Raw genomic sequence first — 90780 nt, 5'->3', positions numbered from 1 at the left:
CGCAAATCAGGATTTTTCGTAAGGAAAAAGTCATGGCTACTTGGAATGGAAGCTCGACTAAGTACACGCTAAACGGGGATTATCTGAATATAAATACGAAGGATGGTCCTATATCTCTGGGGCCGGTTGGTTCTTCTCAGAAGAACCATTATTATGACGTCACATTGGGGAAAAATGGTGGAACGCTCAATCTGACGATGCCAGTCGCAGATTATCGAGGTAACCGCTATATATTTACAATAAATTCAGACGTTGGTCGAAGTATAAAGCTGAATTTTAACAATCAGAGTGCGGCCGTCAAAACGATTGTGCAAACTTATGATCGAGCCAACAACAGAACGATCATCAGTATCCAGATTGGTATTCTCAACTACGGAGAGGTCCAGTATTTCATCCCGGGGAATCCATTCGGCCTTTCTACATCGAGTCGCTCACATACCCTGGCAAAGGGAGAGAGCTGGTCGCTCGGAGGCATCGTCTGTTTCCTTGCCGGAGCTCTCATCCGTACCCCCGATGGTACCGTGCCTGTTGAGCGATTGAAGGCTGGTGATGAAGTTTGCGTCTGGAATTCTGAAAAACAGAAGACAGAAATACGAACTCTCGCCTGGACAGGGGTCGGCAGGGCTGCAGTCAATGCGACGGCTTCTGACGATCTCGCTGGATGGCCTATTCGCATATGCAAGGACGCTATCGAGCAGGGTGTGCCGTCACGTGACTTATTGATAACAAGCGATCATTGTCTGTTCATACAGGGCGTCTTTGTTCCGGCACGCATGCTGGTGAACAACCTGTCGATAATATATGACAGGACAATCCAGAAATTCGATTTCTACCATTTGGAGAGCGAAGGTCATGCTGTAATCTGGGCTAATGATCTCATGACAGAGAGTTATCTCGACACAGGAAACCGGGGAGGCTTCGAACAAACCGGTAAAATCGTGTCTCTCGGAGCGGGCCCTTCTCATTGGGGCCAGGATTCAGCAGCTCCTCTGGTCACGGAGCGCAAGCAAGTGGAGCCGATTTTCTCCAGTATTGCGTCACGAGCTCGAGATATGGGGCTATGTAATCAATTGGCGCCTCGCCGCCTTTCCAAAGACCCCGATCTTCATTTGCGCACTGAAGACGGGCAGATTATTCGGACGGTCAGGACAAAAAATGCCAGATCTGTTTTCATGATTCCGACTGGAGTGACAACGCTCAAAATCTGTTCGCGCGCATCCAGGCCGTTCGACACGCTCGGACCGTTTGTGGACGATCGTCGATCCCTTGGTGTTCTGATCGGTGAAATTACCTTCTTCGAAACCACAAATACCCGTGTTCTCGACCAGCATTGGCAGATGCCTGATTTGGCCGGGTGGGCGGATCTTGAAGGAAAAAAATCCCGATGGACAACCGGGGAAGCAACACTTCACCTTGATCGCGAAGCGCCTCACGGGTTAGGCGTTCTCGCCTTGGAAGTACTCTCGGCTGGGCCATATCTGGAGGAAGAGGCTGTGATAAACGAGCCTCCTGTTGTGCAAGCATTACATGCCTGAAAAGAACTGCCCATGACTTTTGTCATGGGCAGTTTATTGCTGAGTCGTTTTTCTGCTTTTGAGATCAGACAGTGATGCCACTGGTCAGCATGGCGGTCAGACGCTGCGCGAAGCCTGCGGCGTCGGGCAGGGTTTCGCCATCCTGGATACGGGCCACATCGAGCAGGACGCGAGCATAATCAGCAACGCTCTCGCCCTTCTCCACACGCGCCGCGAGATCGCGGATGAGCGGATGATGCGGGTTGATCTCCATGATCGGTGCAGAAGGGGGCATGCCCTGACCCGAGCGGCGCATCAGGCGCTGCATTATCAGATCGGGGCCGCCCTCGCTCGTGATGACCACGGCGCTGCCGACCAGACGCACCGTACCGCGCACATCTTTCACATCCTCGCCAAGGGCTTCCTTGAGTGCCGGGATCAGCTTGTCGAGATCCGCAGCCTCGCCCTCTGGCGTGGGGGCTTCGAATTTCTCAAGATCGCCATGGGCCTGATTGATGGATTTCAGCACCTTGTCTTCGTAGGAAGACAGACGATCTGGCCAGAAGCCATCCACCTGATCGGAGAGCAGCAGCACCTCGATGCCACGGGCACGGAAGCCTTCAAGCTGCGGCGATGCGGCAAGCGCCTCGGCGTTTTCGCCGGTCAGATAATAGATGGCTTCCTGACCCGGCTTCATGCGCGACAGATAGGCGTCGAGCGTGGTAGGGTCGTCAGACGCTGTGGAACGGAAGCGTGACAGGGCGGCGAGCTCCTGGCGGTGCTCGGAATCCTCCCAGATGCCTTCCTTGATGATCGGGCCGAAATTCTCCCAGAACGTGCCGAAGGATTCGGCATTTTCCGTATCCTTGGCGCGGTTCTTGATCTCGGTCATCACGCGCTTGGTCACGGCCTTGCGGATGCGCTGCAGCACCGGGGTGGATTGCAGCATTTCACGCGAGACGTTCAGCGGCAGATCTTCGGTATCGACAACGCCCTTCACAAAGCGCAGCCAGGCCGGAAGAAGCTCTGCATCATCGGTGATGAACATGCGGCGCACATGAAGATGCACCTTGCTCTCACGTGACTGCTCCATGAAATCGAACGGGCGTGCACCGGGAATGAAGAGCAGTGCCGTGAACTCGGTCGTGCCTTCTGCGCTCCAGTGCAGGGTCGCGTAAGGCTCGTCGAACTGATGGGCGACGTGGCGATAAAATTCGGTGTACTGCTCGGGCGTGATGTCTGATTTCGACTTGCGCCACAGAGCCGTGCCCTCATTGGCTGATTTGTCTTCCTCACCTTCGCGCAACGTGATCGGCCAGGAAATATGGTCGGCCCATTTGCGGATGATCGAGCGCAGACGCCAGGCATCGAGGAATTCGTCGGCATCGGTTTTGACATGCAGGATGATGTCTGTGCCAGGTTGCTCGCGTGTGGCAGGGGCGATGGTATAGGCACCCTTGCCGTCAGACGACCACTGCCAGGCCTGATCGGAGCCGGGCTGGCGCGAAATCACGTCCACCTTGTCGGCCACCATGAAGCTGCATAGAAGCCGACGCCGAACTGGCCGATCAGGCTGGGGCGGTCTTCAGGCTTGGCGCTGTTCAGCTTTTCGCCGAAAGCACGCGTGCCGGAGCGGGCAATGGTGCCCAGATTGCTGGCCAGCTCGTCACGGCTCATGCCTGCGCCGTTATCGCTGATGGTCAGCAGGCGGCCTTCCTTGTCCGGGTTGATGCGTATGGCGGCATCGGCGGGCAGGGCTTTGGCGGCATCGGTCAGCGCCTCGAAGCGACGCTTGTCGGAAGCATCTGCGGCATTGGCGACCAGTTCGCGCAGGAAGATCTCGCGTTCGGAATAAAGGGCATGAACCACGAGGTCGAGCAGGCGCCCTACCTCAGCGCTGAATTCATGCTTCTCGGCGCCCTGGACCTGATCTTTTTCTGTGTTCTCGGTCATGGAGATCCCTCAAGACTGTGATGGCGTCGCAACGACGCCGATTTGCACGAAGAAGTAGAAATGCGCGTCTCTTTTTTCAAGAGAGGCAGGGCCATAAGGGCAACACGCAATCGCGTGTAAGGGGGGCAAGGGAAAGCGAAAGAGCGTTGTCTGGCGTAACCCAGAGGGCTTCGGCAATCTCTGCCGCAACGGTGACAGCGCCCTCCCAGCGCAAGGAAAAAAGCTCCGCCCGTACGATGTGGCCCGGTTCATTGGCCGCCGGAGCCTCGATCTGCTTTAAAAACCGGCAGGCACTCGGCATGGCCTGAAGGCCGAGTTCTTCGTTGAGTTCGCGTAGCAAGGCTGCACAGGCGTTTCGCCGGGCTCGATCTTGCCGCCGGGCTGCATGAAGGCCACGGTGCCGTGTTTGCGCACCAGTAGGAGCCGCCCAGCTCCGTCATGAAGCAGGGCGGCAGCGATGTGGATGACCCGCATCGTTGAGTTATCAGATCGTCTCGCCGCGAATGCTTAAACGACCATCCTCGTTCTGATGGGCCTTGAGCGCCTCATAACCCGGGACAGTCGGGTGCGGGACGTCGATTTCATGGTTGTGGGTGGCGGTAATGACCACCACGCTGGCATTGGCCGCTTCGCCTGCCTTGATGCCGGCCGGGGCATCTTCGAACACGGCGCAGTTCTTGGCTTCGAAGCCAAGACGCTGCGCACCGAGCAGGAAGCAATCGGGGGCCGGTTTGCCGTTAGGCGCGTCTTCTGCCGTGATCAAAATTTTCGGCAGGGGCAGGCCAGCAATCTGGATGCGCTTGAGAGCGAGATCGCGTGAAGCCGAGGTGACGATGGCCCAGCGATCTGTGGGCAGGCTGTTCAAAAAGGCGGTCGCACCGGGAATGGGGTCGATGCCATGCGTGTCTTCCAGCTCACGGCTGGTGATCCACTGTGCTTCCTCGACCGGATCGACATCCGGCAGTTTCTGGCGGCGGATGGTCTCGATGGTCTGCACGCCGTGTATGGTGGGCAGGAACCTGGCAACATCCAGACCGTGCTTCTGCGCCCAGAGGGTCCATACGCGCTCCGCCGCGATGATCGAGGTCAGGATCGTGCCATCCATATCGAACAGGAAGGCATCGAAGGAACGTCCGGGGAAAAGGTCATGCTCGGCCAAAAGACATCTCCGTCATGAGAACAGGGTCAGCAGGGTGGGTGACCCTGCATGACCTGTTTAACGCAGGCAAGCTTGCTTCAGATCAACCCGCCGTGTCGACGGCGAGGCGGCCGAGGGCGGGGTCGTCGGTGAAGAATCCGTCCAGACCCATATCGAGATAGCGTTTGACCTCGGCAATCATGCCTTTCGGATTACGGGCGTTGAGAGCCCCGCCATCACGCAGTTCTTTCGGCAGGCAGTAATTTTCGGGGCGCGCCGTATAGGAGTGGACCAGCAGCCCTGCTTCATGGGCATCGGTAATGAGCGTCGTAGGTGTGCCCCAGGAGCCGTCAGGTTTGCGCGGGATAAGGTCCGTGTTGGACGGGCCGATCACATCGGCGAAATGGCGGATGTCGCGCAGCCCTTCCGGTTTCATGAAGTCGCCGAAGGTCTTCGCATCGCTCTTGCCGAGCAGATCGGGCGGGGTCTGACCCGGCTCCCCCATCAGGAACATCACGCGTGCCTGCGGGTTGATGGCGCGTGTCTTCTCGCCGATCGCCTTCAGATTGCCGGTCTCGAATGACTGCAATTCGAGCGGTGCCTGGCGGGTGTATTCATGCGCCGCGATGGTGCGCAGAAAGGCGGTTTCGGGGTCGAGGCCGAGGGCGTGGAAATGGGTGGAATTCTTGATTTCAGGGATCAGACCGAAAACCTTGCCGCGTGCCGCCGATTCAGCCGCGGCGAAATCGATCACCTCTTCGAAGGTGGGGACGTCGAAGTGGCCGTCATAGCGCGTATTATGCGGGCGCAGTTGCGGCAGGCGCTCTTTCGCACGCAGGGTCTTGAGTTCGGCGAGGGTGAGATCGGTGGTGAACCAGCCAGTCTCTTTCTGCCCGTCAATGGTCAGGCTGCGCTTGCGTGAGGCGAATTCGGGGCGTGAGGCGATATCGGTAGTGTCGGCAATATTGCTCTCATGACGAACGATCAGGACGCCGTCTTTCGTCATGACCAGATCGGGTTCGATATAATCCGCGCCATCTTCCATGGCTTTTGCGTAAGAGGCCAGCGTGTGCTCCGGTCGCAGTGCAGAAGCGCCGCGATGGGCGAAAACCAGAGGTTTCGGCGCCAGAGACGGCGCAGCAAAGGCCGAATTGCCGAGAGCGGAAGAGCAGACCCCGGCGAGACCGAGAAACAGGGTGTGACGACGTGACAGCAATGCGGCTCTCCTGTGGCCTGACCAGAAGAGGCGTAGAGCCTGTCCGGCTGAGGCCATTTTTAACAAGGTAACTGGCGCCGTTATCCCAACCCGGCACGATCGGGATAACGGCTGATTGAGACTGATCCGGCTTACCAGTTCGCGCTGAGCGTCAGGAAATACATGCGCGGCGCAATAGGATAGGCCGTGAACTGACCCGAAGTCTGGGTGGTGCTCACCGTGGACCAGCCACGTGTATTGGTCAGGTTGGTGATGTTTCCCTGAACGCGCAAGGCGGGAATATGGGGAATGCCGTGGATAGTATAACCCGCATTCATGCTGAACTGCGCGGTGGGCGAGGCCCAGAGATCGTTCGTGTAGGTCGTGTAGCGTTTGCCCATGACATCGCCGATGAACTGGCCGTAGAAATTGCCCCAGTTGGTGGTGGCGACGAATTTCTCGGTCCAGTCCGGCTGACCGGCCACGTTGCGGCCTGCAATGCGGATGGTCGACGTGCCGGAGTTGTAATTGTCGTTATAGACCGACTTGTTATAGCTCAGGCCGTTATAGATCGAGAAATGCGGACCGAACTGTGCGGTGAAAGAGAAATCCATGCCGTCTGTCGTAACCGAACCCACATTGGCCAGAGTCGTGGCGGAGCCGATGATGGAAGAAAGCGACTGGGTGGTGGCGATGGCAACCAGACGGTTCGAGAAATGCACGTGGTAATATTCGGCTTGGGCCGAAATATCGGTCAGCGGGCCAAGGTTGACGTGGTGATGCGTACGCAGACCTGTCTCATAGGTCCATGACGTCTCGACCTTGCCGTTCTTCTTGAAATCCTCGAAGGCTGCCTGGCTGGTGGCGCCCCATGGGGTGGCATTGCCATAACCTGCGTTCTGGTAGGAGCGCATGTTCTCCTGGATATTAGCGAACCACTGCTCGTTGGGCGTTATGTTCCACAATGCGCCAAAAGAGGGCAGGAACGGCTTGATAGCCGCAATGGTGCCGCCTGGAACGGTCACGGCTGTGGCGGGCGAGAGTGAGCCCGGCTTGCCGGCCACGGGCAGCGTGCCGTTTGTATAGACCAGCTCGGATTTGAATCCCGCAGAAAGCGTGAAGTTCTTCGTTACCCGCCAGCTATCCTGCAAATGGGTGGTAAATGTATTGGTGTAGAAATAGTTCGTGTACTGCTTGATCAGCGCATCCTGCTGACGGTCATACGGTGTGGTCGGGTTGTTGGCATCGAGCGGATACCAGCGACGGGCCTGCGTATTATTGTTGCGCTCGTACCAGCCCCCGACTTCGAGGTCGTGATGGCCCAGCTTGTAACGCAGCGTTGTGAGCAGACCACCGCGATTATCCCAGTACTCAGTCGTGCGTGTGGCGTAGCCCGAACCACCGAATACGTTGCTCAACTGGCTGGAACTCTGATTGGGGAAATAGCGCCGAACAGCGTGGGCAGACCAGCTGCCGTGATCGGGCCGGCCACCACACCTTCACCGAGATTGTGGTGATAGTAGAGCTTGTTGTCCCAATGCAGGTTGCTGTTGAAATCATGCTGCCAGGCCAGATAGGTCAGAAAATCCTGACGCTGCGCCGCAGAGTAGTAATTGCGATAATTCAGTCCAGCATTCTTGTAGGCCGCCGAGTTCAGATAGGATTTCGCATAGGTGAAATCGGGATAGGTAAAGGGGCGCACATAGGTGCCATAGCCATTGGGCAGCACAACGCCGTCTTCATTCGGCTCGACCTTGTCGGACCAGTCGAAGAAATAGGTGATCTTGTCCTTGCTGCCCTTATGTACGAATTTGGCGTTGACCTGATTGCCACCCTGATGACCGGCAAAATCCCAGGCGCGGGCATCCTGACGCGCCCATGAGATATAGGCCGAGTTGCCATTGCCGAAATTGCCCGTGTCAAACCGCGCAAAAGTGCGGAACGTCGAGAAGCTGCCGAAGGTCTGGTCGAGCTGGCCCCCCATCTTCTGCTTGGGATCCTGCGACGAGAAAAGCAGCGTACCACCCAGATTGGAGGTGGAGGCCGTGCCGAGCGCGCCGGAGCCGGTGGCCACCGTTGCATTGCCAACATTTTCACTGATGACGGCGCGCTGAGGCGAGAGGCCGTTATAATTGCCATAGGCCTGATCGCCCAGCGGAATGCCGTCGAGTGTGTAGCCGAGCTGGTTCTGATTGAAGCCATGGATAAACAGCGAGGAATTCTGCTCGTTATTGCCCCAGGGGTCGGCATTGTTGAACACGACGCCCGGCAGGATCTGAAGCGCCTTGAGTGGGCTGACACCGGGCAGAATGCGCTGCAATTGGGTGTGGCTCACGCTCTGCTCGGATCGGGTGCGTCGCGCAGTTGCGATGACTTCTTCTGCAGGAGCGGTTGAGACCAGAGCTTTCGCCTTGCCCGCTGCGGGGCTTGCACGATGAGCCGGGGTGGGATGAAGCGTGGCATCTGCTGCGCTGGCGGAAAAGCTGACAAGGGCAAGAGGTGAGCAGAAGAGTGACAGCGTAAGGCCGAGGCGCTGTTTGCAGAGCTTCATCAGTAAACTTTCCTTTAACGATGGCCGGATTGCGGCGCACCCTATGCGGAGAGTTCGTTACGGTGTGTGAAGCTTCGGTGATGTGGCTATTACAGAACGATGAATCGAAAAGGCTGCTTGGGGTCCAGGCAGCCTTTATGCCGATCAATCCCGGGGAGGGGAGATCAGAAGCGGTATTCGATACCTGCTGCGACCGTCGTCGGTCGAGCGAGTCATGAGCCTTGATGAAGGCGCCCGACCCACGGTCGTTGGCCCACGCATGCATGCGCATGAACATCTGCTTGGCATCCATGTTAAAGAACCAGTTGCCGACCAGCTGATAGTCGAAGCCGACATTGACCGACGGACCGCCCGTCACGCCGACATTGAGCTTCTGCACGAGGCCACCAGCGGGTGACACGTTATGGAACCAGGCGAGTGTGGCGCCGACGCCACATAGGGGTTGAAGCGCTTATGCGGGCGGAAATGCCAGGCAACGGTCAGGGTCGGGGGCAGGGCCCAGGCGCTACCGATATCGATATTGCCGAGCGGCGTGCCCTTGGCGGCCACTTCGTGACGGGTGCTGGCAGCAATCAGGTCGATCGAGATGTTGTCGGTGAAGAAATACTCGAATGTCAGTTCCGGCATGACCTGATTGGTCGTCTTGATGTGACCGGGGATGGCTGCACCGTTCAGCCAGACCTTGCTATCACGATCCTGGGGGAGGATGCCAAGTGCGGATAGACGAACGATGAAGTCGCCCTTGCCAAGACCGATCTTGGTGGTGGAGCAGGTCTTGAACAGACCGCACTCGTCGCTGGACGAGCGCGGTGCAGCCATGGCCTGAGCCTGGGGTGCGAGAACCATGTTCGTTGAGACAGGCGCGTTCACGACGGGGGCGGACTGGGCTTGGGCGCCGGGAGCTGCGATGGCAGCTGCAACGAAACCTGTGAGAAGCGCAGTGGAAATTTTGAAAGTAGTCTTCATCGACGTCATCCGTGATTAAACAGTGACGTTCACTCACCATGCGCTATGATGCAGCGCCTTGATCCATGTCAAACATGCTACAACGGCGGTGATGACCGTGGGGAATTGGCCACAGTATGTGACTTATTGTTAACAAAACAAGAATAATAATAAAAAAAGAGGACTAAGTTCGTCATGGATGCCCAGACGAGGGACAGTATCAGCATGCTCGGATCTTGTGGTAATTGCGGACAGTGTCTTCATTGCGAGGCGCGACCACGCAGCATTTGTTCCGTGATCGATCCGGACCACATGGCGCGGCTCGCCCAATACTCCCATCGCCTTGCTGTGACTTCCGGCAAGACCTTCATTCACGAAGGTGAGGCGGCGAGCGATTTCTTCATTGTGACATCGGGACATGCCAAGCTTTTCTCGCTCATGCCGGATGGGCGGCGCCAGATCACAGGTTTTGCCCAGGCTGGTGATTTTCTGGGGCTGGCCAGTGGCGCAACCTACGCATTCAGCGCGGAAGCACTCGGATTGCTGTCGCTCTGTCGTTTTTCGCGTTCTGGCCTCGATACGCTGCGGCGCGAATTTCCCGATCTCGAGAACCGATTGATGGAAGAGGCCTCTCGTGAGCTGGTCCAGGCGCAGAAAAGCATGTTGCTGCTCGGGCGCAAGACAGCACGTGAGCGTCTGGCCAGCTTCTTGCTGGAGCAGCATCACCGCTCGCCCACGGGCGAAATTGTCATTCATCTGCCTATGAGTCGCACCGGTATTGCCGATTATCTCGGCCTGACCATCGAGACGGTCAGCCGCACCCTCAATGCGCTACAGCGTGAAAAGCTGATCACGATCACACAGGTCACGCAGATCACCCTGCTCAACCTGTCTGCGCTCGAGAATCTGGCCCGCGGAGGCTAAGCTACATACCTTGGCAGGCATGCCCAATTGATGCCTTGACGCCGCCATGATGAAGGGGGAGAGAAGACACTTTCCCGCGAGAGCCTTATCCTTCAGGAGCGACAGATCATGGACCGTTTCATTATACGTGGCGGCAGGCGTCTTGAAGGCGAGATCGTGATTGGCGGCGCCAAGAATGCCGGTCTCAAGCTCATGGTGGCGGGGCTTCTCACCTCCGAACGCCTCATTCTCTCCAACGTGCCGAAAATTGCCGATATTGAGACCATGCAGACCCTGCTGCGTCAGCATGGCATTGCCGTCGATCCTGTCGATGCCGAAGGGCGCACGCTCTCGATCGGTGGCCCGATTGCCTCTGTCGAAGCGCCGTACGATATCGTGTCGAAAATGCGCGCCTCGATTCTGGTACTCGGCCCGCTTCTGGCGCGCGCGCATGAAGCGCGCGTGTCGCTGCCGGGTGGCTGCGCCATCGGCACGCGTCCGGTCGATCTGCATCTGAAGGGGCTGGAAACCCTCGGAGCCAAGATCCGTCTCGAAAATGGCTATATCAATGCCAGCGCCCCCGGCGGCCTGGTTGGCGATCGCATCCTTCTGCCTTTCGCGTCTGTCGGGGCTACCGAAAACCTGCTTATGGCGGCGACGCTGGCCAAAGGGCGTACGGAAATCGTCAACGCGGCGCGCGAGCCTGAAATCAGCGATCTGGTCGAGTGTCTCAATCGGATGGGCGCGCGTATCACCGGTGCTGGCACCGGCACGCTGGTGATCGATGGTGTCGAGGCTCTGACGGGTGCAGAACACGCCATTATGGCCGATCGTATCGAATGCGGCACCTATGCCTGTGCTGCGGGCATCACGGGTGGTGACCTGCGTCTGATCGGTGGGCGGGTGCGCGATCTCGGTGCCGTGGTGCGCACGCTAGAAGAAGCGGGTGTCGAGGTGCTCGAGGAGGAAAATGCCATCCGCGTTCGTCGCAATGGCCCGCTCAAGGGCGTGGATATCATGACCGAGCCCTATCCCGGCTTCCCGACCGATATGCAGGCACAGTTCATGGCGATGCTTGCCGTCGCCGAGGGCGCCTCAATGGTGACAGAGACGATCTTCGAAAACCGTTTCATGCACGTGCCCGAACTCAACCGCATGGGCGCACGTGTCAATGTTCATGGGTCTTCTGCTATCATCCGTGGCGTCGACAGGCTTTCAGGTGCGCCTGTGATGGCAACCGATTTACGTGCGTCCTTTTCGCTGATCATTGCCGGTCTTGGCGCGCAGGGTGAAACCACGCTGAGCCGCATCTATCATCTTGATCGCGGTTATGAAGCCGTTGATCGCAAGCTCTCTGCCGTTGGCGCCGATATCGAACGCATTCGCGAATAATCAGGCGCCGCCGCCCCTTCCGATCAGAGGCAGACGCTGCATAAAAAGGGGATGAAAGGGGCAAGCCCCTTTCCAGGGGGAGGGGGCAGAGCCCCCGGTTAAGTTCAATTTAGGAGATATGGGGCTCTGCCCCACGCCCTGCCAAAGGGCATTCGCCCTTTGGAAACCCTTTATTTTTCCTTGATGGCTTCGGCGGTGCGCAGGCTCAGGGCCATGATGGCGAGTGCCGGGTTGGCGGCAGTAGCACTCGGGAAGATCGAGTGATCGCTGATCCAGAGATTATCGATATCATGGCTGCGACCGAACGGATCGACGACTGAGTCGTCGGGGTCGGTACCCATGCGACAGGTGCCGATCATATGAGCAGCGCGGTCCATGGCCCAGATGTCCTTGGCGCCTGCGGCTTCCCAGATGGCGGTCATGGTGCGCGCCATGTGCTCATGCATGGCTTGTTCGTTGGGACCGTAGCTGAACGTGATTTTCGGCTTTGGCACACCGGCACGACCGATTTCGTCTGAAAGCGTGACGAGATTGTCGTCATTGGGCAGGCAGTCGCCATGGGCGCCGAGCCCGGCCATGTAATTATAGCCGCGCAGATAATCGGTCAGGGCGTCACCCCAGAGACCGCGCCCTCGTGCTACGCCCGTAGCCCATGTTAGGGGCATCATGCCGAGCGACTGGATGAGATAGCCACCGGCGAAATCGGCATCCTTCGGGCGCATCATGTCTTCGGTGATGGTCAGCGACGGATAGCCCTTATTGGGGCGAATGATCTCGTCGAACCGGCCCCAGACCTGGGTCGAGATATGCGCCATGTAGTTGCGTCCGACCTGCCCGCTGCGATTGGCCAGCCCGGTATGGAGTAGCAGGCGCGCCGTTTCGACCGCGCCAGCCGCAAGAACGAGAGCGGCGCAGCGTTGTTTGCGGTCTTCACCGTTCTCACGATAGACGACCGCCGTCACGCGTCCGGCACTGTCGCGTTCGATACCATGCACAAAGCAGTTCGGACGGATTTCAGCGCCAGCAGAAACGGCAAGCGGGAGATAGGTTACGTCCGTGCTCGATTTCGCGCCGTTGCGGCACCCCTGATGACAGGCACCACAGCCGACACAGGCTTTGCGATTGCCCCAGTCACGGGTGATGAGTGCAGTCGGGCCGTCGGCATTGCGAATGCCGAGTGAATCGCAACCGCGCGCCATTGCCTGCGCGGCGCCATTGCGCTGCGGCGGCGGATAGGCGTAGCGACGCTCGGGGTCCCAAGGGTAGTTTTCGGGCCCGGAGACTCCGATTTCACGCTCGACCCGCTCGATATAGGCAGAAGCGTCTCGAAATCGAAAGGCCAGTCCACACCTTTGCCGGTTTCGGAATGCAGGCGCATGTCACGCGCATCGATGCGCGGCATGAAAGCGCCGAAATGCAGCATCGACCCACCGACGCCCGTGCCGCTGTTATTGCCGCCGAAAGCCATCGGGTTGGCCCCGCCCGACAGGCGTTCTTCGAGCCAGTAGATCTCAGACGCTGTTGCTTCGTCGGGCGTGTGCTGCCGTGGATCGAAGCGCGGACCGGCTTCGAGGGCCACCACTTTCAGGCCAGAGCGTGCCAGTTCTGCGAGAAGCGGCGCGCCACCGGCGCCCGTGCCCACAATGACGACATCGACTACATCATGATCGTCAAACCGACGGCCGTTCATTGCCCGCGCTCCTTGACGGCCGGTTCCCACGACTCGCTCACACCCTCACCCATGGCAGAGAAACCCTGGAAAAGCCCGTCTCCTCCGTTGAAAATGGCGTCGATGCCAAGCTGTGCCTGCACCGCAGGGTGGCTTATGAAAATCTGCACGCAATCGGCACGCAGATCGGCGAACCAGGCGCGCATCTGCGTCGCATCGAGCGTCTCCACTGTCAGGGCGCCTTCGGCCATGTCATGAACAAGGTCATTCTGCAACGCGACGGTCAGCTCTGCGAAACACACGCCATGCCGCTGCTTTGCCTGCGCATCTAGCCCGGTCAGAGCGCGTTCATAGGCTTCGAGATCGGGAGGAAGCGTTGCGAAACGCCAGCCATCGCCCGCTGACCCGAGCCGTGCATCGATTCGTGCCGCGATATTGACCGTGGCGTCAGGCAAGATGGCCGCCTGAGGCAGGACGCGCGCCGCAAGCGCCCCGAGAACGTTATATGCCTGTTGCGAAAGATGCCGCGGCATATAGCCCGCATCGCTGGTCTGGGCGCGTTCCTCCATGACCTGACGGGTGCGTCCCGAGATACGATCGGAGTCCAGCAGCGCCAGATAATCCGGGTCGATGGCGGGTGGCAGTGAAGTCTGGCTCATGGTGCGTTCCCAAAACCGTGATGACGCCTCTAACATGTCCGGACTGCCGAAAGTTGCCAATACGCATCTCTTCGTAAGTCATTGAGAATGCTTCTCAAAATCACATGGCAGTCCGATGAGGGGGGGCGTTCGTTGTGAAGCGACTGCGGGGCGCTGCCCCGCTCCCCCCCGGAAAGGGACGCGTCCCTTTCATCCCCTCAAATGGGTATCCAAAGGGCGACGGCCCTTTGGTGGGGTATGGGGCAAAGCCCCTTTAGAGGCGAGGCGTCGTGACGCCGAGCTGCTTCATGTATTTGCCAGCGCGATCGGCGTAGCTGGTTTCGCAAGGCGAGGCGCCCTGGAAGAACAGGAATTGGCAGATGCCTTCATTGGCGTAGATGCGGGCGGGTAGTTTGGTTGTGTTGCTGATTTCGATCGTGACCTGACCTTCCCATTCGGGTTCGAGCGGGGTCACGTTCACGATGATGCCGCAGCGGGCATAGGTGGATTTTCCGAGGCAGACCACGAGCACGTCGCGTGGGATGCGGAAATATTCGACCGTATGGGCCAGGGCGAAGCTGTTCGGCGGGATGGTGATATCGCCGGTACGGGTGACGAAACTGTTGGCCGCGAACTGCTTGGGATCGACGACAGCGTTATCTACGTCAGTGAAGATTTTGAAGTCTTCGCCAACGCGGGCGTCGTAACCATAGGAAGACAGACCGTAGGAAATGACGCCTTCGCGCTTTTGCGCCTCGACGAAGGGTTCGATCATGCCCTTTTCCTGGGCCATTTGACGGATCCAGCTATCTGGCATGATGGGCATCGCGCAATTTCCAGTATGGTGAGAAGAATGGGGTTTGCAGGTCTAGCGCCAGCGCTGCGGCTCTGCAAACCGCCAGGGGTGATCAGGCGATAGGGGTCAGGAAGACGACTTGGGAGCCGCCGCCTTCGACCAGGGTCTTGATAGCATTATTGAAGACCTTGCCGTGTTCCATGCCCATATGGGCCTTGAAGGCCTCGTCATTGCGATAGGTTTCCTCGACATGGAAGAAGTCGGGATCTTCTTCGAGCGTATAGACCACGAAACGCTCATTGCCGGCTTCATTGCGCACGTCAGTGGCCAGCGCGGTAAGCTGGCGGGCGATTTCCTCGCGCTTGCCGGGCAGGGCGCGCATGGTCGCGTAGAGAACCTTGGACATGATCGTGTTCCTTTCAGAGGGATGAGGCAGGGCTGCAGCCTGTCGGAGCTTCCTGGTCTTCGGGAGCCTTGACTGCACGATTGCGTACCTGCGCCTTGCGGCGCAGCAGATTGGCGCGCAGGGCTGCGGCCTCGCGTGCCTGACGCTTCTCCAGATCGGCTTGCGCCTTTTCGGTCAGGGTGGTGCGTGGCGGCGTGGTCATGGGGCGAGTTCCAGAAAGCGGTCTGACAGGCAACCACCGAGCAGTTCATCATAAACAGCGAGCGTAGCGGATTGCATCTGCCGGGTCGTGTAGTTTTCGGCAATGTGATGGCGGGCGGTTTCGGCCAGAAGGCTGCGGGCACCGTCTGACAGGATCAGGATCTGAAGTAGTGATTCCGCCAGAGCGACGGCATCGTCGGGCGGTACGAGCAGCCCGGTGCGATAGGGCAGCACCGTCTCCATGGCGCCGCCCTGAGCCGAGACGACGACGGGGCGCCCCATGGCCTGGGCTTCGATCACGACGCGCCCGAAGGGCTCCGGTCTCAGAGAAGGCACGGCGACGACATCGGCCAGTGCATAGGCGGCGGGCATGTCCTGACACAGTCCGGCAAAACGCAGGCGCTCGCGCAGACCAAGCCGTGTGGCCGTGGCGTCGACTTCCTGTACGTAGCGGTCCTTGGGATCGGCGGGACCGACCAGAACGCAGAGCCAGGGGCCGGGAAGCTGTGCCTGAAGATGCGCCAGCGCCTTGAGCAGCAGCAACTGGCCCTTCCATCGTGTCAGGCGGCCGGGCAGCATGACGACCGGGGTACCGGGCGGCACCTGCCATTTCTCCGCAAGGGACTGAATGCGGGCACCGTTGATGAGGTCGGGGTCGAAGCGGGCCATATCGGCCCCACGGGGGATCAGGCGCAGACGATCTTCACCGACGTCATATTCCTCTTTGAGACGGGTGGCGATGTAGGTGCTGATGGCAATGACGCGCCTGCCGCGCGCGAGAACGGAATTATAGTGTTTCTTGCCGGGAAAGCCCGTCTTGTGGACGCCATGCCACGTGGTGACCAAGGGCGTTCCCGTGTGCCGTGTGGCACGCCAGGCCGCCCAGGCCGGCGCGCGGGAGCGGGCATGGACCAGATCGATGCGTTCGTCACGGATGATTTGGGCAAGAATCTTGGCATTGCGCCAGATGGCCAAGGGTGACTTCTGCCCCAGTGGCAGATCGATATGGCGGGCGCCGATGGAGAGCAGCTTCGGCACAAGCGGGCCCGTGGCGCCAGCCACGACAGCGCGGCCACCGGCGGCAATGATCGCTTCTGCCATTTCGACGGTACCCTGCTCGATTCCTCCCGTGCCGAGGGCCGGAAGAACCTGAAGGATATGAGGGCAGAAACGCGACATGCCTTGGCGGTAGCATGAAGCGCGCGCCTCAGGGAGAGCAAACAGGGGGGCACCAATAAAAAAGGGCCGGGGGAGATCCCCCGGCCCTTTCTGACGCCGCGCCGTGAGGCGATGATCGTTCAGTGTGCGTCAGCTCAGTGCTTCTGATCTGCCGTGTCGGGCAGGGCATAGACCACAAGCTGATCGGTGACCGGGGTCATCATGAAGTGGTGACCGCCCGCCATGATGGCAACGTACTGCTTGCCGTTGACTTCATAGGTCATCGGGTTGGCCTGACCGCCGCCGGGCAGCACATCGGACCAGACATCCTTGCCAGTGCGGATATCAATGGCACGGATCTGATTGTCAGTTGCCGCCGCCACAAAGACGAGCCCGCCCTTGGTGATGACCGAACCGCCATTGTTGGGCGTGCCGATATTGAGCGGCAGACCGGTCGGCGTGTTCCACGGGCCATTGGCGCGAGCCGTACCGAGCGGACGCGACCACAGGACCTTTCTGGTCTTGATGTCGATCGCTTCGATCATGCCATAGGGCGGCTTGTTGCACATCATGCCCGTGTACTGGTTCCAGAAAGGCGTCACGACAATGCCATAAGGCGTATCAGCCTGGGCGCCATTGCCTTCGGCGCCACCGCCTGCCGGGTTATAGCTGGGGTTGTCGATGGGCTTCAGACCCAGAGCATCGGCCTTTTTACGGGTGATGAGCTGGTCGTACATCGGCGTCGAGTTCCAGTTGGCGATGACAATGCCCGATTCCGGGTCATAGGCCATGCTGCCCCAGTCGCTGCCACCGTTATAGCCGGGATATTCGATATTCGGCTTGTCGAGTGCAGGTGGGGTGAACTCGCCCAGATAGCGCGCCTTGCGGAACTTTATGCGGCAGAAAAGCTGGTCGATAGGCGACATGCCCCACATGTCGCTTTCCTTCAGGTCAGGGAAGGCGAGACGGGGGAAAGCAGTCGACCAGGGCTGGGTCGGGCTGCGCGGGTCATCAGACATCGTGCTGGCCGGAGCAGGCTTTTCGATCACCGGGAATTCAGGCAACGGCTTGCCGGTTGCGCGGTCGAGCACGAAGGTCTGGCCGCGCTTGGTCGGCACGAGAAGGGCCGGGGTAACGGTGCCGTCTTCGTGGTGATAGTCGAATTTGGTGGCCTGCGAGCCGATATCGTAATCCCAGACATCCTTGTGCGCGGTCTGGAAGACCCAGCGCGGCTCGCCTGTCTTGACGTCGAGCGCGACGATCGAGGAGGAAACGGCGTTCTCCTTGTCGGTACGCATGGCGCTGTAATAATCGGCAGCCGAGTTGCCTGTCGGCACATAGACAAGGCCGAGTTCGTTATCGCCGGTCATGGCAGCCCAGGAATTGGGTGTGCCGCGGCTGTAGAACTTGCCGGGCTCGCTGATGATGATCGTCGGGGTTGTTGACGTCCCACGCCCAGACGAACTTGCCGCTTTCGGCGTCATAGCCACGGATCACGCCGGACGGTGCCCAGCGACGCTGGCCATCGAGCACTTCGTGATTGACCACGACAATCCCGTTGATGACCGGGGGCGGGGTCGTCATGGACACGAAGCCCGGCACCGACTCACCCATGCCCTGCATCAGGTTTACCTGCCCGCCAAAGCCGAAGCCTTCGCAGGGCTTGCCCGTTTCGGCATCGACCTGGATGAGCCGCATATCGAGCGTGGCTTCCATGATGCGCGTGTGACAGGCCTGACCTTCTGGGATGGTCGAGGACGTGTAGTAGGTCACGCCCTTGCAGGCGGCGGTATAGGGAATGGAGTGGTATTTCACACCCGCATCATGACGCCAGATTTCCTTGCCGGTCGCGGCGTCGATGCGCATCATGTCGTTCATGGCCGAACACATGTAAAGCGCGTTGCCTACCTTGATCGGCGTGGTTTCGGCGGCCCATTTATTGGCTTGGCCGGGGCCTGGCTTACTGCCCGTATGATAGACGAAGGCACGCTTAAGCTGGCCGACATTTTCAGGCGTCAGCTGATCAAGCGGCGAGTAGCGGGTCTGGCTGGAATCGCGGCCATAAGCGGGCCAGTCTTCACGAGCAGGCGCAGCGTCAATCTGCGGCACCGCAGCGGGGATCTCGTTGATGCCGATTTCGGAGATGTCGGGCAGATTGGCGGCGTTCACGCCGGGGGCCTGTGGCGCCGAAGGTAGCGGTCCACCGAAGCGACCGGCGCCGGCATTATGAGCCATGGCCGCAGTGGTCGTCTCTTCGCCAGGCGAGCTGCTGGACGGCGGAATCTGCGCGAATGCCATCGAGGCAGACATCATGCCACCCATAATGGTGGCGGTCAGAAGGCTGGTTTACGCATCAGACGGCTCCTCGGGAAACAGGACGAACCGTATCCTGACGACGCAGAACCGGCAGACTGAGCACGACCAGAACGGCAATAAGCGTCGGGCCGAAAAGGCGCGGCAGCCAGCCCCACCAGTCAAAGCCGGTTTCATAGATGGTCCAGACGAGCGTGCCCGCCCAGGCGAGGAGGAAGAGATACGCGCCAAGCAGGCGCCCCATGGCCATGAGCCCGCCCGATGCCAGCAGAACGATGCCGCAGATCAGGTAATAGGCCGAACCGCCCAGACTCAGAAGATAGCCGCCGCCACCGACAAAAATGAGACCGAAAACCACGATCAGGATGGCGAGGCCCAGTGTTGCCCAATCGCCTATGCGCTTGGGTCTGGAACGAGACGTCATGAATCCTCCTTGAGACATGGTGTGCAACCTATCCTGAACGCGAACAGAACAGAGCAACACATATCGGTGAAAACTCTGATACGTTTGATGGGATGCGCAGTTTTCCGATCACAGGATATCGTCTGGAAGATCTTCGCAAGGAGTTTTCGGTTCGTCTTCGCAAAACAGGCCGTATGGCGCCCCCGTCACGTAACCTGTCGATCGCGCAAGGCTTTGACCACGGATTGAACCGTCGACAGGATGGTCTCCCGGAGCCAGCGATGGACCGGGTCATTATCGAGTCGTGGATGCCAGGCCTGAAAACTGACCAGATCCGGAAGCGGAAAAGGGAAGGCAAAGGTTTTTGCCCCTATGCCTTCAAGGGGCAGGCGACGAATGATGATCTCCGGCAAGGGCAGGATCATGTCTGTCTCGCGCATGGTCTCGATCATGGCGTAGTCGCTGGGCACGACCAGCGCAATACGTCTTTCGAGACCATATTTTTCGGCGAGGATCGCATCGATGGGCCCATGCGCGCGTCCTCTGCGTGACGTGCTGATGTGATCATAGGCGACCAGTGTCTGCGGGGTGATTTCCTGATCGAGGATCGGATGCCCTGCACGGACGACCGCCTCGAACCGTGTCTGGAACAGGGTCTGCTTCTTGATTTCGGGCAGAAGGTCTTGGGTGGCGCCGATATAAAGATCGATTGTGCCGCGTCTGAGTGCGTCGCCGATCGAATCTTCTGTCTCTGGTGAAAAAACGAGCTGACAGCGTGGGCAGGATTCTCGGAGCTTTTGCGCAATGGCGCTACCGAAAGCCCCGATAAAGAGGTCACGCGCGCGAATCGTGAAATGCGGTGCGATCTGGGAAAGATCCAGATGGGCACGCTCGCTGACGAGTGCCTCCGCCTCAGCGAGAACCGTCTGTACCCTTCCAAGCAGATCGGTAGCGAAGGGCGTCGGGACCAGTTGCCTGCCTGAGAGTACCAGCAAGGGGTCGCCGAACAGCGTACGCAATGATGCAAGATGGCGGCTTGTGGCCGCCTCGCTCACCCTGAGCCTTTTCGCGGCACGGGTGACGCTTTCTTCTTCAAGCAGAACCTGAAGCCATCGGAGATGATCGAGCGAGTAGCCGCGTTTGGCAGGCAGATTTCTGGTCATGGAGCATGGCTCTGGATGTGTTGCACGGAATGAAAGAGATCTGCCTTACCCTTACGCAAGGTGGAAGGGTTTTTTACCTGGATTGCGGGTTATTGGCCCCTCGGGGCGACGCTAGAGACCGTGCGGAGAGGATACCCCCGCATGACCGCACCCACAGGGCAGGACGCAAAGATCTTGCCATCTCCTGCCGCCATACCCCCGTTCGGACTTCGAACGATCACCGGATGTCTGGGCATGTTGCTGGCTGTGCATGTCGCGGGATTCAACGAGCATGTCACGGAGCTGGGTCTGTCGGATCTGCGCGGGGCCATGCATCTGGGTCACGACGAAGGAACCTGGTTCATCTCGGTCTACGAGGCCTTCAACATCGCGGCGATGGCCTTCACGCCCTGGTTCTACATGACCTTTTCTATCTATCGATTTGCCCTGTTCATGACGGCGGCGTTGGCTTTGCTGTCGCTTCCGCTCCCCTTCATGACCGATATGGTTTCGATCGGCATCCTGCGCGCCATGCAGGGACTGAGCGCCGGATGTCTGCCGCCCATTCTCATGACGGTCATGCTCAAATATCTGCCACCGCCGCTCAAGGTTTTCGGCATAGGCGGTTATGCGATGAGCGCGACCTTCGGCCCCAATCTCGGCATACCTTTCGAAGCCCTGCTTTTTGAACGCTTTGGCTGGCACTGGCTCTACTGGGAGGTATTGCCGCTTGGCGCGGTCGCGCTTGTCATGATCGCATGGGGTCTGCCGCAGGACCCGGTTCAGCTCTCGCGCTTTCGTGGCTTCAACTGGCGGGGATTCCTGATCGGTGCGCCGTCAATCCTCTGCATCGTGACGGTTTTTTATCAGGGGGACCGGCTCGACTGGTTTCGTTCGCCTCTCATCACGCATCTGACGTTCTGGGGCGGGGCCTTTTTCCTCGGGTTCCTGATCCATGAATGGCATCACCACAGCCCGTTCTTCCGTCTGCAATACTGGAAGAGCCGCAATATCACGATGTCTCTGCTGGCACTCGTGGCGGTGCTGATCGTCTGTGCCCTGATGAATGAGGTCACAACGACTTTTCTGGAAGAAATCAAGGGGTATCGCCCCATTCAGGCGGCTCCCGTCGCCTTGACCGTCGCTCTGCCCCAGCTTGTCGTGCTGCCTCTGGTTGCCGCGCTGTGCAACATGCGTCGGGTCGACTGTCGATGGGTGCTCGGGATCGGCATGACGCTTCTGGGTCTGTCTGCCTGGCTTGGGCTGGGTCTGACATCCGAATGGGTACGCGACAATTTCTACCTCATTCAGGCTCTTCAGATCTTCGGTCAGCCCATGGTGGTCATTCCGGTGCTGATGCTGGCCACGCTCGCACTCGGGCCGAGCGACGGGCCGTTCATTTCGGGCATGGTCAATATGCTCAAGGGTATGGCCAACGCGCTGGCATTTGCCTTGTTCTCGATCCTGCTGCGCCGTCGTGAACAGTATCATTCGACCATGCTGCTGGATCATCCCGGCATGGCTCATGACCCCTACGGCGCCGATGTGGCGGGTCGCCTGCACGAAATGCTGTCTGCCCAGGCTCTGGTGCTCGCTCTGGTCGATATCCTGCTCGTCGTGGTGGTGATCTGCGCCGTCTTCGTCGTACTGACGGCCATTCTCCCCGGGCGTGTCTATCCCCCCGGCAAGGCACCTGCCGATCGCGGCTCCCCCCTGTCTGCGCCTCCCGTGCTGCAGGCCGTGCCTTCTTCTCTCGCAGCACAGTAACGGAATTATCCAGATGGCTTACAAGAAACCGCTTCTGCTTGCGGGATGCACCGCGCTTGTTCTGACCGGTCTGGCCTGGAGCGCCGATCGTTTCTTCATCGGAGATGGTCGTCATCAATCGACCAATGATGCCTATATCACCGCAGATTTCACGCGTGTGGCCCCCAAGGTCGCGGGGCGAATTGACAGGGTGCCTGTCGCAGACAACCAGAAAGTGCATGCGGGCGATCTGCTGGCGCATATAGAAGATGACGATTATCGCACAGCGCTGGATACTGCGCAGGGAAAGAACCGCGCAGCTGAAGCCGATATCACCAATCTCGCAGCTGCGCAGCAGCGCCAGTCAGCCACGATCGAAGCCGCTCTCTCGACAATCGAGGCTGATGAAGCTGCCCTGCTCTTTGCTCGACAGAATGCAGCACGCTATCGCGCTCTTTCGGCGGGAGGTGCCAGCACGATAGAGCAGCAGCAGGGGGCTGAGGATCGTCAGCGCGAGGCCGTTGCGCGGTTGGCCCGTGACAAGGCAACCTTGAATGCCGATCGCGCCGGGCTTGCGGTGCTCGCCGCAGAGAGCGAGCGCGCGCAAGGCGTGCTGATCCAGACGAAAAGCCTTGTGCGTCAGGCCGCACTCGACCTGTCCTATTGCACCATTACTGCCCCTGTCGACGGGGTGGTCGGAGCGCGTGACGTCCGTGTCGGGATGTATGTCCACCCCGGGACCGGGCTTCTGGCTGTTGTGCCCGTGCGTCAGGCCTATGTGATTGCCAATTTTCAGGAGACGCAGATGGCCCGTGTGCAGACCGGGCAGAAGGCCGAGATACGGGTCGACAGCTTTCCGGGCGAGGTTCTCCGTGCCCGTGTCGATAGCGTCGCGCCGGCAACGAATGTCGCTTTTGCGCTTATCCAGCCGGATAATGCGACCGGCAATTTCACAAAGGTGGTGCAGCGCGTACCGGTGAAGCTGGTCTTCGATGACGGACAGCCTCTGGCACGGCGGGTACGTGTCGGCATGTCCGTCGAGGCAATGATCGATACGGGCTCGCCTCGCGATGGCGCTCATGCCGCCGATGCGCGTTTCGTATGGGAGTGAGGGGTATGAAATACCTGTCCCGCACGGCTGGGCTGATCCTTCCTGTGATCCTCGGGGGATGCTCGGTTGGGCCCGATTTCCAGAAGCACGACCCCATGGCGACGTCTCACTGGCATGAGAGCGTAACGCCTCGGAAAAGCCATCCGGATGAAGCCGCGCCCGTCGAGGCGCAATGGTGGAAACTCTATCAGGATCCGGTTTTGACGGCGCTGGAACAGGATGTGCTGACGGCCAATCTCGACCTTAAGGAAGCGGCCCTCCATTTCGAACAGAGCCGCGCCGAACGCAGGATCGCGGCCGCAGCGCGTCTGCCCCATGCGCAAGGCGCTGCCTCTTATGCCCGCGAACGCGCCAGCACGAATGGTATTCTGAGCCTGCTAGGCACGGAAGCAGACCGCGACCCGGCGCAGATAGCAGATGGAACGCAGGGGTTCGGGCCTGCCGCCGCAGCCGGGCCAAAGGGCAATCCTTCCTTCAACCTGCCCCAGTACGGGCTCAGTGCGTCATGGGAGGTCGATCTGTGGGGACATGTGCGCCGTCAGGTCGAAGCCGCAACAGCTTCGATGAAAGCGATGCAGGAGATGCAGCGCGACACACTGGTTTCGCTCATGGCCGAGACCGCGCAGGATTACATCGCCTTGCGCAATGTGCAGGCGCAAACCGAGATCACGCACCAAAGCCTCGATATTGCGCATCATAGCGTCGAGTTGACTATCCTGCGCGTAACCCAGGGTACGGCAACAAAACTCGACCTCGCCTATGCGCGCGGGCAGCTTCACGGGTTCGAAGCGCGTCTGCCGCAGCTCCATCGCGAAGAGGTGCATCTCCTCAATGCGCTTGCGTTCCTGATGGCACGCGAACCGGGCGCCCTGTCACAGCGTCTTGCGGGCAAGGGGAGTATTCCGCCGCTCCCTGCATCCATTCCCGTCGGACTGCCCTCGCAGCTTGCCGAAAGACGGCCGGATATACGCGCTGCCCAGGAGCGTTTGCACGCGGCGACGGCAACGATCGGCGTGGCTATGGCCGATTTCTTCCCTCGCATCACGCTGTCGGGTAGTCTGGATGTTCAGGCGCTTCAGTTCAGCGGTCTGGGATCATGGGCGTCGCGCCAATACGGTTTTGGCCCGACCGTGACCATCCCGCTGTTCGAGGGCGGGAAACTGGCCGGACAACTCGCCTTGCGGCGTCTGCAGGAGAAGGAAGCAGCGATCGCGCTTCAGCGAACGGTTCTTCATGCCTGGGAGGAGGTCGATGATGCGATGGCTGATCTGGGCACTGCTCAGGAGCGCCACGACCGACTGAGTGAAGCTGTTACCGAAAATGAGACGGCCGTGCAGGTGGCGCAGCTTCAATATGCTCAGGGGGCGGGGGATTTTCTCAACGTTTTGACTACACAGAACGGGCTGCTTGAAAGCCGGAGCGCACTCTCTGATGCGCGAGCGGAGGTCGCGGTATCGATGGCGCGGCTCTATCGGGCGGTTGGGGGGCGGTTGGGTCCGATCATAGATCAACTGGGTGCGACGGCACGCATTGCGCCATAGCACCCTTTGTTCAACCCGCCGGAATGGTGATGACTGCGCCGGGTGAATGGCTGGTCGCGGCAAGGGCTGCCAGGATCTGCATCATGGTGAAGCTGAGCTTGCTTCGGAAATCGTCGTCGCTGATCCAGTACCAGCGCCCGCGATAGCGCACGGCGTCGTAATTATGTTCAGGTGCCGCCTTGCCGGAATGGATCACGACATCGGGCCGCGTCTCAATGCCGACCGGGCTGATGGTGGGCAAGGTGCGACCTTCCTTGACGTCGTCTTCGGGTACTTCCATTTCGTAGGCGATCTGCGACAGCATGGCGAACATCGAGCGCGTCAGGATGGCGATCTGGCCAGCAACCTTGGGATAGGGGCCATAGACGATCTCCGCTTCTTCGGCATGGGCGTCGAGATGCAGCAGGCGACGCACTTCCATCTGGATCGTGGTCAGCGCGGGGTCTGACGTGGCAGTAAGAACCAGATAGGCATGTTCGGGCTGCGTGCCGGAGGGCTTGTTGGCAGAGCCAGAGGGAGGCTGGTCGCCTGATGGTTTTGGGGCATCGGTCGAGATGCGGATGGTCATGGCCCCCTGAATCTGCAACTGGCGCAGATCGTGAAGCAGCAGATAGAAGCGCACAGAGCCGCCGCCGGTCGGGCCTGCGCCAAGGGCGCGCACATTCGACAGACCGTCGATCGATTGTGCCGTCAGACGCAGAAGGGTGTCGATGGGCAGACCGCCCAGACTGAGCGGCATGATGACCACGGGCGAGATCGGCCGTATGACGTTCTCGGCATATTGCTGCCCGGTTTCGGGCTGATAGGTGAAGGTAGGGCTCTCCTGAAGGGTCGCTGTGCTGCCACCGAACAGATAGCTGCCTACCCCTGACGGGAAGGCATTGAATCCGCCATTGACCGAACGATTGAACTGATAGCCAGCAATAACCTGCGTGGTGTCGAGAAAGGTCGGCGGATCGGCATAGCGAATGCGGATGATATTGAGCAGCATCGCATGTTTTTCGGCCTCGCCGAGGGCGCGGGAATAATCGAGCTGATCATGTGACAAGCGCGAGGGGCCGATGGTGATGCAGCCCGAAACCATACCGGGCAGCAGCACAAGGCAGAGAACACGCAGGGGCGAAAGAATGGAACGTGAAATGATCGTGGCCCCCGAGGCTTGGCGTCTCCCGCAAGCCTTAGCGTATCAATGATCAGGGCGACCAGCCCGGAATGGATGTTTCTTCACGCAGAAATGACGAATTTGCTTTCCTGGCGTTAATCGGACGAGCAGGTCTTTTCTTGTTCGAGAATGGCGGCGAGACCCTCTCGATAGCTTGGGTAACGCCATTCCCTGTTCAGACTCTCCTTGGTCAGACGGCTATCGACTACACGACGCTCTGCCCAGAAACTTCTGGCCATGGGCTCATCTCTTGCCAGGCCTCTTCGAGCGAAAGGCGCGGCGGCAAGGGTGTGCCGACAAGACGGGCGGCTTCTTCGAACACGGCGGCCTGCGGGCTGGGGGTGTCGTCGACGAAATTCAGAATGCGGCAGGTCCGGGCCGTTTCGATGGCGGCAAGGGTGGCCTCGGCAATATCATCCCGATGAATGCGGCTGAAGAGATGGCCGGGCGCGTCGATAAGCCGGGCCTTGCCGGAGCGCAGCGTGTCGAATGCGGAACGACCGGGGCCATAGATGCCCCCCAGACGCATGATGTCGCAGGCAATGCCACGCCTGTGGGCAAGAGATTGCCAGTCCTGTTCAGCCTTGACCCTCGCCTGACTGCGTGACTGGCCTGGAGCCACGGTCGTGGTTTCATCGACGCGCGCGCCCTTTCTGTCGCCATAGACGCCCGTAGTCGAGTAATATCCGATCCAGCGCAAATAAGGGGCTTGTTCCAGAACGGCGCCGTAGCGAAGCAGGGCCGGGTCACCCGCTTCGCCGGGTGGGGCACTGATCAGCAGATGCGTGGCGTCGCGCAGTTCGGGCTCGACGGCATCGAACGCCTTGAGGGGAGAGTCTGCTTCAGGGGCGCGTTTCGTGCCCGTCACTTTCCACTCGCGTTTCCCGAGACGCATCGAGACGGCACTCGCCGAGTAGCCCTGACCAAGAATGACGAGGTGAGGTGGCATGAAGGCTCCATTCCCGCTTGACCGTCGAGGCGCTGCCGCGCCAATCACACCATATGAAACATGCTTTTGGTGCGCTGGCGATAGGAAGCGGTCTTTGGGTGGGTGCGGCCTTGGCTCACACTCCTGCTCAAAGCCTTGCCCAGTGCGTCGCCCCCCTGCCGGACACGCCCGACCTCGTTCAGGACCAGGCGCAGGCATGGCTGCGCCATGGCGGAGGGCGCGATGCCCATGAGTGTCTCGCTCAGGCCGATCTGGCGCTGGGCGCCTATCGCGAAGCGGCTCTCGAATATCAGACGCTCGCCTCAGGCGTCGCGCATGATGCAAAGGGGATGCCTGCCGATCCTGGCAGAAACGACGTTTATGCCGAACAGGAAGCGGGGGCGTGGCTACTGGCTGGCGACGGCAAGGCGGCGGAGCAGGCTGCGCGTCTGGCCTTGAGAAATGATCCGGCACGGCTCGGCCTGCGTCTGCTTCTGGCACGCAGTCTGGTCATGCAAAATGACTTTGCCGGAGGCATTACGGCTCTGGGCGCTCTCCCCGCCCCGAGCGCTTCCGGTTCTTCGGTCGATCCGTTTCTTGTGCGGGCTCTGGTGATGCGGGCTTCGGCCTATCGCCAGCTTGGCCAGAACGACAAGGGGCTTGCAGATGCAAATCAGGCGCTGGCTATGGAGAATGACAATATCGAGGCGCTGCTCGAACGTGGCATTCTCGAAGCGCGGCTTGCCCATTATGCCGAGGCACGCCGCGATTGGGATCAGGTCATCGCCCTCTCGCCCGATGGCCATGCGGCGTATCTCGCTCGTCAGGACGAGGCGGTTATGGATTCCGACCCGGACCAGAACTGAGCCCGAACCGAGCGGAAGCCATCGGTTCGGGAAAGAGGGATGCCTAGCCCTGACCGCCGACGCGGCCCGTCTCGACCAGAGACACGACATCATGCCAGTCGGGCGCCGATTCGGCTGCGCCGAGCCTTGTGGTAGCAAGGGCGCCGCTGGCCGCAGCATAGCGAACCGCTTCGGCGAAGGGCTTGCCCAGTGTGAGAGCGGTTGCCAGACCGCCATTGAAGCAATCGCCAGCCGCTACCGTGTCGATCGCTTTTACCTTGTATGGCGGCACGAAACCTTCTTCCGTTCCGCTGCGATAATAGACGCCCCGCGCGCCATTTTCACGAGAGCATGGGTCGCTCCGCGCTCCTGCAATTTCAGGGCGGCCTGAGCGGCGTCTTTTTCCGTCTCGGGATAGATGCCGGTCAGAAGACGGGTTTCGGTTTCATTGGGCGTGATCACATCGAGCGCGTGCCACAGTGCCTCGGGCAGCCCCTCTGCAGGAGCGGGAGCCGGGTCGAGAATCACCAGGGTTCTGGCGCGGCGTGCCTCTTCCGCGGCGGCAATGGTGATGTCGAGCGGGATTTCGAGCTGTAAAAGCAGGGCTGACGCTAGCTGGATGAGCAGGCGATGTGCCGAGACATCGCTCAGATCGAGAGCCATATTGGCACCGCCAGCGACGGTGATGATGTTTTCCGCCTTCGCATCGACAGTGATGAGCGCCACGCCAGTCGGATGGGCCTCATCTTCCCTGAGTGCCGAGAGGTCGACGCCAAAAGGCGTGAGCAGCGTGCGGGCCAGCGTGCCGAACTGGTCAGTGCCGGTGCGGCCAGCCATGTAGACACGCAGGCCGCATCCCTGACCCAGACGGGAAGCGGCGGCGGCCTGGTTGGCGCCTTTACCGCCCAGCCCGGTGGCGTAACTTGCGGCATGAACCGTTTCGCCCGGACGGGGAATGCGCTCGGCGCGCGCCGTGATGTCGATATTGACGCTGCCGAAAGAGAGAATATGAGAAGGCCTGTCGGACATGGCTGCTTTCCGGACTTGCGAAGAAACACCCGGCGTATCATCGCAGCGCGGTCTCGGCTAGGATCATCCCATGCTTCGAATTCTCGTGATCAAGCTCGGCGCTCTGGGTGACTTCATTCAGGCTCTGGCGCCTTTCGCTGCTATCAGAGCGCATTGGCCCGAGGCCGAGATTACGCTTTTGACGACGGCCCCTTTCGAGGCACTGGCTCAGGCAAGTCCCTATTTCGATCATGTCTCTGTCGATACGCGTCCGCGCTGGACCGATCTGCGCGGGGTCACGAAGCTCAGAAGTCAGCTGCGTGGTCATGATCTGGTGATCGATCTCCAGACGTCAGGGCGCAGTACGCGCTATTTCCGACTGGCAGGGCAGAAACGCTGGTCTGGCATCGCGAGTGGGGGCACCTATCGCCATGACAACCCGCATCGTGACGCGATGCATAGTGTCGCCCGTCAGCGCGACCAGCTGGCGCGTCTGGGCGTGCCGGAAGCCGCCACTCTCGATCTTGACTGGCTGGGCCGGACGGGCCCGGAAATTGCTGCTCCTTATGCTGTGCTGGTGCCGGGTGCGGCCCCTCATCGCCCGGCCAAGCGTTGGCCGGCCCGGCATTATGCAGCGCTGGCCGCACACCTGCGCTCGCAGGGATTGGTGATTGTGGTGGCGGGAACCGGGGCCGATCAGCCCCTTGCTGCGGAGATCGTGGCGCAAGTGACGGATGCGCTCGATCTGACGGGTAAAACCGATCTTCTGGCTCTGGGCGGGGTCTTTGCCAGAGCGGCCCTTGCCGTCGGCAATGATACCGGGCCGATGCATCTTGCAGGGGCCATGGGATGCCCGTCTCTGACGCTGTTTTCTGCCGAGAGCAACCCGAGGCTGACATCCCCCAACGGGGTGAGACCCGGCCAGATGCAGGTTCTGGCTGTCGATGATCTGCGCGATCTCGATGTTTCGAGGGTTGCGGCCTGCCTGAACTGGGGCCATTAGAGCAGCTTCACTTACTTCTTACGCCAGGAGCGCAAGTCCATGCCTGCCATTACCCTGCCCGATGGTTCCGTTCGTACGTTCGACGGTGCCACGACTGGCACGGCAGTCGCGGCTTCGATCGGTCCCGGTCTGGCGCGTGCTGCCATTGCGATGAGCCTCGATGGCAAGCTGGTCGATCTCTCGACCGAGATTGCCGAAGATGCGGTCATCCGCTTCATTACGCGCAAGGACGATATCGTTCTTGAGATGATCCGCCATGACACCGCGCATGTGCTGGCCGAGGCCGTTCAGGCGCTCTGGCCTGGCACGCAGGTGACGATCGGTCCGTCGATCAAGGACGGATTCTATTACGATTTCTTTCGCAACCAGCCTTTCACGCCTGAGGATTTCGAGGCGATCGAAGGCAAGATGCGTGAGATCATTGCGGCCAATGCGCCATTCGAGCGTGAGGAATGGGATCGTGATGCGGCCATCGCTTTCTTTGAAGAGAAGGGCGAACGTTTCAAGGCCGAGCTGATCCGTGATCTGCCCGAGAGCGAGACGATCTCGATCTATCGTCAAGGTGCCTGGCTCGATCTGTGCCGTGGCCCGCATATGCGCGGCACGGGCGATATCGGCACGGCGTTCAAGCTCATGAAGGTGGCAGGCGCCTATTGGCGTGGCGATCATCGCAACCCCATGCTGACGCGCATTTACGGCACTGCCTGGCGTGATCAGAAGGAGCTGGATGCCTATCTGCATCAGCTTGAGGAAGCCGAGAAGCGCGATCATCGTCGTATCGGGCGTGAGATGGATCTCTTCCATATCCAGGAAGAAGCTGTCGGTCAGATCTTCTGGCATGCCAAGGGCTGGCGTCTTTATACGGTGCTTCAGGATTACATGCGCCGCCTTCAGACCCGTCATGGCTATCAGGAGGTGCGCACGCCGCAGCTCGTGGATCGTGCGCTCTGGGAAGCGTCGGGCCATTGGGACAAATACCGCGAGCACATGTTCATCGCGACCGTCGAGGATGAGGATAAGACGCTTGCCCTCAAGCCGATGAACTGCCCGTGCCATGTGCAGATCTTCCGCCATGGGCTGCGCTCCTATCGCGAATTGCCGCTGCGTATGGCCGAGTTCGGGGCCTGCCATCGCTACGAGCCTTCTGGCGCGCTGCATGGCATCATGCGTGTGCGTGGTTTCACGCAGGACGATGCGCATGTGTTCTGCACTGAAGAGCAGATTGCGAGCGAGACGGCCTCTTTCGTTGCCATGCTCGATGAGGTCTATCGCGATCTGGCTTCGAGAATTTCCGCGTGAAATTCTCCGATCGCCCCGAGGCGCGCGCCGGTGACGACGCGACCTGGGACAAGGCGGAGACTGCGCTCAAGGAGGCCTGCGGTCTGGCAGGTGTCTCGTTCGAGACCAATCCGGGTGAAGGTGCCTTCTACGGGCCGAAGCTCGAATTCGTGCTGACGGATGCCATCGGTCGCGACTGGCAGTGCGGCACGCTTCAGGTAGATTACATCCTGCCCGAGCGTCTAGATGCCTCCTATATCGGCGAAGACAGCGCCCGCCATCGTCCGGTTATGCTGCATCGCGCCATTCTGGGTAGCTTCGAACGCTTCATCGGTATTTTGATCGAGCAGTTTGCAGGCAAATTCCCGCTCTGGCTGGCGCCGACCCAGGTGGTTGTGGCCAGCATCGTGACCGATGCCGAGCCGTACGCGCAGGAAGTGGCCGACAAGCTTCGCCGCGCCGGGCTTCAGGTCGAGGTCGATGGGCGTAACGAAAAGATCAACGCGAAGATTCGCGAACACTCGGTCGCCCGTGTGCCGGTGATTCTTGTCGTCGGTCGTCGCGAAGCGGAAGAAGGCAAGGTGGCGCTGCGTCGTCTTGGCGGTGCCGCTCAGGAGATCCTGGGTCTCGACGAGGCCCTGACCCAGCTGACGCAGGAGGCTCTGGCGCCGGACATGCGCCGCCTGCAGGGCTGACCTGCGACGTCTGAGCGCGCAAACCTTGCAATTCCGGTGTTTCGAGCCTATGTCGGGGCACCGGCCTTCCCGCAAACAGGACGTTCATTTCGTCACGCCAAGGTGATGAAATTTTTGGCCATCGTGCGCGTATTGAAGTGCTGACAAGAAGTTTGTTCGAAAACGTCGACAGGAGACGACCATAGCTAGACCACCGATGCAGGCCGCACCCACCCGTGAAGGGCCCCGAGTTAACGAGGAAATCCGTGTTCCTCAGGTGCGCTTGATTGACGCCGACGGCGAGATGGCTGGCGTCATGACAACGCGCGATGCTCTCGCACGCGCTTATTCGGTCGGGCTCGACCTTCTGGAGATCAGCCCCACGGCTGAGCCGCCGGTCGTCAAGATTCTCGACTACGGCAAGTTCAAATACGAGCAGCAGAAAAAGAAGAACGAAGCGCGCAAGAAGCAGAAGGTTATCGAGATCAAGGAAGTCAAGGTGCGTCCCAGCACCAATGAAAATGACTACCAGGTCAAGCTACGCGCGATGAATTCCTTTCTTGCCGAAGGCGACAAGGTCAAGGTGTCCCTGCGCTTCAAGGGGCGCGAAATGGCCCATCAGGAACTTGGCATCAAGATGCTGGAGCGTATCCGCATCGAGATGGAAGAGAAAGCCAAGGTCGAGCAGATGCCCAAGCTCGAAAACCGCCAGATGATCATGGTGCTCGCACCGCGCTGATTAGAGGCGTTATAACGACGAGGTTTTGCCTCGTCACGTGGAAACCCCGGCCTGGCCGGGGTTTTTTCGTTTCAGCCACCGGACCCGTTCATGTTTGACGGGCCTGCAGTTCTGATCGCTGATCATATCGCCCAGGAGCGCTCGGGTGTGTCTGATATGGCAGTTCTCTCTACGTCGCTGCGACCTTACTCAGGCAGGTGGAGGATGACGCTGTCTCTCTCGTGAATACATGATGCGTAAACTGCCGCAGGGCAAGAATATTGTCTGTGTTGAGTTCCCCAGAGCATGATCTTTCTCGCTCTCTTGCAATGTTGTTCGCCCGAGGAGGTGCAGGCATCCATCGCGATGAAGAGCGACGCTGATCTCATGGTGCAATCTCTCGAGTGTGTCACTGTTGTGCGCGCCACGAATCGACTGAGGCTCACAGCGAGTTTGGTTGAACGACCGGATTTCAGACACCGGAGCTGCCCTCGAAGCAAGATTACATTCAGGCTGAACGCGAGCTGACACCCTGCTGACATGATACGGCAGGCGCCCCTTATTGCTCTGGGTAGGTTACGCCTGACGTCGGCTTTATGAGGTCTTCACGTTCGTCTCACCTCATGGCGGGCTTTCATACGAAGCCGCCTGATCCGGGTTGAGACTCCCGTCGTCTCTTGCGGGTGCACGTCTGCAATAGGACGCGCAAATCGCCGTTTCTTTCCGTTTGTTGGGTTGTCATGGGGGGAATCGAAGCCGCCTCAGGGCTTGTTCTATGTCAAATAGCTTCAAAAAAATGCGAATTCTTCTTTTTCGTAACTATCTGTCAATATTTGGAAGAAAGTAATTTTATAAAGCGGTGTAGAAAAATTTATTAACCTAGATATATATATTAGAAAAATATTGACGTTTTTTATAACAGATAACGCCATATAAAAATCTGTTTCACGTATTTTGACAATATAATCATTTCTATATCGGAAATAATTGCGATTTTCATTTTTTAATCGGCATATGTCAGAAATTTTTCTTTAAGAATCCGATCCTGTGCGAAACTATCCCTCAAAATTTGGCGAATATCGTTCTTGTAATGAGATATAAATTATGATCACGTTTAGGTGATCATTTTGTATGTAAATTAAGGGATTCTAAAGACACAAAGAGCAGACTAGCGTGAGTTCAACGCGTGTATGTCACATTGGCTGATAGAAAGTCGGATTAACGATGAGCACCAGTAACCAACAGAGCCTGACTGATATCTATACTGACCCAAGTGTAGATGGGCCTAACCTCCCCATGAATACCCAGCAGGTCGTTAACGGTCGTATCATCTATAATGACGAATTGTCCGATCTTGATGGCGAAAACTCGCCCGACTGGGCTATTATCCAGTGGAATGCAGCGAGTGCGTTCGATCCGGCTGCCGGAGACGACAGCCAGGTCTGGGACAATAATTTCGGCTATTCGGTCGGTCACTGGACCCAGGGCTCATCCACGTCGACTGCTGGCAAGACGACCTATAACGTCTTCCGCGATCCTGATAATGGCCATTATGTTTATCAGCTCGCCGCGCAGGGAGGAAAGCTGCTGGACGTTCAGCTTTCTGCTACGAAAGAGGTGGATGGACAGTATTCATTCAATCATCAGATCACGGCGTCTTTCGAGCAGGGTATCAGCAACTATTCCGGGACTACCGGAACCTATCAGCCGGTATCAATTTCACGATCAATTTTCATAGTGCCACGATGAGCTTCGGCCTGTTCCTGCAGTTCGAAACCGTCGATTATAAGGGTGTTCCCCAAGCCTATGTTTCCCTACCCAAGTCTTTAGGTGGGTCGATTTACAACGTTACCGGGTCGCAGACTGCCTACATCAACCCGAACGATGCCTCAAATAATGGCGTCATGTACAAGACCACTATTGATGTGAACCAGGGGCTCATGGCCGCCATCAAGGCGATGGTCGGTCTTTACCCGAGCCTGGCAAGCCAGCTGCAGGACCTGAGTAACTGGTATTTGAGCGGGACTTATATTGGCGTCGAGTCCACCGGGACAGGACTTTCAAGTGATGTGACCGGTAATTACAACGTGGAAGATCCGACGATTACCTATGACACGAATAAAACCGTCTCATATTCCGATCAGTCAAGTACGGCGCCCATCGTCTCCATGACGCCAGCAGACGGCGCCACCAGCACAGCAACTTTATCAGAGGTCAGCATGCCCAATATCGTCGTTCAAGGTGTCAATAACACTGTCTATATCCCGTATGTTACATCTGATACTGCCGGGACGATGGCAAAGAGCTATGCGTCCAGCCTTCAGACGCTACTCACAGCTGGTTCGCTGGATAATTCGATCCTGACCCCTGGAACGAACGGGTATGTGTCTTCCCAGAAGGCGTCACAGGCAATCATTGACAAGACCGGGACTTATGGTGTCGCCGGCAATTATTCAAATATTGTCGTCGCCTCGACCAGCAGCAATACGCTCAATGGTGCCGTGACGCTCGATACCACCCAGAACACTGCCAGCTACCTCAATATTGTTTCGGGCGATCAGTATGGTTCGAACGTAAAGGTCGGCAATAACTCCGGCAGCTTTGCGGGAACGCAGGGCAATAATGTCTTCAACGCTTCCGGGTCTTCGGGCAACTGGAATATCGCCACGGGCTCCGGTGACGACACGATCTATGGTGCCAGCGGTACCAACACGATCACGGGCGGCACGGGCAATAACGTGATCTATCTCGGTGGGTCGAATAACTTCGTCACGTCGGTTGGCAAGGACACGATTTACGGGGCGTCTGGTGCGATCGACACAGTCTCCCTTCAGGGGGGCAATTCCACTGCCAACCTGAAGACCAATGCTGCCGTCATGGATTTTTCTGCGGGCAACAATATCACGATCGGCGATAACAGCTCGGTTTATGGCGGTACATCCTCTGTCGTGAATGTTAGCTCGGGCTCGGCGACGGTCACAGGCACGCAGGGCGATACCATCTCGGCAGCGGGTAACCTGCAGGTTATTCATGGCAGCAATCAGAATATCAGCGTTTCGGGTGCTCTGACGTTTATCTCGGGCACCGGCCAGACGTCGATTGCCGCAGGTTCCGGCACGATTTACGGCGCTGACGGGCTTTCGGTCACGATGAGCTCGTCCTCGCGTCTGCTCTTTACCGCCAATCAGCCCTACACCACGGGCAATCAGATGATCGATGGTCGCAATGTAGCGGGTGGGCTCTCTGCCTGGTCGGGTGCGGGGCAGCAAACCATTCTTGGCGGCACGGCTTCGGACCAGTTTTATCTGGGTACCGCCTTTACCGGTTCATCCAGCACATCGGTAGCCGCGACGGTGACGGGCGGTACGGGGGCTGGTAATCTCTTCGGCATGCTGGCTAACCACACAGCCGGTAATTTCACCATTACCGATTTCCGCGCCGCGGATAACAAGTTTTTCCTCTACAACTACAAGCCCACTGACGCGACGGCTTCTGCTCAGGCCATCTTAAATACGGCGAGCGTTTCGGGCGGCAACACCTCAGTGATGATCGACGGAACAGCAAGGTCACTTTCCTCGGTGTGACCGATCTGAAGGTTTCTGATTTCACGATCAGCTGATCCGGGCGCGCAAGAAGCTGCGTCGGGCAACATCGCGGCCTGTCCCGGCGTAAAGCGCCCGAAGGGCGGATTCCGGGCGACGAAAAAAGGGTTTCATCAGATGAGCTGCTGCCAGATCTCCTTCTTGCAGCAGCCTTGTTCGACCGCCGTTACTCCATGAAGTGACTTTCTATCCTGCGCGTCGAGACCACAGAGAAAATCCGTGCATCCCCGCAAGGAGAGCCATCAGGAAGACAAGGTTTTCACGTTGCCTGTCAGCAGGGTAGCGACGGCAGGGCCCGGGCAAAGCCCGACCATTCCCCAGCCCACTCCGAAAACCATGCTGCCGATGATGAGATGGCGATCGATTTTTTTTCTGGTCGGCATGTAAAATGCCTTGTCGAGCCAAGGCCTTGTCCGGCGTTTCTGTACCACCACGCCGATGGATGCCACCATGACAGCGCCAGCGAGCACGAATACAAGAGTGGGCTTCCAGGTTCCGGCAAAATCGAGAAACGCAAGCACGGTAGCTGGATCGATCATTTTCCCTTCGATCAGCCCAAGGCTGAAAATCACGCCGCATAAAAAGCTGGCCAGGTGGATGAGCTTCATGGCTGCGTGCTGCCTGTCAGAAGATGGGAAAGGGTGGCGGCGAGTGCTCCCATAGCGAGAAAGCCGGCTACAGCGACCAGCGAGCGTGCGGAAAGACGCGCCATACCCATAACGCCATGCCCGCTTGTGCATCCATTGCCCAGACGCGTGCCGAAGCCCACAAGAAGGCCGGAAATTGCCACGGTCAGAAAAGAGGCGTGGATTGTTATCGGGGGCTAGACGCCCCAAACCAGATGCCATAGAAGCGGCCCCGCGACGAGGCCGAGCAGGAACGCCTTGTCGGGCGACAGACGCTTTTCTGCGAATACACCGGCCACCATACCGCTGATCCCCACGCTCCGCCCGGTGAGCAGAAGATAGGTGGCGCATGAGAGGCCGATCAATAACCCGCCTGCGAGGCCCTGGAACTCGGGGTCAGACAGAGTCATGGCGGTCACTGCAATAGGTCTCATAGAGAAATCTGATCAGAGCAGCGACCTTCTGATCCGAGAGATGGTAGAAAACCGATACGCCCTGTTTGCGGCTTGCAATGACCTGCTCGGTTTTGAGTATCTTGAGATGACGGGAGAGAGCAGGCTGCCCAATGCCGAGTTCGTTTTCGATCTGCCCGACCGAGAGCTCTCGCTCTACCAGAGTGCAGGCAATGAGCAGGCGCCCTGGATGGGCGAGCGTTCTCAGAATTTCGGCCACCTCGGCCGATTTGTTTTCCATCTCTTCAGCCATGACGCTCTCATATTATCTATATATCGATAATATGATAATATCAGATTCTGACAAGCCGAATGAGAGGGGGCTGAAGCAGCGCATTCTGTCGCGAAGCAGAAGTGACCCCTCTCGCTCAAGTGCTCAGCAGCTCAATCACTTCGACGGGCGACAAACCCCATTGTGTTGAACGGTCTGGGTTGACTGCCCTGAGGGCTTGACCGGCCCGTTGGTGCCTTCTGCGGCGCCAGGAGAAAGGGGCGGTCCGTTGCCAAGCAACATGAAAACGCTTTTCCAAAATGGAGAAGCATTTGGGAGAGAGCCCGCTCTCAGATATGCGAGCGTAATCATTTTTATGTTTTTCAATGAGTTGGTGGCGGAGAGAGTGGGATTCGAACCCACGGTACGCTATTAACGTACACACGCTTTCCAAGCGTGCGCCTTAAGCCGCTCGGCCATCTCTCCAGCGCGGGCGGAACATATCAGTTTCTGTCTTGCGCGCAAGTGCCTCTGACATTTTTGATGAAGTTTCGAATCTTCTCCGGAGATTTGCATCCGGGCGCGATTTCGACCCCGGAGGAGACATCCACCGCCGGAGCCCCGCTGGCCGTGATCGCCCGGGCGATATTCTCCGGGTTCAGGCCCCCGGCTAGCATCCAGGGGGAAGGAGAATGCCAGCCTTGGAGAAGTGACCAATCGAGGCTGAGCCCATTGCCACCGGGCCGTGATGCGTTGTCGGGTGCGCGTGGCTCGACTACGTAGCCGTCAAAATCCGGTTCTTGGGGGAGGTCGCTCTGGCTTGCGACTGCGCAGGAGAGCCAGACCGGCAAGCCGAACCGGGCTTTTATGGCGCGTGCCCGCTCCGGGGTATCATAAAGTTGCAGGATGTCGAGTTTGATCGCCGAGAGCGTCTCGGCAATCTGCGCGTCGCTGGCCTTGACGAAAAGACCGACCATCTGGGGCAGCACGCCGTTGAAGGGCATGACCAGATCTGCCGCAGCCGCCGGGGTCACAAAGCGCGGGGAGCGGGCAAAGAACACGAAGCCAACCCAGTCGGCTCCGGCTTCGCAGGCAGCACTCAGCCCGTCATTGTCATTCAGGCCGCAGATCTTGACCCCTGTTTTCATGCAGAAGCAAGTTCTGCCTGGATTGAAGCTGCTGCTGCTGCTGGATCTGCCGCCTGGGTAATCGGGCGTCCGACGACAATCCAGTCTGCACCCGCCTGCGCCGCCTGTCGTGGAGTCATGATACGCTTCTGGTCGTTCGCGTCGGAGCCTGCGGGGCGTATGCCCGGCACGACCAGAACGGGCGCTTCGCCCAGCGCGTCGCGCAGAGGCGCAATTTCCTCGGCCGAGCAAACCAGCCCATCTGCCCCTGCCGTCATGGCCAGACGCCCAAGGCGCACGACCTGCTCGCGTGGTGTTGTGGGGACGCCGATTTCGTGCAGAGCGGCTTCGTCGAGGCTCGTGAGTACAGTCACGGCGAGAAGGACAGGGCGATGCAAAGGCGGATAGGCAGCGTCGATTGCCTGACGTGCCGCACGGATCATGGCAGAGCCGCCACCCGCATGGATGGTCAAAAGAGCGGCGCCGATCGGCGCGAGGCTGGTCAGTCCTTTGGCAACCGTATTGGGGATATCATGCAGTTTGAGGTCGAGAAACAGCGTGCGCTCGCCCGCCACGCTGCGCACGGCAGACAGGCCTTGGGCATAGGTGAATTCCATGCCCAGCTTGATGGCATCGACCATGCCGTCGAGTGTTCTTGCCCAGTCGCGTGCCTGGTCGAGGTCTTGTGTGTCGAGGGCGGCGATCAGACGGGTGCGCTTCATAATCTCTACCTGAACGGTCGTGGCAATGGGGAACGTGAAATCAGGGAGCGACGGGCATCGCAGCCGGCGCTTCGTACGGTGCGCGACTGGGGTCGGTAGCAAGGGTCAGGCGGTCGAGGCGCTGGTGCAGGTCGAGCACCTGGCTTTCGAGCGCACGCACCTGCTGTTCGGCCTTTCTGGCACGCGAGCGTTGCTTGACCTCACCGATGAACATCACGAAGCCGCCGAGAAGGAAGCTTGCAGCGCCAACACCAAGAACGAGCATACCAACCGAAAACTGCCAGCCATAGGAAACGACCCAAAGCGATTGTGGGTCGGGGTTGCTCAAAGCAAAAGTGATGAGAACGACAAGAAAAACGACGATAACGAGTAAGCGCACCATCGGAAAGACCTCACTTCAACGGGTTATCGGCGCAAGAATTTCGAGCCGTAGACTGATCGTATCGCCTTACCCCGGGTTCCGACACGCAGCAAGGTTTGTTGCTTTTTCTTGACGCTGGGTCGCGAGACGTGATCCGTTTATGGCTGTTCCCGACCCATGAACAGGGAAGGCGTGCCCCTCATGTCGCAGCTTCTGATGTTCCGACCGCCCTTGCCCAATGCCGACCGACTCTGGGCGGTTATCGCCTGGCAGGGGCGCCGCAGTCGCATCGCCAATGTCCATGTGAGTCATGAGGCTGCCGAGGCGGATTGTGCCTGGCGTAGTCGGCAGGTGCGTGAATACAGGCAGTTTCTGGCCTCGGAGCAGAAGGCGCCTCTGCGTTATGAAATGAGGCAGATCGCGCGGGCAGAAATACCCAAAGGCTGGTCTCCGCTGCCGGCTCTCGGCTTCTTGCGCGGGCAGGGTTTCTGACGACTGGTGACCGCCCTGTATTAAATGATGAGCGTGACCGGCGTTTTGCCTGCGTTGGCTGGCCTTGTCCGGCAAGTCATGACACAAGCATTGGCGCTGTATGCTTTCGATCAGGAAGCATTGCAATGAAAAGACATTGAGGGAACGAGATTTCATGTCGGAACAGGAAGACACGGGCACAACCAGCCGCTCGGATCGGATCGCACTGGAAACATTGCTCGTCTCCGGCACGCAATATCTGAAATCCTCCAGCATCGCGTCGGTCGGTGCGCCAGAGGTGTTCTACAATCTGCCGCCGCGCCCGCATGTCGGGCTGCGTATCGACGTCAATGCCCGCCAGCTGGGCGAGGATCAGCCTAATTTCGAGGTCAGTCTCGCCATGCAGGGCATCGGTTACCGCACGCCGCCCATGCCGGAAATGCCTGAACCGGAAATTCTCTACAGGATCGATCTGGTCTATTCGGGGCTCTTCGCGCTGCAGAATGCCCGTCAGGACATGATCGAGACGCTGTTGCTCGTTGAAGCGCCGCGGCAGCTTTTTCCGTCCGCACGTCATCTGCTTCTGAACCTGATCCGCGAGTCAGGTTTTCCGGTCGCTAATATCCAGCCAGTTGATTTCAACGCCCTCATGCAAAGTCGACGGGCACAGTCCTGACGCTTCGAGGCCGGTAAGATGACCGTTATATCAGAAACCTTGACCGCGCTCGGGCCAGATGAAGAGCGCGAGACCCATACCCCGCTCTGGGCTGTGTTCGACCCTGCCTGGTATCGGGCGCGTTATGGCCAGACCGTGATCGACATGACGGGCAGCCTGCCCGACGATCGCGGTCTTTTCGAATTCTGGCAGCGTGATGGCGCGCGCTATGCCACTCACCCAACCGGTATTTCGACGAGATCTGGTATCGGCGGGTGCATTTTGATGTCGAAAACGGCATCAGAATGGGCGTTTTTGATTCCGGTTTCCAGCATTATTGCGAGACGGGTCATCGGGGGCGCTCCTGTCACTGGCTTTTTTCGGAAAGCGAGTATTTCTGCCTCAATCCTGACCTTACGCCCGCTCTCGTGCGTGAGATGGGTTATAGTAATGGCTATGATCATTATCTGGAAAAGGGGCAACTAGAGCGACGCGTCAGCACGCCTTTCTTCGTGCCTGACATCCTGCGCGCAGCTCTGTTTCAGCAGCGTGTGCCACTCGATTCCGGGATGGGGGAATTCACCCGCCTGACCCTTTCGCAGGATCTCAACACGTTCCGATGCTCGTGGTATTTCGATCCTGTCTGGTATCTGGCGCAATATGAAGATGTCGCGGGCAAGATCGAGAGTGGCGAGTATGTATCGCCGCTCCACCACTATCTCTCGAACGAAACCCCGACGCATTACAGTCCAAATGCGATTTTCAGCGAGCGCGCATATCTCGAGCGCTATTCCGATGTGAATGATCAGGTACGCGCCCGATCGCTGCGCAACGGGTATGATCATTTTGTACGTTATGGCTTGTTTGAGGGGCGTAGTCCGGCAGAGGGCATCTCGCTGCCCCGAACGCGCCTTACGGGGCATGCTCCGACCTGGCGCGAGATTTGTAGCAACGCGTTTATAGATCTCGTCAAAACCGGGGGCGCGCCACCCGCCACGCCTCTGACAGATGCTCCCGCTCTGCGTCAGCTTGAGAATCTCCAGGCCTTGCGTGCCGAAACGCTCCTGCCTCTTCTGGCACGTACCCCTCTTGATTTTCGCTATGTGGGCACGCCCGAATTAAGTGTTGTCATTCTGGCACCGTCGCATTTTCTGGCGCTCCTCCAGACCTTGGCTTCGCTGCATGAGGGCAATCGCGGGGCGCTGCAGGTTGTTCTTCTCGACGCCGGAGCAAAGGACGAAACAGCGGAGATCGAGCGCTACGCCCATGGGGTCGAGCGTCTCCCCGTTGCGTCTGCCCGTCTGCAGGATGGCTTGCAGCGTGTTGTACCGCAGCTTGCTGCTGACCGCGTCCTGCTGATCGAGGCAGGGTGTCACCTCTTTTACGGGTCTCTCGCGAACGGCTTATCGCGTCTCGGTCAGGACGGCGTGATCGCGGTTGCCCCCCAGATCCTTGGTCATGATCTTCGTGTGATCGAGGCAGGACTCTCTGTCGCGCGCGATGGCGGTTGCCAGCCTATGGGGCGGGCATGGAAGCTTTCGCGCCGGAGGTCGATTTCGTTCGTGCCTGTGAAACCGTGGGAGGGGGTGCCCTTCTCTGTTTCACCGAAATGCTTCGCAGCCTGTCTTCAGACAGGCCGGATCTTCAGGCCCTGAGGCTTCCAGTGCCGGTTTGGGCCGCGCTCGGGTTGAGCATTCGGCAGGCTCTGCCATCCGGGCGTATCGTCTACGATCCGGGGTTCGTTCTCCGCTCGCCTGAGCGAGAGGTGGCACACCCGGCAGCTCTGTTCTGTGACGCGCTGATCCTGCGGCGCCACTTCGCCGATATTCTGCGTGGCAGTCTGCCTCAGGCACCGCAGAACGCAGAGATTTTGCATCGTTCGTCGCGTTGGGGCGAGCGGCTTCTTCTTATCGCGCGAGACGGCACTCCTGAAAAAATCTCTCGCAAGATACGCCTCGGCGCCCTGAGTGAGACACTCATAGATCTTGGGCTGCAGGTCACATTGTTTGTGCTGATCGAGGGAGAAAGGGTCGAGACCTGTCTGCGGCAGGAGATGCCGGAAGAAGTCGAATATCGTAGCGGTTCGATAGATGCCCTGGGCCGCCTCATCGAGCAGCGCGTGCGCGGGTTCGATCGAATCTGGATATGCGGTGGCCACACGCTCAATGCCGTGTTTCCTCTTCTGAGTGAAAAGGCCGGTCATCTTCCCGAAGAGCGGGTTATCCTCGATCTACGCGAAATCGAGACCTTCGAGGAGGAGAACGACCGACGTCTTTCTGGCAAAACCGTGGAGGCTGATGAAACGGAGCTTTACCGGCAGCGCTATCAGAAGAGACGACAAATGCCTGGTTCTGTCAGGATATCGTCGTTCAGAGCGAGAGGCAGGCAGCGCTTTTGCACGATGTCGGGCTCGTCGGATTGACCGTTCTGGGCGAGGCGGTGCCCGTGCAGTCGGGCCGGGACTTTGCCGAAAGGCGCGATCTGCTTTTTGCCGCACAGCCAGCAACGGCACCCGGATATACGCAGACATTTCTCAAATGGTTCGTGCGCGAGGTGTTGTTGCGTCTCGATGGTCGTCTGGCCGAGCCGGTGAGCCTGATACTGGCCAATGAGTCCCTGCAATCGCTCGATCTATCCATGATCACCCATTATCGGCGGGTTGCGCCGCTCGTGGCTGGGCAGGCGCCTTTCGCCGAACTCGCTGCTGCGTGCCGTCTCCTGATTGCGCCCGATGAACGAAGTGGTCAGATTGCGATACAGCGCATTGAGGCGGCGTCATGTGGACTGCCCTGTGTCGGGGAGGGAAACCGGCTGATGGAGCCTCTGGAAGTGCCGCTCGATGCAGGGCGGTTTGCAGACGCGATCGTCAGCCTTTATCAGGATGAAGAGACGTGGCGTCAGGCGTCAGAGGCAGCATCGCGCCAGGCAGCTGAGACGAAAGCTGTTTATCGCGAGACCCTGGCTCGCCTCGTCGGACAAAGTGTGGTGAAGGAGAGTGCGGGTGACTGAGAGCACGGAAACAGTACTGGGGCGGGTCGATCAGGATCTCGATAAAAGTCTCGAGAGGCTTTTTGCCCTGCTGCGTATCCCCAGCATTTCGGCTCAGCCCAAACATGCCGGCGATTGCCGCAAAGCTGCCGAATGGGTGCGTGACGAACTGACGGCGCTCGGTTTCGCCGCGAGCCTGCGCGAGACCCCCGGTCATCCGATGGTTGTCGGGCATGATGAGAGCCCGGCAGATGGGCTGCATGTGCTGTTCTACGGTCATTACGACGTGCAACCTACCGATCCGCGCTCTCTCTGGAAAAGCGATCCGTTCGAACCGTCGATCACGACCGAGGCAGATGGCCGCAGGATTATCGTGGCCCGTGGCGCGTCTGACGACAAAGGGCAGCTGTTGACCTTTATCGAAGCCTGCCGCGCCTGGAAGGCTGTTCACGGCACGTTGCCCGTCAGGGTCTCGATTCTCATCGAAGGGGAAGAAGAGAGTGGTGGCGCCAATCTCATGCCTTTCCTCAAGGGCAATGCGTCGGAGCTCAAGGCCGATGTGGCATTGATCTGCGATACGGGCATGCCCGACCGCAAGACGCCTGCCATCACGACGAGCCTACGCGGCCTCGTGGGAGAAGAAGTCGAGATTATCTGTGCCACGCATGACCTGCATTCGGGCATGTTCGGCAATGCGGCACGCAATCCCATCGAGCTGCTTTGCAGGGCTCTCGGTAGCGTGCGCGATGATTCCGGCCGTGTGATCCTGCCGGGGTTCTATGACAATGTCGCTGTGCCGTCCGACACGGTGCGCGCGCAGTGGCGTGCGATCTTTCCGGATGATAGCACGACGCTGGCGCCTGTTGGTCTGTCGCAGCCTGCGGGCGAGGCAGGCTTTACGGCCATCGAGCAGATCTGGGCGCGCCCGAGTTACGAAATCAACGGTATCTCCGGTGGCTACGAGGGTGACGGATTCAAGACTGTCCTCCCGGCCAAGGCCATGGCCAAAGTATCGTTCCGCCTCGTGCCGGGGCAGGATCCCGAAGCCATTCGTGCCGCCTTTCGCGCTCATATCCGTGCCGTTCTGCCGTCCGATGCCAAGGTAAGCTTTACCGAACACGGTGCATCGACCGGGTTTGCCGTGCCGGAAAACGGTCCCCTGCTACGTACCGCCCTTGACGCGTTGGGCGAAGAATGGGGTGTGCCAGCCGTTTCTATCGGTTGTGGCGGGTCGATACCGGTCGTGGCTGAGGTAAAGGAGGCGCTCGATATGGACTCGCTTCTGGTCGGTTTCGCGCAGGATGACGACCGCATCCACTCGCCCAACGAGCAATATGGCGTGGAGTCCTTTCATAAGGGAATTCGCTCGTGGGTGCGTATTCTCGACGCGTTCGCCCGCCGGTAAGTTCCGGTCTTAAAACGTATGAGAGGCGCCATGCTGCCTGCACTCACCATGGGCGATCCCTCCGGAATCGGCCCTGAACTGACGGTTCTGGCCTGGAAAGCCCTGCGTGAGCGGGGCGAGGCCTTTTTGTGGGTTGGTGACCCGGCACTCCTGGCGCCGCATGTGCCGGTGCAGATTGTGGAGACTGCCCGGCAGGCGCAAGCCGCGTTTGGCGCGGCCTTGCCTGTTATGCCTCTCACTTTACCTGTCTCCGTCGTGCCGGGTCAGCCGGACGGGGCAGTGGCTGCGTCGGTTATCGCCTCTATCGAGACCGCGACGCGACTGGCTCTCGCCGGGGAGGTGTCGGCGGTCGTAACCAATCCCATAAGCAAGATCGTTCTCAAGGAAGCCGGCTTCGGTTTCCCCGGTCATACGGAGTTCCTGGCGTCGCTTTGCGGTGTGCTGGGCGAGGAGATCATGATGCTCGCCTCGCCGCGGCTGCGCGTGGTGCCTGTTACGGTGCATGTGAGCTTGCGTGAGGCGCTGGATACGCTGTCTACCGGCCGGATCGTCAAGGTTGGCCGCGCTCTGGCTCTGGCCCTTCGACGCGATTTCGGCCTTGCCGCACCGCGTATCGCTGTAGCGGGACTTAATCCTCATGCGGGTGAAGGAGGCGTGCTGGGTTTGGAAGAACGTGATGTGATCCAGCCAGCGATCGATGCGCTGCGCGAGGAAGGGATTGACGTTACGGGTCCCTATCCTCCCGATACGTTGTTCACCGATCTTGCGCGTCCGCTCTATGATGCCGCTCTGTGCATGTATCACGATCAGGCGCTCATCCCGCTGAAGACATTGGATATGGCGACCGGGGTGAACGTGACACTCGGCCTGCCGATCGTCCGTACGTCGCCCGATCATGGCACGGCTTTTTCGATTGCAGGCAAGGGTGTTGCCGATCCAGCCAGCCTGCTCGCCGCGATGAGCATGGCGCGGGAACTGGGCGCGCAGCGCGCCATGAGTGAGGGAAAATCATCATGATCCGACTGGGCGTCAACATTGATCATGTCGCGACAGTGCGCAATGCGCGCGGTGGCACTCACCCTGACCCTGTAGCGGCAGCCCTTCTGGCAGCGAGCCATGGTGCCGATGGCATCACAGCTCATCTGCGCGAAGACAGGCGTCATATACGCGATGTGGATATGACGCGCCTGCGCGAGGAGCTTTCGGTACCCCTGAATTTTGAGATGGCGGCAACCGAAGAGATGGTGGCCAAGGCCTGTGCGCTACGCCCCCATGCATGTTGCCTTGTGCCGGAGCGGCGTGAAGAAGTGACGACTGAGGGGGGGCTCGATGTTCTGGGTCAGCAAGCCGATCTGCAAGGGAAGATCATGCGGCTGAGAGAGGCCGGTATCCGCGTTTCACTGTTCGTCGATCCTGACCCTGCTCAGATCGAGGCCTCCGCGCGTGCAGGTGGGCAGGTTGTAGAGTTGCATACGGGCGCCTACGCCCACAACCCAGACGAGACAGAACTGTCGCGCCTGTACGAGGGCGCCAGAGCCGCAGAAGCGCAGGGGCTCGAGCTTCATGCGGGCCATGGGCTGACCTTTGCAAATGTGGGACGCGTCGCTGGGCTGCCCGGATTGAGAGAACTCAATATTGGGCATTTTCTGATCGGTGAAGCCATTTTCCTCGGCCTCCCGATGGCGATCTCGCGCATGAAGCAGGAGATCGCTACCGGCGCTGTTCAGGGCCTTGGGACGATAACCGGCTTGGTGTTGTCGATGTAATTGGGCACGGCCTCGCCGGACTGCTTGTTATAGGTTGCAGCCGTGCTCTGGTTGGGCGCACGTGGAGAATGAAAAGCGGAAACAGGGCCGAATGGCCCGCCACTGACCTTGCGCATGCTGGCCTCGGGCTGGCGGGCGCAGCCGCGGGTGATGATCGAGCAGATGCCGTCAGATCCGATGATCTCGTCATCATCGCCCGCGTAATGCACTTCAGAAACGCGCTCATGATCGAGGCGAATGACTGCCGTGCAAGTCGTACCTGCACCTCCGAGCGTGACCTGGGTCATGTTCAGGATCTGCTGCACCGGAATGATGGTTGAGTCGCTGGCAGTCGGCAGGTTCATCTTCGCCGTATACTGATAGATCTGGGTCGTGTCGTTGAGCACTTTGGTAGAACTCGGAAGGCCGGCACAGGCCTGCAGATCGTTCGATGTCATACCGATCATTGCAATTTGTGCCCGGTGGGCTTCGCGAGAGTCGAAATAGCCGCAGCCAGAGAGGCTCAGAAGCGCCAGCGCCCGGAGCGATACGCAGGGTGGAAGCCAAAGAATGTCCTCGACAGGATTGAAGTGTCACAGATTCGTGAGTGCGAATTTATGACAAAAACTGTCTGAGGGCGAGGAAGTTCTCCGCGTCCAATGTAAAAGATCGTCTGGATGTCAGGAACGTAACCGGAGCGCCTTGAGGCAATCCTCGCGTTGCAGGGCATAGACGATGTCATGCGTGGCCAGAAGAGCGGGTTGAAGCTGGTGTTTCCAACGGGCTTCGCCTGCGCCACAGATGGCCCGCCCCGAATACGGGCTGTGCGATACGGGTGACAGGGCTGCAAGGCCAGCCAGCGTGTCTCTTTGCAGACGTTCTCTCAATGCCTGCTGCATGGCGGATTTCTCATGTTTGGGCGTGTAGTCGAGCAACGCGCGCAACGTTGCCGAACTCAGGGCCGGATCGTTGGTGGCGACATCGCTGGCGACACGCGCCCAGTTATGGTCGAGCGTCAGGCGCCACGCCACAGCGCGTGGCCCGTCGCTTGAAATCTGACGGGAGAGGGCGACGCTGAAATGCGACGGCGCCGCCGCTGCAAAAGCGGCCTCTATCGGTGCCGCGACGAGAACGGCAAGGGCTATGAAAAAGCGAAGCATGTTTCTCCCTCGGGCAAGATTTCTGACGATCGAAGGGTGCGGAGAAATCATGGCAGCAGAATGGCCGGTTTTTTACGAAAATCTCAGGGGTTCTAAAGGAGGTTTCACAGGGCAGAAGGATGCTCTAAAGATCGCACCAGCTGTTAAAACCCAGGAGTGATCATGGCTGCTATCTCTGCTTCGGAGCTGACGCGTCTGCAAACGACGCTGCGTCGCTTGCTTGGCTCGCCCAAACTGACCGTCAACCCGCCTGCGCGCGCAGGCCACACAGTCGAACTGGCTGTCAATGACGAGCTGATCGGCACCGTTCATCGCGACGATGACGAGGGTGAAGTTTCCTACGCCATCCATATCACGGTGCTTGAGGAAGATCTCCCCCCGGCCTGATATGTCAGCGGCAATGGCGTCTTTTGCGTCGGTCTTCACTGACTGATGCGATGACGTTACGCTGCTGCTTGCTGCGGGATTGAAATCCGTTCGCTTCTCGTGCGCCTGCGCGGCGACAGGAGCGGGAGCGATTGAAGCGCCGTCATGGCAATCGTGACTTCGGGCGCTCGCAAAAGCGCCGGAGAGCGACCGGCATGACCAGGAAAGGCGCCTCGATGAGCAAGGCCCCGAATATCAAGACCCCTGCCAAACAGGGTACCAAAGTTGCCACCGCCAGAAATGCCAGCAGGAAGGCGCCTTCCGTCGAGGCTCCCGACAGGGCCGCGGCGACAGAAAAACGCAAGACTGTTGCGGTTATCATCCCGTTTTATAACGGCTCACGCTATATCGAGCGTGCGATACGCAGTGTTCTGGCCCAGACAGTCACGGCAGACGAGTTTCTCATCGTCGATGACGGGTCCACAGCAGAGGAGTCCTCCCGATTGCGGGCAATCGCTGCCCGGTATGACGTGAAAGTGCAGCGCAAGGAGAATGGCGGGCAGGGCAGCGCCCGAAATCTCGGCGTGTCCCTGACGAAATCAGCTTATCTCTGCTTTCTCGATCAGGATGATTTTTTCCTCAAAAATCATATCGAGCTGCTTTTGGGGCAAATCCCTGAAAGCGATCCGCATTTCGGCTGGGCCTATGGCGAGTTGATGGAGGCGGATGAAGACGGCCATATCGTCGCGACCTCGATTGCCTCCCGCTACAGCAAGCATCCGAAATATTCGATTGAGGATCTGCTCGAGCGCGACATGCACATCCTGCCTTCAGCGTCGATCATCGGGCGTGAGGCGTTCGAGACTGTTGACGGCTTCGATCCGCAATTCATGGGCTATGAGGATGATGATCTCTTCCTGAGGATTTTCCGCGCCGGCTTTACGAACACTTTTTTTTCCAAAGGCCGTGACAGTCTGGTGCATCAACAAGAACAGCACGTCCTACAGCATTCGCATGAGCCGTAGCCGGATGCTGTATATCCGCAAGCTTTGTCAGCTTTTTGCGTCAGATCCCGAGCGGCGCAGCGTGTATGTGCGCGACCTTATTTTTCCCCGGTTCTGCAATCTGATTGCCGGTGAGGCGTTCAAGTCGATCTATTTTGCGCGCTATGAGCATGAAATCAGAATGGCGCAGCATCGCGATGAGCTGGTCGATATGCTCGACGAGTTTGCAGGTCTTATGGCCGCCAATACGCGGTTGCGTATCGAAGATAGGGCCAAACTCAGAATCTTCCGGCTTTGTCTCCGCCCGAAATCGCGCAGGATGCTGGTCGTGCCTTATGGCGTCGCCAGAGTGCTGCGTAAATTCGGCCTGGGGTTCGCGCGCCGCCGGCGCTGAAAGCGGTGCGCCTGTTTCCCGACGGGCGTCAGACCGATCTGGGAAGATCGAAACCGGTGATCTTCCAGCGCCATTGTTCGAATTTCATATGAACGATGGTCGGCTTCTGACCGGGCATTGTCACCAGTCCGGCCTCGAAACGCAGTGGCGAAACGAAATGCGCTGAGATGCGGTCATAAAGCTGCCTGATGCTGAAAGACGGGGTCGCACGGGGTGCGTTGACCATCTGCGACGCTACGGTCATCAGCAGTTCCGGGGTGAGCCGCGTATCGATGGCGTGGGAGACGGCGTTGCTGGCGAAGGAGGAACCGAAATCGGGCAGATCGTCTGCTGCTGGTGGCGGACCGATCAGCGCGTCGATGGCTTCTGCCTTGAGGTTGGTGCTCAGAGCGCTCCAGTCGATATGCTGCGAGAGAGTGATGGCATCATGGCTGCGGAGCGCCGAAGAAAGCGACCAGAGCGCGAGGTAGGGGGAAAGCGCATAGATGCATGCCAGCGCAACGAACACGGCGCCCAGAACATGGGGCATGCGCTTGATCGAGGGCCATGTCAGTCGCTCCGAGAACGCTGCAACTTCGTAGGGAACTCCGGCGGGGTCTCTCATGGCATTTCTCTGTACTGGCAAAAGGGACATGAACGCGCGACATCGAGCGTCTTTATCGATCAAGCCGGCAACAAGCGTCGTTCCGGATGGCTGAAGCCTCTGTTTTCTTCGGTGAACAGGACTATGTTATGGGATCGGGCAGGGTTTTGTCATCTAAATCCTGAGAGCCAACGAAGTTTTCTTCGAGAACCGGATTTTCTCTTCATAATGTCGCCCAATTCTCCTGATCTGACCTTCACCGATGACGCCCTGACGCGCTATTCACGGCATATATTGCTGCCTGAAATAGGGGCTCTTGGGCAGGCTCGGCTTCGCGAATCGTCTGTGCTGATCATCGGCGCCGGCGGACTTGGCAGCCCGCTGGCTCTCTATCTAGCAGCAGCTGGAATTGGTCGGATCGGGATCGTGGATGACGATCATGTCGAGCTGAGCAATCTGCAGCGCCAGATCCTGTTCGAGACGGATGATATTGGTCAGGGCAAGGCCGCACGGGCATCATCGCGCCTTGCGGCGCTCAACCCCGACATCGAGATCATTACGCATTCGCTCAGGGTAAGCGAAGACAATCTGCCTGCGCTTGTTGAGTCGTACGATCTTGTCTGCGATGGCAGCGATAATTTCTCGACACGCTACGCCGTGGCCGATTGCTGCTGGGCGCAGGGAAAGACGCTTGTTTCCGGGGCTGTGCAACGTTTCGAAGGAACGCTGTCGACTTTTGTGCCTGGCGCCGGGCGCCCCTGCTATCGCTGTCTGACGCCCGACGCCAATGAGAATGAAACCCTGAGCTGTGGTCAGGCAGGAATTTTCGGTGCCGTTACCGGTGTGATCGGTTCGCTGATGGCGACCGAGGCGCTCAAGGAGCTGCTGTCTTTGGGGCAGGGATTGAGCGGACGGGTGCTGGTCTGGAGCGCACTTGCCGCGTCGTTCCGCAGTTTCGAGCTGCCACCAGACCCTGAATGTGTCTGTTGCAGCATAAAGGACTGAAGATGCGTGTCATGGGGATCATTCTGGCCGACCGCTCTTTCGAGCGGGCTCATCACGCTTTTGTGCTTGCTGCCGGTGCGCTTGCTCTGGGGCGCGAGGTCGTTCTGTTTGCAGGTGGTCTGAGTGTTGAGGCGCTGCGTCAGGACTGGTCTGGTCTTGAGGGGGCAGCGCTCGATATCCGCTTTCAGGAGAGCGGGGTAGCCGGGTTCGAAACCCTGCGTTCCGCCATTTTCGAACTCGGAGGTGAGGTTCTCGCCTGCGAGGCCGGGATGAAGGCCGCCGGGCTGACCGTTGCGGATCTCTGCGTAGGCAGCCGCCCTTGCGGGGTCACCAGCTTTCTGGAAAGAACAGCCGACGCTCAGATTTTGAGCCTGTAACGCGGTCGCCCTCTTGCCCGAAGCGCCACAACTTGGCACCCATGCACCCATGAAGACATTACGCATCGTCTACGGCATCGGGCTGACGATTCTGCTGCCGTTCGGCGCGCTGGCAGAAGCTGCGCCACAGACGACAAAACACGCCGCGCATCATCATAAGCATGCTGCCAGTCAGGTCGCGGCCGGTGGCAAGACGAAGACGCCTTCAGAAGGCGCTGCCCATCACAAGAAAGCGAAGGGAACGGGCAAGAAGCACAGACCCGCTCACGCGACCGACGAGGCACGTGCGGCAAAGCCTCATTCTGGCTCGCGTCGTCATGCCCGTACGGCGGTTGCTGCCACGGGTGTCGCGGCGGGTGCAGCTGCCATTGCTGCCACGCCGCCGCCGCCTTCTGCCGATGAGGCCGCAGCAGCGGCTGCGGCGACCGACGCGCCGTCGCAGGACAAGGGCACCAATACCGGTCTGCCTCTGCCACGTTATGCCGCCATGCGCGCCGACAAGGTGTTCATGCGCAAGGGGCCAGGCCAGCGCTATCCGATCGAATGGGTCTATCATCGCCGCGGTCTGCCCGTAGAGGTCGAGCGTGAGTTCGATGTCTGGCGTCTGATAGAGGACTCGGATGGCATGAAAGGCTGGGTGCATCAGGCAACGCTGGTGGGCCAGCGTACTTTTGTCATTCCCGGCCAGGCACCCGAGGGTCATGCTGCCGCCGTGGGTGAGGCTTCGGCGAAGTCGGGCGATGTTATCGGCAAGGCGGATGCCCGGGTGCTGGGCTATGTGCCCGGCGAAAGCGAGGCGCGCCAGCGCCAGGGCGATACGCTGCTTTATAGCCAGTCGGACGAGAACAGCGCTGTCGTTGCCGTTCTGCAGCCAGGGACCGTCGGCACGCTCAAGCTGTGTCCGCAGGGGTCGTCATGGTGCAAGGTGGTGGTCAAGGGCTATACGGGATGGCTCCCGAGACGTGTGTTCTGGGGGCTGTTGCCAGGAGAGACGCTTCAGCCTAGCTGAGGCTATGATATGCAACGTGCAGCAATTGGATCGGAGATCAGTATGACATCCTCACCTCAGGCAGCTTCGGCTCAGGGCACGGGAGTGAAGAAAGAGGCCGAACAGCGCCGCACGAAGATCGTCGCGACCCTTGGCCCGGCCTCCTCCACCCATGAGATGATCCGCACACTGGCTCTCGCCGGCGCTGACGTGTTCCGTCTGAACTTCTCTCACGGTTCGCATGAAGACCATGCGAAACGTCATGCCACTATTCGCGACGTCGAGGCCGAGCTGGGCCGCCCGCTCGCCATTCTGGCGGACATGCAGGGCCCGAAGCTGCGCGTTGGCACGTTCGCCGACGGCAAGGTCGAGCTGGTCGAGGGCGCGCGGTTCCGTCTCGATCTGGATCGTACGCCGGGCGATACCCGACGCGCCTGTCTGCCGCACCCCGAAATCATGCGTGCTGCCGAGCCGGGCAGCCGCCTGCTGCTCGATGACGGCAAGATGCGTCTGCGCGTCGTTGCCTGCGACGAAACGCATATGGACACCGAAGTCGAAGTCGGTGGATGGCTGTCCGAGCGTAAGGGCGTGAACGTGCCTGACGTGGTTCTGCCCATTCCGGCCCTCACCGAGAAGGACCACAAGGATTTCGCTTTCGCACTCGACCTCGGTGTCGAGTACGTGGCGCTCTCCTTCGTGCAGCGCCCGGAAGACGTGCAGGAAGCGAAAGACATCGCCAAGGGCCGGGCCTGGATCATGACCAAGCTCGAAAAGCCGCAGGCCATGGAGCGTCTGAGCGACATTATCGCGCTTTCCGACGCGGTCATGGTGGCCCGCGGTGATCTGGGCGTCGAGCTTCCGGCTGAGGAAGTGCCTATCGAGCAGAAGCGTGCGATCCGCGAAGCCCGCTTCCAGGGCAAACCGGTCATCGTTGCCACGCAGATGCTCGAAAGCATGATCACGGCTCCTACGCCGACGCGTGCAGAAGTGTCTGACGTGTCGAATGCCGTGTTCGACGGCACCGACGCAGTGATGCTCTCCGCTGAAAGCGCGGCTGGCAAATACCCGCGCGAAGCCGTGGAAGTGATGGCCCGCGTGACGCGTCGCGTCGAGAACGATCTCGAATGGCGCATGCAGGAAGAGGCCCTTCGTCCCGACAGCGATGGCACGACCGGTGGCGCCATTGCAGAAGCTGCATGGCATGTTGCGCAGTCCGTCTCGGCAGCGGTTATCGTGGTCTACACGCAGAGCGGCCGTGGTGCGCTGCAGATTGCCCGTGAGCGCGCTGATTGCCCGGTTCTGGCCCTTACGCCGGATGATGAGACGGCGCGTCGCCTGAACATGGTCTGGGGCGTGCGCGCCATGTCGGTCGGTCAGGAAACGCCGGTCTATGGTGTTGAAGGCGTAGTCGATCAGGCTGTCGGTCTGGCCGTGTCGGAAGGCTATGCCGAAAAGGGCGACAAGCTGGTTCTGCTCGTCGGTCTGCCTTTCGGCCAGCAGGGTTCAACCAATACCCTGCGCGTCGTCACCATTTAGAGTTGCTTCTGGCGGGGCATGGCCCCGCCGATGCACCCTTCATGAAGGGTTTCCTAAGGACGAGCGCCCTTTGGTAGGGATTGGGGCAACGCCCTGTACAGATGAGGGGTGCGGCCCCACTCCCCGGAAAGGAATGAATCCCCTTTCATATTCTGCTTTTTCCTGAAATCAGGCCTGACGGTTCTCGAGCAGGCTGCGACGGATGCGGCGTCCGCGCGAGATCGTCTCTACGATGGTTTCCTCGTCGCCTTTACGTATAGCCGCAGCCATGGCGGCAGCATCCTGACTGAAACGGTCCAGCACGCTCAGAAGGGCGTCGCTGTTGTTCAGAAAGATGTCGCGCCACATGGTCGGATCTGAGGCCGCGATGCGTGTAAAATCGCGAAAGCCTGAGGCGGCGAAATCAAGCACATCGGCGCGCATGTCCTCAGCCAGCGTATCGGCCGTGCCGCAGATGGTGAAGGCAATCAGATGAGGCAGATGGCTGACCATGGCGCAGATCGTGTCGTGATGGTCGATATCCATTACGCGAATGCGGGAACCCATGGCGCGCCAGAACCCGGCGATACGCTCAACAGCCTTCTGAGGCGCGTCCGCAGCCGGGGTCAGCAGGCACCAGCGATCTTCGAAAAGCGTGGCAAAGCGGCATCGGGTCCTGAATGTTCGGTACCCGCCATGGGGTGAGCCGGAACATAGGCGATGTCGCTGCGCAGAAGCGGGGTAAGGGCATCGACCACACTGCGTCGTGTGGAGCCAACATCGGTCAGGATTGCCCCGGGCTTCATATGCGGCAGAATCAGTGCGGCAACCGGGGCAATGGCACCCACCGGCACGCAGAGCATGACGCAATCGGCGTCTTCGACCGCTTTCTGCATGTCGTCGGTAATCACGTCGCCCAGATCGAGGCAGCGTATACGCTCGAGCACGACCGGATCACGATCGGCCACGATCAGCTTCCCCACCAGTTCGGGCTGGGCGCGCAGGCGACGCAGGACGGACGAGCCGATCAGGCTGGACCGATGACGCAAAGAGTGCCGAAAAACGGCTGGGTCATGACACTTCGCTCCGGGTGACAGGATCGGCATAATCCAGGGTCTCGTTTTGCGAGGCCATATGCTTGTTTCTGCGCAGGCGTCGCATCTCGGAAATCTGCCACATCGCCATGACCGGTATGCCGATGGCGATGTCGCGCCCACGGCGCAGGAGGGAGAGACCCAGTGAGATTTCGGCTTCTATGCCGAAGAAATAGCCAAGGGCGACATAGGCGGCTTCCTGAACACCGAGGGCGGCGGGCACAAGAAACGAGGCGGACATGATGCCGCAGACCACACCCTCGATTGCTACCGCGCCCAGATAGCCGATATGGGCGCCCAGCAATTCAAGAGAGAGCCAGGTAATGCCAGCCCCACCCAGCCAGCACAGCAGATGACCCAGGGCGCCTGTCGCAATGCGGGCTGGACGCGCCCAGAGCAGATCTAGCTGTGCCTGAAACGTATCCATGTTGTCGATCAGCGTCGTGCGCCAGCCTTCAGCAATATGGCGTCCCAGGAAACGTGCAGCATGATGAACGGCGACGCCGCCGCGCTGCTGCGTCCAGATGAAGCCTGCTAGACCCAAAGCCAGAAGCGCCATGCCTCCCAGAACGGGCCAGGTGAACTTGTTGCTGCCGCTATGATCGAAAAGACATGCCAGAGCGATGATGACGAAAACGATCTGGCCCAGCACTTCGGAGGTTATATCGACGATATTGGTCGCGACAGCGGCGGGCCATTGCATTGAGCCAAGTCTGCGGCTCAGTGTCGGAATGCTGCATGTGGCGCGGATGCCGATCACCATGCCGCCGAGCTGCGAGAAGGGCAGGCAGTTGCCTGCCGCATCACGCACAGCGCGTGACGCGATTGAGCGAAAGAGACCGACCTCGGGGCAGGCACAATACCATGAAATGCCCAGACCAAGATCGATCACGGCCTGGCGCCGATCATCGCCAGAAATCCCCCGATTCCGACGCGCTGCATGGCACTGAAAACATGACCGATGCCGAGCCAGGCCATGATCCCCGTAAGGAGAGCGAGGCCGAGCAGGGAGAGGATGAGGGTCAGGGTTTTCAAGGCTAGTCTTGTCCGAACGACGCAGGGTTGCGAGGGGCCTCATGCAGCCCAAACCGAGGCAGGATGAGGTTTCTGCGGCATTTTCTAGAGTATGTCGCGCTGTCGAGTGTTCGCGGCTGTCTACACCAGACAGTCTGCTTTCGCTACTCCGTGGCTGAATATGACGAAAAAGCCATCACCCGCAGGTTGCTTGTCCTTGCGTGAGCGGTATGGTGCCCTATCGATTTGCACTAAACGAGAGCATATAGGCCTAACATGAGTGAATACACGCTGATTACCGGTGCAACCGGTTTTGTCGGTTCGGCGGTCGCGCGTATTCTCAAGCAACGCGGTCACAAAATAAGATTGCTGGTACGTGCCGGAGCCGATCTGTCGAATCTTGAAGGCCTCGATGCTGATCTGGTGATCGGCGATCTGACTGCGCCGGAAAGTTTCGGCCCGGCTCTCGCTGGATGCCGTTACCTGTTTCATGTGGCGGCTGATTATCGCCTCTGGGTGCCTGACCCTGCGGTCATGATGCGGGCCAATGTCGAGGGTACGCGTCGTCTGATGATGGCTGCGCTCGACGCCGGGGTGGAGCGCATTGTCTACTGCTCTTCCGTTGCCGCTCTTGGTCTGACCAAGGACGCCACCCCCGCCAATGAACAGACCCCCGTCACCGAACATGATGTGATCGGGGTCTACAAACTCTCGAAATATCGGGCCGAGCAGGAAGTGCTCAAGCTGGTGCGTGAGCGCGGTCTGCCTGCGGTGATCGTCAACCCCTCCACGCCTGTCGGGCCGCGCGACATCAAGCCGACCCCAACAGGTCAGATGATCGTCGATGTGGCTTCGGGCAACATGCCCGCTTATGTGGATAGCGGGCTCAATATCGTGCATGTCGATGACGTGGCCGAGGGCCACGCCCTGGCGCTTGAAAAGGGCGTGATTGGCGAAAAATACATTCTTGGCGGCGAGAATTACATGCTCGGCGATTTTTTCTCGCTGATCAGCGAAGTGGCCTGCGTCAAGCCACCGCGCATCAGGCTTCGGCAATCATGGTTGCAGCCGGTGGCGATTGTCTCCGAATGGCTGGCGCGAGGCTTCGGGATCGAGCCGCGGGTGACGCGCGAGACGCTCGCCATGTCCAAGAAAAAGATGTTCTTCACTTCTCTCAAGGCGCAGGAGCAGCTCGGCTATGCACCACGCCCGGCGCGTGAGGCGGTGGCAGACGCGGTAACCTGGTTCCGCGAACATGGGCGGATCGCTACGAAATGATCAGAAATCTGATGGCGGCCTCTGCGCTGGCTGCCTGGGGTAAGCTGCTCTTTGCTCATGGGCGATTCTGGCGTACGGGCACCCGCCTGACCCCGGTCAATGCAGTGTCGGCCAGCGTCTGGCCAGATGTTGCCGTCGTTGTGCCAGCCAGAGATGAGGCGGAGTCGATCCAGCCCTGTCTCGCGACACTGCTCCAGCAGGATTACAAAGGCAGGCTGAGTGTCATCGTTATCGATGATGGCAGCACGGATGGTACGGGCGATTTGGCCCGACAGGTGCCGGACCCGCATGGTCGCCTGACGGTCGTCACCGGGCGCGAGCGTCCTGAAGGCTGGAGCGGCAAGCTCTGGGCGGTGCATCAGGGTGAGATGGTCGCGCGTGAAAAGGTCAGTGCGGACGGGTTCATCCTGCTGACCGATGCCGATATCCTGCATTCGGCCCTGCATCTCGAAACACTGGTCGAAAAGGCGCAACGCGACGGGCTCGACATGGTCTCGGAGATGGTGGTGCTGAATTGCGAGAGTGCGGCAGAGCGGCTGCTTGTGCCAGCTTTCGTCTATTTCTTTGCGATGCTCTACCCGTTCGAGAAGGTCAATGACCCGACTTCTGAAGTGGCCGGTGCGGCGGGGGGGACGATTCTGGTGCGTCGTGCCATGCTCGAACGTATCGGGGGCGTCGAGACCGTGCGTGGCGCGCTGATCGATGATTGTTCGCTTGCCTCCGATATCAAGCGGGCAGGCGGCAAGCTCTATCTCGGCCATAGCACTCTCGCCTGGTCAATCCGCCCCTACCGTGGTGCGGGCGATATCTGGCGCATGATCGCCCGCACGGCTTATGTGCAACTGCGGTATTCTCCGATCATTCTGCTCTGCACGGTGATCGGTATGGGGCTGGTCTGGCTCGCGCCTGTCTATTTCGCGCTCTTCGGTCGCGGGCGGGTGCGGATCATGGGCGGCGCCTCGCTGTTTCTCGCTGTCATTTCCTTTCTGCCGACGCTCTCACGATTCAGGCTCTCGCCCCTGCGTGCGCTCGCTTTGCCTGTGGTGGCGGCTTTCTATATGGCGGCAACCGTCGGTTCGGCGGTCGACCATCATCGTGGGCGCGGCGTTCAGTGGAAAAGCCGTTTCTATACCGAGGAGACCCACGCCTGATGAATGCCATCAGCAGGACCGTCGACCCAATCTGGGGTGAGTCTGATGTAACCTCGCCCAAGGGCGCTGGTGATGAGAATTTTCCGGTCGGGTCTTTGCTTTTCGCGAAAGCCAACCGGGCGCATGTCACAGCCTATTACAATTTTGCCCGTGTTATCGACGATATGGTCGATAACGCAACCCTCTCTGGCGAGGCAAAGATTGCACGGCTTAGGGGAATGGAAGAGGTCATTCGCGGTGAGCGCGAAGCGCCCCATCGCGCCGACGCACAGACAGCCGTGATTCTGCGTCACCATCTTCTTCAGACTGGCGTGCCGCTTGAGACTGCGACAGATCTGATTACGGCGTTCGTTCAGGACGCGGTGAAGAACCGTTATGGCAATTGGGACGAGCTGCTTGGTTATTGCCGCTTTTCGGCCAACCCGGTCGGGCGCTTCCTGCTGCTGCTGCATGGAGAAAAGGCTGAGACGTTGCCGCTCTCTGATGCGCTTTGCAGCGCGTTACAGGTGCTCAACCATCTTCAGGATGTAACCGCCGATCTGAAAACGCTCAATCGTTCCTATCTGCCGCAGGATCTGCTGGATGCCGAGGGGGCGAAGGTCGAGGACGTCCTCTTGGCGCGCAGCAAGCCTGGGTTGCGTCGTGTGTTCGATCGCCTGCTCGACGAGGTCGATCATCTGAACCGCGAGGCTTCGGCCCTGCCCGCGCTGGTGCGCGACAGGCGCATGCGTGCTTATTGTGCGGTTGTGGTGGCTTTGTCGCATCGGCTTGCGGCAAGGCTGCGGCGCGAAGATCCTGTAGCGGATCGTGTCAAACTTGGTCGTGGCGATGGCGTGTTTGCGCTGGCAGTGGGAGCCTGAAAGGTATCCGACGCTCCTGAGCTCGTGCAATTCGCGTTCTCAGATCATCTTTGTTCCTCGCTTGCAGCGGGCAAAAAAGCTCTGGCAGGGCAAGCGGTGCGTTTCAGATCTGGAAGCGCGATGCCTGCGTATTAAGTCGGTTATTCTTGCGTTTCCTCGCTGCGTCGTCGCTATATGATCGGGCTCGACGGGTTGAGCCGAAGATTGCACAATATTTCGTGGGGAAATTGCAGCACCTTGACGCTTGAGTGGCCAATCTCAAGACAGTAATGATCTGTCAATGCTAGCTGAGGGCGTGCTGATATGAAGACGGCGATATGTTTGGTTGTGAAAGACGAAGAGTCGGAAATCGCGTACTGGATCGCCTGGCATAAAGCGCTCGGCTTCGACAGCTTCATTATTTACAATGATTTCTCTGACGATAATACCGAATCTGTCATCCTGTCGCTGATGGATAGTATCGATATTCGCTATGCGCGTAATGCGGTCAATCGGGACCTTCATAATATCAGGCAGGTTCGCGCCTATAATGATGCCGTCACGCGGTATGGCAGCGAATTCGACTGGATCGCGTTTTTCGATGCGGATGAGTATCTCGATCTCGACGGCCAGGATATCGGCACATATCTCCAGGGGGTTGGAGACGCCTCTCTCGTTGCTTTCAACTGGAGCTGTGTTGGCCCCAACGGATTTGTCAGCCGCCCTGCGGGCGCTCCCGTTCTGAATTATACCAGACACGGTACGCCCGACCTTTATTGGAACCGGCATACAAAGGTCATTTTTCGGCCATCCCGTCTTACCGGCGAGATCTCGCAGGTTCATAACGTCTATGTCAGCGGCGACAGCGTTGATGCCGCAGGGCGGCCGATCGTCTGGGCGAGCAAGTTTGGTGGTTTTACCGAAAGCGCTCCGGACTGGCGGGGCGGGAAACTGGTGCATTATCAGTCACGCTCTCTCGAGCATTACGTCAAAAGAGACAGACACCTCGAAGAGGTACGCCGGGACGCGGGAGACCCGCTGCATACAGTGGTTAATCAAAGCGAATACAACGCCGTAGAGACGTCATTTGCCGAAAGCTACATCTCTGAATTTCTCGTATGGATGCAGAGGATCGCATCGCAGCAGGCTGAGGCCATTGCGCGAGTGATACGAGGCACGCCTTCGGCGTTTCTACTGCAGTTCGCAGGAATGATGGGTGCACCCGATGTCCCGGTATTCCGACCGAGCTATCGCGCGCTTGAGCACGAGATACGCAGCAACTGGATTTCGTTTCACGAGAACTCAGGCGGCATCCTGAAGGACGCGTTGCAGGACGGTGATCAGTGGATTGCCTTTCATCTGGACGATCATTTCGGGCGCCGCCTCGGCTCGTTGCAGGGGAAACTGTCCGTTGACGACAGCGCAGAAGATCTGATCGGTATTTTCAGTCGGGGCAGTAGATATGTGCATCTTTTCACCGCTAACGGTACGCCGTGGCAGATAAAAGGTGATCCAAGAATAACGCAGGGTCTGACATTTGAGGCGTGGCAGAACAGCGATGGCACAGTTTCATTGTCTCATCCGCGCACGAATCGCTATCTTGGCTTCCTGCCAAACGGCAGCTACTCCGTTCACAAAATCCGGGCACTCGCCTGGGAAAGCTTTGCTCTCAGAACCCTGATACAGGCAGAGTGCCCAGCCTTCATCAAGGGGGCGGCGTCATATCTGTCGGGAATCAGCAATCTTGAGGATTTCAGACGAGGCTGCGAGAAGCTCGATCGTTCGACCGCGCCTCTGTTATTCAATGCCTATGCGGCGCTCGATGAAGCTTCGAGAAGATCGGTGGCCCTGCTGGTGAAGGGTATTCTCCGAGAGCATCTCTTCTGACACGAAGAGGTGGATACTCACGCGGTCAAAGCGTGAGGCTATGGTCTGTCGGGAAACTGCTGGGCCTGCGCTGCGGCAGTGAAACAGATCAGCGGTCTCTCGTGTGAAGAGAGAAACTTCGTAACGTTCTGGTTCCCGGAGCAGCTTACCGCTCAGACTGGCGCACTACATGAGTGGCCTGTCTGAGCGGCATTTCGGCAAATCAGGCCAGAATCTGGTCTAGGGCGGCACAGAAGCCTTCCATGTCCTTCATTGAGCCGACGCTGACGCGTGACATGGTGGGCCAGATATCCCAGTTGCGGCCGATTTCAACCTTCTTGGCGGCGAAGGCGGTTTTCATCTGGGAGGCGGGCTTTTTCCAGTCGACCAGGAACATATTGGCCTGACTGCCCGGCAGAATGCGGATATTGCGCTTGGCCAGATGATCGAAGGTCATGCTGCGCGCGGCGATCATCTCGTCGCGTCGTGCCTTGATAGCGTCCGTCTGGGTGAGGCTGACCGCACCGGCGGCGAGGGCCACGATGTTCAGCATCGAGATCATGTTCGGGCCGTCATAGCGCATCATGCGCTTGTGCAGATCGGGGCGGGCGAAGGAGAGGCCGAGGCGCAGACCGGCCATGGCGAACATCTTCGAGAATGTACGCAGAACGATGACGTCCTTGCCCTGCTTGACCAGCGAGATGGCGCTCGGGGCGCCCGAGAAATGAATATAGGCCTCGTCGACGATGATGACCGAGCCAGCGGGCTTGTTGTCGGCCAGCCAGGCAATGTCTTCGAGCGGGGTGACGGTGCCGGTCGGGTTGTTGGGGCTGCAGATGTAATAGGCGCCCGCATTCGGGTCGGCCTTGAGCATGGCGCGCACATCCGTAGCATAGCCATTATGGGCCGAGAGCGGCACGCGCGTGAGCTTGATCTTCATCCAGTCAGCGGTGCGCCATGCGGCTTCATAGGTCGGATTGGCCGTCACCAGCCCGCGTTCGGGCGAACAGAAAGTCACGACGGAACGACAGAGCGGATCGCTGGAGCCGGGCCAGGGCAGGGTATGCTCTTCGGAAATGCCTTCGACGGAAGAGGCAGTACGGAGCAGGGTCGAACGCAGATGGTCGGGCTCGTAGCGATTGCCGAACGGCACCTGAGCCTGACCGGCGGTTACGGCAGAGGGGAAAGGGCCGGTCCAGCATTCGTTGCTGCCGATGCGAATCATGTCCGGATGGCCCTCGAACGGGTCGTCACCGGGGGCTTGATGGCGGCGAAGGCTGAAGAGCTGAACTGGGTCAGGGCGGCGCTCATGCCGAGCAGGCTCGTCAGGCGGCCGAAATGGCGGCGTGAATATCCACGTTCCAGAAGATCTTCTCTGGCTTCCTGGGTGAGTGGCGCGGTCATGAGCATATCTCCGATGGATCAGATGTCGGCAAGGAGACGGTCATTCGTTTCGAATGTCAAATCATTTTCCACGCAAAAATGCGTGCTTATTGTCAGTACTCATTCTTTTCACCCTTGAGTGGGATGGAAGTCGGAAGATTGTTGCCGCCAGCGTAGGTCAGGAGCAAGATCGTTGCCGTATTGCCCGATACACCACGATGGGCGTCATCCATGCTCTCGGCAAAGGCATCGCCTGATGAAAGACGCGACTGGCACCGCTTGCCTTGTCCTGAATCGTCAATTGGCCCTGGAGCACATAGCCGACATTGGGGATGGGATGGGTGTGCCAGGGCAACGCCGTATGAGGCGGGATGGTGAGACGAATCATCGTGAGCGTGGGCTGGCCAGACGGGTAATGCGTATAGGGTTTGCTATTCCAGGAGCGATCGGCCTTGAGCAGATGCTCGGCATGGGCGGTAGCCGTTTCCTGCGCGTGGGTTGGCCCGGACGTGCCTGCATAAAGGCTGAGGGCAAGTAATGCGAGCGTCAGAGATCTGGCGATTTTCATGAGGAAATTCCTTCGGCGAAGAGGGCGGGCGTAGAGGCAAAACGCTCGTGATGCGGGGAGGATTTTGCTGTTTGATTTTTTGCAGGTAAAAGGCGCAGCTCTTGGATGATACAGGGATGAAGCTGTGAGCGGGTTTCGACAGGAAGCGGTGCTGGGCTGTGCCCCGGCCGATCTTGAGCATGTTCAGGCCATTGTGACCCGCGCTGGCACGTCTTTCGCCAAGGGAATGAAGATACTGCCTGCCGAGAGGCGCTATGGCATGTTCGCCGTCTATGCCTTCTGTCGCGAGGTAGATGACATTGCCGATGGTGACGTGCTGGTGCCTGACCGTATCGAGGCGCTCAAGGACTGGCACAAGCGTATCGAGCGCCTTTACGACGGCGAGACGCAGGATGGACTCGACCGCGCATTGGTGGCGACGATCACCCGTTTTGCGCTGCGCAAGGAAGATTTTGCTGCGGTAGTCGATGGCATGGCCATGGATGCCGCAGGCCCCGTGGTGGCCCCCGATGAGGCAACGCTCGATCTCTATTGTGATCGCGTGGCCTCTGCCGTGGGGCGGCTTTCGGTGCGGGTATTCGGTGATGCGTCACCCGAGGCAGATCGCGTGGCGCATCACCTCGGTCGGGCGCTTCAGCTCACCAACATCCTGCGCGATGTGCAGGAAGATGCCGATAGGGGCCGCCTTTACCTGCCGCGCGAATTGCTGGTGCGTTATGACGTGCCGCTCGACCCGCAGGAAGCGCTTTACGCGTTGGGGCTTGATCCGCTGGCACGCGTTCTGGCTGCCCGCGCTGCCGATCATTTCCGCGAAGCCCGCCTGGCCATGAAACGCTGCGACTCCGTCGCCATGCGACCGGCACGAATCATGGCGGCGTCGTATCGCCCGACCCTGACAGCGCTGCTGTGTCGGGGCTGGCGTCATCCGGAAGTGCCGGTCAAAGTCAGCAAGGCCGCCCGCATCCTGCGCTCACTGCTCGCCTATTATCGCTGATCCATGACTCATGTTCATATCATAGGCGGCGGTCTTGCCGGTCTCTCCGCTGCGGTCGACGTCATCGGGCGCGCTCGCGTCTCGATTTATGAGGCAGGGCCCGCCTGTGGTGGCCGGGCGCGCTCGTATTTTGACAAGGCGCTCGATGCGCGCATCGATAATGGCAACCATCTTCTGCTTTCGGCCAACAAGGCAAGTTTTCGCTATCTCGGCCTGATCGGGGCTGAGAAGACCCTGACAGGCCCTGGAGCGCCGCTCTTTCCCTGGTTCGATCTCTCGACCGATACGGCCTGGACGCTTCAGCTATCGAAAGGACGTGTGCCGTTCTGGGCGTTTTCCAGACGCCGCCGTGTGCCGGGTATGAAACTCCCGGAGCTGGCGGTTCTGGGGCGTTTATTGAAGGCTGGTCCGGATCAGACCGTCGGCGCTTTCATGGGCGGTGGGATGCTGACCCGCAGATTGCTCGAACCCTTTGCGATTTCGGCGCTCAACACGCCGCTCGAAACGGCAAGCGCCGCGCTTCTGGCGGCCATCGTGCGAGAGACACTGGCCCTTGGTGGCACAGCCTGCTGCCCCTGGTATCCGGCTGAGGGATTGTCGGAAAGCTTTGTCGATCCGGCGATCGCCCATCTGAAGCGGCTTCAGGGCGAGGTCCATTGCGGGACGCGTATCGCGGGGCTCGATGTGCAGGGGGGACGTGTGGTCGGGTTGAAAACCGGCAGCGAGACCATTGCGATCGGATCGGAAGACAAGGTGGTGTTTGCGGCGCCTTCTCCCGTCGCCCGAACGCTGGTCGCGCCGCATCTGCCCGGTTTCACCGCGCCCGATGCCTATGAGAGCATCATCAACGTCCATTACCGGCTGCCCGCCTCTGTCACTGCGCGTGGCATGCTGGGAAAAGTCGGATTTGTGGGGCTCGTTGGCGGTGTGGCGGAATGGGTCTATCTCAAGGGTACGATTCTTTCCGTGACTGTGAGCGCGGCCAATCGCTATGCTGCGCGCGACAATGACGAGCTGATTGCCACGATCTGGTCGGAAATCCGTCAGGCAGTGGGGCCGGTTCTGGTCGAGACTCTGCCCGAGACGGTGCCGCCTGTGCGTCTGGTCTGCGAAAAGCGGGCAACCTTTGCGGCCACACCGGCGCAGGATCGGCTGCGGCCACAGGCAAGGACCGGTCTGGATAATCTGGCGCTTGCCGGTGACTGGACCCAGACAGGTTTACCTTCGACCATCGAAGGAGCAATACGCTCGGGCGCGGAGGCCATCAGGGCTCTGGGTCTGTCACGCTGATATCGAAACCGATTTTTAAAAAGGACAAGGGCGGGCAATGTTGATCTATTCCGACGTTCTGGAGCGCCATGAGACCGGGATTCCGGCCGAGGCGGATATAGGCCAGGTGCGTCAGGCTATCGATTCCGCCCACGCCGCGCTTGCCGACAGGCAGAATGACGATGGCCACTGGGTGTTCGAGCTTGAGGCCGACGCGACCATTCCAGCCGAATATGTCCTGCTGGAGCATTATCTCGACCGGATCGACGATGAGAAGCAGGCGCGTATCGGGGTCTATCTGCGTCGTATCCAGGGCGCGCATGGCGGCTGGGCTCTTTACCATGATGGCGGGTTCGATCTTTCCGCCTCGGTGAAGGCCTATTTCGCGCTCAAGGCGATTGGTGACGATATCGAGGCGCCGCACATGAAGCGCGCGCGCGAGGCAATTCTCGATCGTGGTGGTGCGGCACGGACAAACGTGTTTACCCGTATTCAGATGGCGCTCTTCGGTGAGGTGCCCTGGCGGGCTACGCCGGTCATGCCTGTCGAGCTGATGCTCATGCCCAAGGCGGCCGTGTTCTCGATGTGGAACATGTCCTACTGGTCGCGCTGTGTGGTGGCGCCCCTGCTGGTGCTGCGTACGCTCGAGCCGCGCGCCATCAACCCACGCAATATCCATATCCAGGAATTGTTCGTCACCCCGCCTGAAGAGGTGAAGGACTGGATTCGTGGGCCCTACCGGTCGATCTGGGGGCGCGTATTCAAACATGTCGATATGGTGCTGCGCCCTATCGAACCGCGTTTTCCGCCCGCTCTGCGCAAGAAGGCGGTCAAGGCGGCAATCGACTTCATCGAGCCGCGTCTCGGCGAGGGTGGCCTCGGCGCGATCTATCCAGCCATGGCCAATGTCGTGATGATGTACCGCGAGCTGGGTGTGCCGGATAACGACCCTCGCGTCGAACTCGCCTGGAAGGGTATCCAGGAACTGCTCGTCCAGAAAGAAGACGAGACCTATTGTCAGCCTTGCGTCTCGCCAGTCTGGGATACAGGGCTTTCCGGCATCGCCATGGCAGAGGCGGCTTCTGGCCCGGATGCTACGCGCCCGAAGGAAACACGCGAGCGCCTTCAGCGCAGCATGGAATGGCTGCGCCAGCGTCAGATTCTGAACGTCAAGGGCGACTGGGCCATCAATTGCCCCGATGTGCGGCCGGGTGGCTGGGCCTTCCAGTATGAAAACGATTACTACCCCGACGTGGATGACACGGCGGTGGTCGGCATGCTGCTCAATCGCGAGGACCCTGAGGGCAATCGCGAAGCCATTTCTCGCGCCCGCGAATGGATTGTCGGGATGCAGAGCAGCAATGGCGGCTGGGGTGCCTTCGATATCGACAACGATCTCGAGGCGCTGAACCATATTCCTTTCGCCGATCATGGCGCGCTGCTTGACCCGCCGACTGCTGACGTTTCGGCGCGTTGCGTCTCCTTCCTGTGCGAGCTGGGTTTTGCTGAAGATCGCCCCGTAATCGAACGGGGTCTGGATTATCTGCGTCGTGAGCAGGAAGCCGAGGGGTGCTGGTTCGGGCGTTGGGGTACGAACTATATCTATGGCACGTGGTCTGCGCTTTGTGCCTTCAACATCGCAGGTGTGCCGCATGACGACCCGGCGGTGCTGCGCGCTGTCGAATGGCTGGAGAGCAAGCAGCGCGAGGATGGCGGTTGGGGCGAGGATTGCGCGTCTTACGAGGGCGCAACGCCGGGCGAGTACGATATGAGCCTGCCGACCAGACCGCCTGGGCAGTTCTGGGCCTGATGGCCGTGGGGCAGCGTGATGGCAAGGCCGTTCAGCGCGGCATTTCCTATCTCGTCTCGCAGCAGGATGAAAAAGGCGAGTGGCAGGAGAAGCCTTATAACGCGGTCGGTTTCCCGAAGGTCTTTTACCTCCGCTATCACGGCTACAAGCAGTTCTTCCCACTCATGGCGCTGTCGCGTTTCCGCAATCTGGGGCTGAGCAATTCGGGCCGGGTCGAGCACGGTTTCTGATATGCTGGGTATTCTCGTCGGTCTGAAGGCTGAAGCGCGTCTGATACGGGCGCGTTGCCCCGACGCAGCTGTTGCCATAAGCGGCGCCAATGCAGCGGGCGCGCACGCAGCGATCGAGCGCCTTCTGAGAGGCGGGGCGACCAGCCTGCTGTCTTTCGGCTGTGCCGCGGGGTTGGCGCCCGATCTGATGCCGGGCGCCCTTATCATTCCGCAATGGGTGCTGGTGAACGGCGCGCGTATCAAGACCGATGCGGCGCTCTCGCGAGACTTCGGCGTGGGGCAGCCGGGCGTCTTGCATGGTGGTATTCTGCATAGTGACGGGCTTGTGGCGACGGCAGCTGATAAAAGCGCCCTCCACGCCCGGACCGGGTGTCTGGCTGTCGATATGGAGAGCGGGTTCGTTGCCCGCACGGGCCAGCCCTTCGCTGTCTTGCGTGTTGTCTGCGACGATTCGAAACGCGATCTGCCTCCTGCGGCGCGCGACGTGCTGGCAGAAGGGCGTATCTCGCCATTCAAATTACTGCGGAGCCTTGCTCGTCAGCCAAGCCAGATCGGCGATCTGATGGCGCTTGGTCGCGACGCCAAGATCGCACGTGATGAAATGGCCCGGTTTCTGAACCGACCGGCCTGAGGTCAACCAATCAAATAACGAAAAACCTGCTGTTTTTCAGGTGACAATATCGCCGCGTCTATCTCAGGGGATGTCACGTCTTGCATCCGGATCAGGCGTTCGACAGGCGGTTGCCATGTTGCATACGGTGAAAATTTCGAAAATTTTCGTAAATCCGGTGTGATACCGGGGAAGTTTTGCATCACGCTCCCGGTATCACATCTGTCATGGACGATAATACTATGTCGAAAAATAGGCATGGACTTTAAATTTGAGAATACAATACGGTAATCTTCGTATCTTTCATTCTGTATTGTATGAGGTGGTGCCTGAAAATATGCCGCTATCCGCTATCCGCTATCCGCTATCCGCTATCCGCTATCCGCTATCCGCTATCCGCGATTGCAGGGCAGAAATTCGTTTGTGGTGTCTGCCGTTCAAGTCGAAACTGGAAATGGCCTTCTCGCGTGATTTCCTGCCTATTTGCTACAGGCGCCCCTACTCCAGGTCGGGAGAAGGCACGACCTGTGTGACGATCTCACCGTTCCTGATGGAACCATGCGACCGTCATGCTGATAGCCGTGGAGCAGATGGTCTCAACGAGACGGGGCGAGATATTCTTCTACCAGTCCGACGAAAAGCGCCGCACCAGGATGATGTTTGCGTCATTGAAATCGAACCCGCCATTATGCAGAGGCGTGCCATTGCACCCATCGGTGCCGTTGCCGACAAACCAGTAGCAGCCATTGGGATGGGCCTGAAGCATGAAGGCAAAATCCTCGCTGCCCATGAAGGCCGGGCTGTCATGGCAATGATCGGCACCGACGATTGCCTCGGCGGTCTTGCGGGCGAAATCGACGGCCTGGTTGCCATTGACCAGAACCGGACTGCCATTCTGATGCTCGATCGTCGCCTCGCAGCCGAAAGCCGTCGCTGTGTTCTTGGCGATGTCACTGATGCGACCAAGCACCAACTTGCGCACCTCGTCGGTCATGGTGCGTACGGTCAGTAACAACTCCCCTTGTTCGGGAATGACATTGGCTGCGCGACCGACATTGAGCGCGCCTATGGTGACAACAGCCTGGGCAAAAGGATCCACATTGCGCGATACGATGCTCTGCAATGCCATGACAAGCTGGGCGCAGGCCACGACCGGATCTTTGGCTTTCTGGGGCATCGCGCCATGGCCGCCCTTGCCCTTGACGGTAATCTTAACCATGTCGGAAGACGCCATGGCGGCGTTCTTGTGGAAATAGAAATTGCCACTCGCAAAGCCTGGCATATTGTGTTGGGCGAAGAGGATATCGCAGGGATATTTATCGAACAGTCCGTCATCGATCATGCGGCTGCCACCGCAGAGCAGCTCTTCCGCAGGTTGAAAAATGAGATGGAGCGTGCCGTCAAAGGGACGTTTTTCGGCCAGATATTTCGCCGCGCAGAGCAGCATCGTGGTGTGGCCGTCATGGCCGCACATATGCGAGACGCCCTCTTGCGCGCTTTTCCAGGGCAGGCCGGTCGTTTCGACGATCGGCAGGGCGTCCATCTCGGCACGCAGACCGATAATCTTCTTGCTGCTGCCATTGCGCAGGGTTCCGACAAGGCCTGTGCCGCCAAAGCCGCGCTCGATCGTATAGCCCCATTCTTCCAGTTTGGCGGCTACCAGATCGCTGGTGCGTTTTTCGCCGAAGCCGAGTTCGGGATGGGTGTGCAGATCATGGCGGAGTGCGATGAACTCATCCTTGAAGGGGGCGAGATCGTTCAGAAGGGATGACACGGTGGCAAGCCTTTTTCTCTTGATGAAGGATTCCAGGCCAGGAACCCTTACTTGCCTTTGTCAACGATCCTGCCCCCCTGTCGTTACCACTCGTGCTCTTCACAACATGACGATCATGCCCCAACGAAGTGAGGGTCAGCCTTGCCCCAGCCCGGTCTGGCTGATCAGGAAAAGATAGAACAGGAACACGGCGTCCAGACCCAGCACCATCGGCGTAAGCCTGACAAACTGTCGGGTGACGAGCAGCATCAGCGAGTAGAAGAGCAGGCCGAGGGCGAGGCTGATCATGAAATTGCCTGTCAGCACGGTGATCAGCAGCATGAAGGCTGGCGTAAGAAGTGCCTCCTGCGAGCCATTGGCGGCCTGGCCCAGCGCCGAGAGCATGGAGAGTCCGACGAGAATGAGCACCGGCGCCGTGGCTTCTGGCGGAATCATGACAATGAGCGGCCACAGCACGGAAGAGGCCGCAAAAAGCAGGGCGACGATGAGCGCCGTCAGCCCCGTTCTCCCACCCGCTTCGACGCCAACAAGGCTCTCGACATAGGCCGAGACGGTGCTGGTGCCCAGCGCCGAACCAATGATGCTCGCCGAACCATCGGCAGCGAACGCGGCGCGGCCGAGGAGGGTGGTGCCGTCAGGTTTCGTCAGGCGCGCCCGGTTGGCGACGCTGTACATCGTGCCAGTGGCATCGAAGAAATCGCTGATCAGGAAATAGAGTGTGATCGGCAGCAGCAATTCGAGATGCGAGAAGAAATCGCTGAAATTGAACGGAAACAGCAGATGGGTCGGGTAATGTGGCCAGTCCACGACATGGCGCGGGAGGCTGGCAACCGGATGGCCGTTCTTGTGAACGAACAGGCTGACCAATGTGACCGCCAGTATGGCGATCAGCATCCCCGCGGGGATACGCAGCACAATGAAAATACCTGCCAGAAAAAGGCCGAGCAGGGTGAGCAAGGCGGAAGGATCGCTCAGACTGCCGAAATGGAACCCATCAGGTGCGGCGACCGCAAGATTGCCCGTCACCATGCCAATACGCGCGATGAAGATGCCGATGGCGACCTGAATGCCCAGCACGATAGGCTCGGGAAAGGCCTGAATGATCTTGTGTCGCAACTTCGTGACAGACAACGCGGTAAAGGCGATACCCCCGAGCAGAACGATGGTGAACGCCGTTCGTACATCGACATGCATCTGATTGACGACGATCTGCGCAAAAATGGCGTTGCTGCTCATCGCCGGTGCCAAGGCGATGGGCATGTTGGCAAACAGTGCCATGAGCAGCGTGCCGCAGACAGCCGCGGCAATGGTCGTCATGATCATGTCGTGCGAGGCAAGCCCCGCCTTGGCCATGATGGCCGGGTTGACCGCCATGATATAGGCCATCGCGCCGAAAGTGGTGAGGCCTGCCAGAATTTCGCGTTGAACCGTCGAGCCTCTCTGTCCGATCTTGAAACGGCGATCCAGCCAGGAGGAGAGAGGAGAAGAAGTCACGGTGGGCGGGCTCCGGGCAGGAAAGAGACGTGGCGTTCTTCTAGGTGGGGAGTGACGGCGGCGACAAGGGCTTTGACTCCCCGATCGCCTGACCTCTCACTGTATGGCGCGATACGTGTCGCGCAGGCCACCCTGCAGTGGGGTCAGCGAACCGTCATTGTTTTCGGGTAGAAGGCCGAGCAGCATCATGAGCAGCGGATAGACGTCGACATTGTCGATGGTCGGCAGGGTCTTGTGTGGCAGAAAAGCGGGGCCGGACGCGATGAAGGTCGCCATCATGTCAGGAGCGGTCATGTCATAGCCATGCCCTCCGGCAGAGATATGTTCATGCGGTTCGCGTGTGAGCGACCAGCCGGTCTCTGCAAGGCAGAGCCAGGCCGGGACGCGCGGATTGCTGCCGTAATGCAGCCTTTCGGGAATATGCGCTTTCGGCCAGCAGGTGACGTGGTCATGCGATGCAGAGAGCGCACGGGCGAGTTCGCGCTCATGACCCGGTACGGGGTTGATCCCGGCATAGGGGCCGGATGTCACGATCTCCATGGCATGGGAAGGTGCCAGACTGGAAAGGGGAATGACCCGTTGGGGGCTGAGCACTGCCATACCGTGATCTGAGACGATCAGGATATTGGCCGCGACATGGCGTTGGGCCAGGCCGGCCAGCAGACCCGTGAGCGCCGTATCGACTTCACGTGCGGCGGCGCGCGCCTCTGGTGAAAAGGGGCCGTATTTATGGCCCGCGTGATCCACCCCGTCGAAATAGAGCAAAGAAAGCGCAGGACGCTTTTCCACGGGACGATCGAACCATGACAGTACCGTATCGACGCGCTGGGTGGGGGTGCGCTTGGCGTCGAAATGATACCAGATCTCGGGGCGCGTATTCAGAATCGGCACGTCCGAGCCGGGCCAGAACATCACGCAGTCATGAGCCATGGACCTGAGCCGTGACCCATGCCGGTGTGCCGTTATCCCACCAGCGAGGGTCGTCGAGCCCCGTCTTTTTGCTGACACTGAAGACTTCGCCCGGAATATCGGGGTCTATCATGGTGTTGCCAATGACCCCATGGTGATCGGGGCGCAGCCCTGTGACCAGCGTGTAGTGATTGGGAAAGGTGATGGACGGGAAAGACGGACGCATCGGAGCGAAAACGCCTGATCGGCCAATGCATCGAGGGTTGGCGTGTCGCCATGATGCAGGGCGTCGGGTCTGAAGCCGTCTATCGACACCATGATGACAGGGGGTAGGCCTGAAGCCGTTTCGGCTTTCGGCGCTACGGGGCCGGTCTCACAACCGGCCAGACACAGGAACAAGGTCAGGATGAAAGAAGAGCGCGCCATCCTTGCAGACTGGCAGGATGGCGCCTGCGGATCAATCGTCTTGATGGGGCTTGTCTGCGCCCGATCAGTTCTGCTTCAGGCGCTGCTGCCAGACCGAGTGGACTTGCTTGCGGCTGAGCGGTTTTTGCGAGACGGCTTTGTCGCGAGGTGTGGGTTGCACGCTCGCCGCGCCGCTGCCGGTCGTGGCGCCGGGCTTGATGCCCGCAGCCGGGGCCGTGTTGGCCTGGGCAAGGGCATCTTCACATGCGCTGCCTTTGCCGACGCCGAACTGGATGGTCGGCAGCAGCAAGGCCGGCGGGAAGGCGATCGCGAGCCCCGCCGTCGCCGCTGCGCGCCCGATGATCTCCGCACCGGCATAATGGTCGGGCTCTTGAGGGGGCCTGTGATGTTCACCCGTCCAGGCAGGGAAAGGATGTTGAACGACGTCGAGCGTGTCGTGACGTGATAATCGAGCGTCTCGCTCTTAAGATTGACGGTACCACCGCCCAGCGTACGAGTATTATTGGTCATGAGCAGCAGCGAATTCGTGCTCAGGACACCCTGTCGCAGCGGCATGTCGGCAATGAAGCATTTCAGATCGGAGCGGGTAGGGATTCCGAGTGCGGAGAGGATGGCGCTGCCGACCTTGAGCCCCATCAGATCGGGCAGAAGAGCCGAGACATCGCCGCCGTGATCGACAACCAGCGTCACACCGCCATTGCCGTTGCCCAGCAGGCTCGCGATGGAGTTGCCGGTTGCGGCGAGAGTGACATGACCGCCGAGTGTGCCCTGGCCCTTGAAGGTATCCGTCGCTTTCATCAGGCGCTGGATCGACAGGCGCGAGACATCGACCTTGAAATGTGTCTTGAACTGACCGTTTGTCGTTGGGTCAAGCGCGCCAGACAGGCCAAGCGTCCCGTCGCCAACGGCGAAGTTGAGCTTGTTGATGGTAATCGCGCCGTCCTGAACCGCAATATCGGCGAACATATTGTCGAGAGGGGTGCTCTTATTTTCGATGCGGTCGCCTTTATAGACGAGATGCGCATTGACGGCGTTCAGTTTGGGCACGTTGATGGGCTTGTCGGGCAGGATACGGTCGCTGGCTGCGGCCTGCTTGCTTTCTTCATGACCCGGCTTTGCGCCGATGAAGCCGCCCAGATCCTTCAGATCGACATGGTGCGAATAAAGATTGGCATCGACCGTGATCGGCTTGGTCTGGGGATCGACTGCGATCGTGCCGCCGATATCCGACGAGCCCATCTTGCCCGAAAAATTGCTGAAGCGGATATGCGCGCTGGTATAGTCCAGATTACCCGATACGCTGTAAGATGCGTCTGCGGAATGGGGATGCCGGTCAGGCCGTAAAGCAGCGACATGTCGGGCCCTGCAAAATGCAGAACGAGCTTCGTGCCTTTGAAATGCAGCGGGTCATCGACTGAACCGCGCAGCGTGACATAGGTAGGACCGTTTTCAAGGCGGGCATCGATCGGGTAGGGGCGTGTCGAATTGGTGAGCGTCAGCAGCGATCCGCCGACGATATGTCCGGTGATCGGCGCCTGGGCATAGCGCCCCTTTAGGTCGATGACGATGCTGCCATCCTGATCGCCCTTGGGCGAGGTGGTATGCAACAGCACATGCATGTCGGTCTTGAGCTTGGCCATGGCAATGCGGATATCGCCATTGGTAATGACCACATCGCCGATTTTCGGCAGAGCACTGGGCTGGGTATTGTTCTGCGGAGCAGGCTCGGGCTTCGCCTTGGGGTCAGTGAAGCTGTAATTATTCTTGCCATTGGCCAGCGCCACGATATCGCCTCTAGGCGTATCGAGGGCGATCAGCGGAATTTCGAGCTCTTTTTGGGTAATATAACGCCAGACATTGACCGACACGGTCACTTTTTTCGCGCTCGCGAAAAGCTCCTTCTCAGAGTCGAAGCCCTCAGGCTGATGAATCTGGAGATCATCGACCGATACGGTTGTGGTCAGGCCCAGGCGGACATGCAGATGGGCGATCGTCACGGGGCGATGCAGCGCAGCGCTGGCGCGCCGATCGACCAGAGGCACGAACCAGTCCCAGTTCCAGAGCAGGATCAGAAGCACCAGTAGAATGGCCATGCCGCCAGCGGTGGCGGTCAGCACACGGCGGACCGGACGTTTATGCGGCGCTTTCGGTGAGGTTCCGTTTTCTGCACTTGCGCTGCCTTTCTGCTGGGATCTGTCTTGTCGGGTGAATAGCCGGATGCACCTCACTCCGCTTTTGACGAGAGTAAGCGCGCCAGTGACTCCACGGCGGTCATTATTCCTTGAATACGAAATTATGAGAGAGGAGTTCCGTCAGGCCGCACTGAGCCAGAGGGGTAAAAGCCCAGCATAGCGCGTTTCGAGCGCACTGCGCGCCTCCGGTGCGAGGAGGGCAATGGCGCAGGCGAGCGCATCGGCGTGGGGGGCGCGCATCATGTCCAGACCGAGCACGAAATCGCGCAGACTGTCGCCCCGGCTGCGCAGGGCGAGATAGGACCGCAGGGCATCGGTCGTGGCGCGATCTGGCTGCACAGGGGTGAGCACGAGGGACATCGGTGGTTCGGCATTCAGGCCGAGTGAGCCATCGACATCATGGCCGAAGCCGCCTGGGCCATGAAGGGAAAGGAGGCGGCATGGCCTGCTTGCCTGATCGTCAAACGGGTTGTGCTCCACCTGCACAGGTAGCCAGCGTGTCAGAAAGGTGCCTGTGATGATCGGAGGGGTATTGTCCTGAGGAAGCACCAGGACGCCCTTGGAAGGAGACGCCGGGCTATGATGGTGTTCGGTGATCAGCCAGACAGGCAGTGTGCCCTTTCCCGAAGCAGCAGGCGAGATGAAGACGAGGCTGTTTTCGTCTGTGCGATAAGCGAGGTATTCGCCAGAGCCGTTTTCGATGCGCGCGTAATCGAAGCTCAGTCCTGTTGCGACATTCCCACGCTCTCGTATGGCAAAGACGTTTTCCGGCAGGAAGCTGTGGCTCAACGCCTCGATATCCTGTCGAAGACGCCAGAAAAATGTGTTTAACCCGGCGCGGGCAATGCGGGCCGCATGATCGCGTGTCGCCGCAATAAGACGGCTTGCACAGAGATCTTCCTCTTCATTGCGATTGAAATGCGTCCAGAGATCGGGCGGCGTTACGTCTGCAGGAAGTCGGGCAAGGCGACGCGTATAATGCGTCATGTTGCGCGCGACATAATGCAGGATGCGGGCCCCATCCCAGCCCGGAGGCGAGGCCGCATCGAAGAGCTGGCCCGAAGCGGTGATGTGGCGGCTCTCATCAAGGATGAAATGGCAGCCATCAAGCACGTGGTTCTGAACCGCCGACGGTCGCACGAACAGCTTGCCTAGCGTGTGATCGGCGAAGTCGAGCGGTGCACGGCGGGTATAGGCGGCAATCGGGGGCTGGGCAGTCCGGGCAACATGTCCATTCGAGCCGAAAATCGACCAGTGCAGCGTTATGGCATCAGCATCTGGAAAACGATCGAGATAGGTGCCGATTGTGTTTTCCGTCTCGGGATAGACGTATTCGTCGCTTTCAAGGCAGATCACCCAGTCGAAGCGCGAGCGGCAGGTGGCGATGGCCTGAGCAAACGCCTCGGAGCGACGTTCGGCATAGAGTGTTCCATTGTTTTCGACCGCGCGCTGCGCCTCTATCGGATAGAGCCGGTGGCGCTCTGGATTATTTCCCATGTGCCGTCGATTGAGTGATCGTCGATGATGATCAGCGCATCGAAGCCGAGCGCGAGGTGATAGGCCATCCACCAGCCGATATCGTCAGCGTCATTCTGGACGAAAAGAACGGCAGCGGCAGAGGCCATATCGGAGGATTCCTTCTCTCTCTTCTTGTTTCTTCGCCTCGGCCCGCTCAGGGCCGTCAGGGCAACCGATCAGTCCATTTTCAGCGCGGCGAGGAAGGCGCTCTGGGGGATTTCCACCTTGCCGAACTGACGCATGCGCTTCTTGCCTTCCTTCTGCTTTTCCAGAAGCTTGCGCTTGCGCGAAATATCGCCGCCATAACATTTGGCCGTTACGTCTTTCGAGAGAGCGCCCAGCGTTTCACGCGCAATGATGCGTGAGCCGATTGAGGCCTGAATGGCGATCTTGAAGAGCTGGCGCGGGATCAGATCCTTGAGCTTGCCGCAAATGGCGCGTCCGCGTGTTTCGGCAACCGTGCGATGCGCCACGAAGGAGAGGGCATCGACAGGCTCCTGATTGACCAGAATCGAGATGCGCACGAGGTCGCTCTCTTCATAGCCGTCGATCTGGTAGTCGAAACTGGCATAGCCGCGTGTCAGCGATTTCAGACGATCGTAGAAATCGAACACCACTTCGTTGAGGGGCAGGCGATAGACGGCCATGGCGCGGTTGCCGACATAGGTCAGGTCCATCTGGATGCCGCGTCGTTCGCTGCACAGGGTCAACACGCTGCCGAGATATTCGTCCTGAACCAGAATCGTCGCCTTGATCCAGGGCTCTTCGATCTTCTCGATCTTGCCGGGGTCGGGCATGTCGGCAGGATTATGCAGATCTTCCTGCGTGCCATTGGTCAGATGCATCTTGTAGACGACAGACGGGGCAGTCGCGATCAGATCGAGATTGAACTCGCGCGACAGGCGCTCCTGAATAATCTCCAGATGCAGCAGACCGAGGAAGCCGCAACGGAAACCGAAGCCTAGCGCTGCTGAAGTCTCGGCCTCGAAATGGAAAGAGGCATCGTTCAGGCGCAGCTTGGCGAGCGAGTCGCGCAGCTTCTCGAAATCATCAGCGTCGATGGGGAAGAGACCGCACCACACTACGGGAATGGAAGGCTTGAATCCGGCCAGCGGCTTGGCGGCAGGGGTACGGTCGAGGGTGACGGTATCACCAACGGCCACGTCAGCCACGGTCTTGATGGCGGCGTTGATATAGCCCATCTCGCCAGGCCCGAGGGACTCGACTGCTGTCATCTTGGGCAGGAATACGCCGACCTGATCGACGTGATAGGTCGAGCCTGCCTGCATCATGCGGATCTTGTCGCCGCGCTTGAGCGTGCCTTCCATGATGCGCACGAGAATGATCACGCCGAGATAGGGGTCGTACCAGCTATCGACCAGCAGAGCCTGAAGCGGCTTGGTTGCGTCGCCCTTTGGCGGAGGCAGGCGTGTCACGAGGGCTTCGAGCACGCCTTCGATGTTCAGTCCGGTCTTGGCCGAGACCTCGACGGCGTCATCGGCCGGGATGCCGACCACTTCTTCGATCTGGGTGCGGACACGCTCTACATCGGCGGCAGGTAGATCGACCTTGTTGAGAACCGGGACGATCTCGTGATTGGCGTCGATGGCCTGATAGACATTGGCCAAGGTCTGTGCCTCGACGCCCTGCGAGGCATCGACGACCAGAATGGACCCTTCGCAGGCGGCGAGGCTGCGGCTGACCTCATAGGCGAAGTCGACATGGCCCGGCGTGTCCATGAGATTCAGGGTATAGGTTTTGCCATCCTTGGCAGGATAGGTCAGGCGCACGGTCTGCGCCTTGATGGTGATACCGCGTTCCTGCTCCAGCTCCATATTGTCCAGAACCTGCTCTTTCATCTCACGGGCTGTGAGCGCACCGCAGGCCTGGATCAACCGGTCAGCCAACGTGGACTTTCCATGGTCGATATGCGCGATGATCGAGAAATTGCGGATCTGGGAGAGGGGCGTGCCGGTCATGGCGCGATACATAAGCGATTGCGCCGTTCTTGTCATTGGGGAGAAACCGGCAGGATGCGATTTCTCCCCAATGTTTCGAAGGCGCGTTGAGGTGTCTGATCAGCGATCCGTCAGGCGGAATTCGATGCGTCGGTTGCGAGCGAATGCTGCTGCCGTATTGCCCTGATCGAGGGGCTGGTAATCGGAGAAGCCGGTTGCCGCGAGATGATGCGGATCGACGCCTTCCTTGACCAGAACTTTCACCACCGTGATGGCGCGGGCGCTCGACAGCTCCCAGTTGCTGGGGAAAGCGGTATGGATCGGCTGCTTGTCGGCATGGCCGTCGATACGCAGGATCCAGGGAATATCCTTGGGGATCTGGCTCGAAACCTGCTTGAAGGTATGGGCCAGCGCCGCGATCTCTTTTTCGCCTTCCGGTGTCAGATCGGCGCTGCCTTGCGGGAAGAGAATGGAGCTCTGGAAGACGAAGCGGTCGCCGACGATTTCGACCCCCTTCTGGTTCTTCAGAATATCCTGCAGTCTGCCGAAGAATTCGGAGCGATAGCGCTTGAGCTGGTTCACCTTGTCGGCGAGCGCGACATTGAGCTTGTTGCCCAGATCGGTGATCTGCTGATCGCGCGCCGTTACATCCTTTTTGGCGATGTCCAGCGCCTGACCGATGGCGAGAAGCTGCTGGTTGAGCTGCTCAAGCTGCGATTTGAGCTGGGCGATGCTGGCCTGATCGGATTGCGTGGCCTGACCGGCGGCAGCCAGAGCCTGTTCCTTTTCGGCAATGGTGCCGTTGAGCGTAGCGAGTTGCTGGGTCAGGACATCGGCCTGACGCTTGGCACTGTCACGATCGGTCGTCAGGCTGGCGACCATCGCGTTGAGCTGGGTGTTCTTGTCTTCGGTCATCGACAGCGTGTGCTGCAAGGCCGTCAGTTGCTGGCGCAATTCGTCCAGTGAGTGCGTGCGCTTGCTGAGCGCCACGGACAGGAATTGCTGCCCGAGTACGAAAACCAGCAAAACGAATGTCACGACCATCAGCAGCGTGGAGAGCGCATCCACATAGCCGGGCCAGGCATTGAGTTCACCACCGTGAGAACTGCGTCGGGAGCGTCGTGCCATGGGAGTCGCCTCGCCTTACTGTGCTGCCGGAGGAATGGCAGCCGCGCCGTTGGGGCTTGTCGCGGCGATGGTTCGTGCCAAGACACGCAGATCGTTGCGGATTTCGCCCGCCATCTGGGCGCGCCCGCTATGCAGCTCGTCGATCAGGCGCACGATATGTCCCTCGATGCGACCGAACTGCTCGCGGCTATCTTTCGCATCGTTGAAAGCGGCTGTGCCAGGTGTGGCTGCCTCACCGACATGTTTGAGAAACGGGCCGAGCAGCGCCTGACCTTCTGCCACACGGTTCATCATCTTCTGATTGGACTGGAGCAGATCCGTCATGGCCTTGAGGCGCTCCTGCAGGCCGTCCATGACCTGAAGCTGCTGCATGCGGCTCTCTTCGCTGCGCGACACGACGTTTTGCAGCGTTTCGAGATTTTCAGCCGTCTGTTCAAGCAAGGCCTGAACATAAGCGGGCACAGAGGCATCGCCGCCTTCGATCAGCGTGCCGCCCTGCTTGGTAATGCCGACCAGCCATTCCTCGACTTCGTTGAAGAAGCGGTTCTGGGCCTGACCGGCGTTGAGGTCGAGAAAACCGAGGATCAGTGCTCCGGCGAGACCGAACATTGAGCCCGAGAATGCCGTGGACATGCCCTTGAGGGGTTCGGCAAGACCTGATTTCAGTTGGCCGAACATGGCGTCGAGATTGCCGTCGCCGACGCTCATGCCACCGATAACGCCTGCGATGGAACTGACGGTCAGAAGCAGGCCGTAAAATGTGCCAAGCAAGCCGAGATAGATGAGCAGACTGGTCATGTAGCGCGAAATGTCACGCGATTCGTCCAGACGACCCGACAGGCTGTCGAGCGTGGCCTGAGCCGATTGATGCGACAGACTCAGACGCCCTGTCGACGTGCGTGCCGCCAGATTGCGGGCCAACGCGCCAAGCAGGCGAGGCGGAGCGGGCTGGGCCAGACCAGTGCGGTTGACGCGAAGCTGATCGACCCATTTCACCTCAGGCATTAGTCGCAGAACGGTGCGCAGATTCCAGAGAATGCCGATAATCAGCACTCCCAGAATCAGGCCGTCGAGTGCCGGGTTGGCGAAAAAGGCAGCGTAGAGCGTCTTGCTCAGCAGCGCAGCAACGGCAGCGACAAGGATCAGGAAGATCCCCATGCGCAAAAGATAGAGCGTCGGGCGGGTCATGGCGTGGATGTCCTCGGGGCGGTTCCGAACTGGGCTTCTGAAATCGGTGCAGCGACGCTGCCTTCAGCGATGATATCGAGACGATCGGGCGGGGTCTGGCCTGCAGGAGCCAGCCCGGTTGCGCGCGGGTAGATTCGCGTCGTGGCTACGCCTTCGCGAATCAGGAGCGAGCGCACGGCGAGGGCCCGTGCCAGTGCGATGCGTCTCGGCGTCGAGAGATCTTCGGTCGAGCCGCTCGCCGAGGCCCAGAGCGTGACACGCAAAGTCGGCTGTTTGGCGAGTTTTCTGGCCTCATCCCTGACCGCGTCGATCATGGGCTGGCTCATGCCGCTGCTATTGGCGCCAAAGAGGACGCGCAGCCCCTTGGGGCCAGCCTCGACCTTGCCCTCGGCTTTCGGGTCGGGCTTGATCTCCTCGGGGGGGACGGGAGGATGGGTCGGCACTTTGACGCCAGGTGGCGCTATGACCACAGGCCGTGGCGGCGAGGCAGGCACATCAGGCGGGGCACCGACACGCTGTGCCGCAGGCGCGTGCGGGGGTACAGCCTGAGTTTGCTTGTTTGAGGCGTTGTCGGGGGAGTTTTTGTGCGTGGGCGCCTCATGAGGCGTGGCACGCCTTGAGTTTTCTGCGCGTGTCTTGCTGGGCGGAGCTTTTTTTGCAGCCTCCGGCCTGGCGGGCGCGGCGGCAGGCAACGCGTCGTCGTTGGAGGTGACCTGTGCCACTGCGGGCAGGGAGGTCAGCAGGACGGCCGGAAGACCGGCCGAGCACAGGAGGGAGAGAAGGATCGGCCGTTTCATGACCGGGCGATCCTAATCGTGCTGCCCCTGCTCGGGCAATGGGGAATGAAGCCTCTGCGCTTCGGGTTCCCTTCACAGGTATTTTTTTTATGGACAGGCTTCTGCTTGCGAGGGGCCTGCCTTGTTATTTGCTTTTGGCCTCAGGCCTTGCGGGTCAGGGCGTCGAGAACGATCTTGCGGATTTGCCCATGCAGATTGCCGTTACCTGCGATCAGCGTCACGTCATTATCGAGATCGGTGATTTCCAGCCTTCCGGGTCGGTCACATAACCACCTGCCTCACGCACGATCAGAAGACCGGCAGCGCAATCCCAGCTTGAGGCCGATTTCCCAGAATGCCTCATAGCGACCTGCTGCGACCCATGCGAGATCGAGGGCCGCAGCGCCGAAACGACGGAAGCCCGCGACATGCGGCATGAGGGCTGCAAGGGTGCGACCGAAAGGCAGGCGACGATCGGCAGGGGTCTTGGCGAAGGGAATGCCTGTCGCGATCAGGGATTCCGAAAGGTCACGACGGGCGGAAACGCGGATGCGACGCTCGTTGAGGAAGGCACCGACGCCCTTCTCGGCCCAGAACATCTCGTTTGCGGCCGGGTTATAGACCATCGCTGCGGCGATTTCGGTCGAGCCGTCGGGGTGACGGCGCTGGAGCGCGATCGATATGGCCCATTGCGGAATGCCGTGCAGGAAGTTCGAGGTGCCGTCGAGCGGATCGACGATCCAGCGCCAGGTCCAGTTATCGCCACCCGAACTGCCGCTTTCTTCCATCAGGAAGGCATAGCCGGGGCGCGCGCGCGCCAGTTCATCACGGATTGTCTGTTCGGCACGCAGATCGGCCTGCGAGACGAAGTCGCCCGGCCCCTTGATGCTGACCTGAAGCTGCTCGACCTCCGCGAAATCGCGCAGGAGGCGTTTGGCTGCCTTTTGCGCAGCATTCTGCATGACGGTCATATGCGGCGAGAGGCGCATGGCGATAATCCTGATGAAAGATTTTGAAAGAGCAGGGGGTGTCGGTCGGAACGGAACCGGGTTGCGCCGGTTCCGTGAAGGGGCGCGAGGGTCAACCTCATGCGCCCCGATAGGCAAGATTACTTGGCGCGCTCGACATAGGAGGCGTCATCCGTGCGGACAACGACGCGCTCGCCAGCTTCGATGAAGGGCGGTACCATGGTCTTGACGCCATTGGACAGCATGGCAGGCTTGTAGGACGAGCTTGCCGTCTGGCCCTTGACCACCGGGTCGGCTTCGGTGATTTCGAGCGTCACGTTCGGCGGCAGCGAAACACCGACAGGGTCGCTTTCCACCAGCTTCACGCTCAATTCCATATTGTCCTGCAGGAAGGGCAGCTGATCGCCGAAGATATCCTTGTGCAGCATGACCTGCTCGAAGGTTTCCGGGTCCATCAGGACGATGTTGTCGCCGTCCGTGTAGGAATAGTTGTAGTCCTTGTCTTCCGTCATCAGGCGTTCGACCGTGTCAGCCGTACGCCAGCGTTCGTTGGTCTTGTTGCCCGTGTTGAGGTCGCGCATTTCAACCTGAATGAACGCACCGCCCTTGCCCGGCGTGATGATCTGCTGCTTGAGAACCGTCCAGCGACGACCGTCATGCTCAATAACCTGTCCGGCGCGAATCAGGTTTGCCTGCTGCTTCATGGAAGAAAGATCCCGGGAATCGTGATGTGAATACGACGGGTCTGTGCCGCCGTGAAAGGCGGGTTTCTAACGAAGCAGGCGCTCAAGAGCAAGCGAGATGGAGTCCGAGAGCCTGTCGGGGGAGGAGAAGGCTGATCCGGAGAGGGGGCCAGTGCCCGATGCGCCGCCAAGGGGCTGTCCATCCGGTTGTTTGCTTTTGACTGTGAGGATAAGAGCGCGTGATGAACCTGCGCGCATTTCCTGTTGTCTGCTTCCTCCTTTTCTGTCGCCCCGTTCTTGCGGCTGAGTGTCCTCAGCTTTTTCTCGACGGTGTGGCCCCCGGCCTCTCGGCTCCCGCGCCGATGCAGCGTGACACGCTTCTCTGCAATTCCGATTTTGCCGTCATGGCTTCAGGTGTGACGCGTGAGCCGGTCTGGGCGGCAGAACATCTGACACGTGATGCGATACGCTCGGCCCAGCATGAGCTGCGCCAGGGCGTGTTTCACGAAGAGAGCCGCCAGCCCGAAGCGGATCGGGCGCAGCTTGCCGATTATCAACGCTCAGGTTTCGATCGCGGACATATGGCGCCGAGTGGCGATGCGCCGAGCCGAGCCGCGCAGCAGGAGAGCTTTTCTCTTGCCAATATGGTGCCTCAATCGCCCGATCTGAACCGGGGGCTCTGGGCCGGTATTGAGAAGCAGGTGCGCGAACTCGTATTGACCGAGGGTGAGGCCTACGTGGTGACAGGGCCTGCCTATCACCTTGCTTCCCCGGCTGTGATCGGCGCCAATGCGCTACCGGTGCCGAGTTCGATCTGGAAAGCGGTCTATCTCCCGCGACGCAAGGCGCTGTCGGTCTATGTCTGCAAGAACACGCTCACGCCGAGCTGCACGCAGGTGCCGGTTGCGTCCCTGATACGGGTGACGGGGGTCGATCCGTTTCCGACCCTGCCAGCTTCGATGCGCGAGACGATTACGAAGCTGCCCGATCCGCAGGCCGAGCCTTATCATGTCTCGCCCAAACTGCGCCGTTTGACCATGCAGGTCATGAAGCGTTTCCTGCGCGAGATGATGTCGGGCGATTCACCCCTCTGAAGGGGCGCGTTCCGGACGCGGTTCGTCGAGGCGATGGGGTGAGCCATAGGGGTCGCGCACCACGCCCGGATGGGTGTCGGGGCGATAATAATCCGGCCCCAGCGGCACTTTGCCGGCGCCGCCCGGTATGTCGAGAACATAGGTCGGCCAGGCCAGCCCGGTCACTCTGCCGCGCAGTTTTGCCAGCAAGGCGCGTCCTTCATCGATAGGCACGTGGAAATGCGCCGTACCGGGGGCCGGGTCGAGCTGATGCAGATAATAGGGCTTGATTCGTGAGGTCACGAAAGCCCGTAACAGGGCTTCGAGCGCCTCTTCGGTATCGTTCACCCCGCGCAGGAGGACCGACTGACTGAGAACAGGGATGGCCCGACTTTGAATCCGTCGCAAAGCCTCGCGGGCTTTCTGGGTCAGTTCGCTGGCGTGATTGGCATGCAGCACGACCCACATGGCGCGATCCGTCTCAAGCGCATCGAGCAGGGCTGGGGTGATGCGTGCAGGATCGGCCACCGGCACGCGGCTATGAATGCGTATGGTCTGGATATGCGGGATGGCGGAAAGCGCGTCGATGATGTGTTTAAGGCGCTTGGGCTCAGCATCAGCGGATCGCCGCCGGTCAGGATGATTTCGCTGATCGCCGGGTGTTCGGCAATCCAGAGAAGTGCCTTTGCCAGAGCCTCGTCGGAGAGCAGACCCCCATCAGGGCCGACATGCTCACGCCGGAAGCAGAAACGGCAATAGAGGGGGCAGACCAGAAGCGGCTTGAGAAGGGCGCGGTCCTGATAGCGATGCACGATGCCCGGTACGGGTGAGAGGGCATCATCGCCGATCGGATCCTGCATTTCCCAGGGGGCAGTCTGAAGCTCGGCGGCGCTAGGGATAACCTGGCGACCGATAGGGTCGTCAGGATGGGCGATCAGCGAAAGAAACGCTGCCGGAACGGCCGTTGCGAATTCCCGTGCGACGTCTTCGAGCGCAGCGCTCTGCTCCTGAGGCACGAGCCCATGCGCGACGAGTTGCGCCACGTTGCGCAATGTTGGGGGATTGACCTTTTCTGCCATGAGGCGGCTGTACTGCAATCCCCTCAGTTTTCGCAACCGGAGAGCGCATTTCATGACCCGTCGCACGGCTATTTCCGACAGGGTGCCCCTGCTGCAACGTCGTGCGCTGTTGCAGCGAGGAGTCAGGGCCTTTTTCGATACGCGCGGGTATCTGGAGGTCGAGACGCCCTATGCCGTGCCGACGCCGGGTGAAGAGGTGCATCTGCGCTGTTTTCGCACCGAGCTTGAGCGGCCCGATGGCACGCGTGAGACGCGGTTTCTGCATACGAGCCCCGAATTCGCCATGAAGCGCATCGTGGCAGCATCCGGCTGCCGGTTTACCAGCTCGCCCGTGTCTGGCGGAATGGCGAGCAGAGCGCCCTTCATGCCCCTGAATTCACCATGCTCGAATGGTATCGACCCGGTGCTGGGCTGGACTCCCTGATGGATGAGACGGAAGCTTGGTGGGGACGCTTTTGCCGCCGAGCCTGACTTATGGCGACACCACGCTCGATTTTGCGGCGCCTTTCGAGCGCCTGACCATGGCAGAGGCCTTTGCCCGTCATGTCGGGGTGGATCTGCTGGCGATCGGCAATGATGCCGCGCGTCTGGCGCAGGAAGCCGGGACTGTCCTGAGGACGGGGGAAGAATGGGAGGATTTGTTCTTTCGTCTTCTGCTTGAGCGGATCGAGCCTGAGATCGGGCGTGAGCGCCCGACATTTCTGACTCATTGGCCCGCAGCACAGGCCGCCTTGTCGCGACGTGATCCTGAAGATCCGCGCGTCGCATTGCGATTCGAACTCTATGCGGCAGGGATCGAACTTGCGAATGCGTTTGAGGAACTGACAGATCCGGTGGAGCAGCGCGCGCGCTTTGCTGAAGATCGGGCGCGTCGTCTCGTATTGGCGCCTGATCAGGACTGGCCGCTCGACGAAGCATTTCTAGCCGATTTGCAGGCGCTACCGCCGTGCAGCGGGATCGCGCTGGGCTTTGACCGGCTCGTCATGCTGGCAGTTGGCGCCCCGAGACTCTGTGACATTATGTGGTTTTCTTAAACCTTCGGATAGCCATGAACCTTTTCTGGGGGCAAAGTCGTTTCTATTGCCTAGAGTGGCGCCAGCTTCGAACTGATCCGGCAGGCGGCTTCAGCTTCGGAAAGGGTTTCAGGATGATGAAGAAGACAGTTTTCCTCTCATGTGCCGCTCTGCTGACATTGTCAGCATGCGATGTCCCTACGGTTCAGCAGCGCAAGGTGCTGGATTCGATGATCGGCAAGGCCGATGTGGACGTATTGCGCACTTTCGGCGTGCCGACCGCACCTATCAGCCAGCGGTCATGACTTCCTGGCCTATATCGATAACGAGACCAATTACTCCCCTGGCACAGGTGGTGGCTGGGGTTGGGGTTGGGGCGGCGGCCCATGGGGTGGCTATGGCGGTTACGGCGGTTATGGTGGATGGGGTGGCTATGGAGGTTGGGGCGGTGGCTTTGGCGGTTTCCCGCCCAGCTATTACAATACGACCTGCCAGACCACGTTCGAGCTGACCAACAGCCGCGTCGTCGGTTGGACCATGCGCGGAGATGGGTGCTGAGTCTTATGAAACTGACTTCAACAACAAGAAGAAGAACGACAGTTCTCGGCTGTTTCTGCGCCGCTCTCGCACTCGCCGGGTGTGAGAGCCGTGCGCGGCAGGATCCGTTCCCGCAAACAAGTTCGCTCGCGGCGGTGCAGATGCCTGCCGTGAGTAGCGCCCACATGTATCACGCCTCGACCAGAACGGAGACCTCCAGCCCGGTGGCTTACGAAGAGCCGCCGACTTTCTCGTTTGCGGATCGCCCGTTGATCGAAAATATCTCGGGTTCTCTCGAACTGGCGGATTATCGTCAGGCCATGCGTGAGACGGGAATGTTCCCGCGGCTGGGGCGCAACGGGCCTTATACCGTCTTCGCGTTGCCCAATGAGCCGTTCGAGCGTTATGCGGCCCAGGTGCCGGGCGGGCTGATGGCTCCGCAGAATGCGGCGCTTCTCAAGCGGCTTCTCGGCTTCACGATCGTGCGGGGCAACTGGTCGCCTAAAGCCTTGAACAAGGCGATGACCAAACTCAAATCCGATAGAATCGGATTGAAGACACTGTCAGGCGATATGCTGACGGTCCAGCGAGATAGCGCAGGCGGCCAGTTTGTTCTGATGAATGCGACGGGCGGTGTCGTGAAGCTCTGGCTGAACGGAGCGCCGCAATCCAACGGTACCCTCTACATTACCCAGGAAATTCTTCCGCCGCGCGGCTGATAATAGCGGTCAGGCGTGCCCCGGCTTCGTCGGCGTCGACAAAGCTCAGGGGAACGGCGAGGAAATCGGCATTGGCCTTGATCATGGCCAATGCTTGTTCCTCGGTCTCGATATCTTCGGCGATGATGGGCAGTTCCATCATCTGAGACCACCAGGCGACCAGATCGGGCGCGTTGGGGGCGATCGAGATATAATCGGCGCCGAGTTCGCCGGCACTCATGGCATCATCGCGACTCGTCCCGCAGAACACGCCCAGTTGCAGATCGCGCCCGAGCTCTTCTCTTGCGGTCAGGCATTGGGCGGGGCTGCTGGTGAGATGCACGCCGTCGCAGCCGAGCTCATGCGCAAGCGCAGGCAGATCTGTCAGGATCAATGCCGTGCCGTGAGCGTGGACCGTATCGCGTATCGCATTGACGCAGCTTCGGGCGCGCGTTTCGTCGGTGGTGCTGAGGCGTAGCGCGGCAGGTGTCCAGCGCGACAGAACCTTCGCCAGATCAGCCAATTCACGCGACGGGTCGAAATCCGGCATCGTGACCAGGTAAAGTTCGCAGGGCAGCATGGGCAAGATCCGTCAGAAGGGGCGCTCAGCTTTCGCGCGCCAGATACTGTGAAAGCTGCCCAATGCGGTAGGCGTTATAGGGCGGTCTGCCAAGAGTGAGGGCGTCGGGGCGGCTTGTCAAAACGTGACCGTTACAGATCGTGGCGAGAGCGAGCAGCGTTTCCAGCGTCGGACCCGTTTGCGTGTAGACGACCCATTGCGCGCCACCTCTCAGTGCCGAGGCGGCGAGGGCAGGCGCGTCATCGGCGTCGAAAATGGCAGGGATGCCAAGCGGGTCTGTCAGAGCCCGCCACCAGGGAAAGCCCATGATACGCCCGAGTCCCTGCGCCGGTATGATGGCATAGGGAATGGCTGATCCAGAGGCCGGCAGGTGATCGAGAAGCGATGCATCATACAGGGCGATGATCTTCTGGGGGAGAGTCTGCTCCGGCTTCATGCTTGACCTCGCGGCGCGTTACAGGCTTCCATAGAACAGCAGAAAGCGTATGTGGATGATGAGGGTGTTTTGACGGATCAGATCGAGAGTGCAAGCAGTTCTGCAAGACCTGAAGATCGGATCGAAGAGGCGTTGGATCGTATCGCCTACGCCCTGCACCACGCGCACAAGCCAGCCACTCCTGAGAGCGTAGACTGGCAGCCCCTTGCAGCGAACATAGAAGCGCTGCGTCTGCGTGTGCGCGACCTGATCGATCGTCTCGATAATGAGGAAGAGGCATAGACCATGGCCCAGATCACGGTACGTCTCAACGGATATTCCTATACTATCGGCTGTCAGGATGGCGAGGAGCGCTATCTTCAGGATCTGGCCAGACAGGTCGAGCGCCGCATCGAGCGGGTGCGTGGTCTGGGCACGCAGGGCGGCGAAGCCTGGACGCTGGTCATGGCGTCTCTTCTGATGGCTGATGAACTGCATGATCTGGCCAAGGAAATTCTGCCCAGCACGACCAGTGAGCGCGTTCAGCGTGCCGATAGGCTGATCGTTGAGAACGAGGCGCGAGAGCAGAAGCTTAATTTGTTGGCCGAAAGGGCCGAAGGCATTGCAGCCGAGCTGGAGAGTGCCTAGTTAGTGTGGTGTGGGACTGCCCGGTACGTCAGGCAACTCAACCCTGGGCCGATAAGCACTTCCTTAGGGAGCTGGCGCTGTCGTGATCGTGGTCATGATATCTGGCACCCACCTGCGTGAGCAGGTCCGGGAGGGCTGAAAGACCGACGGCCAGGGTGGTTCCACACATGAATAGCGATCAGCAGAAGCAGGCTCTGCGTCAGGTGATGCGCCGGCGCAGGATTGAAAATTTCGTATCTCCGCAAGCTCAGACGGAACTGATCAGGTCTCTTGCCTCGATGGTTCTGGGCAATCCCCTCATGAAGAAAATCGGTTGTGTCTGGCCCTTGCCCGGCGAGGCCGATCTGCGACCGCTCTGCGTCCTCCTGGCCGGGGCTGGGCGACACGTGCTGTTGCCGGAAACCACGCCCAAAGGGCAGCCTCTCGTTTTCAGACGCTGGAAACCCGATAGAGCGATGCTGCCGGGCCGGTTCGGGACCATGCACCCGGATGGTGCGGTCGATCGGCCCGACATGGTGCTGGTGCCGCTTCTGGCTTTTGATCGCTCAGGCAATCGTCTTGGCTATGGCGGCGGCTATTACGATCGCACGCTTGCAGCACTGCGCTGTCGGTCGATCGGCTTCGCTTTTGCATGGCAGGAAGTGGCGCAGGTGCCCCTTGGCGCCTATGACGAGCCTCTCGACTGGATTGTGACTGAAAAAGAAATCCTGCAGGACAGGCCGGGAAAGGCGGAGCAGAGTGAGACTACTTTTTCTTGGAGATATCGTCGGTCGCTCGGGCCGCGAGGCCGTCATGGCGCGTTTGCCCGAATGGCGTGAGGCGCTGAAGCTCGATGTCGTGGTGGTGAACGGTGAAAATGCCTCCCACGGCTTTGGTCTTTCTGCCGCCATTGCGACCGATCTGTTCAAGGCCGGGGTGGATGTCATCACCCTCGGGAATCATGCCTGGGACAAGAAAGAGCTGCTTCGCGATATCAACTCCGAGCCGCGTATCATACGTCCGTTGAATTTTCCGCCGGGCACCCCGGGACAGGGGGCTTATGTCATCGTCCTGCCCAATGGGCGCAAGGTGCTTGTGATCAACGTCATGGGTCGCTTGTTCATGGACCCGCTCGATGACCCGTTCCGTGCGGTGAGCGAGTTCCTGTCGCGTCATAAGCTCGGCATGACGGCCCATGCGATCATTGTCGATCTGCATGCAGAGACGGGTAGCGAGAAGATGGCGTTCGGTCATTACCTCGATGGCAAGGTGTCGCTTGTCGTGGGCACCCATACCCATGTGCCGACCGCCGATTATCGTATCCTTTCCAAGGGGACGGCTTATCAGACCGATGCCGGTATGTGCGGCGATTATGACAGTGTGATCGGTATGGGGAAGGAAGCCTCGCTCTATCGCTTCGTGCGCAAGCTTCCGGGAGAGCGCCTGCAACCCGCAGAGGGTGACGCGACGGTTTGCGGCGTGTTTGTCGAGACGGATGATGCGACGGGGCTGGCAAAGCGCATCGAAGCGGTCAGGTCTGGCGGCCATCT

General features: G+C 59.6%; 85 protein-coding genes, 1 tRNA gene, 1 other RNA gene and 13 pseudogenes. 45 read left to right on the top strand and 55 right to left on the bottom strand.

Going from position 1 to position 90780, the window contains the following annotated elements; translation table 11 throughout:
- Positions 1-1535: Hint domain-containing protein (locus tag JCM25414_RS19335; RefSeq protein ID WP_206777957.1), on the top strand; the 1535-nt coding region annotated here is incomplete at its 5' end.
- A gap of 64 nt (positions 1536-1599) precedes the next feature.
- On the opposite strand, the pseudogene htpG reads toward JCM25414_RS19335, so the two are convergent.
- The 7 genes and pseudogenes from htpG to JCM25414_RS19315 form a co-directional block, all read right to left on the bottom strand.
- Positions 1600-3467: pseudogene (htpG, locus tag JCM25414_RS19330) on the bottom strand (molecular chaperone HtpG).
- Positions 3468-3543: 76 nt separating this feature from the next.
- A complete protein-coding gene (locus tag JCM25414_RS19325) occupies positions 3544-3807 on the bottom strand; it encodes an NUDIX hydrolase (RefSeq protein ID WP_242403509.1) in 264 nt (87 codons plus the stop codon).
- Complete coding sequence (locus tag JCM25414_RS27040; protein ID WP_408734888.1) at positions 3744-3941, bottom strand: NUDIX domain-containing protein; 198 nt, start codon at positions 3939-3941, stop codon at positions 3744-3746. The genes JCM25414_RS19325 and JCM25414_RS27040 overlap by 64 nt, the downstream gene beginning before the upstream one ends.
- A 10-nt stretch (positions 3942-3951) precedes the next feature.
- Positions 3952-4626 (bottom strand): HAD-IA family hydrolase, encoded by a 675-nt coding sequence (locus tag JCM25414_RS10755; RefSeq protein WP_025841654.1) that lies wholly within the window; start codon positions 4624-4626, stop codon positions 3952-3954.
- A gap of 82 nt (positions 4627-4708) precedes the next feature.
- Complete coding sequence (locus JCM25414_RS10750) at positions 4709-5821, bottom strand: glycerophosphodiester phosphodiesterase family protein (protein ID WP_025841653.1); 1113 nt, start codon at positions 5819-5821, stop codon at positions 4709-4711.
- Positions 5822-5952: 131 nt separating this feature from the next.
- Positions 5953-8351: pseudogene (locus tag JCM25414_RS19320) on the bottom strand (TonB-dependent receptor).
- Positions 8352-8515: 164 nt separating this feature from the next.
- Positions 8516-9317: pseudogene (locus JCM25414_RS19315) on the bottom strand (OmpW/AlkL family protein).
- A 273-nt stretch (positions 9318-9590) separates the two neighbouring features.
- On the opposite strand from JCM25414_RS19315, the gene JCM25414_RS10735 reads away from it, so the two are divergent.
- A complete protein-coding gene (locus JCM25414_RS10735) occupies positions 9591-10220 on the top strand; it encodes a Crp/Fnr family transcriptional regulator (protein ID WP_025841652.1) in 630 nt (209 codons plus the stop codon).
- Between the two features lie 108 nt (positions 10221-10328).
- Positions 10329-11591 carry a UDP-N-acetylglucosamine 1-carboxyvinyltransferase gene (murA, locus tag JCM25414_RS10730; RefSeq protein ID WP_025841651.1) on the top strand — a complete coding sequence of 421 codons (1263 nt, stop codon included), beginning with the start codon at positions 10329-10331 and terminating at the stop codon, positions 11589-11591.
- A 170-nt stretch (positions 11592-11761) separates the two neighbouring features.
- Here the strand turns inward: murA and JCM25414_RS19310 are convergent, their stop codons facing one another.
- The 9 genes and pseudogenes from JCM25414_RS19310 to JCM25414_RS10685 form a co-directional block, all read right to left on the bottom strand.
- Positions 11762-12790 (bottom strand): GMC oxidoreductase, encoded by a 1029-nt coding sequence (locus tag JCM25414_RS19310; RefSeq protein ID WP_242403508.1) that lies wholly within the window; start codon positions 12788-12790, stop codon positions 11762-11764.
- Between the two features lie 487 nt (positions 12791-13277).
- Positions 13278-13919 carry a gluconate 2-dehydrogenase subunit 3 family protein gene (locus JCM25414_RS10720; protein WP_025841650.1) on the bottom strand — a complete coding sequence of 214 codons (642 nt, stop codon included), beginning with the start codon at positions 13917-13919 and terminating at the stop codon, positions 13278-13280.
- Between the two features lie 253 nt (positions 13920-14172).
- Positions 14173-14724: a dCTP deaminase gene (gene dcd, locus JCM25414_RS10715; RefSeq protein ID WP_025841649.1), complete on the bottom strand. Its 552-nt coding sequence runs from the start codon at positions 14722-14724 to the stop codon at positions 14173-14175.
- An 82-nt stretch (positions 14725-14806) separates the two neighbouring features.
- A complete protein-coding gene (locus tag JCM25414_RS10710; protein ID WP_025841648.1) occupies positions 14807-15100 on the bottom strand; it encodes a putative quinol monooxygenase in 294 nt (97 codons plus the stop codon).
- A gap of 13 nt (positions 15101-15113) precedes the next feature.
- Positions 15114-15302: a hypothetical protein gene (locus JCM25414_RS10705; protein WP_025841647.1), complete on the bottom strand. Its 189-nt coding sequence runs from the start codon at positions 15300-15302 to the stop codon at positions 15114-15116.
- A complete protein-coding gene (locus tag JCM25414_RS10700; protein WP_025841646.1) occupies positions 15299-16480 on the bottom strand; it encodes a glycosyltransferase family 4 protein in 1182 nt (393 codons plus the stop codon). Before JCM25414_RS10700 ends, JCM25414_RS10705 begins: the two co-directional genes overlap by 4 nt.
- Before the next feature lie 134 nt (positions 16481-16614).
- Positions 16615-18781, bottom strand: a pseudogene (locus JCM25414_RS19305) (pyrroloquinoline quinone-dependent dehydrogenase).
- A gap of 31 nt (positions 18782-18812) precedes the next feature.
- The gene (locus tag JCM25414_RS10690) at positions 18813-19196 is read right to left on the bottom strand and encodes a hypothetical protein (protein WP_025841645.1); all 384 of its coding nucleotides are present in this window, start codon (positions 19194-19196) and stop codon (positions 18813-18815) included.
- A 185-nt stretch (positions 19197-19381) separates the two neighbouring features.
- Positions 19382-20338, bottom strand: coding sequence for a LysR family transcriptional regulator (locus JCM25414_RS10685; protein ID WP_025841644.1), 957 nt, complete (start codon positions 20336-20338; stop codon positions 19382-19384).
- Between the two features lie 141 nt (positions 20339-20479).
- Between JCM25414_RS10685 and JCM25414_RS10680 the strand changes: the two genes are divergently transcribed.
- From JCM25414_RS10680 to JCM25414_RS10670, 3 genes are read left to right on the top strand one after another with little or no spacing between them, the layout of a single operon-like run.
- A complete protein-coding gene (locus JCM25414_RS10680) occupies positions 20480-22084 on the top strand; it encodes an MFS transporter (protein WP_025841643.1) in 1605 nt (534 codons plus the stop codon).
- Positions 22085-22097: 13 nt separating this feature from the next.
- Positions 22098-23174 (top strand): HlyD family secretion protein, encoded by a 1077-nt coding sequence (locus JCM25414_RS10675; RefSeq protein WP_025841642.1) that lies wholly within the window; start codon positions 22098-22100, stop codon positions 23172-23174.
- Between the two features lie 5 nt (positions 23175-23179).
- A complete protein-coding gene (locus tag JCM25414_RS10670) occupies positions 23180-24715 on the top strand; it encodes an efflux transporter outer membrane subunit (protein ID WP_025841641.1) in 1536 nt (511 codons plus the stop codon).
- Positions 24716-24725: 10 nt separating this feature from the next.
- Here JCM25414_RS10670 and JCM25414_RS10665 read toward each other — a convergent pair whose 3' ends face one another.
- From JCM25414_RS10665 to JCM25414_RS19300, 3 genes are all read right to left on the bottom strand, one after another.
- Positions 24726-25814: a hypothetical protein gene (locus JCM25414_RS10665; protein WP_242403507.1), complete on the bottom strand. Its 1089-nt coding sequence runs from the start codon at positions 25812-25814 to the stop codon at positions 24726-24728.
- Between the two features lie 158 nt (positions 25815-25972).
- The gene (locus JCM25414_RS25065) at positions 25973-26116 is read right to left on the bottom strand and encodes a hypothetical protein (protein ID WP_242403506.1); all 144 of its coding nucleotides are present in this window, start codon (positions 26114-26116) and stop codon (positions 25973-25975) included.
- A complete protein-coding gene (locus tag JCM25414_RS19300) occupies positions 26083-26826 on the bottom strand; it encodes an SDR family oxidoreductase (RefSeq protein WP_242403505.1) in 744 nt (247 codons plus the stop codon). The genes JCM25414_RS25065 and JCM25414_RS19300 overlap by 34 nt, the downstream gene beginning before the upstream one ends.
- Positions 26827-26879: 53 nt before the next feature.
- On the opposite strand from JCM25414_RS19300, the gene JCM25414_RS21825 reads away from it, so the two are divergent.
- Entirely contained in the window at positions 26880-27671 is a 792-nt protein-coding gene (locus JCM25414_RS21825) for a tetratricopeptide repeat protein (protein WP_148301055.1), read from the top strand.
- 43 nt (positions 27672-27714) lie between these two features.
- Here JCM25414_RS21825 and rbsK read toward each other — a convergent pair.
- Positions 27715-28679 (bottom strand): annotated as a pseudogene (gene rbsK, locus JCM25414_RS19290) (ribokinase).
- Between the two features lie 70 nt (positions 28680-28749).
- On the opposite strand from rbsK, the gene JCM25414_RS10645 reads away from it, so the two are divergent.
- From JCM25414_RS10645 to JCM25414_RS19280, 5 genes and pseudogenes are all read left to right on the top strand, one after another.
- A complete protein-coding gene (locus JCM25414_RS10645; RefSeq protein WP_025841638.1) occupies positions 28750-29661 on the top strand; it encodes a glycosyltransferase family 9 protein in 912 nt (303 codons plus the stop codon).
- Between the two features lie 39 nt (positions 29662-29700).
- Positions 29701-31634 (top strand): annotated as a pseudogene (gene thrS / locus JCM25414_RS19285) (threonine--tRNA ligase).
- Between the two features lie 196 nt (positions 31635-31830).
- Positions 31831-32352: a translation initiation factor IF-3 gene (infC, locus tag JCM25414_RS10635; RefSeq protein ID WP_025841637.1), complete on the top strand. Its 522-nt coding sequence runs from the start codon at positions 31831-31833 to the stop codon at positions 32350-32352.
- Between the two features lie 1203 nt (positions 32353-33555).
- Positions 33556-34080 (top strand): hypothetical protein, encoded by a 525-nt coding sequence (locus JCM25414_RS10625; RefSeq protein WP_148301054.1) that lies wholly within the window; start codon positions 33556-33558, stop codon positions 34078-34080.
- On the top strand, positions 34077-35915 hold the full coding sequence (locus JCM25414_RS19280; protein ID WP_051535828.1) for a beta strand repeat-containing protein: 1839 nt from the start codon (positions 34077-34079) through the stop codon (positions 35913-35915). The genes JCM25414_RS10625 and JCM25414_RS19280 overlap by 4 nt, the downstream gene beginning before the upstream one ends.
- Before the next feature lie 260 nt (positions 35916-36175).
- Here the strand turns inward: JCM25414_RS19280 and JCM25414_RS19275 are convergent, their stop codons facing one another.
- The 8 genes from JCM25414_RS19275 to JCM25414_RS10585 all read right to left on the bottom strand — a co-directional run bounded on the left by JCM25414_RS19275 (position 36176) and on the right by JCM25414_RS10585 (position 39453).
- Positions 36176-36541: a DUF6691 family protein gene (locus tag JCM25414_RS19275; RefSeq protein ID WP_199897622.1), complete on the bottom strand. Its 366-nt coding sequence runs from the start codon at positions 36539-36541 to the stop codon at positions 36176-36178.
- A complete protein-coding gene (locus tag JCM25414_RS25060) occupies positions 36538-36729 on the bottom strand; it encodes a YeeE/YedE family protein (RefSeq protein ID WP_408734889.1) in 192 nt (63 codons plus the stop codon). The genes JCM25414_RS19275 and JCM25414_RS25060 overlap by 4 nt, the downstream gene beginning before the upstream one ends.
- A 27-nt stretch (positions 36730-36756) precedes the next feature.
- The gene (locus JCM25414_RS25055) at positions 36757-36969 is read right to left on the bottom strand and encodes a hypothetical protein (RefSeq protein WP_242403503.1); all 213 of its coding nucleotides are present in this window, start codon (positions 36967-36969) and stop codon (positions 36757-36759) included.
- On the bottom strand, positions 36956-37264 hold the full coding sequence (locus tag JCM25414_RS10605) for an ArsR/SmtB family transcription factor (protein ID WP_025841634.1): 309 nt from the start codon (positions 37262-37264) through the stop codon (positions 36956-36958). Before JCM25414_RS10605 ends, JCM25414_RS25055 begins: the two co-directional genes overlap by 14 nt.
- Positions 37265-37617: 353 nt before the next feature.
- Positions 37618-37708, bottom strand: a tRNA-Ser gene (locus JCM25414_RS10600).
- A gap of 17 nt (positions 37709-37725) precedes the next feature.
- Positions 37726-38370 carry a phosphoribosylanthranilate isomerase gene (locus JCM25414_RS10595; RefSeq protein ID WP_025841633.1) on the bottom strand — a complete coding sequence of 215 codons (645 nt, stop codon included), beginning with the start codon at positions 38368-38370 and terminating at the stop codon, positions 37726-37728.
- The gene (gene pyrF / locus JCM25414_RS10590; protein WP_035443193.1) at positions 38367-39071 is read right to left on the bottom strand and encodes an orotidine-5'-phosphate decarboxylase; all 705 of its coding nucleotides are present in this window, start codon (positions 39069-39071) and stop codon (positions 38367-38369) included. Before pyrF ends, JCM25414_RS10595 begins: the two co-directional genes overlap by 4 nt.
- Positions 39072-39111: 40 nt before the next feature.
- On the bottom strand, positions 39112-39453 hold the full coding sequence (locus JCM25414_RS10585; protein WP_025841631.1) for a LapA family protein: 342 nt from the start codon (positions 39451-39453) through the stop codon (positions 39112-39114).
- A 180-nt stretch (positions 39454-39633) separates the two neighbouring features.
- On the opposite strand from JCM25414_RS10585, the gene JCM25414_RS10580 reads away from it, so the two are divergent.
- Positions 39634-39924 carry an endonuclease/exonuclease/phosphatase family protein gene (locus tag JCM25414_RS10580; RefSeq protein WP_025841630.1) on the top strand — a complete coding sequence of 97 codons (291 nt, stop codon included), beginning with the start codon at positions 39634-39636 and terminating at the stop codon, positions 39922-39924.
- A gap of 154 nt (positions 39925-40078) precedes the next feature.
- The gene (locus tag JCM25414_RS10575; RefSeq protein WP_025841629.1) at positions 40079-40579 is read left to right on the top strand and encodes a protein-export chaperone SecB; all 501 of its coding nucleotides are present in this window, start codon (positions 40079-40081) and stop codon (positions 40577-40579) included.
- 30 nt (positions 40580-40609) lie between these two features.
- On the opposite strand, the gene JCM25414_RS10570 is transcribed toward JCM25414_RS10575, so the two are convergent.
- Positions 40610-40798 carry a hypothetical protein gene (locus tag JCM25414_RS10570; protein WP_025841628.1) on the bottom strand — a complete coding sequence of 63 codons (189 nt, stop codon included), beginning with the start codon at positions 40796-40798 and terminating at the stop codon, positions 40610-40612.
- 65 nt (positions 40799-40863) lie between these two features.
- Here JCM25414_RS10570 and JCM25414_RS10565 point away from each other — a divergent pair, with 65 nt between their 5' ends.
- From JCM25414_RS10565 to JCM25414_RS10540, 6 genes are read left to right on the top strand one after another with little or no spacing between them, the layout of a single operon-like run.
- Positions 40864-42213, top strand: a complete 1350-nt coding sequence (locus tag JCM25414_RS10565; RefSeq protein ID WP_148301052.1) for a hypothetical protein — start codon at positions 40864-40866, stop codon at positions 42211-42213.
- 8 nt (positions 42214-42221) lie between these two features.
- On the top strand, positions 42222-42980 hold the full coding sequence (locus JCM25414_RS10560; RefSeq protein ID WP_148301051.1) for a hypothetical protein: 759 nt from the start codon (positions 42222-42224) through the stop codon (positions 42978-42980).
- A complete protein-coding gene (locus tag JCM25414_RS10555) occupies positions 42953-43567 on the top strand; it encodes a glycosyltransferase family 1 protein (protein ID WP_025841625.1) in 615 nt (204 codons plus the stop codon). Before JCM25414_RS10560 ends, JCM25414_RS10555 begins: the two co-directional genes overlap by 28 nt.
- Positions 43560-44951, top strand: a complete 1392-nt coding sequence (locus tag JCM25414_RS10550; RefSeq protein ID WP_025841624.1) for a M20/M25/M40 family metallo-hydrolase — start codon at positions 43560-43562, stop codon at positions 44949-44951. Before JCM25414_RS10555 ends, JCM25414_RS10550 begins: the two co-directional genes overlap by 8 nt.
- Positions 44952-44981: 30 nt before the next feature.
- Positions 44982-45968 carry a 4-hydroxythreonine-4-phosphate dehydrogenase PdxA gene (pdxA, locus tag JCM25414_RS10545; protein ID WP_408734887.1) on the top strand — a complete coding sequence of 329 codons (987 nt, stop codon included), beginning with the start codon at positions 44982-44984 and terminating at the stop codon, positions 45966-45968.
- Positions 45965-46717, top strand: a complete 753-nt coding sequence (locus JCM25414_RS10540) for a pyridoxine 5'-phosphate synthase (protein WP_051535827.1) — start codon at positions 45965-45967, stop codon at positions 46715-46717. The genes pdxA and JCM25414_RS10540 overlap by 4 nt, the downstream gene beginning before the upstream one ends.
- On the opposite strand, the gene JCM25414_RS10535 is transcribed toward JCM25414_RS10540, so the two are convergent.
- A complete protein-coding gene (locus JCM25414_RS10535; RefSeq protein ID WP_025841621.1) occupies positions 46675-47163 on the bottom strand; it encodes a hypothetical protein in 489 nt (162 codons plus the stop codon). The genes JCM25414_RS10540 and JCM25414_RS10535 overlap by 43 nt on opposite strands.
- A gap of 213 nt (positions 47164-47376) precedes the next feature.
- Positions 47377-47856 carry a hypothetical protein gene (locus JCM25414_RS21820; protein ID WP_025841620.1) on the bottom strand — a complete coding sequence of 160 codons (480 nt, stop codon included), beginning with the start codon at positions 47854-47856 and terminating at the stop codon, positions 47377-47379.
- Positions 47857-48018: 162 nt separating this feature from the next.
- Between JCM25414_RS21820 and JCM25414_RS10520 the strand changes: the two genes are divergently transcribed.
- From JCM25414_RS10520 to JCM25414_RS23755, 3 genes are all read left to right on the top strand, one after another.
- Positions 48019-48243, top strand: a complete 225-nt coding sequence (locus tag JCM25414_RS10520; protein WP_025841619.1) for a DUF3126 family protein — start codon at positions 48019-48021, stop codon at positions 48241-48243.
- 215 nt (positions 48244-48458) lie between these two features.
- A complete protein-coding gene (locus tag JCM25414_RS19260; protein WP_199897621.1) occupies positions 48459-49247 on the top strand; it encodes a glycosyltransferase family 2 protein in 789 nt (262 codons plus the stop codon).
- Positions 49237-49620 (top strand): hypothetical protein, encoded by a 384-nt coding sequence (locus JCM25414_RS23755; RefSeq protein WP_199897620.1) that lies wholly within the window; start codon positions 49237-49239, stop codon positions 49618-49620. The genes JCM25414_RS19260 and JCM25414_RS23755 overlap by 11 nt, the downstream gene beginning before the upstream one ends.
- Positions 49621-49648: 28 nt before the next feature.
- Here JCM25414_RS23755 and JCM25414_RS10510 read toward each other — a convergent pair whose 3' ends face one another.
- Complete coding sequence (locus JCM25414_RS10510) at positions 49649-50224, bottom strand: DUF2939 domain-containing protein (RefSeq protein ID WP_025841618.1); 576 nt, start codon at positions 50222-50224, stop codon at positions 49649-49651.
- 207 nt (positions 50225-50431) lie between these two features.
- Between JCM25414_RS10510 and JCM25414_RS10505 the strand changes: the two genes are divergently transcribed.
- From JCM25414_RS10505 to pyk, 4 genes are read left to right on the top strand one after another with little or no spacing between them, the layout of a single operon-like run.
- Complete coding sequence (locus tag JCM25414_RS10505; protein ID WP_035443189.1) at positions 50432-51208, top strand: HesA/MoeB/ThiF family protein; 777 nt, start codon at positions 50432-50434, stop codon at positions 51206-51208.
- A 2-nt stretch (positions 51209-51210) separates the two neighbouring features.
- Complete coding sequence (locus JCM25414_RS10500) at positions 51211-51585, top strand: hypothetical protein (protein ID WP_025841616.1); 375 nt, start codon at positions 51211-51213, stop codon at positions 51583-51585.
- Between the two features lie 49 nt (positions 51586-51634).
- Positions 51635-52594, top strand: coding sequence for an SH3 domain-containing protein (locus JCM25414_RS10495; RefSeq protein ID WP_025841615.1), 960 nt, complete (start codon positions 51635-51637; stop codon positions 52592-52594).
- A gap of 42 nt (positions 52595-52636) precedes the next feature.
- Positions 52637-54109 (top strand): pyruvate kinase, encoded by a 1473-nt coding sequence (gene pyk, locus JCM25414_RS10490; protein ID WP_081775890.1) that lies wholly within the window; start codon positions 52637-52639, stop codon positions 54107-54109.
- 168 nt (positions 54110-54277) lie between these two features.
- Here the strand turns inward: pyk and JCM25414_RS19255 are convergent.
- The 3 genes and pseudogenes from JCM25414_RS19255 to JCM25414_RS25050 all read right to left on the bottom strand — a co-directional run bounded on the left by JCM25414_RS19255 (position 54278) and on the right by JCM25414_RS25050 (position 56217).
- Positions 54278-55163, bottom strand: a pseudogene (locus JCM25414_RS19255) (prephenate dehydrogenase/arogenate dehydrogenase family protein).
- Complete coding sequence (locus tag JCM25414_RS19250; RefSeq protein WP_242403502.1) at positions 55160-56074, bottom strand: lysylphosphatidylglycerol synthase domain-containing protein; 915 nt, start codon at positions 56072-56074, stop codon at positions 55160-55162. The pseudogene JCM25414_RS19255 and the gene JCM25414_RS19250 overlap by 4 nt, the downstream one beginning before the upstream one ends.
- Positions 56071-56217, bottom strand: a complete 147-nt coding sequence (locus JCM25414_RS25050) for a hypothetical protein (RefSeq protein WP_242403501.1) — start codon at positions 56215-56217, stop codon at positions 56071-56073. Before JCM25414_RS25050 ends, JCM25414_RS19250 begins: the two co-directional genes overlap by 4 nt.
- Positions 56218-56472: 255 nt before the next feature.
- Between JCM25414_RS25050 and hpnA the strand changes: the two genes are divergently transcribed.
- From hpnA to JCM25414_RS10460, 4 genes are all read left to right on the top strand, one after another.
- Entirely contained in the window at positions 56473-57474 is a 1002-nt protein-coding gene (hpnA, locus tag JCM25414_RS10475; RefSeq protein WP_025841613.1) for a hopanoid-associated sugar epimerase, read from the top strand.
- Positions 57471-58625 (top strand): glycosyltransferase, encoded by a 1155-nt coding sequence (locus JCM25414_RS10470; RefSeq protein ID WP_025841612.1) that lies wholly within the window; start codon positions 57471-57473, stop codon positions 58623-58625. The genes hpnA and JCM25414_RS10470 overlap by 4 nt, the downstream gene beginning before the upstream one ends.
- Complete coding sequence (locus JCM25414_RS19245; protein ID WP_035443187.1) at positions 58625-59485, top strand: squalene/phytoene synthase family protein; 861 nt, start codon at positions 58625-58627, stop codon at positions 59483-59485. The genes JCM25414_RS10470 and JCM25414_RS19245 overlap by 1 nt, the downstream gene beginning before the upstream one ends.
- 303 nt (positions 59486-59788) lie before the next feature.
- Positions 59789-61351, top strand: coding sequence for a glycosyltransferase family 2 protein (locus JCM25414_RS10460; protein ID WP_025841611.1), 1563 nt, complete (start codon positions 59789-59791; stop codon positions 61349-61351).
- Positions 61352-61553: 202 nt separating this feature from the next.
- Here JCM25414_RS10460 and JCM25414_RS19240 read toward each other — a convergent pair whose 3' ends face one another.
- The 3 genes from JCM25414_RS19240 to JCM25414_RS19235 form a co-directional block, all read right to left on the bottom strand.
- The gene (locus JCM25414_RS19240; protein ID WP_148301049.1) at positions 61554-62555 is read right to left on the bottom strand and encodes a pyridoxal phosphate-dependent aminotransferase; all 1002 of its coding nucleotides are present in this window, start codon (positions 62553-62555) and stop codon (positions 61554-61556) included.
- On the bottom strand, positions 62552-62734 hold the full coding sequence (locus JCM25414_RS23030) for a hypothetical protein (RefSeq protein WP_148301048.1): 183 nt from the start codon (positions 62732-62734) through the stop codon (positions 62552-62554). The genes JCM25414_RS19240 and JCM25414_RS23030 overlap by 4 nt, the downstream gene beginning before the upstream one ends.
- Before the next feature lie 157 nt (positions 62735-62891).
- Entirely contained in the window at positions 62892-63281 is a 390-nt protein-coding gene (locus JCM25414_RS19235; protein WP_408734886.1) for a cupin domain-containing protein, read from the bottom strand.
- A 124-nt stretch (positions 63282-63405) separates the two neighbouring features.
- Here JCM25414_RS19235 and hpnD point away from each other — a divergent pair, with 124 nt between their 5' ends.
- The 4 genes and pseudogenes from hpnD (at position 63406) to JCM25414_RS10430 (ending at position 68215) form a co-directional block, all read left to right on the top strand.
- The gene (hpnD, locus tag JCM25414_RS10445) at positions 63406-64275 is read left to right on the top strand and encodes a presqualene diphosphate synthase HpnD (RefSeq protein WP_025841610.1); all 870 of its coding nucleotides are present in this window, start codon (positions 63406-63408) and stop codon (positions 64273-64275) included.
- Between the two features lie 3 nt (positions 64276-64278).
- On the top strand, positions 64279-65565 hold the full coding sequence (gene hpnE / locus JCM25414_RS19230) for a hydroxysqualene dehydroxylase HpnE (RefSeq protein WP_035443186.1): 1287 nt from the start codon (positions 64279-64281) through the stop codon (positions 65563-65565).
- 37 nt (positions 65566-65602) lie between these two features.
- Positions 65603-67584 (top strand): annotated as a pseudogene (shc, locus tag JCM25414_RS19225) (squalene--hopene cyclase).
- A gap of 1 nt (position 67585) precedes the next feature.
- Positions 67586-68215: a nucleoside phosphorylase-I family protein gene (locus JCM25414_RS10430; protein ID WP_025841609.1), complete on the top strand. Its 630-nt coding sequence runs from the start codon at positions 67586-67588 to the stop codon at positions 68213-68215.
- 601 nt (positions 68216-68816) lie between these two features.
- Here the strand turns inward: JCM25414_RS10430 and JCM25414_RS19220 are convergent.
- From JCM25414_RS19220 to JCM25414_RS10380, 12 genes and pseudogenes are all read right to left on the bottom strand, one after another.
- The gene (locus tag JCM25414_RS19220) at positions 68817-69968 is read right to left on the bottom strand and encodes a M20 aminoacylase family protein (RefSeq protein WP_035443183.1); all 1152 of its coding nucleotides are present in this window, start codon (positions 69966-69968) and stop codon (positions 68817-68819) included.
- A gap of 135 nt (positions 69969-70103) precedes the next feature.
- Positions 70104-71462 (bottom strand): NCS2 family permease, encoded by a 1359-nt coding sequence (locus JCM25414_RS10420; RefSeq protein ID WP_025841608.1) that lies wholly within the window; start codon positions 71460-71462, stop codon positions 70104-70106.
- Between the two features lie 96 nt (positions 71463-71558).
- Positions 71559-72392, bottom strand: a complete 834-nt coding sequence (locus JCM25414_RS19215) for a nucleotide pyrophosphatase/phosphodiesterase family protein (RefSeq protein ID WP_051535824.1) — start codon at positions 72390-72392, stop codon at positions 71559-71561.
- Positions 72382-72597: an alkaline phosphatase family protein gene (locus JCM25414_RS26060; protein WP_051535823.1), complete on the bottom strand. Its 216-nt coding sequence runs from the start codon at positions 72595-72597 to the stop codon at positions 72382-72384. The genes JCM25414_RS19215 and JCM25414_RS26060 overlap by 11 nt, the downstream gene beginning before the upstream one ends.
- A gap of 275 nt (positions 72598-72872) precedes the next feature.
- Positions 72873-74063 carry an AsmA family protein gene (locus tag JCM25414_RS25045; RefSeq protein WP_242403510.1) on the bottom strand — a complete coding sequence of 397 codons (1191 nt, stop codon included), beginning with the start codon at positions 74061-74063 and terminating at the stop codon, positions 72873-72875.
- Positions 74064-74479: 416 nt separating this feature from the next.
- Positions 74480-74890, bottom strand: a pseudogene (locus tag JCM25414_RS25040) (AsmA family protein); the annotation flags it as partial.
- A 219-nt stretch (positions 74891-75109) separates the two neighbouring features.
- Positions 75110-76486 carry a glycosyltransferase family 92 protein gene (locus JCM25414_RS10405; RefSeq protein WP_025841607.1) on the bottom strand — a complete coding sequence of 459 codons (1377 nt, stop codon included), beginning with the start codon at positions 76484-76486 and terminating at the stop codon, positions 75110-75112.
- A complete protein-coding gene (locus tag JCM25414_RS22500; RefSeq protein ID WP_081775882.1) occupies positions 76447-76614 on the bottom strand; it encodes a glycosyltransferase family 2 protein in 168 nt (55 codons plus the stop codon). The genes JCM25414_RS10405 and JCM25414_RS22500 overlap by 40 nt, the downstream gene beginning before the upstream one ends.
- A 69-nt stretch (positions 76615-76683) precedes the next feature.
- Complete coding sequence (gene lepA, locus JCM25414_RS10395) at positions 76684-78486, bottom strand: translation elongation factor 4 (RefSeq protein WP_025841606.1); 1803 nt, start codon at positions 78484-78486, stop codon at positions 76684-76686.
- 99 nt (positions 78487-78585) lie between these two features.
- Positions 78586-79593, bottom strand: coding sequence for a peptidoglycan -binding protein (locus tag JCM25414_RS10390; RefSeq protein ID WP_025841605.1), 1008 nt, complete (start codon positions 79591-79593; stop codon positions 78586-78588).
- Between the two features lie 15 nt (positions 79594-79608).
- Positions 79609-80781: a hypothetical protein gene (locus JCM25414_RS10385; protein WP_025841604.1), complete on the bottom strand. Its 1173-nt coding sequence runs from the start codon at positions 80779-80781 to the stop codon at positions 79609-79611.
- Positions 80778-81578 (bottom strand): OmpA family protein, encoded by an 801-nt coding sequence (locus JCM25414_RS10380; RefSeq protein ID WP_025841603.1) that lies wholly within the window; start codon positions 81576-81578, stop codon positions 80778-80780. Before JCM25414_RS10380 ends, JCM25414_RS10385 begins: the two co-directional genes overlap by 4 nt.
- Before the next feature lie 128 nt (positions 81579-81706).
- Between JCM25414_RS10380 and JCM25414_RS26645 the strand changes: the two genes are divergently transcribed.
- A complete protein-coding gene (locus JCM25414_RS26645; protein ID WP_369346046.1) occupies positions 81707-81847 on the top strand; it encodes a hypothetical protein in 141 nt (46 codons plus the stop codon).
- Here JCM25414_RS26645 and JCM25414_RS19205 read toward each other — a convergent pair.
- Positions 81796-82519: pseudogene (locus tag JCM25414_RS19205) on the bottom strand (inositol monophosphatase family protein). The gene JCM25414_RS26645 and the pseudogene JCM25414_RS19205 sit on opposite strands and share 52 nt — an antisense overlap.
- A 146-nt stretch (positions 82520-82665) precedes the next feature.
- A complete protein-coding gene (gene efp / locus JCM25414_RS10370; RefSeq protein ID WP_025841602.1) occupies positions 82666-83229 on the bottom strand; it encodes an elongation factor P in 564 nt (187 codons plus the stop codon).
- A 221-nt stretch (positions 83230-83450) separates the two neighbouring features.
- On the opposite strand from efp, the gene JCM25414_RS10365 reads away from it, so the two are divergent.
- On the top strand, positions 83451-84302 hold the full coding sequence (locus JCM25414_RS10365) for a DNA/RNA non-specific endonuclease (RefSeq protein ID WP_025841601.1): 852 nt from the start codon (positions 83451-83453) through the stop codon (positions 84300-84302).
- On the opposite strand, the pseudogene JCM25414_RS19200 reads toward JCM25414_RS10365, so the two are convergent.
- Positions 84291-85360, bottom strand: a pseudogene (locus tag JCM25414_RS19200) (lysine-2,3-aminomutase-like protein). The gene JCM25414_RS10365 and the pseudogene JCM25414_RS19200 overlap by 12 nt on opposite strands.
- Positions 85361-85412: 52 nt before the next feature.
- Between JCM25414_RS19200 and epmA the strand changes: the two are divergent.
- The 3 genes and pseudogenes from epmA to JCM25414_RS10345 all read left to right on the top strand — a co-directional run bounded on the left by epmA (position 85413) and on the right by JCM25414_RS10345 (position 87629).
- Positions 85413-86394: pseudogene (epmA, locus tag JCM25414_RS19195) on the top strand (EF-P lysine aminoacylase EpmA).
- A gap of 113 nt (positions 86395-86507) precedes the next feature.
- A pseudogene (locus JCM25414_RS19190) lies at positions 86508-86931 on the top strand (hypothetical protein).
- A gap of 149 nt (positions 86932-87080) precedes the next feature.
- Positions 87081-87629: a fasciclin domain-containing protein gene (locus JCM25414_RS10345; RefSeq protein ID WP_159101750.1), complete on the top strand. Its 549-nt coding sequence runs from the start codon at positions 87081-87083 to the stop codon at positions 87627-87629.
- Here JCM25414_RS10345 and JCM25414_RS10340 read toward each other — a convergent pair.
- Entirely contained in the window at positions 87598-88188 is a 591-nt protein-coding gene (locus JCM25414_RS10340; RefSeq protein ID WP_025841599.1) for a thiamine phosphate synthase, read from the bottom strand. The two genes, JCM25414_RS10345 and JCM25414_RS10340, sit on opposite strands and share 32 nt — an antisense overlap.
- Positions 88189-88213: 25 nt before the next feature.
- Positions 88214-88624, bottom strand: a complete 411-nt coding sequence (locus JCM25414_RS10335; protein WP_025841598.1) for a hypothetical protein — start codon at positions 88622-88624, stop codon at positions 88214-88216.
- Between the two features lie 51 nt (positions 88625-88675).
- Here JCM25414_RS10335 and JCM25414_RS10330 point away from each other — a divergent pair, with 51 nt between their 5' ends.
- The 5 genes from JCM25414_RS10330 to JCM25414_RS10310 all read left to right on the top strand — a co-directional run.
- Positions 88676-88906, top strand: coding sequence for a hypothetical protein (locus tag JCM25414_RS10330; RefSeq protein ID WP_025841597.1), 231 nt, complete (start codon positions 88676-88678; stop codon positions 88904-88906).
- Between the two features lie 3 nt (positions 88907-88909).
- Positions 88910-89251: a cell division protein ZapA gene (locus tag JCM25414_RS10325; protein ID WP_025841596.1), complete on the top strand. Its 342-nt coding sequence runs from the start codon at positions 88910-88912 to the stop codon at positions 89249-89251.
- A gap of 10 nt (positions 89252-89261) precedes the next feature.
- Positions 89262-89417: non-coding RNA, 6S RNA (ssrS, locus tag JCM25414_RS22495), on the top strand.
- A gap of 1 nt (position 89418) precedes the next feature.
- Positions 89419-90069, top strand: a complete 651-nt coding sequence (locus JCM25414_RS19185) for a 5-formyltetrahydrofolate cyclo-ligase (protein ID WP_081775880.1) — start codon at positions 89419-89421, stop codon at positions 90067-90069.
- On the top strand, positions 89990-90780 hold a 791-nt coding region (locus JCM25414_RS10310), incomplete at its 3' end, for a TIGR00282 family metallophosphoesterase (RefSeq protein WP_025841595.1). The genes JCM25414_RS19185 and JCM25414_RS10310, both read left to right, overlap by 80 nt.

The organism is Asaia platycodi JCM 25414 (genome assembly GCF_000614545.1).
GTDB lineage: Bacteria > Pseudomonadota > Alphaproteobacteria > Acetobacterales > Acetobacteraceae > Asaia > Asaia platycodi.
This window is presented reverse-complemented; position numbering and strand designations above follow the sequence as displayed.

Bases quoted from the DNA above. Each gene is read 5' to 3' on its own strand.
- JCM25414_RS19185 (WP_081775880.1), top strand. From the start codon at position 89,419: ATGAATAGCGATCAGCAGAAGCAGGCTCTGCGTCAGGTGATGCGCCGG.
- JCM25414_RS19215 (WP_051535824.1), bottom strand. From the start codon at position 72,392: ATGGCTCATGACTGCGTGATGTTCTGGCCCGGCTCGGACGTGCCGATT.
- dcd (WP_025841649.1), bottom strand. From the start codon at position 14,724: ATGCCCATCATGCCAGATAGCTGGATCCGTCAAATGGCCCAGGAAAAG.
- JCM25414_RS10595 (WP_025841633.1), bottom strand. From the start codon at position 38,370: ATGAAAACAGGGGTCAAGATCTGCGGCCTGAATGACAATGACGGGCTG.
- JCM25414_RS10495 (WP_025841615.1), top strand. From the start codon at position 51,635: ATGAAGACATTACGCATCGTCTACGGCATCGGGCTGACGATTCTGCTG.
- JCM25414_RS10625 (WP_148301054.1), top strand. From the start codon at position 33,556: ATGAGCACCAGTAACCAACAGAGCCTGACTGATATCTATACTGACCCA.
- JCM25414_RS10500 (WP_025841616.1), top strand. From the start codon at position 51,211: ATGCGTGTCATGGGGATCATTCTGGCCGACCGCTCTTTCGAGCGGGCT.
- JCM25414_RS10710 (WP_025841648.1), bottom strand. From the start codon at position 15,100: ATGTCCAAGGTTCTCTACGCGACCATGCGCGCCCTGCCCGGCAAGCGC.
- JCM25414_RS10510 (WP_025841618.1), bottom strand. From the start codon at position 50,224: ATGAGAGACCCCGCCGGAGTTCCCTACGAAGTTGCAGCGTTCTCGGAG.
- murA (WP_025841651.1), top strand. From the start codon at position 10,329: ATGGACCGTTTCATTATACGTGGCGGCAGGCGTCTTGAAGGCGAGATC.
- JCM25414_RS21820 (WP_025841620.1), bottom strand. From the start codon at position 47,856: ATGCTTCGCTTTTTCATAGCCCTTGCCGTTCTCGTCGCGGCACCGATA.
- JCM25414_RS10580 (WP_025841630.1), top strand. From the start codon at position 39,634: ATGTCGCAGCTTCTGATGTTCCGACCGCCCTTGCCCAATGCCGACCGA.
- JCM25414_RS10460 (WP_025841611.1), top strand. From the start codon at position 59,789: ATGAAGACGGCGATATGTTTGGTTGTGAAAGACGAAGAGTCGGAAATC.
- JCM25414_RS10605 (WP_025841634.1), bottom strand. From the start codon at position 37,264: ATGGCTGAAGAGATGGAAAACAAATCGGCCGAGGTGGCCGAAATTCTG.
- JCM25414_RS10705 (WP_025841647.1), bottom strand. From the start codon at position 15,302: ATGACCACGCCGCCACGCACCACCCTGACCGAAAAGGCGCAAGCCGAT.
- JCM25414_RS10585 (WP_025841631.1), bottom strand. From the start codon at position 39,453: ATGGTGCGCTTACTCGTTATCGTCGTTTTTCTTGTCGTTCTCATCACT.
- JCM25414_RS10720 (WP_025841650.1), bottom strand. From the start codon at position 13,919: ATGAGCCAGACTTCACTGCCACCCGCCATCGACCCGGATTATCTGGCG.
- hpnE (WP_035443186.1), top strand. From the start codon at position 64,279: ATGACTCATGTTCATATCATAGGCGGCGGTCTTGCCGGTCTCTCCGCT.
- JCM25414_RS10690 (WP_025841645.1), bottom strand. From the start codon at position 19,196: ATGACGTCTCGTTCCAGACCCAAGCGCATAGGCGATTGGGCAACACTG.
- JCM25414_RS10335 (WP_025841598.1), bottom strand. From the start codon at position 88,624: ATGAAGCCGGAGCAGACTCTCCCCCAGAAGATCATCGCCCTGTATGAT.
- JCM25414_RS10405 (WP_025841607.1), bottom strand. From the start codon at position 76,486: ATGGGAAATAATCCAGAGCGCCACCGGCTCTATCCGATAGAGGCGCAG.
- JCM25414_RS10540 (WP_051535827.1), top strand. From the start codon at position 45,965: ATGATCCGACTGGGCGTCAACATTGATCATGTCGCGACAGTGCGCAAT.
- JCM25414_RS22500 (WP_081775882.1), bottom strand. From the start codon at position 76,614: ATGGCCTCTGCCGCTGCCGTTCTTTTCGTCCAGAATGACGCTGACGAT.
- pyk (WP_081775890.1), top strand. From the start codon at position 52,637: ATGACATCCTCACCTCAGGCAGCTTCGGCTCAGGGCACGGGAGTGAAG.
- JCM25414_RS10385 (WP_025841604.1), bottom strand. From the start codon at position 80,781: ATGACCCGCCCGACGCTCTATCTTTTGCGCATGGGGATCTTCCTGATC.
- JCM25414_RS10535 (WP_025841621.1), bottom strand. From the start codon at position 47,163: ATGATCGGTATGACATCGAACGATCTGCAGGCCTGTGCCGGCCTTCCG.
- JCM25414_RS19245 (WP_035443187.1), top strand. From the start codon at position 58,625: ATGAATGCCATCAGCAGGACCGTCGACCCAATCTGGGGTGAGTCTGAT.
- JCM25414_RS27040 (WP_408734888.1), bottom strand. From the start codon at position 3,941: ATGCGGGTCATCCACATCGCTGCCGCCCTGCTTCATGACGGAGCTGGG.
- JCM25414_RS10365 (WP_025841601.1), top strand. From the start codon at position 83,451: ATGAACCTGCGCGCATTTCCTGTTGTCTGCTTCCTCCTTTTCTGTCGC.
- JCM25414_RS10505 (WP_035443189.1), top strand. From the start codon at position 50,432: ATGTCGCCCAATTCTCCTGATCTGACCTTCACCGATGACGCCCTGACG.
- JCM25414_RS19275 (WP_199897622.1), bottom strand. From the start codon at position 36,541: ATGAAGCTCATCCACCTGGCCAGCTTTTTATGCGGCGTGATTTTCAGC.
- JCM25414_RS26060 (WP_051535823.1), bottom strand. From the start codon at position 72,597: ATGCGTCCGTCTTTCCCGTCCATCACCTTTCCCAATCACTACACGCTG.
- JCM25414_RS10520 (WP_025841619.1), top strand. From the start codon at position 48,019: ATGGCTGCTATCTCTGCTTCGGAGCTGACGCGTCTGCAAACGACGCTG.
- JCM25414_RS10700 (WP_025841646.1), bottom strand. From the start codon at position 16,480: ATGTCGCGTTTCTGCCCTCATATCCTTCAGGTTCTTCCGGCCCTCGGC.
- JCM25414_RS10575 (WP_025841629.1), top strand. From the start codon at position 40,079: ATGTCGGAACAGGAAGACACGGGCACAACCAGCCGCTCGGATCGGATC.
- JCM25414_RS10685 (WP_025841644.1), bottom strand. From the start codon at position 20,338: ATGACCAGAAATCTGCCTGCCAAACGCGGCTACTCGCTCGATCATCTC.
- JCM25414_RS10670 (WP_025841641.1), top strand. From the start codon at position 23,180: ATGAAATACCTGTCCCGCACGGCTGGGCTGATCCTTCCTGTGATCCTC.
- JCM25414_RS10325 (WP_025841596.1), top strand. From the start codon at position 88,910: ATGGCCCAGATCACGGTACGTCTCAACGGATATTCCTATACTATCGGC.
- JCM25414_RS10675 (WP_025841642.1), top strand. From the start codon at position 22,098: ATGGCTTACAAGAAACCGCTTCTGCTTGCGGGATGCACCGCGCTTGTT.
- JCM25414_RS10565 (WP_148301052.1), top strand. From the start codon at position 40,864: ATGGGCGTTTTTGATTCCGGTTTCCAGCATTATTGCGAGACGGGTCAT.
- JCM25414_RS19300 (WP_242403505.1), bottom strand. From the start codon at position 26,826: ATGCCACCTCACCTCGTCATTCTTGGTCAGGGCTACTCGGCGAGTGCC.
- lepA (WP_025841606.1), bottom strand. From the start codon at position 78,486: ATGACCGGCACGCCCCTCTCCCAGATCCGCAATTTCTCGATCATCGCG.
- hpnA (WP_025841613.1), top strand. From the start codon at position 56,473: ATGAGTGAATACACGCTGATTACCGGTGCAACCGGTTTTGTCGGTTCG.
- JCM25414_RS10470 (WP_025841612.1), top strand. From the start codon at position 57,471: ATGATCAGAAATCTGATGGCGGCCTCTGCGCTGGCTGCCTGGGGTAAG.
- JCM25414_RS10645 (WP_025841638.1), top strand. From the start codon at position 28,750: ATGCTTCGAATTCTCGTGATCAAGCTCGGCGCTCTGGGTGACTTCATT.
- JCM25414_RS19240 (WP_148301049.1), bottom strand. From the start codon at position 62,555: ATGATTCGCATCGGCAGCAACGAATGCTGGACCGGCCCTTTCCCCTCT.
- efp (WP_025841602.1), bottom strand. From the start codon at position 83,229: ATGAAGCAGCAGGCAAACCTGATTCGCGCCGGACAGGTTATTGAGCAT.
- pdxA (WP_408734887.1), top strand. From the start codon at position 44,982: ATGCTGCCTGCACTCACCATGGGCGATCCCTCCGGAATCGGCCCTGAA.
- JCM25414_RS10390 (WP_025841605.1), bottom strand. From the start codon at position 79,593: ATGGCACGACGCTCCCGACGCAGTTCTCACGGTGGTGAACTCAATGCC.
- JCM25414_RS21825 (WP_148301055.1), top strand. From the start codon at position 26,880: ATGAAACATGCTTTTGGTGCGCTGGCGATAGGAAGCGGTCTTTGGGTG.
- JCM25414_RS25065 (WP_242403506.1), bottom strand. From the start codon at position 26,116: ATGGCCAGAAGTTTCTGGGCAGAGCGTCGTGTAGTCGATAGCCGTCTG.
- JCM25414_RS19235 (WP_408734886.1), bottom strand. From the start codon at position 63,281: ATGAAAATCGCCAGATCTCTGACGCTCGCATTACTTGCCCTCAGCCTT.
- JCM25414_RS19280 (WP_051535828.1), top strand. From the start codon at position 34,077: ATGAGCTTCGGCCTGTTCCTGCAGTTCGAAACCGTCGATTATAAGGGT.
- JCM25414_RS10430 (WP_025841609.1), top strand. From the start codon at position 67,586: ATGCTGGGTATTCTCGTCGGTCTGAAGGCTGAAGCGCGTCTGATACGG.
- JCM25414_RS19260 (WP_199897621.1), top strand. From the start codon at position 48,459: ATGAGCAAGGCCCCGAATATCAAGACCCCTGCCAAACAGGGTACCAAA.
- JCM25414_RS10680 (WP_025841643.1), top strand. From the start codon at position 20,480: ATGACCGCACCCACAGGGCAGGACGCAAAGATCTTGCCATCTCCTGCC.
- JCM25414_RS10380 (WP_025841603.1), bottom strand. From the start codon at position 81,578: ATGAAACGGCCGATCCTTCTCTCCCTCCTGTGCTCGGCCGGTCTTCCG.
- JCM25414_RS23030 (WP_148301048.1), bottom strand. From the start codon at position 62,734: ATGACCGCGCCACTCACCCAGGAAGCCAGAGAAGATCTTCTGGAACGT.
- JCM25414_RS10340 (WP_025841599.1), bottom strand. From the start codon at position 88,188: ATGCTGCCCTGCGAACTTTACCTGGTCACGATGCCGGATTTCGACCCG.
- pyrF (WP_035443193.1), bottom strand. From the start codon at position 39,071: ATGAAGCGCACCCGTCTGATCGCCGCCCTCGACACACAAGACCTCGAC.
- infC (WP_025841637.1), top strand. From the start codon at position 31,831: ATGCAGGCCGCACCCACCCGTGAAGGGCCCCGAGTTAACGAGGAAATC.
- JCM25414_RS23755 (WP_199897620.1), top strand. From the start codon at position 49,237: ATGAGCCGTAGCCGGATGCTGTATATCCGCAAGCTTTGTCAGCTTTTT.
- JCM25414_RS19310 (WP_242403508.1), bottom strand. From the start codon at position 12,790: ATGGCGCGCGGTTGCGATTCACTCGGCATTCGCAATGCCGACGGCCCG.
- JCM25414_RS25055 (WP_242403503.1), bottom strand. From the start codon at position 36,969: ATGACTCTGTCTGACCCCGAGTTCCAGGGCCTCGCAGGCGGGTTATTG.